Annotated in this window: 124 protein-coding genes, 2 tRNA genes and 2 pseudogenes (2 of these 128 cut by a window edge); 82 read left to right on the top strand and 46 right to left on the bottom strand. The window is 66.5% G+C overall.

Annotated elements, in window-relative coordinates; genetic code table 11:
* On the bottom strand, positions 1-436 hold the 5' portion of the coding sequence (locus M5E06_RS21375) for an AMP-binding protein (protein ID WP_252139906.1). 1,301 nt of this gene lie to the left of the window's left edge; only the first 436 of its 1,737 coding nucleotides appear in the window; the start codon lies at positions 434-436; its stop codon lies beyond the left edge, outside the window.
* A gap of 200 nt (positions 437-636) precedes the next feature.
* Between M5E06_RS21375 and M5E06_RS21370 the strand changes: the two genes are divergently transcribed.
* From M5E06_RS21370 to M5E06_RS21340, 7 genes are all read left to right on the top strand, one after another.
* On the top strand, positions 637-1,533 hold the full coding sequence (locus M5E06_RS21370) for an ABC transporter ATP-binding protein (RefSeq protein ID WP_199230925.1): 897 nt from the start codon (positions 637-639) through the stop codon (positions 1,531-1,533).
* Entirely contained in the window at positions 1,533-3,476 is a 1,944-nt protein-coding gene (locus M5E06_RS21365; RefSeq protein WP_252139905.1) for a long-chain fatty acid--CoA ligase, read from the top strand. Before M5E06_RS21370 ends, M5E06_RS21365 begins: the two co-directional genes overlap by 1 nt.
* A gap of 213 nt (positions 3,477-3,689) precedes the next feature.
* Positions 3,690-4,577, top strand: a complete 888-nt coding sequence (locus M5E06_RS21360; protein ID WP_109152785.1) for a branched-chain amino acid ABC transporter permease — start codon at positions 3,690-3,692, stop codon at positions 4,575-4,577.
* A gap of 7 nt (positions 4,578-4,584) precedes the next feature.
* Positions 4,585-5,658, top strand: a complete 1,074-nt coding sequence (locus tag M5E06_RS21355; RefSeq protein ID WP_252139904.1) for a branched-chain amino acid ABC transporter permease — start codon at positions 4,585-4,587, stop codon at positions 5,656-5,658.
* Positions 5,659-5,711: 53 nt separating this feature from the next.
* The gene (locus M5E06_RS21350) at positions 5,712-6,992 is read left to right on the top strand and encodes an ABC transporter substrate-binding protein (RefSeq protein ID WP_252139903.1); all 1,281 of its coding nucleotides are present in this window, start codon (positions 5,712-5,714) and stop codon (positions 6,990-6,992) included.
* 126 nt (positions 6,993-7,118) lie between these two features.
* The gene (locus M5E06_RS21345; protein WP_502802002.1) at positions 7,119-7,931 is read left to right on the top strand and encodes an ABC transporter ATP-binding protein; all 813 of its coding nucleotides are present in this window, start codon (positions 7,119-7,121) and stop codon (positions 7,929-7,931) included.
* 184 nt (positions 7,932-8,115) lie between these two features.
* Positions 8,116-9,345, top strand: a complete 1,230-nt coding sequence (locus M5E06_RS21340; protein ID WP_252139902.1) for a phenylacetate--CoA ligase family protein — start codon at positions 8,116-8,118, stop codon at positions 9,343-9,345.
* A gap of 177 nt (positions 9,346-9,522) precedes the next feature.
* Here the strand turns inward: M5E06_RS21340 and M5E06_RS21335 are convergent, their stop codons facing one another.
* From M5E06_RS21335 to M5E06_RS21320, 4 genes are all read right to left on the bottom strand, one after another.
* Positions 9,523-10,146 (bottom strand): glutathione S-transferase family protein, encoded by a 624-nt coding sequence (locus M5E06_RS21335; RefSeq protein ID WP_252139901.1) that lies wholly within the window; start codon positions 10,144-10,146, stop codon positions 9,523-9,525.
* Positions 10,147-10,263: 117 nt separating this feature from the next.
* A complete protein-coding gene (locus M5E06_RS21330; protein ID WP_252139900.1) occupies positions 10,264-11,553 on the bottom strand; it encodes an NAD(P)/FAD-dependent oxidoreductase in 1,290 nt (429 codons plus the stop codon).
* Positions 11,554-11,649: 96 nt separating this feature from the next.
* On the bottom strand, positions 11,650-11,853 hold the full coding sequence (locus M5E06_RS21325) for a YgaP family membrane protein (RefSeq protein WP_109152792.1): 204 nt from the start codon (positions 11,851-11,853) through the stop codon (positions 11,650-11,652).
* Positions 11,850-12,197, bottom strand: coding sequence for an ArsR/SmtB family transcription factor (locus tag M5E06_RS21320; RefSeq protein WP_109152793.1), 348 nt, complete (start codon positions 12,195-12,197; stop codon positions 11,850-11,852). Before M5E06_RS21320 ends, M5E06_RS21325 begins: the two co-directional genes overlap by 4 nt.
* A gap of 86 nt (positions 12,198-12,283) precedes the next feature.
* Between M5E06_RS21320 and M5E06_RS21315 the strand changes: the two genes are divergently transcribed.
* Positions 12,284-13,366 (top strand): efflux RND transporter periplasmic adaptor subunit, encoded by a 1,083-nt coding sequence (locus tag M5E06_RS21315; RefSeq protein WP_252139899.1) that lies wholly within the window; start codon positions 12,284-12,286, stop codon positions 13,364-13,366.
* On the top strand, positions 13,366-16,641 hold the full coding sequence (locus tag M5E06_RS21310; RefSeq protein WP_252139898.1) for an efflux RND transporter permease subunit: 3,276 nt from the start codon (positions 13,366-13,368) through the stop codon (positions 16,639-16,641). The genes M5E06_RS21315 and M5E06_RS21310 overlap by 1 nt, the downstream gene beginning before the upstream one ends.
* 87 nt (positions 16,642-16,728) lie before the next feature.
* Here the strand turns inward: M5E06_RS21310 and M5E06_RS21305 are convergent, their stop codons facing one another.
* Both M5E06_RS21305 and M5E06_RS21300 read right to left on the bottom strand, forming a co-directional pair.
* A complete protein-coding gene (locus tag M5E06_RS21305) occupies positions 16,729-17,115 on the bottom strand; it encodes an ArsR/SmtB family transcription factor (RefSeq protein ID WP_286208878.1) in 387 nt (128 codons plus the stop codon).
* A gap of 98 nt (positions 17,116-17,213) precedes the next feature.
* Positions 17,214-17,450 carry a hypothetical protein gene (locus tag M5E06_RS21300; protein ID WP_252139897.1) on the bottom strand — a complete coding sequence of 79 codons (237 nt, stop codon included), beginning with the start codon at positions 17,448-17,450 and terminating at the stop codon, positions 17,214-17,216.
* Between the two features lie 163 nt (positions 17,451-17,613).
* On the opposite strand from M5E06_RS21300, the gene bla reads away from it, so the two are divergent.
* Entirely contained in the window at positions 17,614-18,531 is a 918-nt protein-coding gene (gene bla / locus M5E06_RS21295) for a class A beta-lactamase (RefSeq protein WP_252139896.1), read from the top strand.
* 20 nt (positions 18,532-18,551) lie between these two features.
* Here the strand turns inward: bla and M5E06_RS21290 are convergent, their stop codons facing one another.
* On the bottom strand, positions 18,552-18,740 hold the full coding sequence (locus tag M5E06_RS21290) for a hypothetical protein (protein ID WP_252139895.1): 189 nt from the start codon (positions 18,738-18,740) through the stop codon (positions 18,552-18,554).
* A gap of 38 nt (positions 18,741-18,778) precedes the next feature.
* Positions 18,779-19,747 (bottom strand): LysR family transcriptional regulator, encoded by a 969-nt coding sequence (locus M5E06_RS21285; protein ID WP_252139894.1) that lies wholly within the window; start codon positions 19,745-19,747, stop codon positions 18,779-18,781.
* A gap of 120 nt (positions 19,748-19,867) precedes the next feature.
* Between M5E06_RS21285 and M5E06_RS21280 the strand changes: the two genes are divergently transcribed.
* The 3 genes from M5E06_RS21280 to M5E06_RS21270 are packed head-to-tail and all read left to right on the top strand — an operon-like array spanning position 19,868 to position 21,178.
* Entirely contained in the window at positions 19,868-20,608 is a 741-nt protein-coding gene (locus M5E06_RS21280; protein ID WP_252139893.1) for an SDR family oxidoreductase, read from the top strand.
* Positions 20,605-20,892: an oxidoreductase gene (locus M5E06_RS21275; RefSeq protein ID WP_502802000.1), complete on the top strand. Its 288-nt coding sequence runs from the start codon at positions 20,605-20,607 to the stop codon at positions 20,890-20,892. The genes M5E06_RS21280 and M5E06_RS21275 overlap by 4 nt, the downstream gene beginning before the upstream one ends.
* Positions 20,801-21,178, top strand: a complete 378-nt coding sequence (locus M5E06_RS21270; RefSeq protein WP_252139892.1) for an oxidoreductase — start codon at positions 20,801-20,803, stop codon at positions 21,176-21,178. The genes M5E06_RS21275 and M5E06_RS21270 overlap by 92 nt, the downstream gene beginning before the upstream one ends.
* 5 nt (positions 21,179-21,183) lie before the next feature.
* Here the strand turns inward: M5E06_RS21270 and M5E06_RS21265 are convergent, their stop codons facing one another.
* From M5E06_RS21265 to M5E06_RS21255, 3 genes are all read right to left on the bottom strand, one after another.
* The gene (locus tag M5E06_RS21265) at positions 21,184-21,675 is read right to left on the bottom strand and encodes a hypothetical protein (RefSeq protein WP_109152802.1); all 492 of its coding nucleotides are present in this window, start codon (positions 21,673-21,675) and stop codon (positions 21,184-21,186) included.
* 21 nt (positions 21,676-21,696) lie between these two features.
* Positions 21,697-23,742 carry a protein kinase family protein gene (locus M5E06_RS21260; RefSeq protein ID WP_252139891.1) on the bottom strand — a complete coding sequence of 682 codons (2,046 nt, stop codon included), beginning with the start codon at positions 23,740-23,742 and terminating at the stop codon, positions 21,697-21,699.
* A 181-nt stretch (positions 23,743-23,923) separates the two neighbouring features.
* Positions 23,924-25,759 (bottom strand): PHA/PHB synthase family protein, encoded by a 1,836-nt coding sequence (locus M5E06_RS21255; protein WP_109152803.1) that lies wholly within the window; start codon positions 25,757-25,759, stop codon positions 23,924-23,926.
* Between the two features lie 320 nt (positions 25,760-26,079).
* Between M5E06_RS21255 and M5E06_RS21250 the strand changes: the two genes are divergently transcribed.
* Entirely contained in the window at positions 26,080-26,499 is a 420-nt protein-coding gene (locus M5E06_RS21250) for a hypothetical protein (protein WP_252139890.1), read from the top strand.
* Between the two features lie 205 nt (positions 26,500-26,704).
* On the opposite strand, the gene M5E06_RS21245 is transcribed toward M5E06_RS21250, so the two are convergent.
* Both M5E06_RS21245 and M5E06_RS21240 read right to left on the bottom strand, forming a co-directional pair.
* A complete protein-coding gene (locus tag M5E06_RS21245) occupies positions 26,705-28,120 on the bottom strand; it encodes an HlyD family type I secretion periplasmic adaptor subunit (RefSeq protein WP_252139889.1) in 1,416 nt (471 codons plus the stop codon).
* Positions 28,121-28,190: 70 nt separating this feature from the next.
* The gene (locus M5E06_RS21240) at positions 28,191-29,819 is read right to left on the bottom strand and encodes a type I secretion system permease/ATPase (protein WP_252139888.1); all 1,629 of its coding nucleotides are present in this window, start codon (positions 29,817-29,819) and stop codon (positions 28,191-28,193) included.
* 341 nt (positions 29,820-30,160) lie between these two features.
* On the opposite strand from M5E06_RS21240, the gene M5E06_RS21235 reads away from it, so the two are divergent.
* Both M5E06_RS21235 and M5E06_RS21230 read left to right on the top strand, forming a co-directional pair.
* Complete coding sequence (locus M5E06_RS21235) at positions 30,161-30,784, top strand: peroxiredoxin (protein WP_502801999.1); 624 nt, start codon at positions 30,161-30,163, stop codon at positions 30,782-30,784.
* 399 nt (positions 30,785-31,183) lie between these two features.
* Positions 31,184-32,248, top strand: coding sequence for an extracellular catalytic domain type 2 short-chain-length polyhydroxyalkanoate depolymerase (locus M5E06_RS21230; RefSeq protein ID WP_252139887.1), 1,065 nt, complete (start codon positions 31,184-31,186; stop codon positions 32,246-32,248).
* Between the two features lie 67 nt (positions 32,249-32,315).
* Here M5E06_RS21230 and eno read toward each other — a convergent pair whose 3' ends face one another.
* Both eno and M5E06_RS21220 read right to left on the bottom strand, forming a co-directional pair.
* The gene (gene eno, locus M5E06_RS21225) at positions 32,316-33,593 is read right to left on the bottom strand and encodes a phosphopyruvate hydratase (protein ID WP_109152808.1); all 1,278 of its coding nucleotides are present in this window, start codon (positions 33,591-33,593) and stop codon (positions 32,316-32,318) included.
* A 147-nt stretch (positions 33,594-33,740) separates the two neighbouring features.
* Positions 33,741-34,523 carry an alpha/beta fold hydrolase gene (locus M5E06_RS21220; protein ID WP_252139886.1) on the bottom strand — a complete coding sequence of 261 codons (783 nt, stop codon included), beginning with the start codon at positions 34,521-34,523 and terminating at the stop codon, positions 33,741-33,743.
* Between the two features lie 135 nt (positions 34,524-34,658).
* On the opposite strand from M5E06_RS21220, the gene murJ reads away from it, so the two are divergent.
* The gene (gene murJ / locus M5E06_RS21215) at positions 34,659-36,209 is read left to right on the top strand and encodes a murein biosynthesis integral membrane protein MurJ (RefSeq protein WP_252139885.1); all 1,551 of its coding nucleotides are present in this window, start codon (positions 34,659-34,661) and stop codon (positions 36,207-36,209) included.
* 1 nt (position 36,210) lies between these two features.
* On the opposite strand, the gene M5E06_RS21210 is transcribed toward murJ, so the two are convergent.
* A complete protein-coding gene (locus tag M5E06_RS21210) occupies positions 36,211-37,053 on the bottom strand; it encodes a sulfurtransferase (RefSeq protein WP_252139884.1) in 843 nt (280 codons plus the stop codon).
* Between the two features lie 238 nt (positions 37,054-37,291).
* Between M5E06_RS21210 and fliN the strand changes: the two genes are divergently transcribed.
* Positions 37,292-37,594, top strand: a complete 303-nt coding sequence (gene fliN / locus M5E06_RS21205) for a flagellar motor switch protein FliN (protein ID WP_085084056.1) — start codon at positions 37,292-37,294, stop codon at positions 37,592-37,594.
* A 161-nt stretch (positions 37,595-37,755) separates the two neighbouring features.
* Positions 37,756-39,015 carry a diaminopropionate ammonia-lyase gene (locus M5E06_RS21200; RefSeq protein ID WP_252139883.1) on the top strand — a complete coding sequence of 420 codons (1,260 nt, stop codon included), beginning with the start codon at positions 37,756-37,758 and terminating at the stop codon, positions 39,013-39,015.
* Here M5E06_RS21200 and M5E06_RS21195 read toward each other — a convergent pair.
* Positions 38,996-39,712, bottom strand: a complete 717-nt coding sequence (locus tag M5E06_RS21195) for a Clp protease/crotonase-like domain-containing protein (RefSeq protein ID WP_252139882.1) — start codon at positions 39,710-39,712, stop codon at positions 38,996-38,998. The two genes, M5E06_RS21200 and M5E06_RS21195, sit on opposite strands and share 20 nt — an antisense overlap.
* Before the next feature lie 254 nt (positions 39,713-39,966).
* Here M5E06_RS21195 and gatB point away from each other — a divergent pair, with 254 nt between their 5' ends.
* Both gatB and M5E06_RS21185 read left to right on the top strand, forming a co-directional pair.
* Positions 39,967-41,418, top strand: a complete 1,452-nt coding sequence (gene gatB, locus M5E06_RS21190) for an Asp-tRNA(Asn)/Glu-tRNA(Gln) amidotransferase subunit GatB (RefSeq protein WP_109152814.1) — start codon at positions 39,967-39,969, stop codon at positions 41,416-41,418.
* 165 nt (positions 41,419-41,583) lie between these two features.
* Positions 41,584-43,365, top strand: a complete 1,782-nt coding sequence (locus tag M5E06_RS21185) for a PAS domain-containing sensor histidine kinase (RefSeq protein WP_252139881.1) — start codon at positions 41,584-41,586, stop codon at positions 43,363-43,365.
* Between the two features lie 36 nt (positions 43,366-43,401).
* Here M5E06_RS21185 and M5E06_RS21180 read toward each other — a convergent pair whose 3' ends face one another.
* On the bottom strand, positions 43,402-43,638 hold the full coding sequence (locus M5E06_RS21180; RefSeq protein WP_014188024.1) for a hypothetical protein: 237 nt from the start codon (positions 43,636-43,638) through the stop codon (positions 43,402-43,404).
* A 281-nt stretch (positions 43,639-43,919) separates the two neighbouring features.
* On the opposite strand from M5E06_RS21180, the gene M5E06_RS21175 reads away from it, so the two are divergent.
* Positions 43,920-44,012, top strand: a tRNA-Ser gene (locus M5E06_RS21175).
* 30 nt (positions 44,013-44,042) lie between these two features.
* Here the strand turns inward: M5E06_RS21175 and M5E06_RS21170 are convergent.
* The 3 genes and pseudogenes from M5E06_RS21170 to M5E06_RS21165 form a co-directional block, all read right to left on the bottom strand.
* Positions 44,043-45,116, bottom strand: coding sequence for a tyrosine-type recombinase/integrase (locus M5E06_RS21170; RefSeq protein ID WP_252139880.1), 1,074 nt, complete (start codon positions 45,114-45,116; stop codon positions 44,043-44,045).
* 26 nt (positions 45,117-45,142) lie between these two features.
* Positions 45,143-45,298, bottom strand: a pseudogene (locus M5E06_RS35895) (helix-turn-helix domain-containing protein); the annotation flags it as partial.
* Positions 45,299-45,301: 3 nt separating this feature from the next.
* On the bottom strand, positions 45,302-46,510 hold the full coding sequence (locus M5E06_RS21165; protein WP_252139879.1) for a phosphoadenosine phosphosulfate reductase domain-containing protein: 1,209 nt from the start codon (positions 46,508-46,510) through the stop codon (positions 45,302-45,304).
* A gap of 65 nt (positions 46,511-46,575) precedes the next feature.
* On the opposite strand from M5E06_RS21165, the gene M5E06_RS21160 reads away from it, so the two are divergent.
* On the top strand, positions 46,576-47,373 hold the full coding sequence (locus tag M5E06_RS21160) for a hypothetical protein (protein ID WP_252139878.1): 798 nt from the start codon (positions 46,576-46,578) through the stop codon (positions 47,371-47,373).
* Between the two features lie 197 nt (positions 47,374-47,570).
* On the opposite strand, the gene M5E06_RS21155 is transcribed toward M5E06_RS21160, so the two are convergent.
* From M5E06_RS21155 to M5E06_RS21095, 13 genes are all read right to left on the bottom strand, one after another.
* On the bottom strand, positions 47,571-48,812 hold the full coding sequence (locus M5E06_RS21155) for a recombinase RecT (protein ID WP_252139877.1): 1,242 nt from the start codon (positions 48,810-48,812) through the stop codon (positions 47,571-47,573).
* Positions 48,813-48,817: 5 nt separating this feature from the next.
* Positions 48,818-49,810: a hypothetical protein gene (locus tag M5E06_RS21150; protein WP_252139876.1), complete on the bottom strand. Its 993-nt coding sequence runs from the start codon at positions 49,808-49,810 to the stop codon at positions 48,818-48,820.
* A complete protein-coding gene (locus M5E06_RS21145; RefSeq protein WP_252139875.1) occupies positions 49,807-50,397 on the bottom strand; it encodes a 3'-5' exonuclease in 591 nt (196 codons plus the stop codon). The genes M5E06_RS21150 and M5E06_RS21145 overlap by 4 nt, the downstream gene beginning before the upstream one ends.
* Positions 50,394-50,633: a hypothetical protein gene (locus tag M5E06_RS21140; RefSeq protein WP_252139874.1), complete on the bottom strand. Its 240-nt coding sequence runs from the start codon at positions 50,631-50,633 to the stop codon at positions 50,394-50,396. The genes M5E06_RS21145 and M5E06_RS21140 overlap by 4 nt, the downstream gene beginning before the upstream one ends.
* A gap of 1 nt (position 50,634) precedes the next feature.
* Positions 50,635-51,003, bottom strand: coding sequence for a hypothetical protein (locus tag M5E06_RS21135; RefSeq protein WP_252139873.1), 369 nt, complete (start codon positions 51,001-51,003; stop codon positions 50,635-50,637).
* A 339-nt stretch (positions 51,004-51,342) separates the two neighbouring features.
* Positions 51,343-51,660 (bottom strand): hypothetical protein, encoded by a 318-nt coding sequence (locus tag M5E06_RS21130; protein WP_252139872.1) that lies wholly within the window; start codon positions 51,658-51,660, stop codon positions 51,343-51,345.
* Positions 51,660-52,124 carry a hypothetical protein gene (locus M5E06_RS21125; protein ID WP_252139871.1) on the bottom strand — a complete coding sequence of 155 codons (465 nt, stop codon included), beginning with the start codon at positions 52,122-52,124 and terminating at the stop codon, positions 51,660-51,662. Before M5E06_RS21125 ends, M5E06_RS21130 begins: the two co-directional genes overlap by 1 nt.
* Before the next feature lie 95 nt (positions 52,125-52,219).
* The gene (locus M5E06_RS21120) at positions 52,220-52,432 is read right to left on the bottom strand and encodes a hypothetical protein (RefSeq protein WP_252139870.1); all 213 of its coding nucleotides are present in this window, start codon (positions 52,430-52,432) and stop codon (positions 52,220-52,222) included.
* Positions 52,433-52,435: 3 nt separating this feature from the next.
* A complete protein-coding gene (locus M5E06_RS21115) occupies positions 52,436-52,891 on the bottom strand; it encodes a hypothetical protein (RefSeq protein WP_252139869.1) in 456 nt (151 codons plus the stop codon).
* Between the two features lie 3 nt (positions 52,892-52,894).
* Positions 52,895-53,116 (bottom strand): hypothetical protein, encoded by a 222-nt coding sequence (locus M5E06_RS21110; protein WP_252139868.1) that lies wholly within the window; start codon positions 53,114-53,116, stop codon positions 52,895-52,897.
* Between the two features lie 293 nt (positions 53,117-53,409).
* The gene (locus M5E06_RS21105) at positions 53,410-53,634 is read right to left on the bottom strand and encodes an Acb2/Tad1 domain-containing protein (RefSeq protein WP_252139867.1); all 225 of its coding nucleotides are present in this window, start codon (positions 53,632-53,634) and stop codon (positions 53,410-53,412) included.
* Positions 53,635-53,773: 139 nt separating this feature from the next.
* Positions 53,774-53,968 (bottom strand): hypothetical protein, encoded by a 195-nt coding sequence (locus M5E06_RS21100; protein ID WP_252139866.1) that lies wholly within the window; start codon positions 53,966-53,968, stop codon positions 53,774-53,776.
* A gap of 101 nt (positions 53,969-54,069) precedes the next feature.
* Positions 54,070-54,318, bottom strand: coding sequence for a hypothetical protein (locus M5E06_RS21095; RefSeq protein WP_252139865.1), 249 nt, complete (start codon positions 54,316-54,318; stop codon positions 54,070-54,072).
* Between the two features lie 161 nt (positions 54,319-54,479).
* Here M5E06_RS21095 and M5E06_RS21090 point away from each other — a divergent pair, with 161 nt between their 5' ends.
* From M5E06_RS21090 to M5E06_RS21070, 5 genes are all read left to right on the top strand, one after another.
* The gene (locus M5E06_RS21090; RefSeq protein WP_252139864.1) at positions 54,480-54,773 is read left to right on the top strand and encodes a hypothetical protein; all 294 of its coding nucleotides are present in this window, start codon (positions 54,480-54,482) and stop codon (positions 54,771-54,773) included.
* A gap of 28 nt (positions 54,774-54,801) precedes the next feature.
* The gene (locus M5E06_RS21085; RefSeq protein ID WP_252139863.1) at positions 54,802-55,113 is read left to right on the top strand and encodes a hypothetical protein; all 312 of its coding nucleotides are present in this window, start codon (positions 54,802-54,804) and stop codon (positions 55,111-55,113) included.
* Positions 55,110-55,340 (top strand): hypothetical protein, encoded by a 231-nt coding sequence (locus M5E06_RS21080; RefSeq protein ID WP_252139862.1) that lies wholly within the window; start codon positions 55,110-55,112, stop codon positions 55,338-55,340. The genes M5E06_RS21085 and M5E06_RS21080 overlap by 4 nt, the downstream gene beginning before the upstream one ends.
* A gap of 31 nt (positions 55,341-55,371) precedes the next feature.
* A complete protein-coding gene (locus tag M5E06_RS21075) occupies positions 55,372-55,608 on the top strand; it encodes a hypothetical protein (protein WP_252139861.1) in 237 nt (78 codons plus the stop codon).
* A 103-nt stretch (positions 55,609-55,711) separates the two neighbouring features.
* Complete coding sequence (locus tag M5E06_RS21070; protein WP_252139860.1) at positions 55,712-56,020, top strand: hypothetical protein; 309 nt, start codon at positions 55,712-55,714, stop codon at positions 56,018-56,020.
* Between the two features lie 1,115 nt (positions 56,021-57,135).
* On the opposite strand, the gene M5E06_RS21065 is transcribed toward M5E06_RS21070, so the two are convergent.
* Together M5E06_RS21065 and M5E06_RS21060 are read right to left on the bottom strand one after the other, a co-directional pair.
* Positions 57,136-57,384: a hypothetical protein gene (locus tag M5E06_RS21065; RefSeq protein ID WP_252139859.1), complete on the bottom strand. Its 249-nt coding sequence runs from the start codon at positions 57,382-57,384 to the stop codon at positions 57,136-57,138.
* Between the two features lie 391 nt (positions 57,385-57,775).
* On the bottom strand, positions 57,776-58,141 hold the full coding sequence (locus M5E06_RS21060; RefSeq protein ID WP_252139858.1) for a hypothetical protein: 366 nt from the start codon (positions 58,139-58,141) through the stop codon (positions 57,776-57,778).
* A gap of 96 nt (positions 58,142-58,237) precedes the next feature.
* Between M5E06_RS21060 and M5E06_RS21055 the strand changes: the two genes are divergently transcribed.
* The 3 genes from M5E06_RS21055 (at position 58,238) to M5E06_RS21045 (ending at position 59,376) form a co-directional block, all read left to right on the top strand.
* On the top strand, positions 58,238-58,486 hold the full coding sequence (locus M5E06_RS21055; RefSeq protein ID WP_252139857.1) for a hypothetical protein: 249 nt from the start codon (positions 58,238-58,240) through the stop codon (positions 58,484-58,486).
* The gene (locus tag M5E06_RS21050; protein ID WP_252139856.1) at positions 58,486-58,707 is read left to right on the top strand and encodes a hypothetical protein; all 222 of its coding nucleotides are present in this window, start codon (positions 58,486-58,488) and stop codon (positions 58,705-58,707) included. The genes M5E06_RS21055 and M5E06_RS21050 overlap by 1 nt, the downstream gene beginning before the upstream one ends.
* A gap of 72 nt (positions 58,708-58,779) precedes the next feature.
* Positions 58,780-59,376 (top strand): helix-turn-helix transcriptional regulator, encoded by a 597-nt coding sequence (locus M5E06_RS21045; RefSeq protein WP_252139855.1) that lies wholly within the window; start codon positions 58,780-58,782, stop codon positions 59,374-59,376.
* Positions 59,377-59,391: 15 nt separating this feature from the next.
* Here M5E06_RS21045 and M5E06_RS21040 read toward each other — a convergent pair whose 3' ends face one another.
* Complete coding sequence (locus M5E06_RS21040; RefSeq protein WP_252139854.1) at positions 59,392-59,532, bottom strand: hypothetical protein; 141 nt, start codon at positions 59,530-59,532, stop codon at positions 59,392-59,394.
* A gap of 81 nt (positions 59,533-59,613) precedes the next feature.
* On the opposite strand from M5E06_RS21040, the gene M5E06_RS21035 reads away from it, so the two are divergent.
* The 37 genes and pseudogenes from M5E06_RS21035 to M5E06_RS20855 all read left to right on the top strand — a co-directional run bounded on the left by M5E06_RS21035 (position 59,614) and on the right by M5E06_RS20855 (position 91,842).
* Complete coding sequence (locus M5E06_RS21035) at positions 59,614-59,931, top strand: hypothetical protein (RefSeq protein WP_252139853.1); 318 nt, start codon at positions 59,614-59,616, stop codon at positions 59,929-59,931.
* Positions 59,932-59,943: 12 nt separating this feature from the next.
* Positions 59,944-61,173, top strand: coding sequence for a hypothetical protein (locus tag M5E06_RS21030; RefSeq protein ID WP_252139852.1), 1,230 nt, complete (start codon positions 59,944-59,946; stop codon positions 61,171-61,173).
* A 7-nt stretch (positions 61,174-61,180) separates the two neighbouring features.
* Complete coding sequence (locus M5E06_RS21025; protein ID WP_252139851.1) at positions 61,181-61,630, top strand: RusA family crossover junction endodeoxyribonuclease; 450 nt, start codon at positions 61,181-61,183, stop codon at positions 61,628-61,630.
* The gene (locus M5E06_RS21020) at positions 61,627-63,030 is read left to right on the top strand and encodes a DEAD/DEAH box helicase (protein ID WP_252139850.1); all 1,404 of its coding nucleotides are present in this window, start codon (positions 61,627-61,629) and stop codon (positions 63,028-63,030) included. The genes M5E06_RS21025 and M5E06_RS21020 overlap by 4 nt, the downstream gene beginning before the upstream one ends.
* A complete protein-coding gene (locus M5E06_RS21015) occupies positions 63,027-63,602 on the top strand; it encodes an MT-A70 family methyltransferase (RefSeq protein ID WP_252139849.1) in 576 nt (191 codons plus the stop codon). Before M5E06_RS21020 ends, M5E06_RS21015 begins: the two co-directional genes overlap by 4 nt.
* On the top strand, positions 63,599-63,820 hold the full coding sequence (locus M5E06_RS21010) for a hypothetical protein (protein WP_252139848.1): 222 nt from the start codon (positions 63,599-63,601) through the stop codon (positions 63,818-63,820). The genes M5E06_RS21015 and M5E06_RS21010 overlap by 4 nt, the downstream gene beginning before the upstream one ends.
* Positions 63,821-63,825: 5 nt before the next feature.
* A complete protein-coding gene (locus M5E06_RS21005; protein WP_252139847.1) occupies positions 63,826-65,040 on the top strand; it encodes a DnaA N-terminal domain-containing protein in 1,215 nt (404 codons plus the stop codon).
* Positions 65,041-65,192: 152 nt separating this feature from the next.
* Positions 65,193-65,402: pseudogene (locus tag M5E06_RS21000) on the top strand (LexA family protein); the annotation flags it as partial.
* Positions 65,403-65,419: 17 nt separating this feature from the next.
* Positions 65,420-65,668 (top strand): hypothetical protein, encoded by a 249-nt coding sequence (locus tag M5E06_RS20995; RefSeq protein ID WP_252139846.1) that lies wholly within the window; start codon positions 65,420-65,422, stop codon positions 65,666-65,668.
* Positions 65,661-66,251, top strand: a complete 591-nt coding sequence (gene nusG / locus M5E06_RS20990) for a transcription termination/antitermination protein NusG (RefSeq protein WP_252139845.1) — start codon at positions 65,661-65,663, stop codon at positions 66,249-66,251. Before M5E06_RS20995 ends, nusG begins: the two co-directional genes overlap by 8 nt.
* Before the next feature lie 166 nt (positions 66,252-66,417).
* A complete protein-coding gene (locus M5E06_RS20985) occupies positions 66,418-66,753 on the top strand; it encodes a phage holin family protein (protein WP_252139844.1) in 336 nt (111 codons plus the stop codon).
* Positions 66,753-66,944 carry a hypothetical protein gene (locus M5E06_RS20980; protein ID WP_252139843.1) on the top strand — a complete coding sequence of 64 codons (192 nt, stop codon included), beginning with the start codon at positions 66,753-66,755 and terminating at the stop codon, positions 66,942-66,944. Before M5E06_RS20985 ends, M5E06_RS20980 begins: the two co-directional genes overlap by 1 nt.
* 4 nt (positions 66,945-66,948) lie before the next feature.
* Positions 66,949-67,596: a DUF6441 family protein gene (locus M5E06_RS20975; RefSeq protein ID WP_252139842.1), complete on the top strand. Its 648-nt coding sequence runs from the start codon at positions 66,949-66,951 to the stop codon at positions 67,594-67,596.
* 319 nt (positions 67,597-67,915) lie between these two features.
* On the top strand, positions 67,916-68,557 hold the full coding sequence (locus M5E06_RS20970; protein ID WP_252139841.1) for a hypothetical protein: 642 nt from the start codon (positions 67,916-67,918) through the stop codon (positions 68,555-68,557).
* Positions 68,526-70,418, top strand: a complete 1,893-nt coding sequence (locus tag M5E06_RS20965; protein ID WP_353654354.1) for a terminase gpA endonuclease subunit — start codon at positions 68,526-68,528, stop codon at positions 70,416-70,418. The genes M5E06_RS20970 and M5E06_RS20965 overlap by 32 nt, the downstream gene beginning before the upstream one ends.
* A 9-nt stretch (positions 70,419-70,427) precedes the next feature.
* On the top strand, positions 70,428-70,649 hold the full coding sequence (gpW, locus tag M5E06_RS20960) for a gpW family head-tail joining protein (protein WP_252139840.1): 222 nt from the start codon (positions 70,428-70,430) through the stop codon (positions 70,647-70,649).
* Positions 70,649-72,202, top strand: a complete 1,554-nt coding sequence (locus M5E06_RS20955; RefSeq protein WP_252139839.1) for a phage portal protein — start codon at positions 70,649-70,651, stop codon at positions 72,200-72,202. Before gpW ends, M5E06_RS20955 begins: the two co-directional genes overlap by 1 nt.
* Positions 72,199-73,053 (top strand): S49 family peptidase, encoded by an 855-nt coding sequence (locus M5E06_RS20950; protein ID WP_252139838.1) that lies wholly within the window; start codon positions 72,199-72,201, stop codon positions 73,051-73,053. Before M5E06_RS20955 ends, M5E06_RS20950 begins: the two co-directional genes overlap by 4 nt.
* 3 nt (positions 73,054-73,056) lie before the next feature.
* Positions 73,057-73,560 (top strand): hypothetical protein, encoded by a 504-nt coding sequence (locus M5E06_RS20945; RefSeq protein WP_252139837.1) that lies wholly within the window; start codon positions 73,057-73,059, stop codon positions 73,558-73,560.
* Between the two features lie 37 nt (positions 73,561-73,597).
* Positions 73,598-73,960, top strand: a complete 363-nt coding sequence (locus M5E06_RS20940) for a head decoration protein (protein ID WP_252139836.1) — start codon at positions 73,598-73,600, stop codon at positions 73,958-73,960.
* A 59-nt stretch (positions 73,961-74,019) separates the two neighbouring features.
* Positions 74,020-75,042: a major capsid protein gene (locus M5E06_RS20935; RefSeq protein WP_252139835.1), complete on the top strand. Its 1,023-nt coding sequence runs from the start codon at positions 74,020-74,022 to the stop codon at positions 75,040-75,042.
* An 11-nt stretch (positions 75,043-75,053) separates the two neighbouring features.
* A complete protein-coding gene (locus M5E06_RS20930; RefSeq protein ID WP_252139834.1) occupies positions 75,054-75,221 on the top strand; it encodes a hypothetical protein in 168 nt (55 codons plus the stop codon).
* A gap of 47 nt (positions 75,222-75,268) precedes the next feature.
* On the top strand, positions 75,269-75,571 hold the full coding sequence (locus M5E06_RS20925) for a head-tail joining protein (RefSeq protein ID WP_252139833.1): 303 nt from the start codon (positions 75,269-75,271) through the stop codon (positions 75,569-75,571).
* Positions 75,571-76,032: a hypothetical protein gene (locus M5E06_RS20920; protein ID WP_252139832.1), complete on the top strand. Its 462-nt coding sequence runs from the start codon at positions 75,571-75,573 to the stop codon at positions 76,030-76,032. Before M5E06_RS20925 ends, M5E06_RS20920 begins: the two co-directional genes overlap by 1 nt.
* A 25-nt stretch (positions 76,033-76,057) precedes the next feature.
* Complete coding sequence (locus M5E06_RS20915; RefSeq protein ID WP_252139831.1) at positions 76,058-76,270, top strand: hypothetical protein; 213 nt, start codon at positions 76,058-76,060, stop codon at positions 76,268-76,270.
* Positions 76,271-76,282: 12 nt separating this feature from the next.
* Complete coding sequence (locus tag M5E06_RS20910; RefSeq protein ID WP_252139830.1) at positions 76,283-77,437, top strand: phage tail tube protein; 1,155 nt, start codon at positions 76,283-76,285, stop codon at positions 77,435-77,437.
* A gap of 130 nt (positions 77,438-77,567) precedes the next feature.
* On the top strand, positions 77,568-78,341 hold the full coding sequence (locus M5E06_RS20905; RefSeq protein ID WP_252139829.1) for a hypothetical protein: 774 nt from the start codon (positions 77,568-77,570) through the stop codon (positions 78,339-78,341).
* 17 nt (positions 78,342-78,358) lie between these two features.
* Positions 78,359-78,544: a hypothetical protein gene (locus tag M5E06_RS20900; RefSeq protein WP_149228828.1), complete on the top strand. Its 186-nt coding sequence runs from the start codon at positions 78,359-78,361 to the stop codon at positions 78,542-78,544.
* A 4-nt stretch (positions 78,545-78,548) separates the two neighbouring features.
* The gene (locus M5E06_RS20895; protein WP_252139828.1) at positions 78,549-83,042 is read left to right on the top strand and encodes a coiled-coil domain-containing protein; all 4,494 of its coding nucleotides are present in this window, start codon (positions 78,549-78,551) and stop codon (positions 83,040-83,042) included.
* Positions 83,039-84,628, top strand: a complete 1,590-nt coding sequence (locus M5E06_RS20890; protein WP_252139827.1) for a hypothetical protein — start codon at positions 83,039-83,041, stop codon at positions 84,626-84,628. The genes M5E06_RS20895 and M5E06_RS20890 overlap by 4 nt, the downstream gene beginning before the upstream one ends.
* Before the next feature lies 1 nt (position 84,629).
* Positions 84,630-85,529, top strand: coding sequence for a hypothetical protein (locus M5E06_RS20885; protein ID WP_252139826.1), 900 nt, complete (start codon positions 84,630-84,632; stop codon positions 85,527-85,529).
* Positions 85,526-87,055, top strand: a complete 1,530-nt coding sequence (locus tag M5E06_RS20880; protein ID WP_252139825.1) for a hypothetical protein — start codon at positions 85,526-85,528, stop codon at positions 87,053-87,055. Before M5E06_RS20885 ends, M5E06_RS20880 begins: the two co-directional genes overlap by 4 nt.
* Entirely contained in the window at positions 87,052-88,980 is a 1,929-nt protein-coding gene (locus M5E06_RS20875) for a DUF7483 domain-containing protein (RefSeq protein ID WP_252139824.1), read from the top strand. Before M5E06_RS20880 ends, M5E06_RS20875 begins: the two co-directional genes overlap by 4 nt.
* A gap of 12 nt (positions 88,981-88,992) precedes the next feature.
* Positions 88,993-89,646, top strand: a complete 654-nt coding sequence (locus tag M5E06_RS20870; protein WP_252139823.1) for a DUF4376 domain-containing protein — start codon at positions 88,993-88,995, stop codon at positions 89,644-89,646.
* A 73-nt stretch (positions 89,647-89,719) separates the two neighbouring features.
* Positions 89,720-90,262 carry a hypothetical protein gene (locus M5E06_RS20865; RefSeq protein WP_252139822.1) on the top strand — a complete coding sequence of 181 codons (543 nt, stop codon included), beginning with the start codon at positions 89,720-89,722 and terminating at the stop codon, positions 90,260-90,262.
* A gap of 134 nt (positions 90,263-90,396) precedes the next feature.
* The gene (locus tag M5E06_RS20860) at positions 90,397-91,077 is read left to right on the top strand and encodes a glycoside hydrolase family protein (RefSeq protein WP_353654352.1); all 681 of its coding nucleotides are present in this window, start codon (positions 90,397-90,399) and stop codon (positions 91,075-91,077) included.
* Positions 91,078-91,293: 216 nt separating this feature from the next.
* Positions 91,294-91,842, top strand: a complete 549-nt coding sequence (locus M5E06_RS20855) for a hypothetical protein (RefSeq protein ID WP_252139821.1) — start codon at positions 91,294-91,296, stop codon at positions 91,840-91,842.
* Between the two features lie 37 nt (positions 91,843-91,879).
* Here M5E06_RS20855 and M5E06_RS20850 read toward each other — a convergent pair whose 3' ends face one another.
* Positions 91,880-92,059 carry a hypothetical protein gene (locus M5E06_RS20850; RefSeq protein WP_252139820.1) on the bottom strand — a complete coding sequence of 60 codons (180 nt, stop codon included), beginning with the start codon at positions 92,057-92,059 and terminating at the stop codon, positions 91,880-91,882.
* A 276-nt stretch (positions 92,060-92,335) separates the two neighbouring features.
* Positions 92,336-92,716 (bottom strand): hypothetical protein, encoded by a 381-nt coding sequence (locus M5E06_RS20845; RefSeq protein WP_252139819.1) that lies wholly within the window; start codon positions 92,714-92,716, stop codon positions 92,336-92,338.
* 379 nt (positions 92,717-93,095) lie between these two features.
* On the opposite strand from M5E06_RS20845, the gene M5E06_RS20840 reads away from it, so the two are divergent.
* The 3 genes from M5E06_RS20840 (at position 93,096) to M5E06_RS20830 (ending at position 97,103) form a co-directional block, all read left to right on the top strand.
* Positions 93,096-94,922, top strand: coding sequence for a site-specific integrase (locus tag M5E06_RS20840; RefSeq protein WP_252139818.1), 1,827 nt, complete (start codon positions 93,096-93,098; stop codon positions 94,920-94,922).
* A gap of 177 nt (positions 94,923-95,099) precedes the next feature.
* Positions 95,100-96,209, top strand: a complete 1,110-nt coding sequence (locus M5E06_RS20835) for a RodZ family helix-turn-helix domain-containing protein (protein ID WP_252139817.1) — start codon at positions 95,100-95,102, stop codon at positions 96,207-96,209.
* A gap of 513 nt (positions 96,210-96,722) precedes the next feature.
* Complete coding sequence (locus M5E06_RS20830) at positions 96,723-97,103, top strand: hypothetical protein (protein WP_252139816.1); 381 nt, start codon at positions 96,723-96,725, stop codon at positions 97,101-97,103.
* A gap of 622 nt (positions 97,104-97,725) precedes the next feature.
* Here the strand turns inward: M5E06_RS20830 and M5E06_RS20825 are convergent.
* On the bottom strand, positions 97,726-98,151 hold the full coding sequence (locus M5E06_RS20825; RefSeq protein ID WP_252139815.1) for a hypothetical protein: 426 nt from the start codon (positions 98,149-98,151) through the stop codon (positions 97,726-97,728).
* Between the two features lie 75 nt (positions 98,152-98,226).
* Here M5E06_RS20825 and M5E06_RS20820 point away from each other — a divergent pair, with 75 nt between their 5' ends.
* Complete coding sequence (locus M5E06_RS20820) at positions 98,227-98,487, top strand: DUF6626 family protein (protein ID WP_252139814.1); 261 nt, start codon at positions 98,227-98,229, stop codon at positions 98,485-98,487.
* Complete coding sequence (locus M5E06_RS20815) at positions 98,477-98,989, top strand: hypothetical protein (protein WP_252139813.1); 513 nt, start codon at positions 98,477-98,479, stop codon at positions 98,987-98,989. Before M5E06_RS20820 ends, M5E06_RS20815 begins: the two co-directional genes overlap by 11 nt.
* Here M5E06_RS20815 and M5E06_RS20810 read toward each other — a convergent pair.
* The 3 genes from M5E06_RS20810 to M5E06_RS20800 are packed head-to-tail and all read right to left on the bottom strand — an operon-like array spanning position 98,979 to position 100,046.
* Entirely contained in the window at positions 98,979-99,134 is a 156-nt protein-coding gene (locus tag M5E06_RS20810; RefSeq protein WP_252139812.1) for a hypothetical protein, read from the bottom strand. The two genes, M5E06_RS20815 and M5E06_RS20810, sit on opposite strands and share 11 nt — an antisense overlap.
* Before the next feature lie 19 nt (positions 99,135-99,153).
* Complete coding sequence (locus M5E06_RS20805) at positions 99,154-99,420, bottom strand: hypothetical protein (RefSeq protein ID WP_252139811.1); 267 nt, start codon at positions 99,418-99,420, stop codon at positions 99,154-99,156.
* Entirely contained in the window at positions 99,417-100,046 is a 630-nt protein-coding gene (locus M5E06_RS20800; protein WP_252139810.1) for a recombinase family protein, read from the bottom strand. Before M5E06_RS20800 ends, M5E06_RS20805 begins: the two co-directional genes overlap by 4 nt.
* 304 nt (positions 100,047-100,350) lie before the next feature.
* Here M5E06_RS20800 and M5E06_RS20795 point away from each other — a divergent pair, with 304 nt between their 5' ends.
* From M5E06_RS20795 to M5E06_RS20775, 5 genes are all read left to right on the top strand, one after another.
* Positions 100,351-100,908 (top strand): DUF6232 family protein, encoded by a 558-nt coding sequence (locus M5E06_RS20795; protein ID WP_252139809.1) that lies wholly within the window; start codon positions 100,351-100,353, stop codon positions 100,906-100,908.
* A gap of 235 nt (positions 100,909-101,143) precedes the next feature.
* Positions 101,144-101,962, top strand: a complete 819-nt coding sequence (locus M5E06_RS20790; RefSeq protein WP_252139808.1) for a hypothetical protein — start codon at positions 101,144-101,146, stop codon at positions 101,960-101,962.
* Positions 101,959-102,816 carry a hypothetical protein gene (locus M5E06_RS20785; RefSeq protein WP_252139807.1) on the top strand — a complete coding sequence of 286 codons (858 nt, stop codon included), beginning with the start codon at positions 101,959-101,961 and terminating at the stop codon, positions 102,814-102,816. The genes M5E06_RS20790 and M5E06_RS20785 overlap by 4 nt, the downstream gene beginning before the upstream one ends.
* Positions 102,817-103,335: 519 nt before the next feature.
* Positions 103,336-104,031, top strand: coding sequence for an HAD-IA family hydrolase (locus M5E06_RS20780; RefSeq protein ID WP_252139806.1), 696 nt, complete (start codon positions 103,336-103,338; stop codon positions 104,029-104,031).
* A gap of 401 nt (positions 104,032-104,432) precedes the next feature.
* On the top strand, positions 104,433-104,696 hold the full coding sequence (locus M5E06_RS20775) for a hypothetical protein (RefSeq protein WP_252139805.1): 264 nt from the start codon (positions 104,433-104,435) through the stop codon (positions 104,694-104,696).
* Here M5E06_RS20775 and M5E06_RS20770 read toward each other — a convergent pair.
* On the bottom strand, positions 104,641-105,522 hold the full coding sequence (locus tag M5E06_RS20770) for a DUF3108 domain-containing protein (RefSeq protein ID WP_252139804.1): 882 nt from the start codon (positions 105,520-105,522) through the stop codon (positions 104,641-104,643). The two genes, M5E06_RS20775 and M5E06_RS20770, sit on opposite strands and share 56 nt — an antisense overlap.
* Positions 105,523-105,670: 148 nt before the next feature.
* Here M5E06_RS20770 and M5E06_RS20765 point away from each other — a divergent pair.
* The 4 genes from M5E06_RS20765 (at position 105,671) to M5E06_RS20750 (ending at position 107,780) form a co-directional block, all read left to right on the top strand.
* Positions 105,671-105,745 (top strand) — tRNA-Val (locus M5E06_RS20765).
* Positions 105,746-105,943: 198 nt separating this feature from the next.
* Positions 105,944-106,108 (top strand): sugar tyrosine-protein kinase, encoded by a 165-nt coding sequence (locus tag M5E06_RS20760; RefSeq protein ID WP_085084036.1) that lies wholly within the window; start codon positions 105,944-105,946, stop codon positions 106,106-106,108.
* Between the two features lie 184 nt (positions 106,109-106,292).
* A complete protein-coding gene (panC, locus tag M5E06_RS20755) occupies positions 106,293-107,174 on the top strand; it encodes a pantoate--beta-alanine ligase (protein WP_109156473.1) in 882 nt (293 codons plus the stop codon).
* Between the two features lie 195 nt (positions 107,175-107,369).
* Positions 107,370-107,780, top strand: coding sequence for a flagellar basal body-associated FliL family protein (locus M5E06_RS20750; RefSeq protein WP_109152820.1), 411 nt, complete (start codon positions 107,370-107,372; stop codon positions 107,778-107,780).
* A 70-nt stretch (positions 107,781-107,850) separates the two neighbouring features.
* Here the strand turns inward: M5E06_RS20750 and oxlT are convergent, their stop codons facing one another.
* Positions 107,851-107,980, bottom strand: partial view of an oxalate/formate MFS antiporter gene (gene oxlT, locus M5E06_RS20745; protein ID WP_252139803.1) — the 3' portion only. Its footprint extends 1,178 nt past the window's final position; only the last 130 of its 1,308 coding nucleotides appear in the window; its start codon lies beyond the right edge, outside the window — the gene reads right to left on this strand; the stop codon is at positions 107,851-107,853.

Below are 107,980 nucleotides of genomic sequence, written 5' to 3'. Positions count from 1 at the left end.
GCGTCGCCAGCGCGATGGACTCGCCGCGGTATTCCGCACGCAGGAAGGCCGAGGGCCGCACCATCAGGGCGGGTGGCGGGGGTGGCGCCGGCGGGGAGGGCGCGACTTCCGGCGGCTGGGGCGGGGCAGGGGTGGGGAGTGGGGGGCGGTGGCGCAGCGCCGCCAGATCGCCCAGCGCCACCAGATCGGGACCCAGGTGATAGCGCTTGCTGCGGGTGTCCTGCTCCACCAGCCCGTCGCGCGCCAGCGCCATCAGCAGCCGGTGGGCGGTCGCCTTCGACAGCCCGACCCCGGTCATCAGGTCGGCCAGCCGCGCGCCGCCGGTTTCGGCGTCGGCGACCGCGCGCAGCAGGGCGATGGCGCGTTCCAGGCTCTGGGTGCCGCCCGCCGCATTCGGAGCGGCCGGAGAGGCGGCGATGTCGGCGTGACTGTTCATGAGGTCCATCATATGGACCGTGCGGCGCCTTATCGCAACAAAAAACATGCGCTGGCGGAATGTCAGTGTTGAAAACAGAATGAGGCTCGGTATATAGTCGGGAAGTTGCTCATGAAACGGTCCACAATATGGACCTCGCCGGCCACCAAGAGCCGGATCGTGACCCCGAGAAGCGGTACCAACTAGCAACGGAGGAGGAAATGTCCGGCGCGCCCGTCGCACCACACCCCGGCCCTGGCCAAAATTCCCCTGGCCAAAATTCGCCGACCACCCAGGCGGAGACCATTTTCGAGGCTCGGGGCGTCAACCTGCGCTTCGGGGGCGTCCATGCGCTGACCGACGTCAGCTTCGGCATCCGCAGGGGCGAGCTGTTCTCGATCATCGGTCCCAACGGGGCCGGCAAGACCTCCATGGTCAACTGCATCTCCGGCCGCTACCGGCCGACCGACGGCAAGGTCTTCTTCAAGGGCCGCGACGTGACGGGCATGACCCCGAACCATCGCGCCTCGCTCGGCATCGGCCGCACCTTCCAGAATCTGGCGCTGTTCGGGCACATGACCGTGCTCGACAACATCATGGTCGGCCGCCACCACCTGCTGAAGAACAACTTCCTGACCGGGTCGCTCTATTGGCTGACCGGCGCCAGGAAGGAGGAGCTGTCCCACCGCCGCGAGGTGGAGGAGATCATCGACTTCCTCGAAATCCAGCATGTGCGCAAGGCCACCGCCGGCACGCTGTCCTACGGCCTGCGCAAGCGGGTGGAGCTGGCCCGCGCCATCGCGCTGAAGCCGGACCTGATCCTGCTGGACGAGCCGATGGCCGGCATGAACCTGGAAGAGAAGGAGGACATGGCCCGCTACATCGTCGACCTGAACGAGGAGTTCGGCATGACCGTGGTCATGATCGAACACGACATGGGCGTGGTCATGGACATCTCGCACCGGGTGATGGTGCTGGAATTCGGCAAGAAGATCGCCGAAGGCAAGCCGGAAGAGGTTCTGGCCGACCCCCGCGTCCGCCGCGCCTATCTGGGCGAGGATGACGAGGAGGAGGCGCCGGTTGCAGCCGTTCCTCCGGCCCGGAAGGAGGTCGCGTGATGTCCACTTCCACTCTGCCCGATCTGGTCGCCAACGACACCCTGCCGAAGCTGCTGGCCCTGCATGCCCGCGAGCATGGCGGCGACATCGCCATGCGCGAGAAGGATTTCGGCATCTGGCGCACCTTCACCTGGAGCCAGGTCCATGCCCGCGTCCGCGCCTTCGCGCTGGGCATGACCAAGCTGGGCGTCGTGCCGGGCGAGGTCGTCGGGCTTCTCGGTGACAACCGTCCCGACTGGGTGATGGGCGAGATCGCGACCCATGCGGTGCGCGGCTACAGCCTGGGCATCTACCGCGACGCGCTGGATGAAGAGGTCGCGTACCTCATCACCTATGCCGACGTGAAGGTGGTGTTCGCCGAGGACGAGGAGCAGGTCGACAAGCTGCTGAACCTCGCCGACCGCCTGCCGACGCTGCAGCACATCATCTATTCCGACCCGCGCGGCATGCGCAAATACCACGACCCGCGCCTGATGCCGGTCACCGATCTGGTCCGGATGGGCGAGGAGCTGCATGCGCAGCAGCCGGACCTGTACGACCGCATGGTGGCCGCGACGAAGGGTGAGGATGTCGCCGTCCTCTGCACCACCTCGGGCACCACGTCGAACCCGAAGATGGCGATGCTGCCGGCCGGCCGGCTGATCCGCCATGTCGCCAGCTACCTGTCCGCCGATCCGAAGGGGCCGGAGGACGAGTATGTCTCGGTCCTGCCGCTGTCCTGGATCATGGAACAGGTCTATGCGGTCGGCATGGGCATGGTGTCGCGGATGCGCGTGAACTTCGTCGAGGAAGCCGAGACGATGATGCACGACTTCCGCGAGATCGGGCCGACCTTCGTGCTGTTCGCCCCGCGTCTGTGGGAGCAGATCGCCGCTGACGTGCGCGCCCGCATGATGGACGCCTCGCCCTTCAAGCAGAAGATGTACGATCTCGGCATGAAGCTGGGTCTGGAGGCGCTGGCTAAGGGACAGCGGTCGGCGATGGCCGACGCGATCCTGTTCAAGGCTCTGCGCGACCGGCTGGGCTTCACCAACCTGAAATCGGCGGCGACCGGCGGTGCGGCCTTGGGGCCGGACACCTTCAAGTTCTTCCAGGCGCTGGGCGTGCCGCTTCGCCAGATCTACGGCCAGACCGAAACGATGGGCGCCTACACCGTCCACCGCGGCACCGACGTGGATTTCGACACGGTCGGCGTGCCGTTCGACGGCGGCATCGAGGTGAAGGTGATCGACGCCGACCACAACGGCGTCGGCGAGATCGTCACCCGCCACCCCAATATGTTCGCCGGCTATTACCGGAACGAGAATGCGACCGTCGCCGACATGCGCGACGGCTGGATGCACACCGGCGATGCCGGCTTCTTCGACAAGAAGGGCCATCTGGTCATCATCGACCGCATCAAGGACATCGCCACCACCGCCCAGGGCGACCGCTTCAGCCCGCAATACATCGAGAACAAGCTGAAGTTCAGCCCCTATGTGGCCGAGGCGGTGATCCTGGGCGACAAGCGCGAGTATCTGTCGGCGATCATCTGCATCCGCTTCCCCATCGTGTCGAAATGGGCGGAGAAGAACCGCATCGCCTTCACGACCTACTCCGACCTGTCGTCGAAGCAGGAGGTCTACGACCTGCTGCGGGCCGAGGTGGAGCGGGTGAACCAGACGCTGCCCGAGTATCAGCGCATCTCCAAGTTCCTGCTGCTCTACAAGGAGCTGGACGCCGACGATGGCGAGCTGACCCGCACCCGCAAGGTGCGCCGCGGCGTCATCGGCGAGAAGTACGGCACCATCATCGACAGCATCTATGCCGGCCAGCCGAAGATCGACGTCGATACGACGATCGCCTTCCAGGACGGCACCAAGCAGCGCATCCGCACGACGCTGACCGTCATCGACCTGGCTCCGACCGCCGCCAAGGCGCCGCGGCAGCCGGTTGCGGCGTGATCGGCCCATGCAGACAAGAATAGCCCCTCTCCCCCCCGGGGAGAGGATGGGTGAGGGGGATCCGTCTGCCGGACGCTCCTCGCCACGCGCCCCCCTCACCCCGACCCTCTCCCCGCCTTTCGGCGAAGCTGCGCTTCGCCTGTCGGCATCGCAAGCAGAGCTTGCGATGGGGGGGATTCGGGATAACGCGATCCTCACGGGCGAGGCCACGCCATGACCCTTCTGTTTCAGCTTCTCGTCAACGGCCTGATCGTCGGCGCGCTGTATGGCGTGGTCGCCATGTCCTTCGTGCTGATCTACAAGGCCAGCCGCATCGTCAACTTCGCGCAGGGCGAATTCCTGCTGATCGGCGCCTGGACCTGCTGGTGGCTGCTGACCAGTTGGCAGCTGCCCTTCTGGATCGGCTTCCCGATCACGCTGGTCTTCATGCTGGCCTTCGGCGTCATCCTGCAGATCGTCGTCCTGAGGCCGATGATCGGCGAGCCGATCATCTCCGTCATCATGGTGACGATCGGCCTGTCCATCGTCTTCCAGGCGGCGATGAAGTGGATGTTCGGCGTCTTCGCCAAGCCCTTCCCGCCGATCTTCGCCAGCCCCACCATGAACCTGTTCGGGCTTGAGGTGCAGACGGTCTACGTCATGTCGCTGGTCATCTCGATCCTGATCATGGCGGGCTTCGGCTGGTTCTTCAAATACTCGCGGACCGGTCTCGCCATGCGGGCCACCGCCTTCGACCAGCAGGTGGCGCAATCGCTGGGCATCTCGGTCCGCCACATGTTCGCGATGAGCTGGGCGATCTCCGCCATGGTGTCGGCGGTGGCCGGCGTCACGGTGGGCGTGGTCAACGGCGTGTCGTCGGCCCTGTCCTTCTTCGGCATCAAGGTGTTCCCGGCGGTGATCCTGGGCGGTCTCGACAGCGTCATCGGCGCGGTGGTCGGCGGCCTGATCGTCGGCGTGCTGGAGAACATGGCGCACTATCTGGACAGCCAGTGGCTGAACTGGGGCAACATGTACGAGATCGCGCCCTTCTACGTCCTGATCGCCATCCTGATGATCAAGCCCTACGGCCTGTTCGGCACCAAAGACATCGAGCGCGTGTGAGGCCCCCATGGCATCCGTCAGCATCATCCCGAGCGGCGATTACAAGACGTCCTACGGGTCCGACACCACCATCTTCCCGACCAAGACCAGCCGCAACTTCGCGATCCTGGGCGTGGTCCTCCTGCTGGCCTGCCCGGCCTTCATGGACCGCTACTGGCTGAGCCTGCTGATCCAGATCAGCTATCTCGGAATCGCGGCACTCGGCCTGAACATCCTGGTCGGCTTCACCGGCCAGATCTCCATCGGCCATTCCGCCTTCTTCGGCTTCGGCGCCTTCGCCTCGGCCTGGCTCAGCAACAGTGTCGGCGTCCCGGTGGCGCTGGCCATCCCGCTGGCGGGCGTCATCACCACGCTGGTTGGGCTGCTGTTCGGCATGCCGGCGGCGCGGTTGAAGGGCCTGTATCTCGCCATCGCCACGCTGGCGGCGCAGTACATCCTGCAGGACTTCTTCGCGCGGGCCGACTGGTTCACCGGCGGCACCGCCGGCACCATCGCCGAGCCGCTGACCATCTTCGGCTTCTCCTTCGACACCGACGAGCGGTACTTCTACGTCGCCCTGGTGGCGCTGGTGGTGATGTACATCCTCGCCACCAACCTGATGCGGACCCGCGACGGCCGCGCCCTGGTGGCGGTGCGCGACCATTATCTCTCCGCCGAGATCATGGGCATCAACCTGACGAAGTACCGGACGATGTCCTTCGGCATCTCCGCCTTCTATGCCGGTATCGGCGGCGCGCTGTACGCCCATTACCTGCAGTTCGTGTCGGTCGAGGGCTTCACCATCCTCTTCTCGATCCAGTTCCTGGGCATGATCATCATCGGCGGGCTGGGCTCGATCATGGGCACGCTGATGGGCACCGCCTTCATGGTCTTCCTGCCCGAGGCGATGCAGGCGCTGACCAAGCTGGTGAGCGGCACCGCCATCGATACCGCGCTGAACCTGAAGGACAACATTGCCTTCCTGCGCGAGATGTCGATCGGCCTCGTCATCATCCTGTTCCTGGTGTTCGAGCCCGACGGGCTGGCCCACCGTTGGAAGCAGATCAAGGCCTACTGGAAGCTCTATCCCTTCTCGCACTGATGCCTAAGCTTTTGCCGATCAACAAACAGAACAGAATGGGGAGTAAACGCACCATGTCGATCAAGACCGCGCTCTTCGCGACCTCTGCGCTTCTGCTGGCGACCTCCGCCACCGCTTATGCGGACATCCCGGTCGGCCATCTGGCGGACCAGTCCGGCGCCACCTCCGACGTCGGCGTGCCCTATGCGCAGGGCGTGTCGGACGCGCTGGCCTACATCAACGCCCATGGCGGCATCAACGGCACCAAGCTGGCGGTCGACACCGTCGACTACGGCTATCAGGCGCCGCGCGCCATCAGCCAGTACAAGAAATGGTCGTCGGGCAGCGACAAGATCGCGGCCCTGCAGGGCTGGGGCACCGCCGACACCGAGGCGCTGACCGGCTTCGTCGGCAAGGACGAGATCCCGGCCTATTCCGGCTCCTACTCCGGCCACCTGACCGACCCGACCGGCAAGGGTCCGCACGGCTCCAAGCCGGCGCCCTACAACTTCTTCTACGGCCCATCCTATTCCGACGCGCTGCGCGGCATGCTGATGTGGGCGGCCGAGGACTGGAAGAAGCAGGGCGGCCAGGGCAAGCCGAAATACGTCCACATGGGCGCCAACCACCCCTATCCCAACGCGCCGAAGGAAGCCGGCGAGCAACTGGCCAAGGAGCTGGGCTTCGAGGTGCTGCCGGCCGTCCAGTTCGCCCTGACCCCCGGCGACTACACCGCCCAGTGCCTGACCCTGAAGCAGTCGGGCGTCAACTACGCCTATCTCGGCAACACCGCCGGCTCCAACATCTCGGTGCTGAAGGCCTGCCAGACGGTCGGCGCCAAGGTGCAGTTCATGGGCAACGTCTGGGGCATGGACGAGAACGCCGCCAAGGCCGCCGGCTCGGCCGCCGACGGCGTGGTGTTCCCGATGCGCACGGCGGTGACCTGGAACGCCGAGGTGCCGGGCATGAAGACGCTGAAGGACATCTCCAAGATCTCCGATGCGTCGGGCAACGCCTATCGCCCGGTGCATTACATGGCCGGCGTCTGCACCGCCTTCTACATGAAGGAGGCGATGGACTGGGCGTCGAAGAACGGCGGCGTCACCGGCCCGAACATCCGCAAGGCGATGTACCAGAAGAAGGACTGGGTTCCGGCCGGGCTTGAGGGCGTCTGCGTCCCGTCGACCTGGACCGACACCGACCACCGCGGCATGACGGCGGTCAACATCTACCGCGCCAAGGTGTCGGGCGAGACCGGCGCCAGCGTGGACGATCTGGTCAAGGCCGGCACCATCAAGCTGGAGAAGCTGACCACCGTCGACGTTCCGCGCAAGGCGGAATGGCTGGGCTGGTAAGTCCTTGAGCAAGCGGCGCCTCCGCCCCGTTTCCGGCGGGGGCGCCCCCCTTCTTACGAACAGTTCAGGTGCCGCATGCTGACCACCGCCACGGCCGCTTCGACCAACGCTCCCGCCCAAGCCGGAATGCCGCCCGTCACGGCTGCGAAGCGGATGATGCTGTCCGTCAACAACATCGAGGTCGTCTACAACGACGTGATCCTCGTGCTCCGCGGCCTCAGCCTGGAGGTGCCGGAGGGTGAGATCGTGGCCCTGCTGGGCGCCAACGGCGCCGGCAAGTCGACGACGCTGAAGGCGATCTCCGGCCTGCTGAAGACCGAGGACGGCGAGGTCACCCGCGGCGACATCACCTTCAACGGCGAGCGCATCAACGGCATCGACCCCGACCAGATCGTCCGCAAGGGCATCTTCCAGGTGATGGAGGGCCGGCGCATCATCGCCGACATGACCTGTCTGGAAAACCTGCGCCTCGGCGCCTACACCCGCCGCGACGGCGGGGTGAAGGACGACCTGGACATGGTCTTCAGCTATTTCCCCCGGCTGAAGGAACGCACCGGCCTTGCCGGCTACCTGTCCGGCGGCGAGCAGCAGATGCTGGCCATCGGCCGCGCGATGATGGCCCGGCCGAAGCTGATCCTGATGGACGAGCCCAGCATGGGCCTGTCGCCCCTGATGGTGAAGGAGGTGTTCAGCATCGTCCAGCAGATCAACAAGGACCTTGGCGTCACCATCCTGCTGGTGGAGCAGAACGCCCGCATGGCGCTGCAGGCCGCAACCCGCGGCTACATCATGGAGAACGGCAAAGTCGTGCTGGACGGCACCGCCGACGAGCTGCGCAACAACGAGGACGTGAAGGAATTCTACCTCGGCGGCGGCAACGAAGAGCGCAAGAGCTTCAAGAATTTGAAGAGCTTCAAGCGGCGCAAGCGCTGGATTTGAGCGGGGAGGCGTCGGCTTCGATGCCCCCTCCCTAACCCTCCCCCGCTTTGCGGGAGAGGGGACTGCCGCCACTCCTTTGCGACACTCCTGCGAGCGTCCTGCCCCCTCTCCCGCGGAGCGGGGGAGGGATGGGGAGGGGGCAAAACTGGCGATGATCGGCCGACCCCTGAACGGACGAACGACCATGACCGATTACTACGACGACCTCGAAACCCGTTCCTCCGACCGGCGCGAGGCCGAGCAGTTCGCGGCGCTGCCCGTCCATCTGCACCACGCCAAGGACGCGGCACCCTATTTCGGCCGGCTGCTGGCCGACATCGACCCGGCGTCGATCCACGACCGCAACGCGCTGGCCACCCTGCCGGTGACGCGGAAGTCCGACCTGATCGCGCTGCAGCAGGCGGACCCACCCTTCGGCGGGCTGGCGGCGGTGGAGGTCGGGCGGCTGGCCCGCGTCTTCGCCTCCCCCGGCCCGATCCATGATCCGGAGCCGCACGGCACCGATCCCTGGCGCAGCGCCCGCGCGCTGTTCGCCGCCGGCTTCCGCGCCGGTGATCTCGCCCACAACTGCTTCGCCTACCATCTGACCCCCGCCGGCTCGATGTTCGAGACCGGGGCGCACGCCATCGGCTGCGCCGTCATCCCCGCCGGCACCGGCAACACCGAGATGCAGGCCCAGGTCGTCGCCAGCCTGAAGCCGCGCGGCTATATCGGCACGCCCGACTTCCTGAAGATCATCCTGGAGAAGGGCGACGCGCTGGGGCTGGACGTGTCGTCGATCCGCATCGCCAGCGTGTCGGGCGGCCCCTATCTGCCCGACGCCCACGCCTTCTACGAGGCGCGCGGGCTGGAGGTCTACCAGTGCTACGGCACCGCTGATCTCGGCATCGTCGCCTATGAGACCGAGGCGCGGTCGGGGCTGGTGGTGAACGAGGGCTGCATCGTCGAGATCGTCCGCCCCGGCACCGGCGACCCGGTTCCCGACGGCGAGGTCGGCGAGGTGGTGGTGACCATCTTCAACCCGGCCTATCCGCTGATCCGCTTCGGCACCGGCGACCTGTCGGCGGTGCTGCCGGGGACCAGCCCCTGCGGCCGGACCAACATGCGGCTGAAGGGCTGGATGGGCCGCGCCGACCAGACCACCAAGGTCAAGGGCATGTTCGTCCACCCGAGCCAGGTGGCGGAGGTGCTGCGCCGCCATCCCCAGATCGGGCGCGCCCGGCTGGTGGTAGGGCGGCAGGATGCCAGCGACACCATGACCCTCCGCTGCGAAGCGGAGGAGAGTGGGGAGGCACTGTCCGCCGCCATCCGCGAGACGCTGGCGTCGGTGACCAAGCTGAAGGGGGCGGTGGAGTTCGTGGCGCCGGGGAGTTTGGCGAACGACGGCAAGGTGATTGACGACATGCGGGGGTGAGTGGGTGCGGCGGGTGCCCCCTCCCCATCCCTCCCCCGCTTCGCGGGAGAGGGGGCAGGAGCTTTGCGGGATTGCGGCGGCAGTCCCCTCTCCCGCGATCGGACCGGCCTTCGGCCGGCCGAGGGCGGGGGAGGGTTAGGGAGGGGGCACCCGCCGCCGGCACCCCGTCAGCTTACCTCAGCACTCCGCATCCGCCGACGGCATCAGCTCGTACTGCGGCTTGTAGCCCGGCTGGGCGCGGATGCGGTCGGCCCAGGACTGGACGTTGGGATAGTCCTTCGCCTCGATCCCGGATTCATTCAGCAGATCGATCCAGGGGAAAGCGAAGATGTCGGCGATGGTCAGCCGGTCGCCCTCGATGAAGCTGCGGCCGGCCAGATGCTGGTCGAACAGCTTCAGGCCGCTGGCCGCCGAGGCGTCGATCCAGGGCAGGGCGTTGGCGTCGCCGTTGAATTTGCGCACCGCGCGGGCGCGCTGGACCGGCAGCAGCACGTCGGCCAGCCAGCTCAGCCATTCGGCAAGCCGCAGCTTCTCGGCCTCGTCACGGCCGCCGAACCGGCCGGTCTGTTCGGCCAGATAGGTCAGGATCACGCTGGATTCGGAAATTGAATGGTCGCCGTGAACCAGCGTCGGCACCCGGCCGAAGCGGTTGATCGCCTGATATTCGGGCGACTTCTGCTGGCCGTTGCGCAGGTCGACATGGCGGTACTGGAAGGGAATGCCGCCCAGCCGGAAGAACAGCGCGATGCGGGTCGCGGGCTGGGAATTCACGTTGCCATAGAGGATGAAGGGCGCGGTCACGGTGCTCTGTCTCCCTGATTTGTGGACACCGGATCGACCGGTGTCCGGCATTTCAGGGAGCATGGCCTCAACCGCCCCGGCCGCGCCAGCGGAAACCGCGCCCTCCTTCTCTCCGCCTCACACGTCGCTGGTCGCCGGCTCCTGCACCCGCTTCACGCCCAGCAGCTTCAACACATAGCGCTCGTACACCGGTTCGCTGATGCCCTTGCGGACCTTGCGCAGGAAATAGCGCTCGAACCCGACCTTGGCGAAATGGACCCAGCGTCCGTGCGACGACCAGTTGACATTGCGCGGCGGAATTTGCGGCATGGCGACGAAGGCGACGCCGCTGTCACCGAAATCTGCGAGGCACAGCGCGCTCCAGGTCCCTTCCTCCACCGGCTCCTTGCCGTCGAGCAGGGAGCGGATGTTGCGGGCGGCGGCGGTGACCATCGTTTCGATCATATAGCCGGTCTTCGGCACGCCGACCGGAACCGGCGTCTTTTCCACCGGCGGGATGGCGATGCAGACGCCGACGCCGAAGACGTTGCGATAGGTCGGATTGCGCTGGTGCTTGTCGGCCAGGACGAAGCCGCGCGGGTTGACCAGCCCCTCCGCACCGCGCAGGGCGGCAATGCCGCGGAAGGCCGGCAGCATCATGGTCAGGCGGCTTTCGACCACATGCGCCGTCTTCTCCCGGCCCGCCTCGTCCATCTCCGTGACATGCACGGCGTCGGGGGTGAAGCGGTCGGTGCGGGCGTTGACGATCCACTTGATGTGACGCTCGCGCAGCGCCGATTCCAGCAGCCCCTTGGTGTCGCCGACGCCGCCCAGCCCGAGATGGCCGACATAGGGTTCCGACGAAATGAAGGTGATGGGGACCTTGTGGCGGATCTTCCGGCGGCGCAGGTCGGCATCGGCGATCATCGCGAACTCATAGGCCGGGCCGAAGCAGGAGGCGCCCTGCACCGCGCCGATCACCAGCGGGCCGGGGTCGCGGCAGAAGGCCTCCCAGCGCTCGGCCGCCTCCACCGCATGGTCGACATGGCAGATGGAGATGGTGTTGGCCTGCGGACCGAAGCCTTCGATCTCGTCGAAGGCCAGTTCGGGGCCGGTGGCGATCACCAGCTGGTCGTAGTCGATGCTGGTGCCGTCATTCAGCTCCAGCCGGTTTTCCTCCGGCCGCACCTGACGGCAGCCGACCGGGGTGAAGGCGATGCCCTTGCGGGCGAAGGGTTCGGCAAGCGGGACGGTGATGTCCTCCCGCTTGCGCCAGCCCACGGCCACCCAGGGGTTGGACGGCACGAACTGGAAGCTGTTGCTGTTCGACACGACGGTGATCCGATCCTCCGGCCGTGCCAGTTCCTTCATTTCGTAGGCCATCGGGATGCCCCCGATGCCCGCCCCCAGGACGACGATATGCGCCATTGCTGTTTCCTCTCCTAAGGCAGGCCTTCTTCTCGGTCATCTCGACGGATCGACCGGCGGGCCTTGCGTTTGTGGAAGATGTGCGCCGCCGCTCCCTCAGGAGAAGGCGACGCCGGAGCGCGCACCCAGCCGCTTCAGGATCATCGCCAGCGGGCAGAAGCCGGTGAAGGAGGCCTGCAGCAGGTTGGCGCCGACGAAGGCGGTCAGCCAGAGCCACTGCGGGCTGTGCAGTTGCGACAGCGCCAAACTGACCAGGATCATGGTCCCGGCGAAGGCCATCACGATACGATCGATGCTCATGTCCGTGTCTCCGGTGGAGAAGAGGGGAGTGCCGACGAATGGTCCGGCGGCGGTCCGTCGCAGTAGAGGCCCTGCAGCACTTCGATCACCGCGGCGGCCTCGGTGCTGGCCAGCGCATAGACGATCGAATGCCCAACGCGCCGGGTGCGAACGAGGCCGTCGGCGCGCAACCGGGCCAGATGCTGCGACAGGGCCGATTGGCTGAGACCGATGGCGGCCACGAGCGCGCCGACGCACATCTCCCCGTGCGCCAGATGGCAGAGGATGGAAAGGCGCCGTTCGTTGGCGATCGCCTTCAGCAGGCGCGCCGCGGAGCGGATATGGCGGCCATCCGAATCATTCATTGACACTAAATTAGAGTATTCTAAATTAAAGGTCAACAGGCGTCCGCCGCACCTATCCGTCCGTTCCTCCCGTCCGAGGTGGCCCAATGTCCCGTCGATCCTCTCCAGCCCGTCTGGCCGCCCCCCTCGCCCTGGCTTTGCTGTGCGTCGCCGGCTTTCCGTCGCTGTCGCGCGCCCAGCCGGCCCCGCAGGCGGAGGTGCAGGTGCCTGCCAGCATCACCATCCAGCCCCGACCGGTGGAGGATCTGAAGGCCGTCTTCGCCACGGTGGAAAGCGTTCACGAGACGCTGGCCCGCACCCGCATCGGCGGCACCATCGCCGAGCTGAAGGTGAAGGAGGGGGACAAGGTCACCACCGGCCAGCTGCTGGCTACTGTCCGCGACCCGAAGCTGCCGTTGCAGATCGTCTCGCTGGACGCCCGCATCCAGGCTTTGCAGGCGCAGCAGCATCAGGCCGAACTGGAGCTGGACCGGGCGCAGCGCCTGCGCGCCAGCGGGACGGGCACGCAGCAGCGGCTGGACGACGCGCAGTCGGCGGTGGACGTCGCCCGCGCCCAGATCGCCGCCATGAAGGCGGAACGGGCGGTGGTCGAGCAGCAGTTGCGCGAGGGGGAGGTGCTGGCCCCGGCCAACGGCCGCATCCTGCAGGTCAAGGTGATCGACGGCGCGGTGGTGGTCCCCGGCGAGACGGTGGCGAGCATCGCCACGGAAACCTACGTGCTGCGCCTTCACCTGCCGGAGCGCCATGCCCGCTTCATGCATGAGGGCGACCCGGTGCTGGTCGGCAACCGCGGGCTGGCCCCGGCCGCTCCGCAAGCCACGGCGCCGGTTAGTGAAACCGCGCTGAAGCGCGGCACCGTGCGGCAGGTCTATCCGGAACTGTCGGGCGGGCAGGTGGTCGCCGACGCCACCGTCACCGGGCTGGGCGATTTCTTCGTCGGCGAACGGGTGCGGGTCTATGTGGCGACCGGCACGCGGCAAGCCATCGTGGTGCCGCCGGACTGGATCGTCCGCCGCTTCGGCACCGATTTCCTGCGGCTGGCCGACGGCAGCGAAACGCCGGTTCAGGTCGGCGGACCGATCCCTGCGCTGGATGGCCAGCCCGGCGGGATCGAGGTGCTGTCGGGATTGAAGCCGGGCGACGTGATCGTCCGGCCGGAGGGCGTGTGATGAAGCTCGGCATTTCCGGGGTGTTGACGCGGACCTTCATCCGCTCGCCCCTGACGCCTTTGCTGCTGCTGGCCTCGCTGGTGGTCGGCGCCGTCGCGCTGATGTCGCTGCCGCGCGAGGAGGAACCGCAGATCAGCGTGCCGATGGTCGACATCCTGGTCCGCGCCGACGGGCTGAAGGCCGACGACGCGGTCGAGCTGGTGACCAAGCCGCTGGAGGAGATCGTCAAGGGCATCGACGGGGTCGAGCACACCTATAGCCAGACCATGGACGACCGGGTGGTGGTGACCGCCCGCTTCCTGGTCGGCACCTCGTCCGACGACGCCATCCTGCGCGTGCACGAGAAGGTGCGCGCCAACATGAACCGCATCCCGCTCGGTATTCCGGAACCGCTGATCGTCGGGCGCGGCATCAACGACGTGGCGATCCTGACCCTGACGCTGGCGCCCAAGCCGGACGAGGCGGGGCGCTGGACCGACACCGCGCTGCACGGCGTCGCCGACGAGCTGCTGGCCCAGCTGGTCCAGGTCGAGGATGTCGGCAAGAGCTACATCGTCGGCGGCCGGCCCGACCAGATCCGGGTGGAGCCCGACCCGGAAAAGCTGGCGCTGTTCGGGGTGACGCTGAACCAGCTGGTCGACAAGGTGAAGAACGCCAACCGGTCCTTCATCGTCGGATCGGTGCGGGCGCAGGGCGGCAGCCTGCCGGTGGTGGCCGGCCAGACCCTGCAGGGGACGGCGGACATCGGCCTGCTTCTGGTGACCACGCGCGACGGCCGCCCGGTCTATGTCAAGGACGTCGCCGACATCGTGGTCGGCTCGCGGCCCGACGACAGCATGGCGTGGACGATGACGCCGGACGGCAAGGGCGGGCTGGTCCGCACCCCGGCCGTCACCCTCGCCATCGCCAAGCGGGCCGGCGCCAACGCCGTCACCATCGCCGAGCGTGTGCTGGAGCGCGTCCACGCCATCGAGAAGGAGTCGCTGCCGAAGGGCCTGACGCTGACCGTCACCCGCAATTACGGCGAGACCGCCAACGAGAAGGTGAACGAGCTGCTGTTCCATCTGGCGCTCGCCACCGTCACCATCGTCGCGCTGATCGTGCTGGCCATCGGCTGGCGCGAGGGCATCGTGACGCTGATCGTCATTCCGACGACCATCCTGCTGACCATGTTCGCGTCCTGGCTGATGGGCTACACCATCAACCGGGTCAGCCTGTTCGCCCTGATCTTCTCCATCGGCATCCTGGTGGACGACGCCATTGTCGTCGTCGAGAACATCGACCGCCATTGGGCGAAGAAGGACGGCCGGTCCAAGGTGCAGGCCGCCATCGAGGCGGTGGCCGAGGTCGGCAACCCGACCATCGTCGCCACCCTGACCGTCATCGCCGCGCTGCTGCCGATGATGTTCGTGTCCGGCCTGATGGGGCCGTACATGAGCCCGATCCCCGCCAACGCCTCCGCCGCGATGGTGTTCAGCTTCTTCGTCGCCATGGTGCTGACGCCCTGGCTGATGGTGAAGCTGCGGCCCGGCGACACGCCGGCTGCTGGGCATGGCGGCGGTCATGAAGGCGGGGGCGCGCTGGGGCGGATGTATCTGGCGGTGGCGCGACCGCTGATCCGCAGCAAGCGGCGGGCCTGGACCTTTCTGCTGGTGGTGGGGGTCGCGACCCTGGCCTCGACCACGCTGTTCTACACCAAGGACGTGGCGGTGAAGCTGCTGCCCTTCGACAACAAGTCGGAGCTGCAGGTCGTCGTCGACCTGCCGCGTGGCGCCTCGCCGGAGGAGACCGAGCGCGTGCTGCTGACCGCGGCGCGGGCGATCGCCGACCTGCCGGAGCTGGAGAGCGTCCAGGCCTACAGCGGCACCGCCTCTCCCTTCAACTTCAACGGTCTGGTCCGGCATTACTACCTGCGCGACCAGCCGGAGCAGGGCGATTTGCAGGTGAACCTCGCGCCGAAGGGCGAGCGCAGCCGCAGCAGCCACCAGATCGCGCTCGACGTCCGCGCCCGGCTGAAGTCTCTGGCGGTGCCCGACGGCACGACGGTCAAGGTGGTCGAGGTGCCGCCCGGCCCGCCGGTGCTCTCCACCCTGCTGGTCGAGGTCTATGGCCCCGATGCACCGACACGGCAGAAGGCGGCGCACATCGTCGAGGACGCCTTCCGCAGCGTGGACTTCATCGTCGACGTCGACAACACCGTGCGTGCGCCCGGCGAGCGGCTGCGCTTCGCGCTCGACCATGAAAGCCTGGAGTTCCATGGCGTCGAGGAACAGGCGGTCTACGACACGCTGCAGGCGCTGGTCGGCGGCGTGCCGGTCGGCTATTCCCACCGCGGCGCCGGGCGCAATCCGATCGAGATCGCGGTGCAGCTGCCGAAATCCGGGCTGTTCCTGTCCGAACGCATCCTCGCGACGCCGGTGCCGGGCGCGCGCGGCACGGTGGAGTTGGGCGACCTCGTCACCATGACGCGGGAGCCGGCCTCCTACCCGCTGTTCCGCCGCAACGGCCGCTATGCCGAAATGGTGATGGCCGACCTCGCCGGCCGGTTCGAGGCGCCGATCTACGGCATGCTGGCGGTGCAGGACCGCTTGAAGCAGGTCGATTGGCAGGCCGGGGGTCTGGGCGCGGAGCCGGAGATCCTGCTGCACGGCCAGCCCGAGGACCAGAGCAAGCCGGCTCTGCTGTGGGAGGGCGAATGGGAGATCACCTATGTCACCTTCCGCGACATGGGGGCGGCCTTCGGCGTGGCGATCCTCGGCATCTATCTGCTGGTGGTCGGCCAGTTCGGCAGCTTCAAGCTTCCGCTGGTGATCCTGGTGCCGGTGCCGCTGACGCTGATCGGCATCGTGCTCGGCCACTGGCTGTTCGGCGCGGCCTTCACCGCGACCTCGATGATCGGCTTCATCGCGCTGGCCGGCATCATCGTCCGCAACTCGATCCTGCTGGTGGACTTCATCCGCCATTTGCGGGAGCGCGGGATGAGCGTGCGCGAGGCGGTGCTGGAGGCGGGGGCGATCCGCTTCAAGCCGATCCTGCTGACGGCGGTCGCCGCGATGATCGGCGCCGCGTTCATCCTGACCGACCCGATCTTCCAGGGGCTGGCGATCTCGCTGCTTTTCGGGCTGCTCAGCTCGACACTGCTGACCGTGCTGGTGATCCCGGCGATCTACGTCGTTCTGCGCGGCGACGCGCCCACCCTGCCGCCGCAGCAGGGGGAGACGGCGGAGAGTCCGCAGGGGAAGACTGTGGCAGCGGGGGAACTGGTGGGGACGTGAGAGAATCCCCTCTCCCCCCCGGGGAGAGGGTTAGGGTGAGGGGGTCGCGCGGCGAGGATACTCGAGAATCCACCCTGTGCATCCCCCTCACCCCGACCCTCTCCCCGGGGGGGAGAGGGGGATTTCACCGGAATCGCCGGACGCGCAGAACAGGTGGTAGAGGTCGCCCAGGATCGGCCGCACCCGGTCGGAGCCGATGCGGTAATGGATCGCGGTGCCCTGCCGGCGGGTGGCGACCAGTCCCTCCTCGCGCAGCTTGGCGAGATGCTGGGACAGGTTGGATTGCGACAGGCCGAGGCGGCGCACCAGTTCGCCCACCTGCATCTCGCCCTCCAGAAGGCTGCACAGGATCATCAGCCGGTGCCGGCTGGCGATGGAGCGCAGGAAGCCCTCTGCCTCCGCGGCGCGCGCTTCGAAATCGGCAGCCTCGAAGTCCGGGGTGTTGAGTGCCGTGTCGCCCAGCGTTGAGGTCATCGCCTGGACCATCCTGCCGTCGGAAGTCTGCAAATTAGGGTAAACTAATATAACCCTTGACGGAGTGGGTTCAAGGGATTTGTCGGCCGCATGGCGGCTCAGCCGGTTCGCCGCAGCGACAGACCCGACGCGGCGATGCGGAAGCCGCCGTCCGGCATCGGCTCCACCGCCTCGCCGCCGTCCAGGCGATAGCTCTTGCTCTCCGGAACCCAGCCGGCCGGGCCGCGGAAGGTCACCATCTGGATGAAGCTGGTCGTCTCGACCACGGCATGGATGCTGCCGTCCTCGGCCGTCGCCTCGAAGCGGTCCGTTTCCATCTCCTGACGCAAAGGCATCGGCCTGCTCCCTTCCACATCCGCGGTGGCCCATAGCCTGCCATGGCGCCGCCGAAGCAAGTCATAAGTTTAATTTGTACCTTCTGCGAGGAAAGCTCGTTTGTTCGCGCACCCCCGGCTTTTTATCGTCCGGCCATCGCAACAGCGGAAAACGGGGTTGGAGATGATCGGAAGACGGGGCTTCCTGGCGGCGACGGGCGGGGTCCTGCTGCTGTCGGCGGCAGGGGCGGTGGCCGGGGTGCAGGCTGCGGAAAGCAAGAAGAACAAGGCTGGCAACGCGTCCGGCAGTGACGCGCTGGCCGCGAAGATGACGGAGCTGGAGGCCCGCAGCGGCGGCCGGCTCGGCGTCGCGGTTCTCGATACCGCAAACGGCAAGCTGCATGGCTGGCGCGGGGACGAGCGGTTCCCGATGTGCAGCACCTTCAAATTTCTATTGGCTGCCGCCGTGTTGAAAACGGTGGACCAGGGCAAGGACCGACTGGACCGGCGGATCCCGGTGACCAAGGCCGATCTGGTGCCCTATGCCCCCTTCTCGGAAACCCGGCTGGACGGCACGCCGCCGACGGTGGCCGAACTGTGCGAGGCTGCGATGACGCTCAGCGACAATGTCGCGGCCAACCTGCTGCTGCCGGGGATCGGCAATCCGGCCGGCCTGACCGCCTTCATGCGGGGCATCGGTGACAAGACCACCCGGCTGGACCGCAACGAACCGACATTGAACACCGCCATCCCCGGCGACCCGCGCGACACCACCACGCCGGCCGCCATGGCGCGCAGCATGGAACGCATCTTGGTCGGCGACGTGCTGCGGCCGGACTCCCGCCGGCAGCTGATCGACTGGATGGTTGCCAACAAGACCGGCGACAAGCGCCTGCGCGCCGGGCTGCCGGCCGGCTGGCGGGTGGGGGACAAGACGGGGACCGGCAGCTACGGCAGTGCTAACGACATCGCCATCGTCTGGCCGGAGGGCCGTGCGCCGCTGCTGGTCGCATGCTACCTGACCCACACCACGGAGGGCTTCAAGCAGCAGGACTCCATCCATGCCGAGGTGGCGCGGACGGTGGCCGGCCTGATCGGCTGAGGCCTTCCAAGCGAGTTGGGTCAGGCGGGAGATGCCGGCGTCGGTTGCTGCGGCTGAGCCCATCGTACGATGGACCGCACGGCGTTCAGGGCGTTCACATTGTCCTGAATGTGAAAATGCCGCCGCAACTCGGCGACCGCCGCCCACTCGCCGCTTTCGTGAAACGCCTTCTGGATTGCGGCGGCTTCATCCTGGCTGACGCTGAACATCCGACCCTCATGGCCGACCTTGCGACCTTCGCCGCCGATCATGCACCGGCGATGGTGTCGGTTGCAAGATCACCGACGGCCGATCCTTGCTGACGGGCCGGGAAAGGATGGGCGGCGGCATAGGCGGCGATCCGGCCGGCCAGATGGTCGGCCAGCGCGTCGACCCGCAAAGGGCGGCGGCGGCCGGAGGCGAACAGCAGCTGGAGCGGGGAGTCCTCGTCGCTCCAGTCCATCAGCAGCGGACGCAGCCGTCCGGCGGTGACGTCGGCGGCGACATCCAGCCAGGATTTGTGGGCGATGCCGCAGCCGGCCAGCGCCCAGTCGCGCAGCACCGCGCCGTCGTCGGTGGCGCGGTCGGCCTCCACGACGATGCTGCGTTCGCCCGCCGGCCCGGCGAAGCGCCAGCGGTTCAACGGCTCCCGGCCGCGCAGCAGGACAAGACAGCGATGGCCGCGCAGATCCTCCGGCACGGCGGGGGTGCCGTGCGCCTCCAGATAGGCGGGCGAGGCCACCGGCATCCGGCGCGACGGCGCCATCCGCCGCCGGACGAAGGCGGAATCCGGCAGGGCGCCATAGCGCAGCGCGCAGTCGAGGTCGTCGCGCAGCAGGTCGGCCAGATGATCGCCCAGCAGCAGGGTGATGCGGATGGCCGGATGCCGGTCGTGGAACTCATCGAGCCACGGGCGCAGGACCGTCCGACCGAAGTCGGAGGGCGCCGCCAGCCGCACCGGCCCGGCGAAGCGGCTGCGGTCGCCGGCCAGCCGTTCGGCCGCCGCGTCCAGCTGTTCCAGCGCCTGCCGGCAACTGGCGAGATAGGCGGCGCCGGCATCGGTCGGGCGGACGCTGCGCGTCGAGCGCTCGAACAGGCGGGCGCCCAGCGCCTGCTCGATCCGTTTCAGCGCGGCGCTCGCCGTCGCCGGCAGCAGGCCGAGTTGCCGCGCCGCCGCCGACAGGTTGCCTTGCTCCGCGACGGCAAGCAGCAGGCGGAGGTCGTCGAGCGCGATCATTGTCAAACTCCGTTTGGCAATATCTCAAAAACTCCCGGGATTATCTGCCAGGGCGCCGAAGGACACAATGAGGTCCAAGGCAAGAGGGACGGCGCCGCCGCCCGGCCTCCGGAGATATTCATGAACAGAAACGAAATCGCGGCGGGTGCCGCATCGCTGGCGGGCCGCAGCGTGGTGGTCATCGGCGGCGGGTCCGGCATCGGCCGGGCGGTGGCCGCGGCGGCGCGCGGGCAGGGGGCACGGGTGGTGATCGCCGGCCATGACGCGGTGAGGACCCGCATCGCCGCCGAGGCCTTGGGGGTCGAGGGGCTGACCGCCGATCTGGACGACCGCGCCAGCCTGGACGCCCTGTTCCGCAGCGTCGGCAGCCTCGACCATCTGGTGTTGACCGCCGGGCCGCAGATCGGCTCCCCGGCCTTCGCGCAGCTCGACCTCGCCGCCTCCCGGCGGGCTTTCGAGGTGAAGCTTTGGGGTGCGGCCGACGCGGTCCAGGCGGCGCTGCCGCATCTGGCGCCGGACGGGTCGGTGACGCTGACCTCCGGCTTGCTGTCGCGCAAGGCGAGCGTCGGGTCGCTGGCCAAGACGGTGATGAACGCCGCCGTCGAAGCGCTGGGCAAGTCGCTGGCGAAGGAACTGGCGCCGCTGCGGGTCAACGTGGTGTCGCCGGGCGTGACGGCGACGGAGAACTGGCGGGCGATTCCGCCGGCCGGGCGCGACGCCTTCTATGCGAAGGTCGGGGGCGGGCTGCCGGTCGGCCGTGTCGGCCGGGCGGAGGAGGTGGCTGCGGCCTTCCTGTTCGCGATGACCACGGGTTTCGTCACCGGATCGGTGATCGACGTCGATGGCGGAGGCCTGCTGTGAGCGGATCCCTGTTTTCCCCCTACCGGCTGGGCGGGCTGGAACTGCCCAACCGCATCGTGATGGCGCCGATGACCCGCGCCCGCGCCGGCGAGGACGAGGTGCCGTCGGATCTCGCCCCGGCCTATTATGCGCAGCGCGCCGGCGCCGGGCTGATCGTGACGGAGGCGACCGCCGCTGATCACGCTGAAGGGGATGAGCGACAGCGACCCCTACGGCCTGTTCACCCGGGTGATCGACCGGCTGGAGGCGCTGGGCGTCCCGCGGCTGCATTTCGCCGAGGATGACTGGGACAACGGCACGCCGCTGCCGATGGAGTGGCGCCAAGCCTGGCGGGAGTGGTTCCGCGGCACCATCATCGTCGCCGGCCGCTATACGGTGGAGCGGGCGGAGGCGTTGCTGGATGCCGGGCTGGTCGATCTGGTCGCCTTCGGCCGGCCCTTCGTCGCCAACCCGGACCTGCCGGAGCGCCTGCGCCGCGGCCTGCCGCTGGCGGAATTCCGTGCCAACAGCCTGTTCGGCGGCGGGCCGGCGGGCTACACCGATTACTCCGCAGCCGCTTTCACCGGTTGAGGCTCTCAGGCGCCTTCCATCTCGGCGTCGGGCTCCATGCCGCCGGACTCGTCGAAATAATCGCCGGCGACGTCCGGCCCCCATTCCTGGACCAGCGCCACCTTCTTCTGCTTCAGCACCTCCACCCGCTTTTCGGCGCGGGTGACCTCCATCCCGGCGACCAGCGGCGGGATGCCGTAATAGAGGCCCCAGCCGACGGCGGCCGCGCTGTACATCACCAGCCAGGCCAGTGGGTCGGCGAACACCTTCGCGGCGGCGCCGATGGTGTGCTGGTGCTTCCACAGATCGATGGCGAAGGGCATGCAGCCGCAGAAATTCAGCCCGCCGACGGTGATCGGCGCCGATTTGTCGGGGTCGCGGTCGACGACATAGGCGACGATGGTCGGGATCATGCCGATGCCGAACAGGATGGTCGTCGGCAGAACGATCAGCGCCGCCGGGATGATCAGCAGGATCAGCGTGAGGCCGCCGCCCTTTTTCTTCTTCTTGCGTGCCATGGCGATCCCCCCGTTTTCCGGTCAGAAGGCGAAGAACAGGATGATGCCGGCGACCAGCACGGTCGACAGCAGGCTGGACGCGATGGCGGCGACCTGCCGGCCCGACGTCTCAATGATGGAATTGCGGTCGGCGATGGTGTGGCGGATCTTGTCCATCTCCGCATCGGCCTCGCGGTAGGCGATCTGCGCCGCCTCGAACTCCAGCCGGTCGCGGCGCAGCGATTCGGGATCGTCGACCACCTTCAGCAGTTCGGTCAGCCGGCCGTTGTGCGCGGCGGCGTCCGCCATCTTGCGCACCTCCTGCTGCTGCGGCCGGTTGTGGAAGCGGCGGAAGGCGGGGTCGAGCAGAGCCACCACCCAGCTGGCCAGATGGGTCAGCCCATCGACCCCGGTGCGGGCCTGGATGTCGGACAGGATGGTCAGCATGGCGATGACGCGCCGCATCGGCTCCACCCCGCTGCCGAGTTGGGTGTAGAGCAGCTCGTCGCCGCGCTTGTGGCGGGCGCCCAGAAAGGCGGCGATCTGGCGGTCGATGGGATCCTTGTGCCGCTCGCCCCCCGCGGCGATCCAGTCGAGCGCCCGCAGCAGCTCCGCCGGGGTGGTCGGCAGTTGCTTGGCGACCAGGCTGCTCATGCAGGGCATGGTCGGGTTCATCTCGTACAGCACGCGCTCCACTCCCAGCCCGTGGCTGGAGCGGTCGAGGAAGCCGCGCAGCTGGTCGAAACTCTGCACCAGCGGCACGAATTCCGGCTTGAAGTCGGTCTGGACGTTGACCCAGAACATCGGCAGCTGGTTGGCCAGCACCTCCGCCACCGCCTGGGGGGATTCGCCGCGCATGAAGGCGTCGGCCAGCATGGTGGCGATGCCGTCCGGCATCATCGCCCGGCCGCGGTAGCGGATGGGGGCGGCGGGGTCGAGCGCGATGCAGACGCGGGCAACCAGCCGGTCGCCCTGGGTGCCGCCCTTGCCGCTGGAGGCGGTCTGGATGGCGTTGTTGACCGCCTCCGCCCGCACGTCGTCGCCCATCGACCGGCGCAGCCACTTGTCCAGCTCTCCGCTTTCGATGACGGAGGCGGCGGCGGGGGCATGGCGGGCGAAGGCACGGGCCAGCGTGCGGCAATGCCAGTATTCCGACCCCTGGAATTCCAGCGGCCGGGCGGCGCGGCGGGAGATCTGCGGCTGTTTCGGGCTGAGCCGGCGGCCGGCCACCCACAGATCAAGGTCGTTCAGGGTCCAGCGCTGCTTGGGATCGTCCACCAGCAGGCCGCGCACCACCTCGTTGATCGCCAGCGGCAGCCGGTGCTGCTGGACCAGCGCCGGGTAGGACCCGCGCTCCAGCTTCGCCTGCTGCACCGCCTCGTCGTCCAGGCCGGACAGCGGGTTGCGGCCGAGCGCCAGGATCAGCAGGGTGACGCCCAGCGAATAGAGGTCGTCGGCCATGGTGCCGGTGCCGCGCCCGGCCGGGTTGGCCATGCCGCGCTCGATCGTCTCCAGCAGGACCGGCTGGCCATAGCCGGGCTGCGCCGACACGCAATCGCCCAGCATCAGCCCGCCGCCCGCCAAATCGCGGTAGAACAGGTTGGTCGGGCGGATCGCGCCATGGACGACGCCGCGGCTCGACAGCTCCTTCAGCGCCGAGACCAGCGGGTGGATGATCTGCCGGGTCAGCTGGTCTTCCGGCATCGGGTCCAGCGTGTCGGTCAGCGACCCCATCAGCCGCTTGCCGCCCGGCCGTTCGAACACCAGGCAATAGCGCCGCCCGCGGTCCTGCGGCCAGTCCACCAGTCCCCAGTCGAGCAGGCGCATGTGGGTGGCGTTGTCGAGGCTGCCGACGGTGGAGCAGATGTCCATCCGCGGCAGGATCGAGGCATGGCAGATGACGGCGAAGGGCTCGATCCGCTTTTCGCGCAGAGCCTTGGCGGTGAAGGCGTTGCCGCCGACGGCGTTCAGCAGCGGGATCGGCGCGCCGGGCTGGATCTCGTAGCGTTCGGCGAGCTTGACCGGTTCGGCGTTCGCCATCGCCCCCGTGGCGGCTCCCATCGTGGCGGTTTGGGCGTCGGATGGCATGGACGGCGGATCCCCGGGGCGTGCGAATGTGCGCAAGCCTTAGGTGGCGTGAAAAGGGCAAACAAACCCTTAACGTGCGCGTGCGTAACACTATCGGATTGGACCGGAAAGGAAAACCCCCGCCGGGAAGGGCGGGGGTTTGCCGTGCAGATAAGCGCCAGATAAGCGGCCGAACTCTGCCTTACCCGTTCTTGACCTTCACGTAGGACCCCGGCGCGTCTTCCAGGGCGGGCAGGGCGCCGTCGCCGGGCTGGCGGGCGGGAACCTTGCCGTTGGCGTACTGGCCGATCCACTTGTTCCATTCCGGCCACCAGGAGCCGGGGGTCTGGGTCGCCTTCTCCAGCCACTCGTCGGAGGTCTTGGCCAGCTTGTCGCTGGTCCAATAGCAGTACTTGTTGGCCGCCGGCGGGTTGACGACGCCGGCGATGTGGCCCGAGGCGCCGAGCACGAACTTGACCGGGCCGCTGAACAGCTGGGCGCCGCTGTAGGTGCTCTTCCACGGCGCGATGTGGTCCTCGCGGGCCGACAGGAACAGCGTCGGGACCTTGACCTTGCCCAGGTCGATCGGCACGCCCTTCAGCGTCACCGCCCCCGGCTGCGCCAGCATGTTCTTCTGGTACATGTTGCGCAGATAGAAGCTGTGCATCGCCGCCGGCATGCGGGTGCTGTCGCCGTTCCAGTACAGCAGGTCGAACGGGAACGGGTCCTTGCCCAGCAGGTAGTTGTTGACGACGAACGACCAGATCAGGTCGTTGGCGCGCAGCATGTTGAAGGTGGTCGCCATCTTGGAGCCGTCGAGATAGCCCTGCTCGGCCATCTGCCCCTCGATGAAGGTCAGCTGCTCCTCGTCGATGAAGACCGACAGCTCACCGGCCTCGGTGAAGTCCAGCATGGTGGTGAAGAAGGTGGCCGACTTGATGCGGTCGTCCTTCTTGGCCGCCATGTAGGCCAGCGTCGAGGCCAGCAGCGTGCCGCCCAGGCAATAGCCGATGGCGTTGACGTCCTTCTCGCCGGTCGCCTTCTCGATGGCGTCCAACGCCGCCAGCGGGCCTTCGACCATGTAGTCCTCGAAGCCCTTGGCCGCCAGCGTCTCGTCCGGGTTGACCCAGGACAGGACGAAGACGGTGTGGCCCTGGTCGACCGCCCACTTGATGAAGCTGTTCTTCTCGCGCAGGTCGAGGATGTAGAACTTGTTGATCCAGGGCGGCACGATCATCAGCGGACGCTTGTTCACGTCCGGCGTGGTCGGCGTGTACTGGATCAGCTGCATCAGGCTGGTCTGGAAGACGACCTTGCCCGGCGTGACCGCGATGTTCTTGCCCAGCTGGAAGGCGTCGTAGTCGGTCATGGAGATGCGCAGCTCGCCCTTGCCGCGCTCCAGATCCTTCAGCAGATGCTCCAGCCCCTTGACCAGATTCTCGCCGCCGCTCTCGATCGTCGCGCGCAGCACCTCCGGGTTCGTCATGACGAAGTTGGAGGGCGCCATCGCGTCGACGAACTGGCGGGTGTAGAAATCGACCTTCTTGGCGGTGTGGTCGTCCAGCCCGTCGACCTGGTTGACGGTCGACTGCATCCACCGGGCGCTCAGCAGGTAGGACTGCTTGATGAAGTCGAACAGCGTGTTCTCGTCCCAGGCGGCGTCCTTGAAGCGGCGGTCGTCCTTGGCCGGGGCGATGACCGGCTGCGTCTCCTGCCCGAAGAAGCGCTGGGTGGTGCGCTGCCACAGGGTCAGGTAGTCCTGCCACAGCGACATCTGCGCCTGCATCAGCTTGGCCGGGTCGGCCATCATGCGGGTGGTCATCTCGAGGAAGGCATGGCCGACGCCCATCGGATCCGGGCTCTTCGGGCCGGCGCCGTCGGAGGCCTGGCGCGCGAGGAATTCGGAGACCAGCCGCTGGCTCTGTTCGGCGATGCGGGTCATCGCCCGCGACATCTCGACCGGATCGGGCAGCTTGACGTCGGGCACCTGGGGGGAAGCCGGGTTGGAAGCCTGGGGGGGGGCCTTGGTCTCGGCCATGAGCACGGTCCTTCTTCTTTGGGCGGGTGTCGCGTCGTCTCGGTCACATCGTGTCGACCACCATGGTCCTCATGGCCCGGCTTGCGCCAGATTGGGCTTTGGGCCTTGCGGACGGGCGGCTATACAGGCTTGCGGGCTATGGTCTTCGGTGGCGGTCTCCGGGGGGTGTTCTGCACCATGTCGCTGTGGGTGGCGTGCGGCGGTCCGACCTTCTGGTGCGGTGCGGGAGAAATCCGGGACCTCTCATACACCGCTGATGTGAACATTTCATTTCGCGGATCGTCGCACAAGTGTGGCGTGGCGGCCAGACACGGGGAAGGATGATGGTGACGGGCAGTCAGGAAGGCGTTCGGGGCATCGTGGCGGCCGGACGGGCGGTCGGCGCGCTAATCGTAGCGATGCCAATGGTTTTCGGGCTGTCGGCCTGCAGCGACCGGGCGCTGGACACCGGCCTTCTGGGGGCCGTCACCGGCGCGCCCTCGCCGGTCAGCGACAATTCGTCGCCCATCCGCAACATGACCGGGGAGCGCACCGACTACCCCAATCTGGGGACGGTCCCGCCGCGCCCGACCGATCTGACCACCGAGGCGCAGCGCCAGCAGGCGATGGACCGCCTCGCCGAGGACCGTGCGGCATCCCGCCGCACGCGGGAGCAGACGGAAGCGATCCAGATGCCGGAGCCGCTGCCCACTCCGATGGCGGTTCCGCCGAAGCCCAACCTGCAGCCGGGCAAGAGCTGAGGGTTTTGGGTAAAGAAAAGGCCCCCGGCCGGATGGCCGGGGGCCTTTTCTGTTTGGGAGGTGTCGGCTTCGATGGCCCCCTCCCTAACCCTCCCCCGCTAAGGCGGGAGAGGGGACTGCCGCCGCTTCGCATAAGGCACCCTCTCCCACCGGAGGTGGGGGAGGGTCGGGGAGGGGGCACAGCACCTCGCACCCCCATCCACCATCACTCCTGGATGAACGCCTTCACGTAGGATTGGCGCAGCGGCTGGATCAGATAGTCCAGCGGGGTGCGGGCGGAGAGCACGATGCGGGCTTCCACCGGCATGCCGGCCTTGATCTTCAGGTTGCGGACCTCGTGGTTGTCGGCGTCCTTCAGGCGGATGCGGGCCAGATAGTATTCCTGGCGCGTCGCGTTGTCGGTCAGGCGGTCGGCCGAGACGTAGGACACGGTGCCGTCGATGGTGCCGACGACGCGGCTGTCATAGGCGGTCAGCTGGACCTTCACCGGCAGGTCGACGGCCATCGACTTGATGTCCTTCGGCTGGATGCGGACCTCGGCCAGCAGGGCCTTGTCGTCGGGGACGATGTCCAGCACCGGCTCGTTCGCGGTGATGGTGCCGCCGACGGCCGGGTGGCCGTACATCACGACGTTGCCGGCGTCCGGCGCCTTGACGGTGCGGTTGTCCAGGCGGTTCTTGGCGTCGCGGATCTGCTCGGCCAGCTTCTGGGCATCGCCGCGCGCCTTGTCCAGCTCGACCAGCACCTTTTCGCGGAAGTCGCTGCGGCGGCGGACCAGATCGCCCTGGGCGTCGACCGCCTGCTGGCGCGACTGCGACATGCGGGCTTCCAGCTCATGGTCCTGGGCGTGGAGCTGCGCGTTCTCCTTCTGCGCCGCCACCAGCTTGGTGCGGGTGGAGTTGCCGCGGTCCAGCAGGCCCTGGGTGATCTGGATGTCCTCGTCCGACAGCTTGATCTCGCGGTTCAGGAAGGCGCGCTGCTGCTCCAGGCTCCTCACCTCGTCGCCCAGCGTGGCGATGCGGTCCTGGGTCAGCTTCGCCTCGGTCTCCAGCTGGTTGCGGCGGACCTGGAACAGCTTTTCCTGGTTCAGCATGGCGTTGTCGACCGCCGGCTCCTTGCCGCGGCGGGCGGCCAGCTCGGCCGGCCATTCGATGGCGGGCTTCTCGAACAGCTCGGCCGACAGGCGCGCTTCCGACGCGAGTGTGTCGACCAGCGCGGCGTTCAGCATGTCCAGCCGGGTCTGCGCCTCGGTGTTGTCCAGCCGCATCAGGACCTGACCGGCTTCGACGCGGTCGCCCTCCTGGACCAGGATGGCGCTGATGACGCCGCCTTCGGTGTTCTTCACCACCTTGCGCCCGGTTTCCGGCGCCAGCGAGCCCGAGGCGCTGATCGCGCTGTGCAGCGGGGCCACCGCCGCCCAGCCGGTCATGCCGCCGAAGCCGACCGCCAGGACCAGGAAGCCGCCCAGCAGCAGGCCGCGCACGCTGGTTTCCGGCATCGTCGCCCGCAGCGCATGGATCGAGGTGATGGTGGCCGTCTTGCGCGACGGCTTGCCGGCGGGGGTTTCAGAACCGTTGTCACCGGACAGCGGGGCGGGGAACGTCGTGGTCATCGTGGTCATGGGGCTTCCTTGGCTCTGTCGGGTCGGGCGTCTTCAGCCGGATGGTCGGACTTGAGGGCGGTGCCGGCGGTCAGCCGGCGGCCCCCGCCGTGGCGGCGGACGGACCCTGAGGGCCGAGATTGCGAAGGCGGGCTAGGTTGACGGCGCCGGGCTGGGCCTGCTGCTGGTCCGGACGCGGCAGCTCCATCGCCATGCCGTTCTTCAGGACATAGGTGTGGTCGGACATGTCGACGAAGATCGGGGCGTGGGTCATGACGATGGTGGTCGCCCCGCGCTCCTTGCAGGCCGCGACGAAGGCGCGGACCGCCTTGATGCCCAGCTCGTCCAGGCCGGCGGTCGGCTCGTCCAGCACCAGCAGCGGCGGCTGGCCGAAGGCGGCGCGGGCAAGGCCGATCAGGCGGGCGCTGGCGCCGGTGATCGGGGACAGCGGATCGTTGACCTCGGTCTCGTAGCCCATGGGCAGGCTTTCGATCCACTCGTGGAGGCCGACGGCCTTGGCGGCCTCTTCCACCTGTTCACGGGTGGCGGTGGTGAAGCGGGCGATGTTGTCGGCGATGCTGCCCGGCAGGAGATCGACCTGCTGCGGCAGGTAGCCGATGCCCTGGTCGGGGCTGTCGGGGGTCAGGGTGGCGACGGACAGGCCGCCCAGCCGCACCGTACCGGCGGACGGCAGGGCGACACCGGCCAGCAGGCGGGCCAGAACCGACTTGCCCGAGCGGTTGGGGCCGGCGATGCAGACGGTCTCGCCCGGCTCGACCGACAGGGTGACGCTGCGCAGGATCGGCTTCTGGTCGCGGGGGGAGACGAACAGCAGGTTCTCGACGGTCAGGCGCTCGCTCTCGACGGGCACGGAGGGACGCTCCGGCTCACGCGACAGGCGCTTCAGCAGCGGCAGCAGGCGGCGGACGGCCTGGGCGGAGCGGACCAGCCCGCCCCAGGCGCCGGCGGTCTGCTCGATCGGGGCGAGGCCGCGGCCGACCAGCATCGAGGTGGCGATCATGCCGCCGAAGGACAGGTGCTGCTCGATCACCAGCCAGGCGCCGATGCCCGTCACGGCGATCTGCAGGACCATGCGGACCCACTTGGTGGCGGCGCCGATGGCAGCGCTGCGCTCATAGCCCTGGCCCTGCATGGCGCTGGCGGTCAGGAAGTCGCGGTTGACGGCGTCCAGCGAGGCGTTGCCCATGCGCAGGCCGCGCACGGTGTCGGAGCGGGAGGCCAGCGCCTCGAACAGCTTCTGGGCGCGGCTGGCCGGCAGCTTGCTCTCGTCGTTGATGTCCTTGACGGCCATGTAGCCGATCCAGCCCATCACCGCCATGATCGCCATCGACACCACCAGCACCAGCGCCAGCATCGGATGGATGACGTAGATGCCGATGACGTAGAGCGGAGCCCAGGGCAGATCCATCAGCGCCGGCAGCGAGGGACGCGAGAAGGCGCCCTTCAGCTCCATCAGGTCGGCGAGCGGACCATTGTCCGGACGGCCACGGCCGGCGGCGTCCAGCGCATCGGCGGTCAGCCGGCGGCGCCACCGCACCTCCAGCGCATTGCCGGCACGGGCGAGCAGGCGAGAGCGCACCATCTCCAGCAGGCCGCTCAGCGTCAGCGCAAGCACGACGATGAGCGTCAGCATGATCAGGGTATCGTAGTTGCCGGACGGAATGGCGCGGCTGAACACCTGAAGCGAATAAAGCGGCATGGCCAGCATCAGGGCGTTGATGGTGGCGCTGAAGATAAATGTACTAACGAGTATCCTGGTGAAATAACCGCGATTGAAAGCGGCTTCCGGCTTATTGTTGCCGGGCTGTCGAAAAGAGTTGGACTTGGTAGTAACAGGCATAAACAGCCCTCCAATTGTCACCGGTCAGCGCAGTGCCCACTGGATGCAGGCGAGGCCAGAGAACGCCATCTTGGTAAATGGGACCTTAACATTCGGGGACGTCACAGGATTGCCACCGGATGCCACCACTTTTGCGCAGACTTGCCCCGGTATTGTTTGTTCATTCGGGGTGATTTGCCTCGCTTGGCCGGCAGGGACGCATGACCTATGGCCGGTTGGAGGGGCCGGGCATTGCCGGTATCGTGGCCTGCAGCGGCGATTCCGCCGGTCCACCCCAACCACAGCCGGAGAAGATGATGGAAGGGCGCAAGGTCCCCTCGGTGGTGTTCAAGACCCGCGTGCGCGACGAGAGCGTCGGCGGACCCAACCCGTTCCGTTGGCAGGATGTGCGGAGCGACGAGCTGTTCCAGGGCAAGCGGGTGGTTCTGTTCTCGCTGCCCGGCGCCTTCACGCCGACCTGCTCCAACGAGCAGTGCCCGGCCTTCGAGCGGCTCTATGACGATTTCAAGGATTTGGGCATCGACGAGGTCTATTGCCTCAGCGTCAACGACGCCTTCGTCATGTACCAGTGGGGCAAGAGCCTGAACCTGAAGAAGGTGAAGCTGATCCCCGATGGGTCGGGCCATTTCACCCGCCGCATGGGCATGCTGATCGACAAGGACCATGTCGGCTTCGGCTTCCGGTCCTGGCGCTATGCCATGGTCGTGAAGGACGGCGTCGTCGAGAAGTGGTTCGAGGAACCGGGCATCAACGACGAGGGCGAGAACGGCGACCCCTACGGCGAATCCTCGCCGGAGACCGTGCTGGCTTACTTGCGGAGCTGAGACGCCCGATTCGGCGCCGACCGGGTGCCGCAGGGCGATACGTGATGCAGAGTGCATGGTGAAAGGCCGGCGGGGCGAAGGCTCCGCCGGCCTTTTCCATGACCGCCCCGCGCCTTTGGCTTCGGCGGTGGCAGGGCGCGACATTACGTATGAATGCGTGTGACACGATGGTAGATAATCTTTTTATTAGACAATCATTATTGCATTGCTACCTTTGGCGCAGGCTTCGGCCACGGCTTCAGCCCCCAGGGCGGCCGGCAACAATCTGATCGTGCGCCGCCCGGCTTGTCGGGATCGGATCCGCACGGCGGGGACGGATGACGCGACGAAGGGGCGGGGCGCAGATCGCCGCTGTCCATGCGACGTTGACACCCTTAGCAGGGCAAAGGTGACCCTCCCATGAGCATTTCCAAGCAAGTCATTGTGAAAACCGCGCTGGCGGCGCTCGTCGTCCTGGCACCGCTTCCCGCGGCGGCTCAAGTCAAGCTGTCGGATCTGAAGCTGAAGATCGACCCGGCGCAGACCACGGTGTCGGGCATTTCCTCCGGCGCCTATATGGCCGGGCAGTTCCAGGTCGCCTATTCGGGGCTGGTCAAGGCGGCGGGCCTCGTCGCCGGCGGTCCCTATGACTGTGCCGAGGTGTCGGAGGGCGGTATCGCCCCGGCGGTGGTGGCGCTGAAGCGCTGCATGGACGTGGCGATGGGCGCGCCCGACGTCGCCGCCCTGGTCGCCAACGCCAAGGCGCGCGAGAAGTCCAAAGACATCGACCCGCTGTCTAACATGGCGCAGTCGAAGATCTACCTGTTCAACGGCGACAACGACCTGACGGTGAAGCGCCCGGTCGCCGACGCCACTGCGCAGTTCTACAAGGCGCTGGGCGTGCCGGAGGCCAACGTCTCCTATGTGAAGCTGCCGAAGGCCGCGCACGCCTATATCACCGACGGTTATGGCGCCGCCTGCGACTTCATCCCGAAAGAGGATGAAAAGAGCGAATACATCAACAACTGCCAGTACGATCAGGCCGGTGCCATCGTCCGCTTCTTCTACGCCGACGCCAAAATCCCGAACGCCCCCACCGCGGCCCGCCAGCCGCAGCTGTTCAACCAGGCGCCCTTTGTCGGCGACACCAGCCGCAGCGGCATGGCCAAGACCGGCTACATCTATGTTCCGGAAGCCTGCGAGGGCGGCAAGCAGACCTGCCGCATCCATGTCGCCTTTCACGGTTGCAAGATGGCGTCGAACCTGATCGGCGACCATTTCGCCGTGAACGCCGGCTACAACCGCTGGGCCGACGTCAACAACATCGTCGTGCTGTACCCGCAGATCGACGGCGACGCCAAGCTGTCCTCCAACCCCAAGGCCTGCTGGGACTGGTTCGGCTACACCGGCTACGACTTCGCCCGCAAGAGCGGCTTCCAGATGACCGCCGTCCGCAAGATGATCGGCGCGCTGGCTGGGGAGTGAGCACCCGCTCCGCATAAAAAAGCCCCTCTCCGGTATCCCGGAGAGGGGCTTTTTCAAATCAGCGCGATCAGGCCTTCAGGATGCCGCGGCCGGCGAAGCGGGCGGCGACGCCGAGCTGCTCCTCGATGCGGATCAGCTGGTTGTACTTGGCCAGACGGTCCGAACGGCTCAGCGAGCCGGTCTTGATCTGGCCGCAGTTGGTGGCGACCGCCAGATCGGCGATGGTGCTGTCCTCGGTCTCGCCCGAGCGGTGCGACAGCACGGCGGTGTAGCCGGCCTTGTGCGCCATATCGACAGCTTCCAGCGTCTCCGACAGCGTGCCGATCTGGTTGACCTTCACCAGGATCGAGTTGGCGACGCCTTGGCGGATGCCCTGGGCCAAGCGCTTCGGGTTGGTGACGAACAGGTCGTCGCCGACCAGCTGCACCTTGTTGCCGATGGCGTCGGTCAGCGCCTTCCAGCCTTCCCAATCATCTTCGGCCATGCCGTCCTCGATCGAGATGATCGGGAAGCGGCCGACCAGATCGGACCAGTAGGAGACCATCTGCTCCGGCGACAGCGACTTGCCTTCGCCGGCCAGCTCGTACTTGCCGTTCTTGAAGAACTCGGTCGAGGCGGCGTCGAGCGCCAGCATGACGTCGTCGCCCGGCTTGTAGCCGGCGGCCTCGATCGCCTTCATGACGAAGCCGAGCGCCTCGTCGGTGGAGCCGATGTTGGGGGCGAAGCCGCCCTCGTCGCCGACGTTGGTGTTGTGGCCGGCGTCCTTCAGCTTCTTCTTCAGCGACTGGAAGATCTCGGAACCCATGCGGATGGCGTCGGCGCCGGTCTCGGCGCCCACCGGCATGATCATGAATTCCTGGATGTCGATCGGGTTGTCGGCATGGGCGCCGCCGTTGATGATGTTCATCATCGGCACCGGCAGCAGCGAGGCGAAGGCGCCGCCGACATAACGGTAGAGCGGCAGGCCGGCATCCTCGGCGGCGGCGCGGGCGACCGCCAGCGACACGCCCAGGATGGCGTTGGCGCCGAGGCGGCTCTTGTTCTCGGTGCCGTCCAGATCGATCATGGCGAGGTCGATGGCGCGCTGGTCGTCGGCGTCCAGGCCGGCGAGCGCGTCGTAGATCTCGCCGTTGACCGATTCGACCGCCTTCAGCACGCCCTTGCCGCCGAAGCGGGACTTGTCGCCGTCGCGCAGTTCGACCGCCTCATGGGCGCCGGTGGAGGCGCCCGACGGCACCGCGGCGCGGCCGAAGGCGCCGCTGTCCAGCGCAACGTCGACTTCCACGGTCGGGTTGCCGCGGCTATCCAGGATTTCGCGGGCGTGAATCTCGGTGATGACGCTCATGGTCGGTCGATCCTTCGAGGAATGGCAGCCGCGTTGTCTCGCAGGCCGCGTTTTAAGGCGCGCAGGCTTGATAGCCCCGACGTCCGGGCGATGCAATATCTGCTTCGGCTTACAACCACGCGAAAATGCGGGGTTTTGCCGCAGAAATCAGAGGAAACCCTCCACCAGCGCCGCAAATTCGGCCGGGCGTTCGGCATGCAGCCAATGCCCGACCCCCTCGATCATGCGGATTTCCGCCTTGGGGAAGTGGCGGCGGATGGCGTCGTGATGCTCCGGCCGGATGTAGTCCGACGCGCCGCCGCCGATGAACAGGGTGGGGCCGTCATAGCGGGCGCCGGCGAAATCGGGGAAGCCGATCAGCCCCTCCATGTTCGCCCCGATGGAGTCGAGGTTGATCCGCCAGGAGAAGACGCCGTTCTCCAGCACCAGATTCTGCATCAGGAAGGAGCGCAGCGGCGCCTCCGGCACGGCGTCGGCCAGCTGGGCCTCCACCTCCGGCCGGCGGGTGACGCCCTCCAGCTTGGCGGCCTTCATCGCGGCGACATAGGGGGCATGGGTGTGGGTGTAGGCGACGGGGGCGATGTCGGCGACCACCAGCCGCTCCACCCGGTCGGGATGGGCCAGCGCCAGCGCCATGGCGGTCTTGCCGCCCATCGAATGACCGACGATGGTGGCGCGGGCGAAGCCGCGGTCGTCGAGGAAGCGCAGCACGTCGTCCGCCATGTCCGGATAGCTCATGCTCTCCGCCCAGGGCGCGCCGCCGTGATTGCGCAGGTCCAGCGCATAGACCCGGTGCTGCTCGCCGAAGCGGCGGGCCAGCGTCTGCCAGTTGCGCGCCGAGCCGAACAGGCCGTGCAGGACCAGCATCGGCGTTCCGCCATTGGCTTCGCCGGCTTCCAGATAGGTCAGGGGGAGGGCTTGCTGCGGCATGTCGGGGACCTTTGACCGATTGGGTGACTGGAGATGCGTTCTGGACGGATGCGGGCGGCGATCCTATGACGAACGCGGACGCATCGCTAGGATGCCGCCCGGCCAATTCTGCAACACAAGAGCGACCCTGCCATCGTGTTCCGTCATATCCTGTCCGTCGGCGGCCTGACCCTGGCCAGCCGGGTGCTCGGTTTCCTGCGCGACGTGCTGACCGCGGCGCTGTTGGGGGCGGGGCCGGTGGCCGACGCCTTCTTCGTCGCCTTCCGGCTGCCGAACCACTTCCGCGCCCTGTTCGCGGAGGGCGCCTTCAACTCCGCCTTCGTTCCGCTGTTCTCGGGCAAGCTGGTGCAGGATGGCGCAGCATCCGCCCGCCGCTTCGCCGACGAGGTGATGACGCTGCTGGTCATTGTGCAGATGGTGCTGCTGCTGGCGGTGCTGGCCTTCATGCCGCAATTCATGACGGTCTTCGCCCCCGGCTTCGCCGACGACCCGGAGAAGTTCCGGCTGGCTGTGCTGTTCACCAGCATCACCTTCCCCTATCTGCTGCTGATCTCGCTGGTGTCGCTCTATGGCGGCGTGCTGAACAGCATGAGCCGCTTCGGGGCCGCCGCGGCAGCACCGATCCTGATGAACCTGTGCCTGATCGCGGCGCTGGTGGTCGGCACGCCGCTGATGCCGACGGCCGGCCACGCGCTGTCCTGGGGCGTTCTGGCATCGGGCGTCGCGCAGTATCTCTATCTGGCCTGGGACGCCCGGCGGGCCGACATGACGCTGCGGCCGGTGATGCCGCGCCTGTCGGCCGACGTGAAGCGCTTCCTGAAAGTGCTGGGGCCGGCCGCGCTGGGATCGGGGCTGACGCAGATCAGCCTGTTCGCCGATACGCTGATCGCATCGGCCCTGCCGACCGGCGCTGTGTCCTACCTCTATTACGCCGACCGGCTGAACCAGCTGCCGCTTGGGGTGATCGGCATTGCGGTCGGGACCGTTCTGCTTCCGGAAATGTCCAAGCGGATCAAGAGCGGCGACGAGGCCGGTGCGGTCGACAGCCAGAACCGTGCCATCGAGCTGTCGCTGGTGCTGACCCTGCCGGCGGCCGTCGCCTTCCTGGTGGCGGGCACGCCGATCCTGTCGGTGCTGTTCCAGCGCGGCGCCTTTGGCCCGTCGGACGCCGCCGCTTCGGCGCTTACCCTGCAGGCCTATGCGCTGGGGCTGCCGGCCTTCGTGGTGATCCGCAGCTTGGTCAACGGCTTCTACGCCCGCCACGACACGGCGACGCCGGTGCGGGTGGCGCTGGTGGCGGTCGGCATCAATGTGGCGTTGAAGCTGGCGCTGATGGGGCCGCTGGCCCAGGTTGGGCTGGCGGTCGCCACCTCCGTCGGCGCCTGGGTGAATGCCGGGCTGCTGGCGCTGCTGCTGCACCGGCGCGGCCTGTTCCGGGCCGATGCGCGGCTGACCCGCAACCTGCCGCGCATGGCGATTGCAGCAGCCGCCATGGCCGGCGCCCTGTGGCCGGCGACGGAGCGGCTGGCTCCCTGGCTGGGCGCCATGGGCTTGGCGGAGCGGCTGGGCGGGCTGCTGGTGCTGGCGGTGGTTGGGCTGGCGGTTTATGCCGTCGCAGCCGTCCTGTTGGGGCTGGTGCGGCGCAGCGACCTCAGCCGTCTGCGCCGCCGCCGGGCGAAGGCGTAGCTCAGCCTTCCGTCTGCAACGGCCGCTCGGGGTCGGCGCTCCATTCCGACATGGAGCCGTCATAGAGCCGCACGCCGGGCACGCCGGCAATCTCGCTCAGCGCGAACCAGGACACCGAGGCGAGGTGGCCGGTGTTGCAGAAGGTGATGGGCTGGTCGCGCAAGGGCAGTCCGGCTTGGTCGGCCATCGCCTTCACCGCCTCGGGCGAGGCGAAGCGGTGCTCCGCCGGGGAGAAAAGGGCGGCGATGTCGAGATTGACCGCGCCGGGGATGGTGCCGGGGGCGCGGGCCTGCGGGCTCTTGGCCTTGCCGGCGAACTGCTCGGGCGAGCGGGCGTCGTGCAGCGGCGTGCCGCCGGCCTGCACCTCCGCCTCGACCTGCTCCAGGGTGGCGCGCAGGTCGGTGCGGGGATGGACGGTGAAGCTGGTCGGCTTGCGAACCGCCGGCTTCGGCGTCACCGGGCCGCCGGCCGCGGTCCAGGCGGCGAAACCGCCATCCAACACCGACACGGCGTCGTGGCCCAGCATCTTGAAGGTCCAATAGACGCGGGTGGCGTTGCCCATGTCGGACGCATTGGCGCCGGCCGCCACCAGAACGACATGGTCGCCGTTGCCTATCCCCAGACCGCCGATCAACCCCGCCAGCACATCCGGTTCCGGCAGCATCCCAGCCCCGCCGCCGACCACGGTCCGCCAGCCAGCCGTTGCGTAGTCGGAATGAACCGATCCCGAAACGAAGCCGCCGACGGGCGGGGTCCGCACGTCGAGGACGACGATGCCGGGGCTGTCGAGCCGGCTTTTCAGCCAGGAAGCGTCCACAAGCGGGGAAATGCTGCTGTCGGTCATCAGGATGAACCCGGTTCCGGTTGGTCGATGCCCTGCCTTGCCTGGATTGTTGCGCATCGGCAACGAAAAGGCCGGCAGGTGGGCGGGCCGACAGTGTGGGCGAAGCGCCGGTATGGGAAAAGCCCAATCTTGTCGCAATCCCCATCGGTCGGTGGCGTTGCCGGCTAACCCGTCTGGGGTGTAGGATGTCCCGTTCGTGTAAGAAGGCGCCCATTCCGGCGCGGGAGCTTGGACAGACATGGCCAACATCGACGACCTGCTCGGCGCGGCCGATCCCAACGACGGCGACGCCTCGTCCTTCGCCATTGGCGACGCGCCGGTGGAGATCAAGGTCGTCATCGGCACCGCCATGCTCCGCGTCCGCGACCTGCTGAAGCTGGGCCGTGGCGCCGTCGTGGAACTTGACCGCCATCTGAAGGACCCGACCGACGTCTATGTCGAAGGCGTGCTGGTCGCCCGCGGCGAGGTGGCGATCATCGACGACAAGATCGGCGTCACCCTGACCGACTTCATCAAGTCCAGCCGCGAATGGAAGCGCTGAGCGCGTCGTCCCGCCATTGAGCCCGCCTTCCGGAATGCTTCATTCGGTAGCAGCCGCGCTCCCGCTGGCGTCTTGACGGCGGGCGGTGGCTTTTGGTCTCGTTGTGCGTGGTCGTGGGATGTTCCGTCGCCGACGGCACCGCCGGCCCGGAGAGCGAAGCCATGCCCCACCATGCGGTCTCCCCATCCTCCTGCCTGCCGCGCCATTTTTCCAATCCGCATGCCGACCATGACCGGGTCTATGGCCCGTCGGAACGCGCGATCCTCAGCCGGGCCGCCTTCGAGGAGGCGATGGCGGAGATTGGCGCCTGGCCCGGCTATGCACCCACCCCGCTTCGCTCCCTGCCGGGGCTGGCGCGGGAGGCGGGGATCGACCGTCTCTGGTACAAGGACGAAAGCGCACGCTTCGCGCTCGGCAGCTTCAAGGCACTGGGCGGGGCGTACGCCGTGCTGCGGCTGCTGGCGCGGGAGGTGACGGCGCGGGTGCCCGGCGTGCCGGTGACCGCGCTGGACCTCGTCGTCGGCCGCTATGCCAAGGTGACACGGACGCTGACGGTCACCACCGCCACCGACGGCAACCATGGAAGGTCGGTCGCCTGGGGGGCGCAGGTGTTCGGCTGCAAGTGCGTGGTGTACGTGCCCGCCGCCTGTACGCCCGGCCGCCGCGACGCCATCGAGGCGTACGGGGCGCGGGTGGTGGTGGTCGACGGGCCATATGACGACGCGGTGCGCCGGGCCGCCGCCGACGCGGCGGAGCAGGGCTGGTTCGTCGTCTCCGACACCTCCTACACCGGCTATATGGATGTGCCGCGCGATGTGATGCAGGGCTACACCATGATGGTGGAGGAGGCGATCTCCCAGCTTCCCGCCAGCGAGCGGCCGACCCATGTCTTCGTACAGGGCGGCGTCGGCGGGCTGCCCGCCGCGGTCTGCGGCCATCTGTGGGAAAGCTGGGGCCGCCAGCGCCCGCGCTTCGTGGTGGTGGAACCGCACAGCGCCGACTGCCTGTACCAGAGCGCAGTGGCCGGTCGTCCGGTCCGGTCGGAGGGCGATCTGGACACGGTGATGGCCGGGCTTGCCTGCGGCGAGGTCTCGCTGCTGGCCTGGGCGATCCTGGAACGCGGCGCCGACGATTTCCTGACCATTCCCGACGAAGGGGCCATTGCCGCCATGCGCAAGCTGGCGGAAGGCAAGCATGGCGGCCGGCCGGTGGTGGCCGGGGAATCCGGCGTCGCCGGGCTGGCCGGGCTGCTCTGCGCCGCGGCCCATGAGGAGACCCGGCTGGCGCTGGGCCTTGTCCCCGACGCCCGCGTGCTGGTGTTCGGGACCGAGGGGGCGACCGACCCGGAGGTTTACGAGCGGATCGTCGGCCGTACGCCGGAGGCGGTCGCCGAGGGGCTGGTCAGCGCAGCAGGTCGGTGACGATGTTGGCGCCGTCGGCGCTCAGCCGGTCGGCGGTCTCGCGGTAATCGCGGGCGCCGGAGAAACCGCCCTCCGCCGTCACCCGCTGGATCCAGGCCGGCGAGGCACCGAGGGATACCAGACGGTCCACCATCATCTGGATGGAGCGGATCGTCATCCGGCCATTCTCCGCCATGCGCGGCGCATGCACCATGAATTCCGCCCGCGGGGCGGCATAGCGCGGATAACCGGCCAGATAGAGGCCGACGCACATGCTTTCGCAGGAATCGCCGTCGCGCACCCGCGTGGCGACCGGCCGTCCGCCCTGGCGCTCGGCCAGCACGGCGTCGATCATCCGGTAGCCGGCGGCGGTGAAGCCGCCCGGGCTAGACAGTTCGATCACCAGCGGCCGGCGGGCGGGCAGGGCGCGCAGGGCATCGACGAAGCTGCGCTCCGCCCCCGGAGTGATGATGCCGTCCAGCCGCAGGATGGTGATGTCGCCCTGGTCGTCGCGGGACATGGCGGCATCGGGATAGTCGGACGAGGAGGGCGCGGCAGGTGCCGGGTTGACGGTGACCGGGCCGGCCGGGCTGCCGACGGGGCTGAGCGACAGGCCGTCCGGCTGGGTGGCGGCATGGCCGAGGGCGGCGCCCGCCATCAGCAGGGCGCCCAGACCGACACCGAACCCGACCTTCCGCACCAGCTTTCGCACCGACATCAGACTCTCCTGCGCTCGTCCGGTTCAGCGTGGCGGGCAAAGCTTGCCTGAGGGTTAACGGCGCGTCTGTGGCCGGCCGCACAATGGTAGTAGGGCGGTGGTAAGGCGGGGGCAGGAAAGCGGCGGCGCGATAAAGCGTGCGCGCGGGCGCAAAGGGCGTTAGAAGAAACAGGATTCCAAGGGTATGGCCGGGGCGCCCTTTTCCAGGGCGGCGCCCGTCCGGTCCCGTGCCGTGAACGTCGAAGAGCGGAACGATGTCGTACATCCAGGGTGAAACGGGCGATTGGGAAGTGGTGATCGGGCTTGAGGTCCATGCCCAGGTGATTTCGAACGCGAAGCTGTTTTCCGGCTCCGCCACCGAATTCGGGGCCGCGCCGAACAGCCAGGTCAGCTTCGTCGACGCCGCGTTCCCCGGCATGCTGCCCGTCATCAACGAATATTGCGTCGAGCAGGCGGTGCGCACCGGTCTGGGCCTGAAGGCGCAGATCAACCTGAACTCGGTCTTCGACCGCAAGAACTACTTCTACGCCGATCTGCCGCAGGGTTATCAGATCAGCCAGTTCCTGCAGCCGATCGTCGGCAAGGGCGAGATCGTGCTGGACCTGCCGGACGGCACCAGCCGCACCGTCGGCGTGACCCGCCTGCACCTGGAGCAGGACGCCGGCAAGTCGCTGCACGACCAGCACCCGTCCAAGACCTACATCGACCTGAACCGGTCGGGCGTGGCGCTGATGGAGATCGTGTCGGAACCTGACATGCGGTCCTCGGAAGAGGCGGGCGCCTATGTGCGCAAGCTGCGCTCCATCCTGCGCTATCTCGGCACCTGCGACGGCAACATGGAGGAAGGCTCCATGCGCTGCGACGTCAACGTGTCGGTGCGCAAGCCGGGCGATCCCTTCGGCACCCGCTGCGAGATCAAGAACGTCAACTCGATCCGCTTCGTCATGCAGGCGATCGAGTATGAGGCGCGCCGCCAGATCGAGATCATCGAGGAAGGCGGCAAGATCGACCAGGAGACCCGGCTGTGGGACACGACCAAGTTCGTGACCCGCTCCATGCGGTCGAAGGAAGAGGCGCACGACTACCGCTATTTCCCCGACCCCGACCTGCTGCCGCTGGAACTCGACGCGGCGTGGGTGGAGGACATCAAGAAGACGCTGCCCGAACTGCCGGACGACAAGAAGGCCCGCTTCATCGAAGACTATAAGCTGTCGGTCTATGACGCCGGCGTGCTGGTTTCGGAGAAGTCGAAGGCCGACTATTTCGAGGCGGTGGCCAAGGGTCGCGATCCGAAGCTGGCCTCCAACTGGGTTACCGGCGAGCTGTTCGGCTATCTGAACAAGGCCGGCAAGGAGATCGAGGAGAGCCCGGTGTCGGCCGAGAATCTCGGCGGCCTGATCGACCTGATCGCCGACAACACCATCTCCGGCCGCATCGCCAAGGAAGTGTTCGAAACGATGTTCGAGACCGGCGAGAAGGCCGCCGACATCGTCGAGAAGAAGGGTCTGCGCCAGGTCACCGACACCAGCGCCATCGAAGGCTCGATCGACGCCGTGCTGGCTGCCAACCCCGACAAGGTGGCGGAGTTCCGCAGCGGCAAGGACAAGCTGTTCGGATTCTTCGTCGGTCAGGTGATGAAGGCGACCCAGGGCAAGGCCAACCCGGCCATGGTCAACGAAATCCTGACCAAGAAGCTGAAAGGCTAAACGGCCACAGCCTGTTGGCGGGGCGAAATCCCCGCCCTGTCCGAAAGAGAGCCTCTCCGCCCGGCGGAGGGGCTTTTTTCTTGGGTACTGTCCGTCTGTACGGCAAAGCCGCAGTTGAATTTTCCCGGTTTCCATCGCCACAGTGCTGGAAACGGTGGAGGAACCATGGCGGCGGAGCCGGTGATGGTGGCGCTGGCGGCTGGTGCGGTCGGCGGTCTGCTCGGGGTGCTGCTGGGCCGGTATGCCGGGCGCCGGACGGACGGCCGTTCGCCGGTCATGTCGGGACCCGGCACCGGACCCGGCAGGGTCGCGGCGGCGCCCCTCCACGAACCGGAGATCGGCGAGCGGCTGGAAATGGCGCTGGAGGCGACCGGGGCCGCGGTGTGGGACGCCGATCTGGTGGCCGGCACCTGCTGGTGGTCGGACACCTTTCCGCGGATACTGGGCTATCGCAGCAGGCCGGCCATGCCGCCCGATTTCTGGGAACGGCGGCTGCATGTGGAAGACCGCGACCGGGTGCTGGCCCACATCGCCTCGCATCTGGCGGGGGAGACCTCGGCCTACGCCTATTCCTACCGCCTGCGCCACGAGGCCGGCGGCTGGGTGTGGATCGCCGCCAAGGGCCGCGCCTTTCGCGACAAGACCGGCCGGGCGGTGCGCTATGCCGGCATCATGACCGACATCACCGAGGCCCGCCGGCAGGAAGAGCGGCTGCGCGCAAGCGAGGAGCGGCTGCTGAAGATCATGGAGGCGGCGCCGATCGCGGTGAACGTCACCACCCGCGACGGCCGCTGGCTGTTCTGCAACGCCCAGTCGGTGCGGCTGATGGGGCGCGACCGGGCGGAACTGATGCGCTCGCCGGTGGCGGACCTCTATGCCGACCCTGCCGACCGCGAGGCGCTGATCGCCCGATTCGACCGTGAGGGCGCTTTCCGCAATGCCGAACTCCGCTTCCGCCGGCCGGATGGCAGCATCGTCTGGGTGCTGTCATCGTGGAACAGCATCGAACTGGATGGCGAATCGGCGCTGCTGACCTGGCTCTACGACATCACCGACCGCAAGGCCGCCGAGTCGGCGATGATCCAGGCCAGGGAGGAGGCCGAACAGGCCCTGGCCGACCTGCGCGAGGCACAGGAAAGCCTGATCCAGGCGGAGACCATGGCGTCGTTGGGCCAACTGGTGGCAGGGGTGGCGCACGAGATCAACACGCCGATCGGCATCGGCCTGACCGCGGCCAGCCACATCGGCGAACAGGCGCAGGCCCTGCGCGACCGCTTCGCCGGCAACACGTTGCGGCGCTCGGATTTCCTGGAGTTCCTGGATGGCTTGAGCGAAAGCAGCCGTCTGCTGATGGCCAACATGGACCGCGCGGCGTCGCTGGTGCAGAGCTTCAAGCAGGTGGCGGTCGACCAATCCTCCGGCGACCGGCGGGTGTTCGAACTGGGCAGCTATATCCGCGAACTGCTGTTCTCGCTTCGGCCCCGCCTGAAGCGCACCAACCTGAAGGTGGCGGTGGAGTGCGACGACGAGCTGACGATGGACAGCTTTCCCGGCGCGCTGGGGCAGGTGCTGACCAATCTGGTCATCAACGCCGTCGTCCACGCCTATGGCGACGGCGAGCGCCTGTCGGAGACGCCGTCCGGCACGATCAGGATCACCGCCCAGCCGGACGGGTCCGACAAGGTGCGGATCGATTTCATCGACGATGGCGTCGGCATCGCGCCGGAACATCTGTCGAAGGTCTTCGACCCCTTCTTCACCACCAAGCGCGGGCAGGGCGGGTCGGGTCTCGGGCTGCACATCGTGTTCAACACCGTCACCGGCCCGCTGGGCGGCACCGTGTCGGTGCAGTCCTGGCCGGGGCAGGGCACCCGCTTCACCATCCTGCTGCCGCGCGAGGCGCCGGCCATGCAGCCGGCCCTGGCGGAGGAGCCGGCATTGGGGTGATGCGGTGGCGCGCCCGGTCAGACGGTGGTCGGCAATTCAGGCGACGTGCAGTTCGTGGAACTGCAGATGCTTGGGCCGCCGGCCGCGGCGCTTGGGCGCTGCGAAATTGGCGAGCGCACCGTTTTCTCCGCGCAGTTCGGCGTTCAGTTCCTGCACGCAGCGCTGCAGCAGTTCCTTTTCGCGCTGGTCCTCGCGGTCGGTGATCTCCAGGCAGCTCAGCTTGATCTCGACAAGGTCGATCAGCGTTTCGGCGCAACGGCGTGACAGGGTCATGGCATCCTCCACGGCGACGGGGTGCGGCGTCACTGTCCGGCGGGGCGGGCCTTCGCGAAACCCCCGCGCGACCGAGTTGTGCGTCACCCAGGCTTTTTATTGCTCATAGTGGCATCATATCCGCCTTCCGTTAAAAAGTACCTAAAATTTTATACAGATTTGTCCTTCTCTATCGATTTTCGGGAAAAGCGGATTTGTGCCTCCGTAAGCGTTGACAAGGCTACGGCCGGCCGCTAGAACCCTCCCCACGCCAGCGATGCCCCACGGGCACCGCACTGGCTGGAGGGGTGGCCGAGTGGCTGAAGGCAACGGTTTGCTAAACCGTCATAGGGTTTAAAGCCCTATCGTGGGTTCGAATCCCATCCCCTCCGCCACCGCGTGGCTTACGCAAGAAAATCAATACCTTAGCTGATAGCCTTCGCGGTCGTCGGGAGCTGCAACTCCTGGCGAACCGTTATATCTGTGCCGGTTTTTGTGCCGTCCCTGTTTGGCACATACCCCAGATAAATCTCCGTCGTCTTCACGCTGCTGTGCCCCAGATGCTTGGACAGCGCGTAGATGTCCCAGCCGTTCTGAAGCGCCCGCACCGCAAAGCCGTGCCGCAGATCGTGGCACCGGAAGGGCCGGAACGATGTGCCGGCTTTCTGTGCCGACTCCTGTGCCGACTTCACCATCTGGGCAAACCGGGCGCTGACGTTCAGATACCGGCTGCCCTCGTCGTGCCAGAACACAAACTCCGACCCCAGGAAGCGGGGCAGGGTGTCCAGCATCTGCACCAGCGGCTGGTCCAGCCGAATCGTGCGCGGCCGGCTGGTCTTCGTCTTGGTGAAGGTGATGGTACCAGCCTTCAGGTTGACCTGAGGCCACGTCAGCCCGGCGGCCTCCTCCTGGCGGCAACCGGTGCCGTCGAGGAAGCGGACCATGTGCGCGAACCGGCCAGGGCAGCGGGCAATGACCGCCTCCACGTCCATCCGTTCCGGCGGGTTGATCGGGTCCCGACGCTCCCGCGTCATGCGGCGGTTGAAGTCGCGGGCGGGGTTCGATTCGCACGCCCCCCACTCCAGCGCCGCGCCGACGACCGCCGACACTGCGGTCAGATCGCGGTTGATCGTGGCGTTGGAGGCGCCGGCCTTCCGCCGGGCGCTCACCAAGTCGCCGATCGTCTTCCGGGTGATCTGGTCGATGTAGAGCCCTTCCAGGCGTGGACCGCACTGGTTCAGGCTGACGGTGTAGCGCTTCAGCGTTCCGGGCTTCACCGCGTGCGGCCCGACCTCCGTCAGGTACCGCACTACGGCGGCCTTCCAGCTCAGCCGCGACTCGCCGAAGTGGACGGCTGCGGTGAGTTCCGTCTTGAACTGCGCGAAGCGCCGCTCGGCTTCCTTCCGATCAGCCGTTCGTAAACTTCGTCGATGCTCGGTCCCGCCGGCTTGAATGCGGCACCACCAGACGGTGCCGCGCTTGTAGAGATTGGACGGCATGTTGCTTTTTCCTCCTGGTCTTTGATCCAGCGCCGGAGTTGTTCGGGATCGAATGTCCAGCGCCCGCCGAGCATGGCGGCGCCAGGGACCTTTCCGCCAGAGGCCAGATACTGGACGGTGCGAATCGATAGGCCGGTGATCTCAGCGGCGCGGGCTGACTGGATCCGCTCAGGGTCGGGCATGGATCACCTCACCAGCAGGGGCTGTACCAGCCCGTCGCGATAGACCAGATCGAGCGGCACGTCGCCGGTCGGTTCGTCGCCGCCCCAGCCCTGAGGCCAAGTCTCGGCGGCGATCAGTTCCCGGATGCGCGTCTCCTCCTCCATGTTCAGCAGATCGATTGTCGGGCGGCCAAGCCGGCCGGCGGCCTTGTTGCATCGGCCCTGGATGTCGAGCACCCGCTCCAGCGCCATCCGGCGGCCGTCCAGGGTGATCGGGCCCATGCGCTGCTTGTTCTTGCCGGCGGCGATGTTGCCGGCCTCGTCCAGCCCGGTCTTCCGGAGCCGCCACTGCGGCTTGCGCAGCTCGCGATAGACGAGCGGTTTCAGGTCGGCCAGCGGCCGGAGATAGGCCCAGCGGGGGGAACGCAGCACCGTCTCGAGCGCCAGGTCGCGGCTGGCCAGCGGGCAGCCGATGCATCCGGTCCGGGCGTTGACCTCTTCGGCCTCGTCACCGCCATAGGCGTCCGCCACATCGGCCGTCGCCCAGCCCAGCGCCGGGGCTTCGAACATCAGCCAGTCCCAGACCTGACAGACCCGCCAGTGAAGGATCGGCGCGAGGGTGGCGATGCGACCGCGGATGCCGGCGGCGTCGGGAAGCACCTCCTGGTACCAGCCCTGGCCGCACTCGGCGCCATCCTTGCCGCAGCTGACGGCGATACGGGCGTCGCGTGCCGCGGACTCGCCGATCCTGACGCCGGTCAGCATCAGGATGGTGCCGGGCACCTTCTCCAGCAGATCGGCCAGCACCGCCTGCATCGGCTCGACCTTGATCTGGCGCGTGCACCAGCGGAAGGAGTTGGAGGGCGGCGGCACGCCTCGGCCCAGCATGTAGACCATCATGCGGAGGTCCATCGGCGCCACGGCGATCCGGACGTCGACGCCGCGCGCCCGCAACTGCTCCATGATCCGGGTCGCGGCGAACGCCAGCGGGATCAACTCCATCCTGGTGTCGGCGTAGCAGACCGTCAGCGACTTCGGCGCCGGCACTCGGCCGGTCTCGATCAGATGCATGATGAGGGTTAGCGTGGCGGTGGAGTCCTTGCCGCCGCTGTAGGCAATGGCCCAATGCTCGTGCTGGGGACCGTAGGCCTGGAGGCTTTGGACCGTCAGGTCGATGGCCTCGGGCAGGGTGCTCCGCATATCCTCGAAGAGGGTGGGCTGGGCGCGGCTCATACTCCACCCCCGGCTTGCGCCAGTTCTGCTTGCATAGAGGCGCGGTCAAGCTGCAGATTCAGGGCATGAAGAAAATCACTCCTTCCCTTTCCGGCATTGAACTGGCCCTTCTCATATTGGGCGCGGTGTTCTTGCTGTTTGCATGGCCATTCCTTAGCGAGGCTTTGCCCCCGCTGAAGTGGGAGCTGCCGTCCAGCGCAGATGCGCGCGAGATCGCCTCGGCTTTGTCGACACCGCCGGCACATCTGCAGGATCCATTTTGGCAGAGGCTGTACCATTGGCAGGGACTGATAGGAAGTATTGCGACCTTCCTCGGTGGAGCGTTCGTTCTCGGTGCAGCTTGGTGGACGATCTCTGACCAACGGTCGAGAGAGCTGCACGCACAGCGTGTTCGTGCAGAGGCTTTCGCCTGGGCATTTTTCTGTGATGCTGGCCTGTGTGCAGCTGACCTCACTCTCCAAAACAAACTTCTGAGTCATGCTCAAGCGATCGGAAATAAAAATGCATCTCAAGCCTTTCAAATGATAGATTTTTTGAACCCACCAACCTTCTCTGCGAGTTGGGAAGATTTCCATATGTTGCCGCATAATATAGCGGCAAAAGCATATGTTGTGGCGCAACATCAGAAGGGCGCTAAAAATGGGCTGATGCTTGGAAAACAAGCTATTCAAAGTGGAATTGCAACGCTTCATGAGGTGGCGGGAGATTTGGCTGAGGCAACTGAGAAAGTGATGACTGAACTGACATTGATTAGAACGACGCTTGCGCTCCATTATGGTTGGGATGAGGTTAGCGCCCCGGGCGGAAAACCAGTTGAGGAGAGATCGCATGGAGGCCCCGCAGACTTCCATGCTCCAATTTGACCGGGCCCATAACGTTGGTCGCTCCGTTGCTTTCAATGGATGGAACACCGTGCTTGCGCAAGCGATCTCCAGCACGTTCTTCGCGGCGACGTTACCGGTGGCCTCCAGGGCCTCGCGGGCGCTGAGGCCCGCCTCCTTTCGGCCGATGGTAGCGCGCCGCTCCTGGCGGCGCTGGTAGCTGCGGCTGCGGCGGGCCATCACTTCGCCCCCTTCAGCTCGGCGGCCAGCGTCTTCGAGAACGACTGCCAGCGTTCGAACATCTGCTCCGGCAGGGCCTGCAGCCGCTTGCCAACCTCGATCTTGTAGGCGTTCAGGTCCGGGATCGTCTTGCAGTCGCGGGCACCCTCCTGCAGCTGCTCCAACTCCAGTTCCCAGTCGTCCGCCGGGGCGGTTTCCGCCGGCTTCTCCAGATAGGTCTGCCGCAGGCGCAGCATCGTCTCGTCGCCGCCGTCGAGCATGTCGGCCGCCCATTCAAGCGCGGTCTCGTTGACCTTCCACAGCGCGACAGGATCGGAGGTGATCTTCAGTGCCTCCTCAAACCGCTTCATCCAGTCCTGGCTGCTGGTGGTCTCGAAGATCACCTCGCCCTCGGTATCGACCAGCGGGTGATTCGGTTCGGGCTGATCCTGCTCGTCCTGCTGGTCGGCGCGGGAGCCCGCATCGTGTTCGAGCATGGGGGAGGCGGCGAAGCCGTCGAGTTGGCCGGCGGCGGTCCGCGGCGCCGGGCCGGCGATCTGCGGCGCACCCGATCCGCTGCTCACGGCGTAGAGCGCATCGTCCCGGCGCAGCACCTGCTCCACCTCGGTGGACATCGGCAGGTACTTGGACAGCCGGCGCACCACGGTCTTGCGCGCCATCTCCTCGTACCAGTCTTTCCAAGGGCCACCATTCTTTGCCCGGCTGGACTGCCGCACCTTCTCGACGTCCGCGCGCATCATGACCTCGCGCTGGATCGTACCGTCCTTCAGCTTTGCGGTGGCATAGACGGCAACCATCGGGCCGCGGTCGTCGGCCATGGTCGGTTCATGCTCGATGCGCTCGTCATCACCCAGGACATACTTGAAGCGGTCCTTGGCATAGACGGCGTGGGCGCCAATCGACGCCAACTCACCCGAGTTCCGCATCTTCTTGATGATGCCGTAGACCATCGGCATCCACTGCGCCTGGTTGCCATACATCACGATGGCGCCCTCGCGGCCGTCGGGCAGCAGGCCGTCCTGGGCGGCCATCACGAAGGCCCCCATCAGCGAGCGCTTGTCCGCGCTCAGCAGGCCGGGGTTCTTGTTGATCGCGGTGAGGGCAACGCGCTTGAAGCGGTCCAGGGGGATGTGCTGAGGAAGGGCGGCGGCAAACTCGCTGCCCATCTTGTCGAGATCGCGACGGACCAGCACCATGGGGTTCTGCTGCTCGTTGGTCTCGGTGACGGCGTTCTTGCTCATGATGCTCAGACCTCACGAATGTTGAGGGCCGCGCGATAGGGCTTGCCCGCCCGCTGCGCATAGACCCAGGAGATGTTGAAGCCGCTGGCATTGGCCCGGATGGTCTCCGGGGCGTCGCCCAGCCGGCGGGTGATCTGCGCCTTGATGGCGCTGCGCTTGGCCTCGCCTTCCTTCACGGAGGCGTCGGTCTTCAGGTACTCGGCGCAGAGGATCGGCAGTTCGTTGTCGGTGGTGAGGTCCAGCGGCGCAGACCGAACCTCGGCGCCCAGCAGAGACAGTTCGGCGACCGTGTCGAAGTCAGCGACGTCCAGCGGCGGGGTCTCGGCTTCGACGGCCTGCCAGAAGGCGGCGACCGCCTGCTCGATGCGGGCGATGGTCGGGTCATGCCGGGCGATCTGGCCGCGATAGAGCTTGTTCCCGCCGACGCAGGCGATGATCCAGCCATGCTCGGCCCGGACCTTCTCGCAGGCGATCTGGGTTTGCAGCTGCAGGGTGATGTCGAGCGGCGGCGCGGTGATCACGTCGCCCTCGACCTTCCAGAGATCGCGGAAGATCAAGAAGTCCACGTTCTTGATCTCGACCGGCGGCAGGCCGGGGCCGTGCTCCTCGAAATCCCGGCTCGCACCCATGCCGGCGATGCGGGGATGGCGGAGATAGCGGCGGACCTTGCGCAGGGGCCACGGGTCCCACTTGTGGCGCGCCCATTCGGCAATGGCGGGCTCCAGGAACTGGCCGGCCTGCACCCGCTCGACCTCGTCCAGATTCTCCGGCGGCAGCACGCCTCGCTTCTGCCAGTACAGCCGGTAGCCGGTGGTGTGGCGGCTCACACATCCCAGGCACTCGGCGCCGGCGGGCGGGACCTCAAACATGTGCAGGAAGGCCTGCTGGCCGTCAGCCAGGCGCCACAGGTAGAACAGGGCCGCGACCTCGGACCCGCCGACATGTTCAGCGCGGAGTTCGTGCCAGTGCTCGCGGGAGGTGGGGAGGATGGCGTTCATGCCGCCACCCCCAGGCTCTGGAGGTGCCAGTACAGTCGGGCGCAGGCGCGGACATCGACCAGCGCGTCGTGCGCTCCGTCCAGTCCCTCGCCGAAGAAATGTGCGATGCACTCCTTCAGCTGCGGCGGCTTCGGCTTGTTGAAGCCAGCGGCAAGCATCTTCGGCGTCGGCGGCAGGTTCACGATGCGGAGGCTGGCCGCCATGGTGCAGAAGCGCGGCAGGTTCTGGCGTGCCGGCTCGGCGCCGGCTCGGTAGAACGCCGTCTTCATCAGCTGGGTGTCGAACTCGATGTTATGGGCAACCAGCGTCTTCGCCTGGGCCAGCAGGTCGTTGAAGCGGCCGATGGTGTCGACGAGCGGAATCCCCTCGTCCATCGCGCGCTCGGTGGTGATGCCGTGGACGCGGGCGGCGGCTTCGGGAATCGTCCAGCCGTCGGGCTGAACGATGACGTTCATGCTGTCGATCTCGGTGTCGGCGTCCTTCATCAGGAGCGCTGCCAGCTGGACGACATGCGGCTGCTGCGGGCTGGTCAGTGGAGCCCACTTGACCGGTAACCCGGTGGTCTCGGTGTCGAAGGCGAGGATCATGGTGCAGGCGTCTCCTGGGTCCAGCGCGTCTCATGCGCGCCGACGATGGCTTCAAGTTCGGCCTGTTCGGCCGGGGTGAGGCGCGCCAGCACGCCGACCATCGGGTCTGCGAGGCGGTTGTGCTGGACGGCGGAATCGGAGGAGAGGCCGGTGATCAGCAGCACGCGGCCATGCAGCAGGATCAGGGAGCCGAGGGCGGTCTCGTCCGACGGGGTGATGGCGTAGGGGCTGGCCATGTCAGGCGGCCTCCGCCTTGATGCGGTCCTGTTCGGGGCGCAGGCGGGAGCCATGGCGCAGAAGCGCCGCGCGAATCACCGGGCCGCCGTTCTGCTTGGCAATGCCCAAGGGATCGGTGAAATCCCAGTCGATCAGGTCTTTGATGTCGGCGACCGCGCGGATGAGGTTACCTTCGTTGAGCGCTTCGCCGACGCCTTGTCCGGTCGGCAGGTGGGTAAGGCGCCACCAGCCGTCGGCGCGGAGATGGATGCCGAACCAGAGGCGAACGGACCCGATGACCTTGGCTTCGCCTTCGACGGTGAAGATCCGGAAGGTGGCGGTCGACCAGTCGTCCCGGCCGGTGACGGTGGCGTTGAGGGCGTTGGCCATGGTCATGCTCCCAGCATGTCGACGAGGTCGAGTTGCGGTGCCTTGGCCCGGCGGGTGCGGGCGGCGTTCTCCCGTGCAGCGGCGCGTCGTAGGTCAGGTGACACCGCTGGCACATGGCCGCGTGGTTGCTGCCGTCGTCGGGGTTGTTGGTCGGGTCGTGGTCGAGGTGGGCAACCGTCAGCACCACCTTGCTGCGGGTGACCGGGTGCGGCTGGCCGTTGATGGCGATCTGGCAGAACTCGCACCGGTCCTGAGCCCGGTCCTTCCGGATGCGCAGGCTGATGGCTTTCCAGTCCTTCGGGTAGAGGGCTCGCTTCTCAGGGCTGATTGGCATCACGATCACTCCGCAGCGGCCGGCACGCGCCGGCGGATTTCGAAACTGCCGAGCTCCGACACGGCGGCCTGCCAGTTGGCGAAGGCCTGCGTCAGCGTCCGGAGCTGGTAGGCCAGGAGGCTCCCGTCGCGGAGCCGCAGCAGGGCGGCGTCGAGCGCCTGGCGGTAAAGGGCGGCCGTCACGTCACGCCGGGTTCGGAGGTCCAGCAGCCGCAGTGCGTCGGCGCCATGCTCCAGGGCGTAGACCGCGCGGCGGAACTGCCGGTCGGGCAGGCCGCGGGCGTGCAGGTCGTCCAGCTGGGCGGTGGTGACGTGGCGGCGCATCAGCGCACCCGTTGGCGGCGGTTGTCCCATTGGGCGCCGTCGCCTTTGGGGCCAAGGTTGGTGGGCTCGTAATAGGCGCGGTCGGCGGCTTCGAAGGCCGCCCAGGGCTTCGGATCGGAGGGGATGGCCATGGCCTTCACCATCGACTTCCGCCACTTCTCGCGGAGACCAAACACCTTCAGGTTCAGCCCGATTTGAGCGATACGGTATTGCGGCGTCAGGTCCGGTTTGGGCGCAGCGGCGACGTTGATGGGGAGGGGCGGCTGGACGGGGAGGGCGACCGACGGGGCGCCGGCCTTCTTTGCCCGCTCCTCACGGATGCGGTCGATGTCATCCATCAGCCGCGCAAGCTCTCGGTCGTCCAGTTCCTCCGCCAGTGCGGACGCTTCCTGGTAGTTCTCGGTACCCTCGACGCAGTAGCCGCACGGCGGCGCGCCAAGGTGGCAGGTGCATTCTTCTGCCATCGGTCAGCCTCCAACCACCTTCGCCCAAGCCCACAGGTCCAGGGCTTCCAGGGCGACGGCGAGCAGCAGGATCAGGATGAAGATGCGGTGGTCGGTCATGCCGGCACCACGCGGCGCAGCTCGCAGCGCCCCTTGACGCCCATCACGAAGACGGCGGGTCCGTCGATCGTCAGCGACGCCTTGCTGGCGGTGACGCTCTCGAAGCGACGGCCCAGGAAGGTGCGGACGATGACGGGGCTGCCGACAGGGGTGTCGGCGTTGAAGCGCTCGACGGAGCGCTCCAGGTTGGTGCGGGAGAGGAGGCGCATCGGTTAGGCCTCCGGCCGGCCGAAGGCGCCGCAGTAGCCGCGGCGGTCGCGGACCAGCCAGCGGAAAGTGGCGATCACCTCGGCTGGGCCTTCGTCAGCAAAGGAGATGCCGACGAACTCCATGCCGGGCTCCGGGGCTTCCGGCTTCCAAGAGTCGCTGAAAGCCTTCCGCTCGGCGTCAAGCGCATCCAGAACGGCGTCGGCCTGCTCGTCCGGGAGCTTGCTGGCTTCCTCGTAGCGCGTCACGAAGCGGTCGTCGGAGACATACCGGCGGGCATAGATCGGCTCGGCGTCCACGAAGCGCCACGCCATGCAGTCGGAGGCGATGCACCGGCAATTCTCCTCGCCCTTCGCGTCGAGCCAGCGGTTATTTCCGCCGGACTCGTCGGAGCAGCTGCCATCGGTCACGCGTGCATGCGGGCACCACTTCGTGCGGGCCTGCTCTTCGGTCATCAGCATCGGTCAGTCCTCCACGCCGACGGACTCTTCGATGGCTTCGATCTCGTCCATGCAGGTTTCGAGGTGCTGGGCCACGTCGCGGGCGGCCTCTTCGATCGCTTCGAATTCCTTCTTGCTGAGCATCACCCACTTGCCGTCATCGATTTCCGGAGTGACGCGCAGGGCGTCCTCCAGCAGGCTGATGTCGCGGACGGCGGTGTTCTTGTTGCTGTATTCGTGCGCCATTGGATTGCTCCGCTCATGCGGTGGAATGGGGTGAGAGGCGCCGGCTTCCATCCTCCGCGCCGGCGCCGGCCACATGCTCGCCACTGGTTCCGCCTTGGGCGGGGTCCCGGCTCGCTGACACGCCGCGGCGCCTCTCTACGGCCTCAAGCCCCACCCATCGCTGGGTAAGGGGCTTGAAGGTTGCGGGCGTCCGGCCAAGGGCGCCCGCTAGTTCCCACTCCTATTGCCGAGACTTCCTTTCTTTGGTTGGTTGAGGGGTGCCGGAGATCACGCCCCACCGGCGGGCGATGGCTTCAGAAAGTCGTGGGCTGGGCGATGCCGCGGATCAGGCTCATGAAGCCCTTCTGCAGGTCGGTCTTGCCGATGGAGACCCAGCGGCCGTCGATGCCGGGCGTGCTGGCAATCTTGTCCACCAGGGCACCGACCTCTTCGGCCTTGGCCTTGGCCTCGTTCATCAGCGCGATCTCGTCGGCTGACAGGTCCCGGTATCCCTTGATGTGCTTGTGCTGGTTGTCCACGGATCGTCTCCAGGGGTTCGGGGGGAGAGGCCCGTTTGACCGGGTGACGGTCACGCTGGGGGTTTGCATTACCGGACCTCTCACGGGCTCAAGCCGGCTGGGGTCACCCATGCCGGCCGGTGTCGGGGGTGGCGGAACATCACCCCGCCGTCAGGTCCAGGCGCTTGCCGTGCCAGCGGTCGGCGATCTGCCGCCAGAAGCTGGCCTCGCGCTCATCACCCTCAGTCGTCGCCTGCTCAGCTGAGCGCTCGGCAAAGCCCAGCGCGTTGTCCACGCCGCGCAGGCCGTTGGCGGTCAGGGTGTCGGTGACGATCAGGCGGGAAGGCGCGGGCATGAGAGGATCCGGAAAGGTGCCGCCGAGCCCTGGGGGAGCGCCCGGCGGCGAGGTGGGAGGAAACGCCCAGACGGGCAGGGGAACGCGCAGGGGCGCGAAACTCAGGCGGCGGGCTCGCCAGCATGAATGGTCAGCCACGCCTTGAAGGCGGTGCCGAAATCGGGCTTGCCGAAGATCTGCAGATCCAGACTGGCGGCGGCATAGCCGGCGACGTAAGCCGCGGCCAGATCGCGCTTCCGCGGCTTGGTCAGGCACAGGCCTTCCAGGCGGTCGCTGTAGCCCTTGAAGAACACGTCTCCGAGGGAGGCAAGGCGCTGGACTTCAGGGGCTCTGGTGGTGGCGGTAGGCATCGGCGGGCTCCGGCGGGGTGGTGTGGAGCTATTATGGTCGGTATATCGACCAATCGTCAAGAGAAATGTGGTCGGTATAGCGACCTACTCAGGCGACGATTATCCGGCCATAATCAGGTTGCGCTGAACAGATGACGTTCGCGCTATGGTGAGGTGGGGATATGGTGAAGGCTGGTGCGTTTCTGCTCGTTGTGCTGGGTTATCTTGCGGGCTGCGGGCCGCGCTTCGACCCCCAGGCCGAGCTTACCTATTGCCGAACCCTGCCAGACGTGGAGGCCGTTCCATGCTTCAAAGGGCTGACCGCTCGCTTGAATGCCGCTTCTGGCGCTATCAACACTATCGGCGGCACGATGCCCCGGACCTACAGCGGCAGCGTCGAGGCGCCGGACGGCTCGACCACCCGATATCGGACGCTGTGCTCGGATAGGAACTGCGACACCAAGATTGCGCAGTGATACTGGCGTCGGGCGAGAGGATTGAGGAATGGCTGTATTTCTGAGGGTTGTCGCCTTTTTCGTGATGCTGGGCGGGCTGATCCTGGCGGGCGGAACTCTGCTCGCCGACAGAGACTGCGGGCAGTTCATTTCTCACGCACCGAGCTATAGGGCGTGCATTGAGGCTGCCGGCCCGCAGGCGGGGACTTGGGGCGCCGCGCTTACCATGGCGTTGGGCGCGGCTATCGTCGCTCTGGCGTTCCTCGCGTTCGCTAGCATGCTTGATGGGACTGAGCAGAACCGTCAGATGCTCCAGGCGATCCAGACCCGCTTGGGCGAGCCGAAGTCTGTGGCAGAATGAACGGGCACGACAATCTCCCCGCCCGCGTGGCCGCCCTGGAGCTGCTGGTCGAGCAGATGATCCTTGAGCGCGTTCAGCAGACAGACAGCCCGTGTGATGCGGTCCGCGCAGCGCTGGGCGGCATAACCAGGCTGGCGACGCAGCGCGAGGACGTGCCCATGGAAGCCATTGGCGCAGCGGCCGAAATCCTAGCAGCGGTGATCCTGAGGCTCGGGACCAAGGAGTAGCGCGGGTGATGAACAGGTTGGGGGAGGGGTGATGGATCCAATTTCATACGGCATGGCGCTAAAAGCGCAGCAAGAGGCGCAGAGATTAAGGGATTCTCTCCTTAACGTTATTCAAGCTGTTTCAGCGGTCGCTCAAGCGGTCGAGGGACTTCAAACAGATGACGCCTCTGGCGCCAAGGAAAAGATTGCTACGGCTCACAGCTCGTTGATAGCGGCTTTAGATGACCTGCTAAGCGGGGAGGGCGGTCGCAATGGCGAGCAACGTTGATTGGCGCCATGTCGCCACCATGACTGAGTCTGCTCGGGCGCGCGGGAGGCTTCCAACGGTTCCTCCCATTGACGGCGGCGGTGGCGGTCCCCATGATCCTGGCATGGAACAGCGCGTCGCGAAGCTCGAAACGGACGTCGGGGAGATCAAGGCAACTTTGGGCGCTCTAGCGCCCAAGATCCATGAGATGCACGCATTTATTCAGGCCAAGCTGCCCGACCTCGCGACCAAAGGTGATCTGTCGGCAGGCGAAGTTCGGTTGAGCGATAAGGTTTCCGCAGTGGCCGTCGAGATTGCGAAGCGCCCCACCCGTGCCGATACATGGGCTGCCATTGGCGTGATAGCTGCCATCGCGTCTTTGCCGTACTGGCCGACTTGGCTGGAGGGCGTCAAAGCCATCTTCTCTCGCTGATCCGCTACCAAGTACGACAGCCCGCCCGCTACCCGGCCGGCGGGCTTTCTTCTGCCCGCCACCAGCGAAGGCCTGACGGTTACACATGCCAGCCACTCCCGAGGCCGGCCCGTTGCACGGGCATTTATGGTTGCGCCGCCGAACCATCAGCGCCCTAATCATAGGGCTCTCAGAGAGCATCCTTGTTGACTAGGCCCGCCTCGCCTCCCCGAGGCGGGCTTCTTTGTGTCTATTTTCTCCTACCTCACTCGATTGGACCATCACGGTGGTACAACTCCCGCTTCTATCGATTTGGCTTCTTCCCGGTGGTGCAGAGGTCTGACAATTGGCATCATCATCTAATCCTGTCCGTCCGGAAAATCGTTGATGCCCGTCCATCGACGCTGCGGATGCAATGTTTGCTAGACGGTCGTGACGGGAGCGATTTTCAGGCTGAGCCTGTGGGTTGGCTCCGCGATGAAGTCGCAAAACGCATTGTGCATTGCAAAGTGCCCTGACCCGCCTTGCTCCCCCGAGGCGGGTTTCTTTTTGCCTGGAACCGGCTGGCGGGCTTTTTCATGAGAACCGCCTGCCATCAAGCTCGTGCTGCCTATCTCTTCCATTGTGAGCTTTGGCAGCCGGGGGGCGTACGCCTATGGACCCACAGCAATTTCGGCAGGCGCGGGAGCTTCTGCTCTGGAGTCGAGAGGAGCTAGCGTTCACAGCCGGTGTTCACGTCGAGGACATCCGCCGTTTGGAAACAGGACGATGGGACGTTGGCTTAAGGGCTCGGGGCCAGATCTGCCTCGCCCTCACAGCTGCCGGCATCGAAGTCGGCTGCGACGGCGAGGTGTCGCTGGCGGGCAGGGATGCGGCCGAATGATCTGCTGAGTGGGATTGACCCGCTCCACCACCTAGTCGACGGCCTGAGTTATGCGGAACAAGTGCGCCGTCGCAGCGTTCATAGGTCCAGCACCTTGAACTCGACCAACCTAGCCCGCCTCACTCTTGTGAGGCGGGCAGTCTTGCCGTTGGAACCGTTTAGCGCCTATCCTGCTCTCTGGGGAGGAATGCTCCTTTTCTGCCCATGCACTGCCCGCCCGGTCCGCCGCGGCGGGCATTCTTTTGCCCGGTCCTCAGTTCGGCAGCTCCGGCACCATCCCGAGCCGCTGCAGATAGACCGGCTCGCTGTAATCCCCCGCCTCCTCGTCCACCTCGGTGCGCACCACGTCGACCCCGACGATCTTGCCATTGGCCGCGAACATCCGCTCTGCGCGCACGATGGCGGCCTCTGCCGTCTTCGCCAGGATCGCTGGTTCTGGCTTCAGCCCGCCCTTGGGGCCGCGTGCATAGGGCTGGACGATGATGTGAGTGACCGCCGACATGGGACATCCTTCCCGCTGATGTGTTTTAAGAATGTTCTCTTCCGCGCTCGGAGGAAGTCAATCCTAAGCTTGGCCAGGAAGTCCGAATTGCAGGTATGTGTTTCTCGCATAGCGCAAGATTGTGGAGTGGGATTCGCCGGAAAGCCGCGTCAGTGTTGGGATTGAGGCGTCGGGCGAGTGGAAAGTGGTGGCGATATACCAAAACGGTATTCGCAGAAAGCCGGTGACGAACCGGGAAGACGGCGCTACCGTGTTCGCAAATGTTCTCGTTGCGGGGCGAGCGAGATGCGGGTGGAGACGGTAATGCAACAGGAAGACGGAGGGGTAGATCAGAAGGCTGTTAATGCCTTGGCCTGGTACCTTGCCCAGAAGGGGGAAAAGGGTGCGACAATTATTCAGAGGTGGCTGCGCGCTCGTCGTTCCCGCCTTCAGCGCGGTCAATCCGAAGCTTGAGAAGCGTAGTGAGGCTGGTGATTTCCCCAGGCTGCATCTGCCGCAAGATAGCGCGAGCTTGTGCCTTGGTCTCCCAATCCGGATCACCATACTCAAGCATCTCGGCTACTGTCATTTCCGCAGCCGTAGCGAGTTTCTGCAGGGTGTCCATGGTGGGATTTTTGCCGGCGAAGGCATCAAGCGCTGTCGTCTTCGGCAGCCCTGAGAGGACTCGCCAGTTATTCTTGCTTTTGAGCAGTGCCTTTCGCGCGTCGAGGACGCGGTTAAACGCTGCAATGATGTCGGTTTGAGGCTGGTCGCTCATACCGACATTATGCGGTTTTTCGACAGCTGCGCGACGTCGGGTTACCGACCGTAAAGGGCTTGACCATGGTCGGTATACCGACCTATCATTAGCCCCATGCTCTACATCGACCGCTCCCAACATCGCATCATCGCCTTTGCTGCCGCCAATGGGTGGGGCGCCGCCCAGTATGCGCGAGCGGCGGGTATCGCAAAAACCACAGCCTATGAGGTGCTGAAGGGCGGCAACGCCACAAAGGACACTCTCCGGGCCATGGAAAGCATTATTCCGGCCCGGTTCAAGGAATCGTCGGAGCCGCGCGCCGGTCGCAACGTTGCCCCCCGCCCCGAAGGGAGGGCCGCCTGATGCCGATGCACCAGTGCGCCCTCTGTCACCTGACTGATGAAACCCGCGCTGTGACCGGCCCGCGCGCTCCGCTGCCCTGCGCCTGCAACAAGGCGCTGATGAAGCCGGTCTCTGTGTCCGCCCCGGCCACGCGCCGCGGCGCCAATGCCTTCGCCGCCCTGGCGGAGACCCAGGACCACTACACGGTCCAAGTCCCCCTCCCGGTCCCCGCGAAAACCTGACCCCAGACAGCACGAAAGCCGGCCGCAAGCACCACCCCGCGCCGGCTTTCGAACTAAGGAGAACCGCAAGTGTTGAGCCACGATTCCTGCCCACAGAACTACACCGCTGACGCTGCGAGCGTCCATGGTGCGAACGGCCAGCCCGTCGCCTCTACCATTCGGCAGAACAGCGACACACCCACCACTTTCGAGCGGATCATCGGCGAGGTCGAGCGTTTCGCCCTGATCGACGCGCTGACCCGCGCCGAAGGCCAATGCGGCATAAATCTGGCGATGGAAGGCCGCGGCGCCACTGCGGTGGTCATCGCCTCGTTCCGCCTGCCGCTCGGCGCTGTGAACCTTGTCGATGCGGCGACGCTGGCCGCCCTGGTCGATGCGGTCGAGATCACTGAACGCCCGGTCGGCCCGCGAGGTCGTAACGTGGTTGAGCATGCCGCGATGTCGATCCCGGCTGCGCAGCGCACTGCGACCCTCAACAAGCTGACGCCACGCGAGTTGTCGGTGTTCCGCGCTATGGCAGGCGGTGGCACCAACAAGCAGATCGCCAGCGAACTGAACCTCTCCATCGACACGGTGAAGATCTACCTGCGGGCGATCTTCCGCAAGATCGGCGCCAGCAACCGCTCGCAGGCTTGCGTGCTCGCCTCTCAGCTGGTGATGGGGGGCTGATCGATGCGCCATCTCTCACAGCTCCACGGCGAACAGCTCGCCCACGCGGGCGGCCATGACCACCAGTTCCTCACGGACCGGCGCGTTCAGCCCAGCCAGCCGCAGCAGCATGTGGACGACGCCGTAAGCGGTGTCGCCGTCGGCGTCCAGTTGCACGGGGAGGTCTGAGCCATGTTGGGGCGTGATCTTCATAGCGAACAAAATGGCGATGATACGCGTGTTGGTGGAGCCAAAAAGGTGTGGCGCCGCCTGACAATCGCCGGACGGAAAATAGCCGGTGCACGCCGCGACGCCGCGCAGAAGCTGGCCCGCGAACTGCGGGACTACTTCAAGGCCAAGCACGGACGGAAAACGTCCGCCTGCATCGCGGACGACTATGCCGTCACCGATCGGCAGGCCCGCCGCTGGCTCGCCAAGGGTCCGACCTTCGACGGCTTCGCCCTGATGCTGGAGCGCGAGCGCGACCGCCTCCTGCACTGGCTGGCCGTCGCCTATTCCGAGCGCCGCCGCCGCTTCCGCTGGCGCCGCAACTCCTCCGTTTCCCCCACCCCGTAAGGAGCGCCCAACGTGGCCAAGGACAATCCCACCAACCTGTCGGAAAACGACATTACCGACTCTCTGCGAAGCGCCTCCTACAAGCTGGTCGAGGCCGCTGAAGGGCTGGAGGCTGCCCGCGCGCCGGTCCGCGATGCCAAGGCTGTCGTGAAGGCCACCGGCATCGATTACGACATCTTCAAGCTCTGCCACGGCATCCGGCATCTGGAGGATGACGGCGCCCGGCAGAACCGGATCCGCAAGCTCCAGGTCGCCATTGCCGCGCTGCTGGGCGATCGCGTCCAGCTGGACCTGTTCGGCTTCGTGGTTGCCCAGGTCCGTCCCGCTGTGAAGGAGGCCCTGCAGAAGGCCAGCAGCGAACTGCGCGAGACGGAGCCGGCCGAACGCGATGAAACCACTTCCTCCGAGCCGCAGGATCAGGAGATTCCCTTCGACGTCGAGCCACCGTCGGTGCCGGAGCCGGAAGTGCAGGAGGAGGATATCCCCGCCCTGATGGCGGCGGAGGAGATGCCGGAGAATGCCGGCTTCATCGCCAACAACGGCCTGTCCGCCGGTCGCCTCGGTCACGGCCCGGAGATGAACCCGCACCCGGAAAACAGCGTCGAGTTTCGGCTGTGGGAGCAGGGCCGGGCGCGCGGTGCTGAGATGGGGCCGGAAGGCGAGCAGCAGGACGGCCAGGGCCGCGCCGATCAGCCGGCCGGCGCCGAGGTCACCGAACTGCCGACCGCCAAGACGAAGACCTCGCCCGCCGACAAGCTGGCCGCCTACTTCGCCGGCTTCGACGGCGCGGCCAAGGACCTGTTCACGGAAGACTGCCCGCATGGTCGCGGCGCTCTCAAGACGCAGTGGCTGCTCGGCTTGGAGGATGCCAAGGCCGGCAAGGCTCCGCGCTTCGTGCGCCCGGCTGCTGCGCAGGCCGAGCAGCAGGATGCCGGCGCGCTCGAGGAAGTGTCGTTCGACGACGATCAGCAGACCGACGACGAGCCGGCCGGCCGCGTCGATGTCCGCGAGGTCGACGGCAAGTGGAAGCTGTTCGACATGGAGGCCAACGCCCCGCTGATGGACGTTTCCGGCCCGAAGACCGGTGAGACCTGGGCGAACCAGATCAACACCTTCTTCGCCGACCGACTGGAGACCGTCACGCGCGACGAGCTGATCGACGCCGCCAAGACCCTCGCCCGTGGTCGGCTGCTCGCCACCCCGACGGTCGTGCCGTCTTACGACGTCCGCACGGCGGTCTGAGGCACCCATGGCCGGCCCGCAACCCACATGGCAGCGCGGCGACCTCCTGGCCCGGTTCACCATCCCCGGTGAACCGGCGGCCAAGGGGAACAGCCGTGAGATCGTAAAGTTCGGCGACAAGGTGGCGCTGCGGAAAGGCAACAAGGCCTTGGACTTCGAGGCAGTCGCCGCTCTGCACGTCACCAAGCTGCCGGAGCCCTATGAAGGCGACGTGGCCGTGCATGTCCGCGTCTTCTACGCCAGCCGTCGTCCCGACCTCGACGCCAGCCTCGTCTATGACGCCCTCCAGACCCGCCGCGTGAAGGTCGGTGCCGGCTTCATCCTGGAGCCCCGCCTGATCACCAACGACCGGCAGGTGCGGCTCAAGATCGAGGAGGGCTTTGTCGACAAGGCCCGGCCGCGCGTCGAGGTCGCCGTCTACAAGGCCACGCAGAAGCTGGTCGGGGGTGCGGCATGAAGCACGCCCCCCTCCAGCTCCGCCCCTACCAGCGCAAGAACGCCGACGAGATCCTGGCCTGCCTGGAGCGCGGCGTCCGCGGCGTGCTCTACGTCCTGCCCACCGCCGGCGGTAAGACCGTCGTCGTGGTCGGCGGCGTCATCCGCACCGTGGTGGACGTCGGCTGGCCGACCGTCTTCCTCGTCCACCGCCGCGAGCTGCTGCAGCAGTCGGTGCGCCAGCTGACCGCCGTTGGCATTGATGCCGCCATCGTCGATCCGGACCATGATCCCGATCCGACCGCCCTGGTCCATGTCTGCTCGATCGACACCCTGAAGGCGCGCAAGGGGCGGCTCGCCGCTTGGCTGCGCACCATCCGCCTGGTCGTGGTCGACGAGGCGCACCACACCGTCGCTCCCGGCTGGCAGGCCCTGTTGGAGGCGATGCCGAATGCCCAGCGCCTGGGCGTCACCGCCACCCCCTTCCGTGGCGACGGTAAGCCCCTCGGCGACCTGTTCGAGGTGGTGGTGCGCGGTCCGTCGGTGATGGAGTTGACCGCCGCCGGCTTCCTCTGCCCCGCCGAGGTGTGGGCGCCGTTCTCCCCCGACCTGTCGGGCGTGAAGGTCAGCCGCGGCGACTTCTCCGCCGGTGACCTCGACCGGGTCATGAACAACGACAAGGTCACGAAGCTGGCGCTGAACAGCTACGCCGCCCGAATGCCGGGCGAACCGGCGATTGCCTTCTGCTCCTCCATCGACCACGCCCGGCGCGTCGCGGAACTGTTCAGCGCCGCCGGCTGGCTGTCGGTGTCGGTCGACGGCGATATGGATCCGGACGAGCGCGACGCCGCCATCAGCGGGCTTGCCGCCGGCCGCATCCAGGTGCTGACCAGCTGCATGATCATCTCGGAGGGGACCGATATCCCGGTCGTCGCTGGCGCCATCTTCCTGCGCCCCACCAAGTCGGCCCAACTCTACATGCAGCAAGCCGGCCGGGTGCTGCGCATTAACCCCGGCAAGCGCCGGGCCTGCATCATCGACCTCGCCGACAACGTCAAGCTCCACGGCATGCCGGAAGCTGACCGGACGTGGTCGCTCCAGCATGGCCTGATCCCCTTCACCCACCGGACGGTGCGCTGCCCGGTCTGCCATCGCCGCTTCGCCCCGGCCGCTGCCTGCCCAGGCTGCCGCCGGACCTTCCGTGGCCAGGATGCGGCGCCGGTGGTCCGCCGGCTGGAGCAGTTGGCCGACAGCATGGTGCGCAGCTTGCCCATCGAGGACCTGGAGCGCATCGCGGTCAACGAGAAGGACCTGCTGCGCATCGCCCGGCTGCGGAACTACCGCGACGGCTGGCTCTACTACGCCAAGCAGCGCCTCTCTCAGCGGCTGGCAAAGCAATTCGAAATGCGGAGGTACGCATGACCACCGCCTCTTGGCCCTTCGGTGCCCTGACCCCGCTGCGTTATGGCGTGATCTTGGCCGATCCCGCGTGGATGTTCGCTCTGCGCAGCCCGAAGGGCGAGGCAAAGTCCCCGCAGGCCCAATACCGCTGCATGCCGCTCACGGACATTCAGGCCCTGCCGGTGTCCCAGCTGGCCGCCCCTGACTGCGCCTGCATCATGTGGGCGACGGCGCCGATGCTGCCGCAGGCTATCGCTACGCTGGACGCCTGGGGCTTTGCCTACAAGTCCGCCGGCACTTGGGCGAAGCAGTCGCCGACCGGTGCCAGCTGGGCCTTTGGACCCGGCTACATCTACCGTTCCGCCGCTGAATTCTGGCTGCTCGGCACCATCGGCCGACCGGCCCAACGCTCCCGCTCCATCCGCAACCTGATCGTCGCCCCGCGTCGTGAGCACAGCCGCAAGCCCGACCAGATGCACACCGACATCGAGGCTCTGTACGACGGCCCCTATGTCGAGCTGTTCGCACGGTCGCAGCGGCCGGGCTGGGACTGCTGGGGCAACGAGACCACGAAATTCGAGGCCGCAGCATGACCATCGACACCGCCCCCGGCCTGCTGGCCGCCGCCTCTGTGGCCCGTTCCCGCGCCAAGCTGATCCGCAAGACCACCCGCACCGGCAGCGCCGCAGCGATCGCCTATGACGATCTCGCCACGGAGCTGGAGCGCATGGCCGAACGCGCCCAGACCCGCGCCTCCCAACCCGACCTCCTCACCAGCCCGGCAGCCGCGCCGGCCCAAGCGGCGGAGTAGAACCCATGGCCCGCATCCGCTCCACCTTTCCAGGGCAATGGACCGACGAGGACTTCGTCGAGTGCCAGCCGCTTGCCCGCCTGCTGGCTATCAGCCTGCGCAACGAAGCCGATGATCAGGGCGTCTTCGAGTGGAAGCCCATCGGCCTGAAGATGCGCCTGCTGCCTGCTGACAATGTCGACATCAACACCCTGCTGGCCGACCTGGAGGCGCATCAGCAGGTGAAGCGCTTCACGGTGGACGGCAAGGCCTACGGCGCCATCCGGAACTTCGTGAAGTACCAGAAGCCGAAGAAGCCGACGAAGGTCCACCCCCTGCCGTCCAGCCTGCGGGACTGGGTCCGCATGGACCTCTGGAGCACCACCAAGAAGAAGACCGGTGCCGAACTGGACGCCGATCAGCACGACGATGCGGCGGAACAGGACGAGGCTGACGACACGGCGGGTTCCGAACTGCCCACCGCTTCAAACGCACCGAGTTCCGAACTCGCCCGCGTTGAAGCATCCCCCGGTTCCGAACCGAAGCGCGTTCAACGCACCGCAGTTCCGAAAAGTTCGGAAATGGCCGCGCAGAGGGAGGAGGGAGGAGGGAAGAGGGAAGAGGAAGAAGGTACCAGAGTCGTAGAATCATCGGCTGGCGGCAGGCCGTACGCGTGCGCGCACGAAGCCGGCCGGCCGGCCGATGGTTTGGACGATGGGATTTCCGCCGTCCGCCAGGGCGTCGCTGATGGCTTCGAGCGCTGGTTCGACTTGCCGGGCCGTCCGATCAGCCCGGCCGACGGCGAACTGTTCGCTGAGTGGATCGCCGCCGGTGCCGAGCGGGGCCTGTCGCCCGCCGACACCGCCGCCGCCGTGGTCGAGGAGGTCCAGCGCCAGTTCCGCCAACTCGACGCCAAGCACGCCGGTCCGCCCCGCAGCCTGAGCGCCGTGCTGGACCGGGATGTCCGCACCGCCATCGCCAACGCCCGGCCGGGCAGCAAGCGCAAGCCCTTGCCGGAGGTGCCGGAGCCCTATGCCGGCCACTTCGACGCGGTGACCTACGCGAACTGGATCGCCCCCTGCCAGATCAGCGTCGCCGACGGCACTGCCACCCTCCTGGCCCCAAGCGCCTACCACCGCGACTGGGTCGCCCAGCAGCTGGCCGATCGACTGAAGGCTGTGCTGGTGGTCGAAGACCTCGTGATCACCGTCGCCAAGGGGCAGGGGAGGAACGCAGCATGACCACCGGAACCCTGACCATGCCCGAAGACACCGCCGCCATGGCCCGGACGATCCGCCAGCTCCAGGCGCGGAATATCGTGCTCGAGGCGGAGGTCAAGCGGCTGAAGGCTGCCCTTGCCGCCAAGGAACCGAAGCGCCCGACCCGCGCCGGCCTGACCCCGAAGCAGCGCGTCCTGCTGGATTTCATCGTCCGGTACCAGCGCGAACGCCGCGGCGTGTCGCCCAGCTTCGACGAGATGGCTCGGGCTCTCGGCCTCGCCAGCAAGTCCGGCATTCACCGGCTGATCGAGGGGCTTGTCGCCCGCGGCGCACTCGTCCGGATGCCGAACCAAGCCCGCACCCTGCAGGTCGTCACCACCCCCAGCATCGGGAGCGCCGAATGACCTTCCCCTCCTGCCTGACCATCGGCGGCAAGCCTGAGGCCGAGAAGCTCCAGCCCCGCGGCAACGGCTGGGAGTTCGACGGCGCCGCCTCCTGCCGGGCCTATGGGCCGGACATGAACCCGCCGACACAGTTCCCGCCTGTGTGCCTTGCCTGCGTCCGCCGCGTCCGGGCCGCGCTGATCCTGGCGAAGGAGATCGAGCCGCATCCGCGGCGTGGAGACGCGAGGGAGGTGGCGAATGGCTGACCAGTTCTCGGACTGCGAGTGGATGGCCGTGGTGGTCAAGCCCGGCCGGAACGAGGAGGTCCATCGCCGGTACCTGGAGCAGGGCTATCGGTCTTTCCTGCCGATGTGCCTGCGGGAACGTGAGTACGGCCGTGGTCGCATCGAGACGGTTACCCGCCCGCTGTTCGACCGGTACCAGTTCGTCGGCTACCACACCGAGCAGCCGTTCAGCCCGATCCTGAACACCATCGGCGTGAACTTCCTCGTCAGAGGCGCCGACCTGATGCCGCTGCGCGTCTCGCCCCTGATCCTGCGTCGGATCAAGGCCCGCTGCGATGCCGACGGCGGCATGGTCGACCTCCGGCCGCGGGAGCCGGAGCCTGAATCCGAAACCGAAAAGCGCCCCGTGGTGACCTGGGAGCCGGAGCAAGCACTGCGGGTGATCGACGGGCCGTTCCGTGACTTCGCCGCCGTGTTCCTGCAGTCGGACAAACGGGGCGAGATGGCACTGGTCATGGTCGAGCTGTTCGGACGCACCAGCCGCGTCGAGATGCCGGTGGCGAACCTTCGGCCGATCACTTCGGATCGCAGGAGTGTGGCGTGATGGTAGTAGCTTTAATCATTTCGAAAGGATTAGCGGACATACCATGCCCGCATACGGTCCCCCGGCATCCGCTGGATATGGGACTGCGGCAGCTATAGAAGCGCCCACCTCAACCGCCCGCCCTGGCATCCGCCTCGGCGGGTTTTTCTATGCCTGGAGCTAAGCCGTGGCCGAACCCTCACCCGATCTTGCTGCCGCCGGTGTGGGCCTCATCGGCCCCGCCTTATCCGCCCTCGTGGGGGTGCTGATGCGCCATTCGCAATTGGTCCAGCGTGGAGAGCGGCGCTTCCTGTCGCCCTTCCTGCTGCTGGAAGTCCCGACCGTCGCCGGCATGGGCATCGTGGGTGGCGGCGTCGGAAGTTACCTGGAGCTTGCCCCGTCCGTGACGTGGGCAGTCGCCGCCGTGCTGGGCTGGCTGGGGCCACAGGCTCTGGCGCTGTTGGTGCGTGCGGTCGCCCAGCGAGCCGGTGTGAAGATCGACCCGGACAAGGCGGCCCCGTGATGCAGACCCAGCAGAGCAAGCCCCTGTCCCAGGCCATCGCCGAGGCTGCCGACCTGATCGACTGCGTCGCCCAGCGCGAGGCCTACCGACGTGCCACCGAGATGATCGGGCCGGGCCTGGAGCGCATCACCGGCCGCATGCCCGTCGGCGCGATGGACGGCTGGACCCTCGATGCGTCGATGAGGGCCTGACCCCATGCGCGCCAGCGTCATCATCACCGGCAGTCTGGAGAAGGTCTTCGACGAGTGGAGCGACCAGAACGCCCGCCGCCTGACCGACATCACCGAGCATGCCGCCTCCACCATGCGGGACGAGATGCGGAGCGCGATGTCAGGCGCCGGTCTCGGCAACCTCGGCCGGGCGCTGGGCTATGCCGCCTATCCCGGCGGCGGCACCTACAGCTTCCACCCCGCTGCCGAGGTGTTCGTTCGCGGCCGGGCTCCGTCGGCAGCCAAGTGGGAAGGGATCATCGACGCCTTCAACGAGGGCGCGACGATCCGCTCGAAGCGAGGCTGGCTCGCCATCCCAACTAAGAACTGCCCGAAAGGCTCGCGCGGGCGCTTCCTCACGCCCGACCAAGTGGCCGAGCGGTTCGGCCCGCTCCGCTCGGTTGCCAAGGGGCGCGTGGTGCTGCTCTTCGCCGACGTGATCGCCGGCAAGTCGGGAGGGGTGCGCCGCGCCACCGCTGGACGCCGCGCCCAGGGCCGGGAAGCCAAGCTGGTCCTGATGTTCGTCCTGGTGCGCGAGACCACCATTCGCAAGCGCCTCGACCTCGACGCCATCGTGACCCGGTGGCAGACCCGTTACCCCGCGATGATCGCCGAGGCGGTGCGGGAGCGCTGATAGCGGCGCTGATGCGTTGCGTCCTCAGCCTCTGCCGAGCGGCAGCCCGAAGCCCGAGGCGCACCACGGGGCGTTGGAGGGGCAGGGCAAGGCCAGCCACGGGGTGGGGTTGACCGGCCAGGGTCGAACGGGTCCTTCCCGGGGGTCTCCCATCACGGGTGGGACAAGTGCGGGTATCGGAGATATTCCGCCGGAAATTCCAACGCAACAGCCGTTGCATTGGCCGCCGTGATGTGAAGATCGCTGCGCAACTCTTTGTCGCAACTGCGAAAGATGCTCGTGCCGGTTGGTTTTCCCGGCCGGCTGGGGTCAACGCAACATGGCCGGACGCAACACCTTCATCAGCAAGGCCGAGTACGCGGCCCGCATCGGGGTGCACCGCTCCCAGATCAGCCGCTACGTCAAGGCCGGCATGCCCACCCACAACGGGCTGGTGGAGCCGGACGAGGCCAACCGGTGGCGCCAGGCCAACCTCGACCCGACCAAGCCGAAGTCGAAGGTGCAAGCCCCAAGCGAACCGGAGCCTTCGGCGTCGGCGAAGCGTCAAACGGCACCGCCGAAGCGGACCCTGACGGCAGAGCAGCCGCCCGAGGCTTCAACCGACCTCATCGCCGCCCGCGCCCGAGACGCCCATTACTCGGCCGAGCTGCGGCGGCGCAAGCTGCTGGAGTTCGACCGCGAGCACATCAGCCGCGCCGAGGTGGAAGCGGCCTGGGATGCCGCCAACGGGATGTACCGGCAGGGGCTGGAGGGCATCGCCGGGCGCACCGCCTCCATCATCGCCGGCCTGACCGGCGGAGAGGCCGCGCGCATCGAGGAAATCATTCGTGACGAACACCGAGCCGTCCTCTCTGCCGTCGCCGACCTCTTCGACAAGGCCGCCGTCCTCGCCGAAGCTGGCGGCGCTCTTCCGCAGGGCGGCGAAGACGGTGCGCCCACCGAAGAAGCGTCACACGGATGAATGGGCGGCGGAGAACGTCGTCCTTCCGCCGAAGTCGGCAGAGCCTGGGCCGTATCGGCCGCAGCGCGTGCCCTACATGGTGCCGATCCAGCGCGCCTTCGACGATCCCCGCTGGCGCATGATCGTGTTCGTCATGGGCTCGCAGATGACCAAGAGCACCGGTGTGCTCAACGTCATCGGCAAGCGGATGGACGACGCCCCGGTGCCGATCATCTACTTCGGCCCGAGCCGGAACTTCGTGGAGAACACGATCGAGCCCCGCCTGACCGAGATGCTGAAAAGCTCGACGTCGCTATCGGCAAAAACCCAATGGGGGAAGAAGAACCGTAAGACGCTCAAGATCGTCTCCGGCGCCGAGATCCGGCTGGGCTGGGCGGGATCGGCGGCCGAGCTGGCCGGTCAGCCGGCGGGCCTCGTCATCGTCGACGAGCGCGACCGCATGGACGGCGACATTAAGGGCGAAGGCGATCCGGTGGAACTGGCCCGCGCCCGTGGTGAGACCTACCCAGGCTTCTGCATCGGCGTCACCTCCACCCCGCTGATCGGCAATGTCGAGGCGGAGCGGCACCCGGACAGCGGGCTGTGGCACTGGAAGGTCGCCGATCCAGAGGACATCGACAGCGCCACCTGGAAGCTGTGGCAGGAGGGGACCCGGCACGAGTGGGCATGGCCCTGTCCGCATTGCGGCGAATACTTCATCCCGCGCTTCTCGGTCCTGCGCTTCGACAGCACCTCGCCGGCCACAGCGTCGCGGACGGCGCATCTGGAGTGCCCGGACTGCGGCATGAAGATTTTCGACCACGCCAAGGCGGAGATGAATGCCCGTGCCGTGTTTGTCGCTCCCGCTCAGCGGGTGGCGCCGGACGGCTCAGTTAGCGGGCCGGAGCTGACCGGCGACACCATCAGCTTCTGGGTCAGCGGTCTCGCTTCCCCGTTCGTCTCCTTCGGCAGCCGGGCCGCCGACTATGTGCGTGCGGTGCGCTCGGGTGACATGGAGCGCCTGCAGACGGTGGTGAACACCCGCCTCGGCGAGCTCTTCCGCAACGCCGCCGGCGGGCAGGCCCGCGCCTGGGAGCAAATCGCAGCCCTGGCTCAGGCCTATGAAACCGGCGAGGTGCCCTATGGCGTCCAGCGCATCGCGCTGACGGTCGACGTGCAGAAATACGGCCTCTATGTCGTCGCCCGCGGCTGGGGCGCCCGGTACGAAAGCTGGCTCCTGCGGGCGGCGTTCCTGCCGGGAGAAACGGAGCGCCCGGAGGTCTGGAACGACTTGGCGGAGCTGATCGACGGCGGCATTGACGGCGAGCCGTTCAACATCGTGCTGATCGATTCCGGCTACCGGCCGGGCGACAAGTGGCGGCGCCCGACCAACGCTATCTACGACTTCTGCCGGCGCTACCCTGCCAGCAAGGTCCGGGCGATCAAGGGTCACGACCACCTGCCGACTCCGATTAAGACGGCACAAGCGGCGGTCGACGCCAAGGGCAAGGCGGCTAAGTGGGCCGGCATCATGCTCCACCACCTCGACAGCGACTTCTTCAAGTCGTGGGTGATGGCGCGCATCGACTGGCCGGCGGGCGAGCCCGGCGGCTGGCATGTGCCTTCCGACGTCACCGAGGCCTACTGCCGGCAAGTCGTCGCTGAAACCCGGGTGGTGAAGCCCAGCGGTGCGGCGGTCTGGGTCCGGCAGAACAAAGATAACCACTACCTCGACGGCGAAATGATGCAGGCCGCGGCGGCGGAGCTGATGCAGGTCCATTCGCTCCGCCCGCTGCCGCCTCTGTCCGACGGCAAGACAACATCGACCGGCTACAGCCTGCCGATGCCCAAGGCGACCTACGCCGACGATCCACACCTGTGAGGACACCCCATGGCCGACCTCGCCACGCTCCGGACTCGGCTCGCCGAGGCCGAGGATGCCCTGCATCGCCTGCACATGGGGGAGATGGAGGTGCGCGTCGCCACCGGCAGCAAGGCCGTCGAGTACGGCCCGGCCGATGCCGGGAAGCTGGAGCGCTACATCGCCTCGCTGCGCAGCGAGATCGACCGCCTCTCCGGCGCCCGTCGCGGCCCGATCCTGATGAGCTTCTGATGACCGGCTTCATGATCACCGACCGCTACGGCAACGAGGTGCCGCCGCCCCGCCGGGCTGCGGCCGACACCTCCTATGCCGGCGCCTCCATGACGGCGCGCGAGCTGGCGTCCTGGCAGGTGCTGCCGACGTCCGCCGACGCCGAACTGCTGCCCGAGCTCGGCACCCTGGTGGCGCGTTCGCGTGACCTGGCGCGCAACAACGGCATCGCCGCCGGCGGCATCCAGTCCATCCTCGACAACGTCGTCGGCACTGGTCTCCGCCTGTCGGCCACACCCGATTACCGGGCGCTCGGCCGGGACAAGGCTTGGGCCGACGCGTGGAGCGAGGTGGTGGAGGCGAAGTGGCGCGCCTGGGCGGAGACCACCAACTGCGACGCCGCCCGCACGCTCAATTTCGCCGGCCTGACCATGCAGGTGTTCCGCGGCGGTCTGCTGAACGGCGAGGGGCTGGCGCTGCCGCTCTGGCTGCCAAGCCGGGACCGGACCTATGCGACCTGCTTGCAGGTGGTGGAGGCCGACCGTCTCTCCAATCCTCTGGGCCAGCAGGACACCGCCACCCTGCGCGGCGGCATCGAGCTCGATCGCTACGGGGCGCCGCTGGCCTACCATGTTCGCAACAGCCACCCGGGCGACCTGCTGAGCTGGACGCCGGACCTCTACCAGTGGACGCGGGTTCCGGCCTTCACCTATTGGGGCCGGCGCCAGGCCATCCACATCCACGACCGCGAGCGAACGGGACAGAACCGCGGCAAGCCGCTGCTGAGCGCGGTGCTGCCGCAGTTCAAGATGCTGGACACCTACAGCGGTGCCGAGTTGAAGGCGGCGATCGTCAACGCGATGATCGCCGCCTTTGTGAAGAGCAGCATGCCGGCCGAGGCCATCGCCGGGCTGTTCGGTTCACCGGACAAATACCTCGATGCCCGTGCCGGACACTCTGTCCGCCTTCAAGGCGGCGCCGTCCTGCCGCTGTTCCCCGGCGACGAGGTGCAGCCCTTCGCGCCGGCCCGACCGGCGACCGCGTTCGATGCCTTCACCAAGTCGGTCCTGCGCCACATCGCCGCTGGCCTGAACATCCCCTACGAGCTGCTGCTGAAGGATTTCAGCCAGACCAACTACTCCAGCGCCCGGGCGGCGCTGCTGGAAGCGTGGCGGTTCTTCAACGGTCGCCGGCAGTGGCTGGCCACCTACTGGGCCTCTCCGGTCTACGAGCTCTGGCTGGAGGAGGCGGTGAACCTCGGCGAGGTCGAGGCGCCGGACTTCTACCAGAACCGCTACGCCTACAGCCGCTGCCGCTGGATCGGCGCCGGCAAGGGCTGGGTCGATCCGGTGAAGGAGGCCCAGGCGGCTGAGCTGCGCATGAAGATCGGCGTCTCCACCCTTGAGGACGAGTGCGCTGAGCAGGGCAAGGATTGGCGCGAAGTGGCCGAGCAGCGCGCCAGCGAGGCGAAGTTCCTGCGTCAGCATGGCCTGCCGCTTCCCTGGGAACAGGCTGGCCCCGCCGTTCCCGCCAATGCTTCAGCCAATGACCAGCAGACGGGGGAAGAGCCATGATCCTGCTGCCCGAACCCGGGCCCGCACTGCTGGCGCCGTCGTGGGTGCAGCGCTGCGCCTCGGTGGTCGGGCATGACGCCCCACCGCCGAAGGGCGCCATCTTCATCGACGACGTCGGCAGCGCCGGCCGGCCCTATGACGTGGTGGACGGCGTGGCGCTGATCGGCGTCAACGGCATGATCGTGCCGTCCTTCTGGTACATCGGCTCCAGCTATGTGACCGGCTGCAACTGCCTGCGCCTGCAGCTCGCCATGGCCTTCGACGATCCGCAGGTCCGTGCCATCGCCCTGGTGGTGAACAGTGGCGGCGGGCTGGTCTCCGGTGTCGCTGACCTGGCCGACTGGATCGTCGAGGCCAAGGCGGCGGCCGGTAAGCCGGTGGTGTCGATCCTCGCTGAGTTCGCCTACTCGGCCGCCTATTGGCTGGCGAGCGCCGCCGACAGCATCAGCGTGCCGCGCACCGGCGGCGTCGGCTCCATCGGCGTGATCATGGTGCATTGGGACCTCAGCGCCGCCCTGGCCGAAGCCGGCATCAAGGCGACGGTGATCAAGGCCGGCGCCAGCAAGGCGGACGGCAACGCCTATGAGCCGCTGCCCAATGACGTGCAGGAGCGCTGGACCGCCGAGTGCGAGGACCTGCGCCGCCTCTTCGCCGGCTCCGTCGCCGCCAACCGCGCCGCTGCCGGCGCAACCCTCGACCTCGACGCCGTGCTGGCATCGGAGGCCCGCACCTGGGAAGGCCCGGCCGGAACGGCCGAGGCGGTCGCCCAGGGCTTCGCCGACATCGTCCTGGCGCCGGACAAGGCGCTCCAGGCGCTGATCGATCACCTCAACGCCCAAAGGAGCGTGTGACCCATGAAGTTCAATTTCGCCCATCTCGGCTTTGGCCGGCCGGCTGCGGCAGTGCCGACGGCTCCGGCAGCGACGCAGCCGCCGCAGACCGCCGGCACGCAGCCCCCGGCCCAGGCTCCGGCCCCGGCGGCGCAGGGTGCCGCTCCCGCTCCTGCCGCAGCTGCTCCCGAAGCTCCGGCTGCCGCCCCGGCCGCCTCGACCGATCCGGTGGCCCAGGCCCGGCAGGACGAGCGCACCCGCTGCGCCTCGATCTTCGCCGCCCCCGAGGCGGAAGGCCGCGTTCAGCTCGCCGCCCAGCTGGCCTTCACCACCGATCTGAGCGCCGAGCAGGCCGTCGGCATCCTGAAGGCCTCGCCGGCTGCGACCGCCCCGGCCGCCGCTCCGGCCAATCCCTTCGCCATCGTCATGGGCACTGTCCCCAACCCGCAGGTCGGCGCCGATGCCGAAGTGGGCACCGGTGACGACGCCCAGGCGCTCGTCGCCCAAATCCTGAAGGCCGGCGCGTAATGCCCGGCCTTCTCCCGCACAGCAGGAGACCGACCCCATGCCCATCTACCAGCCCGGTGTGACCACCGACTCCTACAGCCCCGACCAGCTGGTTGCCGGCGACTTCCCCCGCGCCACCCGCAGCGTGACGCTGATCACCGGGCAGAACCTGCCCCGCGGCGCAGTGCTCGGCAAGATCACCGCGTCGGGCAAGTACACGCTGAGCCTGTCGGCCTCGAGCGACGGCAGCCAGGTGCCCTCCGCCATCCTGGTGGACTCCTGCGATGCCAGCGGCGCCGACCAGTCCATCGGCATCTTCGAGACCGGTGAGTTCCTGGGCAGCGCGCTGACCCTGGGCACCGGGCACACGCTGGCGTCCGTCCGCGACGCCCTGCGCGACGTCAGCATCTTCATCCGCTGACCGCTTCCATCCGCTGATCCTCCTGGCGCCCCGCCGCCACGCTCATAGGAACGAGCCCCATGAACATCTACGATACCGCCGTCCTCAACGGCGTGGTGCAGAGCCTGAAGCGTCCCAAGTCCTTCCTGCTCAACACCGTGTTCGGCACCGTGCAGACCGAGACGTCCGAGCAGATCGCTGTCGACATCGAGATCGGCAACCGCAAGGTCGCCCCCTTCGTCTCGCCGCTGGTGGCCGGCAAGGTCCAGTCGCAGGACGGCTTCAACACCCGCCTCTACAAGCCGGCCTACATCAAGCCCAAGGCGGTGGTCGATCCCAACCGCTCCTTCAAGCGCCAGGCTGGCGAGCAGATCGGCGGCACCCTGAACCCGATGCAGCGTCAGATGGCGACGGTGCGCTCCATCCTTGAGGACCATGTCAGCCAGATCACCCGCCGCCTGGAGATCATGGCCGCCGAGGCCCTGCGCCTCGGTCAGGTGACGGTGACCGGCGAGGGCTTTCCCACCCAGGTGGTCAGCTTCGGTCGCGCCCCGGCGCTGTCCATCGCCCTGACCGGCACCGACCGCTGGAGTGATGCCAGCAGCACGCCGATCGACGATCTGGAAGAGTGGGCCGAGCTGGTTCACAAGACCGAGGGCGCGGTCATCACCACCATCGTGATGGACCCCGACGCCTGGAAGGCGTTCCGCAAGAACGCCCAGGTCGAAAAGCTGCTGGAGATCCGACGCGCCGCCGGCACGCCGGTGGAACTCGGCCCCTCCACCTATGTGGCGGGCGCCCAGTGGAAGGGATCGATCGGCTCTTTCGACATCTGGGTCTACAGCGAATATTACGACGATCCCGACACCGGCGCCGTGACGCCGCTGCTGCCGAGCGGCACCGTCCTGGGCTTCGGTCCCAACGTGGAAGGCGTGCAGGCCTTCGGCGCCATCCGCGACGAAGCCGCCGGCCTGCAGGCGATGGAGATTTTCTCCAAGAGCTGGGTGCAGGAAGACCCGAGCGCCCGCTTCGTCATGAGCCAGTCGGCGCCGCTGGTCTACCCGCGTCGCCCGAATGGCTCCTTCGCCGCCACCGTGCTGTAAGGGGACCCGCGATGAAGATCCGCACGATCAACAGCGTCAAGTTCCAGGGCACGCTTCACCCGCCCGGCACCGAGCTCGACGTGCCCAGCGACGTGGCCAAGCCGCTGCTGGAGTCCAAGAGCGCCGAGAAGGTGCTGGTGGAGCCGAAGGCGTCGGCAGCTGCGCTCCCCAAGGACTGACGCTCCAGGGCGGCCTTTCGGCCGCCCTGGTTCTGGAGAGCCCGACCATGGCCGATCCGTTCCAGCGCATGCACGACAGCACCTTCCGCCGGCTGGGCGTGGATGCGGTCTACACCCCGCCCAGCGGTGACCCGGTCAGCTGCCGGGCCATCTTCGTCCAGCCGGACGTCGACTGGCGCGGTAACGAAGCGGGCGTCACCACCCCGTCGCGCATCGCCGAGGTGCGGGTGTCAGAGGTGGCGGAGATGAAGGAGAAGGGCCGGCTGGCCATCGGCGGGCAGAGCTTCACAGTCCAGAAGGCCAGCCGGCCGGACGCCGACCGGCTGCTCTGGCGCTTGGATCTGCGCTGATGCCCCTCTCAATCCGCGAGCAAACACTCACCGCCTTCGAAGCGATGCTCCGCACGGTGGTGGCGGAGAATGTGCCCGGCACCCTCATCCTGCATCGCGCTCGCCGGCAACCGGTGCCCGATGAGGAGTTGCCGGCCCTGATGATGCACGCCGCTCCGGTCTCGTCAGCCCAGGAATCGGCGGCGGTGGTGCGCAACATCGAGCGCATCACCGTCACGGCTCTGGTGAGCGCCGACACCGACGAGGATCTCGATCGGGCGCTTGTCGATCTCTGGGCGGCGCTCCAGCGCGCCGTCGAGGCTGATCCCACCCTCGGCGGCATCGCCGTGGACATCAACCTGACCGACGCCGACCAGGGAGCGGCCGACGGTGAGGGAATCGGTGGCCGCGGCGACGTCTTCGCTGCCTATGCCGTCGAGTATTGGACCAAGCCCGGCGACCCCTACGCCCTGGCGCCCTGACCTTTCTTTCATTCGGAGAGCATCCATGAACATCCCGGCCCATCGGGCGGCGGCGGTGGCGCCGACTCCCGCCCACAGCTTCGAGCTTCGCGATGGCGATCAGCTCATCAACCTCACCGAGGAAGAGCGCGCGGCGGCCGAAGCCGCCGCCGCCGCCGCCACTGCCGCGGTTCCGGTCCCCGCCACCAAGGGCCGCCGGCCCGCCAGTGAGGCGCCGACCGCGCCCATGGCCGAGTAAGGAGACCCCGCCATGGCCTTGCGCACCCGTAACGCCGCCCTGCTGGCGAAGATCGAGACCACCGAAGGTGTCGATGCCTCTCCGGTGGCTGGCACCGATGCCGTGCTGGTCGAGAACCCTCAGATCAGCTTCAACCCCAACACCGTGCAGACCAATGAGGTGACCGGCAGCCTCGATGGCCGAGGCCCGATCACCGGCGGCATGACGGTGCAGATCACCTGCGACGTCCTGCTGAAGGGGTCGGGCGTGCCCGGCACCCCGCCGGAATGGGGCAAGCTGATGAAGGCGGCTGGCTGGGCGGAGGTGATCACCGCCGCCGCCGTCCCGGCTGCCGCCGAAGCCGCCGCCTCCGGCACCACCACCAGCCTGACACTGGCGGCTGGGGCGAGCGGCACGGCGCAGGCCTATCGTGGCATGCCGCTGCTGCTGACCGGCAACCCTGCGGGCGGGGCCACCTCCTTCGTGGCGGACTACACCGCTGGCAAGGTGGCAACCCTGACCGATCTGTTCGGCACGGCACTTAGCGCCGCGACCAACTATCAGGTACCGGTCAACGTGCTCTATAAGCCGGCGTCGACCAACATCCCGTCGCTGACCCTGTACCTCTACATGGACGGCTTGCTCTACAAGGTGGTGGGCGCCCGTGCCAATGCGACGCTGAAGCTTCAGAGCGGCAACATCGGCCTGATCAGCTTCACCATGACCGGCATGTTCGCCGGCAAGGTCGACGCCAGCCTACCGGCTGGACTGGTCTACGACGCCACCCGCCCGCCGGTCTGGAAGGGCGGCAAGGCGCTGGTCAATCGCGTCGTTTCTGCCATGTCGTCGCTGTCGATCGAGTTCGGCAACCAGATGACGAACCCGGACAACCCGAACGCGGCCGAAGGCTTCGACCCCTCTATCATCACCAGCCGCAACATGACGGGCAGCTGTGATCCACTAGAAACGCTGGTGGCGACGCGGGACAGCATGGCGGCGCTGCGGGCCGGAACCCAGCAGGTCATCCATGCCTTCTATGGGATCAGCGTCGGCAATCGCATCGGCCTGACCATCCCGGCGGCCTTCTACACCAACCTGCAGCCGGGCGACCAAAACGGGCTGCTGACCAACACCCACCAGTTCTCCTGCACCGGGCAGGACGCAGGCGCCTTCATCTGCCTCTACTGACCACTGAGACCCCGGCCGGCACCGGGAAAACCTGTCGGCTTCGGCCGACGGGGCGCTTTCGTGCGCCCGCGCGGGCGGAGATGTCGGCTCCGCCCGCACCCCCACCCCTCACCGACAGAGGAACACCCCCATGCTCCCCATTTCCGCCAAGGACGTGGTCCGCTTCACCCCGCGCGTCGAACTGCTGTCTTGGCTGCGTGACCGCCTGGCTGAGGCCGCCACCGACGAACAACGCGAGGCGCTGGACCGTCAGATCGACAAGGTGCAGGGCGAAATTGATGCCGCGCCGCAGCCGGTCTATCTGCTGGCCGTTGCCAGTCATCTGCAGCGCGCGGCCTTCCGCCGCGACCTGACGGCCACTGGCGCCACTTATGCCGGCGACGCGACCCTTTACGCCGCCCTGCGCGAGGATCTGGAGGCTGTCGCCCCGGTGAACCTGCCGGAGCTGCTGACCATCGTTGACGAGGTGGAGGCTGCCGGCAAGCCGGCCGATGCCTCCCCCGAGGTCCGCGACCGTTGGCCCGGTATCACCCGCGTCGCCCGTGCGCTGGGCGGGCGCTTTGCCGCACTGGAGGGTGACCAGGAGTTCTATCTGTCGGTCGCGCCCATCGTGGCCTGCCGGCATTTCCTGCTCGGCTGGGAGAACGTTGACGCGCCCTTCACGCGCCGCGGCAACCTCACCACCGACGAGACGCTGGCCGCTCTGGAAGAGGGCGAGATGCAGGCGATCGGCTTCAAGGCGATGAACCTGATGCGCCCGACCAAGGCACTGGAAAAAAACTCCGCATCGCCGTCGCGGTCAGCCTCCAGCCCGAGGCATTCCCAGACGGCGCAGAAGCACCTGACGGCTCCGCGTGGCTCCTCTACGGAGAGCGCCACGAGCGAAACCCCCGCCTCGGCCTGACCGACGGGGATCTTGAAATGGTGCGCTACTGGCGCGCCTACCGCCCCCACCCTGGGCGGATCGGCGGCATGGCCGCCGGCATCATCCCCGCCGCCGGCCACCTGCCGGAAGCCGGCGGCTACGGCGATCAGGCCGCCATCATGCTCGACGCCTTCGAGATCATGAGCGCGGCCGAAGCGGAACTCCTTCAGCAGGAACGGTGACACCATGGCCGGACGGAACGTGACCGCTCGCTTCAGCGTGGAGGCTGATGTCGAGCAGGCGAAGCGCGACCTGGAGGGCATAACCCAGCAGGTCGACCAGCTTGGCAAGACGAAGGTCGACAATGTCCGGCAGGAACTGGAGCAGCTGACCGCCAGCACAGGCAAGCTGGCGGCCGGCTACACCGCGCTGACGCAGGAGCAACGGCAAGCCTACCAACAGCGCGAGCAGGACGCACAGTCCGTCGAGCGCCTGCGTCGCAGCTACAAGACGCTGGAAGGCGCCTTGGAGGCCGTGGACGTGCAGGTTCAGCACGGCCACCGCTCGGCTGAGGACGCTGTCCGCATCCAGGGTCTGCTGGCGCAGGCCTATGGCAGGACGAACGCCGCCATAGCCCAGAGCGCGCAGGCGTTTCAGGGGGGCGTCAACGCCACCAGGGCAGCCATCGTGGCGCAGGAGAGCGCCGCCGCCAGCACCCGGCGACTGAACGGTGTCATGCAGCAGGCGGGGTGGCAGGTCAGCGACTTCGCCAACCAAATGGCAAACGGCGGCAATGTCGCAACTGCGGCCGGCATGCAGTTGGGGCAGCTCATGGGCTCGCTCGGTCCGCTCGGGGCGGCGTTGGGCGCGGTGGTGAACGTCGGCGGTGTGCTAATCGGTGCGCTGCAGAAGGCCGGTGGGGCTGCGGTCGACACGACCACCTCATTCAACGACTACGCCAAGGCAATGGAGTTCGCCAAGAAGGCGTCGGAGGAACTGAAGACCGCCACGATCGCATCCAAAGCGGCTCTGGAGGCGGAAGGGCGCTCAGCGCTGGATGCCGCCGAGAAGCGGCTGATCAAGGCGCAGGCAGATTTGAAGGCGCTGGAAGCGTCCCTAATGCAACCGGGCCCTATGGTCGGCGATGCTTCCGGGCAAAGTGGAATAGCTGCCGCTTATCTGCTCCAGGCGAGCCGGGTCAAGGATCTCAACCTTCAGCTTGAGACCTTGCGCGGCAGCATGGGCTCCTACAACGACGGCGCCCGCGCAGTCACCTTCAGCGCCGGGCAGGCTGGCGGAGCCACCAAGAGCCTTGGAGAGGATGTGGAGAAGCTGCGCGAGAGCCTGCGCGGCCAGATTAAGGATCTTGGCGTAGAGGTCTCCACCTTCGACCAGTCGAACGCAGCCAAACTGCGGTCAAAGCTCCAGACGGAGGCGATGACCACCGCCCGCGTGGCTGATTACAAGGCGGTTGATGCCGGCACCAGGGCGCTGATTGATCAGGCGGTCGCGAAGCAAGAGCAGATCGACAAGCTGGAGGAGCAAAAGAAGGCGCAGGAAGATGCGACGAGGGCCGCTGAGCAGGCCGAAGCCGAGGCCGAGCGCCTTGCTGAGCAGCATAAGAAGGCCATCGAGCATGCCGACAAATATGTCGACCGCCTGAAGGGCGAGACCACCGCGCTTGCACAGTCGGAGCGGCAGCGCTTCATTGCCAACAAGGCAATGGAGTTCGAACTTCAGAACCGTGGGAAGCTGTCCGGCGCCGAGATGGACAGCTATTTGGCCAAGGTTCGGCAGGAGGCAGGCGCGCTTTACGATAGCACCGAAGCCCGCAAGGCCAAGGCCAAAGCGGACGAGGAGGCTACCCGCGCACTGGAGAAGTACCAGCAGGATGTGACCCGCGTCGCGACTGACATCGGCAAGGACATCTCGGAGAACCTGTGGGACCAGATCACCGGCGAAGCCAAAGCCGGTGACGCTCTGGATTTCTTCAAGAACTGGGCGAAGCGCCTTGCCGTGGAGATGCTGAACCAGAACATCGTCCTGCCGATCACCATGCAGTTGGTGGGATCCATGCCGTCCCTGTTTGGCATCCAGTCTCCCGGCTCTGCGGCCAACCAGAACGGCGGCATGGGCGGCGCGGGCAACCTGCTGTCGATGGGCAGCAAGTTCATGCCGTCGTCGTGGACCAGCGGGATCACGGGAGCGATCGACAGCTTCGGCTACAGCGCGCTCGGGATTGGGTCACAGTCCTCCCTGCTGGCGGGGCAGGCGGTGCTCGCTCCTTCTGCGGAGGTGCTGGCGTCACAGACGGCCATGCTTCAGGCGGTGAACCCTGGCCTGATGGTCGACGGTGTGGCGGTCACCGCGGCTCCAACCGTTACCGCTGGATCGTCAGCGGGTGCGGCTGGCGGCGTTGCCGCTGGCACTGGCTTGTCCGCCTACCTCGGGGCTGCCGGTGCGGGTGCGGCCGGCGGCGGTCTGGTCGGCGGCTATCTCGGTACGGCGACCAACTCGAAGGCGGTTGGTGGCATCTCTGGCGCGGTCGCCGGGGCGGGGACTGCTGCGCTCGCGTCCTACATGGGGCTTGGCGCCCTTGGCGGCCCGGTGGGGCTTGCCATCGGAGCCGTTGCCGGCGCCATCATGGGCATGATCGGCACGCAGAAGGCGACCGTCGGCAAGACGGCGTCCGCTGACGTGACGATTGCCAGCAATGGCAAGTCGGCGACCTACGGCAACATCCAAACCGACAACGATGGCGATCCTGCCGCCGGTCAGGCGTTGGGCAAGGCCCTGTCCGGCATCTACTCCATCGCGGCCATGGGCGGCGGGTCGCTGACCAAGGACTTCGGCATCGGCAGCACGGCCAAGAACGGCCTCTATGTGGCGGGCAGCGTTCCGTACAAGGAGTTCGGCGACGACATCGCCGGGCTGCTGCGCTACACGCTGCTGGAGCAGGGCGGGTTGAAGGACGGCGGGGCCAACACGCTGAAGGCTTTGCAAAACACTCAAGCGAAGGATTGGGAAGAGGCCGCCAAGGACATCGGCCTAGGAGCCTCCATCGACGCCGGCAACACGGCGCTGAAGGAGATGGTCAAGACGCTGGGCGGGGTGACGGACGCGGCCAAGAAGGCCACGACCGAGAGCTTCGCTCCGATGTTCGAGGAACTGAGCCGGGCACAAAAGCTGGGCATCGGCGACGCCTATGTTGGCCTCGCCAGTGAACAGCTGAAAGCCTACCTCGACCAACTCCGCAACCCGCCGGACTTCACCCAAGTCCAGACGGACATGGCCGCGCTGAAAGGCCAGTTCCAAGCGGCTCGTGAAGCGTACGCCCAACTCAACCCCGCGATGGTCACCTATGTGGACCAGATTGAGGCTGAGACGCGGGCGCGGATGGCCGCCAATCTGAACAAGTCCCTCGACCAGCAGATCAACGAGGCTTCTGGCCGGGGGTACGTCAACCAGATCAGCGGCTTCATGGACGCGCTGACCGCCAACGGCAAATCGCTGGCGGCGGTTGGCGAGCCGGTGACGCGGGCGCAGACCTTGTTCAACGCCCAGCTTGCCGGCCTGCTGAAGACGCTGGACGACACCCAGCGGGCCGACGTGGTTGCGACCTTCGGCGGCAGCATCTCCAATCTGTCGGAGGTGATGCAGCAGGCGGCGAACGACAACACCGCGGCGGCGCAGGCGGCATCGGACATCCGCTCGTCCTGGGCATCTATGGTGTCGTCGGCTCTGTCGGCGGCGCAGTCGGTGGCTTCTCAGTGGTCTGGCGCGGTCGACAAGATCAAGTCGGCCCGGCTGTCGCTGTCGCTGGGCGAGTATTCGGCACTGAACCCTGGGCAGCAGCTTGCCGTTGCTCAGAAGCAGTGGACCGACACGCTGGCGAAGGCGCAGGCCGGCGACGTGGCGGCGGTGGAAGCGCTGCAGGCCGCCGGTGACGCCTTCCTGAAGGCGGATCGGGTGGTGAACGCCACGGCCAACCCCAGCGCCTACAACGCCGTGCAGGCGGGCCTGTCATCGGTGGAGACGGTGGCACAGCGTCAGCTGTCGTCGGCGCAGCAGCAGGTAAGCTATCTGACCAGCATCGACAGCACGTTGAAGAGCCTGGACGCCAACACCGCCAGCCAAGCGAAAATGCTGGAGATCATCTCCAGCCCGCGAAACTGGGGCGCTGCGTCCTCCACGACGGCCAACATGCAGCTTGCCCTCAAGACGGGGTATAGCGGCGACTTCGGCGGGGGCGGCTGGCAAAACTGGATCGTCAACCAGTCCGATGAGACCAAGGCGATTGCCCGTCAGGTGCTCACGGCGGCCGGGCAGGGGTGGCGCATCAACGGCTTTGCCACCGGCACTCCCGCCGCTCCTCCGGGATGGGCGTGGGTCGGTGAGCAAGGGCCGGAGCTGATGCGGATGAAAGGCGGAGAGCCGATCATCCCGAACGCGGCGGCCCTGGACATGGCGCGGTCGTGGACGGTGGCGAACGACCGGTGGGGCGGCAATGTCGTCCCGATCCGGGCACCGCAGAGTGGCGGCGGCTCGGACGGGACGGCAGCGGCCTTCGACCGGCTGTCGGCCAAGATCGACCGCCTGATTGCGGCGGTGGAGCGAGCCGACGCCAACGCCGGCGGGCAGCGGGGCGCCATCGGTGCCGATCTGGTGGCCGTCATGCGTGAGGTTCGGGACGAGATGGCCGACGCGCCGCGCCGCACCGCCAACGCGATGGGGAAATGACTATGATGATGCGGCTCTATGAGCTGGACGCCTTCCATCAGGCGTCCGGGCACCTTCACCGTTGGTATCTGTGTGCCGGGTCGCGGGGCTATCAGTCCCGCGGCACCGACAAGCCGGCCCGCGTGACCTGGCTGCCGTTGGTCGGGCAATGGGAGAGCGTCGCGGTGGAAGCGGCTGGTGCGGGTGGTGGGTCGGCCCTCCGCACCGCCGATCTGCGGCTGATGAACGTCCGGCAAGCCGACACCCTGCCGCGCTGGGCCAACGTCTTCGACGTCACCGCCGGAACTTGGCTGCGGGCAGAATTGGGTGTGCGTCCGCTGAACGCCCTGCTGACCGACTATGTCATCCGCACCATCGTGGTGAAGGAGGTGGACGAGGCGGCGGCCTACAGCACCGCCGTCACCGTCTGGCGCGCCAAGGCCGGCATGCTCCAGCCAGACAAGACCGAGCTGCGGCTGCCGTTGTGGGACCGGCTGGCGGACTTCGACACGCCGGTCCTGCCGCCGGAAGCGGCTTATGCCGGCACCGGTGGGCTGGAAGGTCCAGCCACCTTGGCTGGGGTGACCAAGGAGCGGTGTTTCGGCTGGTGCCCCATCGTGGCGCCCACCTATCTGGGCGTGGTGGGTGGAAAGCACACCTATTCGGTCAATGGCGGCAAGCCCATCGAAGGCATCGTGCGAGGCTGGGACAAAGCGGCGCCCTACCAGCTGGTGACCGGCACGCCGTCCTCCTCTGCCAGCCCGGCGCAGTTCTCGGTCGATGTCGCCACCGGCATCATCACCATCGGCGGCGGCAAGCCGGAAGACTTCCGCGTCGAGGTGAAGGGCACCAAGACGGGCGGTGTGTGGCATCGGTATATCGGCCAGATCATTGCCCATCTCGCCACCACCCACGGCGGCATCATCGGTGCGGCCAGTGTCGTCGGCATGGACGCCACGCCGCGCACGGCTGGGCTGTTCCTGCCAGCCGGCGACACCACCACCCACCGGGCAGCCTATGACAAGCTGGTTGGCTCTGTGGCGCGCGGGCGCTGGTACATCGACCTGACCGATAGCCTGATCGTCACCCGTCTGCCGCGCGCCACCGCTGCCACGCCGCTGCGCTCCTACCGCAAGGCAGCCGGCGAGGCGGACGGGCTGCGGCCCATCGCCGGCAACAGCGACGTGCCGGCCAAGCAGGTGATCGTTCGGCATTCCGAGAACACCAGCCCAGCGGTCCAAACCGCCACCGCGGCGACGGCCGACGACACGGCGCTGTGGACAAAACAATGGCGGGAGGCGCAGTCGGCTGTGAATGCCACGGTGGCAGCCGCTTGGGGCGTGGCGGCCAAGCCCGCCTATGTCGAAACCGCCCTGACCGTCACCGCCGATGCCGCCGCGGAAGCGCCGCTGTGGCTGGCGGAGAAGGCCGATCCGCCACGCCAGTATGAGTTGCGGGTGCGTGACGGTGCCCCCGGGTTTTGGATCGGCGACGCGGTGACCGTCACCGACGACATCGCCGGCTTTGAGGCTGGGGCAACGGCGGTGATCTACGGCCGGACCAACCGCGAGCGCGGCGGCGGGGCCATCCTCTATCTGGAGCGCTGACATGGCGGACCCTCTCGGCTATGCGGCCGACCGCAACGAAGTCGCCAATCCGGCGGCAATGAACCCCTGCACCATCACCAGCAACGTGGCGTGGCTGCCGGCTGCCCCTCTCGACGCGATGAAGACCACGCCGCTGATCGACGCGGCGGTGTCCACCGTGATTGGGACGGAGGCCAACCCTGTCCAGCTGCTGTTTGCTTGGCCCAATGCCATCGACCTGACCTATGTCGGGCTAATCGACACCAACCTTGTGCAGGCCGCCCGCGGTCGGGTGGAAACCTGGATCGGCACCGACCCCTCTGTGCCTCCGGATCGCAGTGTGGAAGCGGCTGTCGTGCCGCCGCTGACCGACCCCGCCACCATGCGCTTCGGCGCGGCGAACATGTTCCGTGGCGATCTCGATCCGCGCGACTTCCGGCTGCTGCCGGCAAATCTGCACATCCCGGTGCCGCTGGCGCGGGTGCGGCGGTTGCGGCTGAGCCTGTGGGGTGCAGCCTTCCAACCAGACGGCACTCCCGACACCGGCTATCGCATCGGTCTGGCTTGGGCCGGAGACGGCATCGCCTTTGACCGCCATGTCGGCAGTTCCGGCGAGGATTACCGCAGCTATGACCAGCGCACCGAGACCGATGGCGGCGGTGTGTGGGTGGAGCCGGGGATCGGCCGGCGGGCGGCGCTGATCGACCGGCAGGTCACCGACAGAACCTTGCGCGATGAGCTTTTCAAGATGGCGGTGCGGATGGGCAAGTCGAAGCCCTGCATCTGGCTGCCGAACATCAATGACCCGGCTGCCTGCTGGCAATACGGCGGCCTGTTCCGCCGCGTGGACGATCACAGCCAGAAGTACATGGCTCCCTTCTACACCAGCGGCAGTATCGAATTGGAGGAATGGCGGGAATGACGGCTCTTGATGACGCGCTGTCGCGGCTTGTTCAGTACAATGCGAACGGTGATTACAACGCAGCGTCCAACCGTTACAGCTTCCTTGGCATTGGCGGTATGGAAGCCAATTATGTCCAGTCTCTGCGCGATGTGGCATCCGCCGCCGTCAGTGCAGGGACATTGGTCGGGCAGATCGCGGCTGCCCAGTCGACCATTGCCATGGTCTGGGATGCGGGCACAGCCGACGCCGATCCGGGGGCTGGCGAGGTGAGGGCGTCCACGGCCGCGCTGACCGCTGGCACCTATACCCTCTATATCGACACCGTGGATGCAGACGGCGTCGACGCAACCAATGTGATCGCCGGCTGGGTGGCCAGCACGTCCACGGTCAAGGGCCGGTTGCGACTGGTCAAGGTCGGGGACAGCGCTGCCTATGTTGACGTCAATGTGACCGCTGTCACTGTCGCAACCGGATATCGCAAAGTAGCGGTGTCCTATGTGTCCGGTCCTGGGGGCTTCGCCGCTGGGGATCGCGTCGCCATCGGCTTTTCCCGCACTGGCGACAAGGGCGACACCGGCAACACAGGGGCCACCGGCCCGACCCCGGTCATCGTGTCGGCCTCCACCACCAGCTTGGCGATCGGCACCGGCGCGAAGACGCTGGTCACCGCTGCCGCGCTTGGGCTTGGTGTCGGGGCCAACATCCTTGTGGCGTCGACCGCCAACGCCGCGAACTACATGTTCGGCAACATCACGGCAATCAGCGGCACCAGCGTCACCTTTAACAGCACTGTGATTGGTGGCTCTGGCACGTTGGCAAGCTGGAATGTCAGCCAGAGTGGTGTGCAAGGGCCGCAGGGCATTCAAGGCAACACGGGGGCGGCTGGCGGCATCACCGGCGGCAACGCGACCGGCGCGATCAACGAAACCGCCGTCACCCTGGCGTCTGCGGCGACGACTGACCTCGGGGCGGCCGCTGGAAATGCCGTGCGTATCACTGGCACCACGAATATTACTGCTCTTGGAACTGCTCAGGCGGGTTCTAGGCGCCATGTGACGTTCTCTGGAGTGCTTACGCTTACGCACAATGCTACGAGCCTAATCTTACCCGGCGCAGTCAATATCCTTACAGCCAATGGTGACACTGCTGAGTTTGAAAGCCTAGGGGCAGGTAACTGGCGCTGCATGGAGTACAATTACGTAACCGGTCTGTCGGTCGGCCTAGGGACGACTGCGTTTGCCTCCGGTGCTCTAACGCTCAACATGGGCGGTCGCAGCTATGCGGAGTTCGTCTATACGGCGACTGCCAATATCACCAGTGTCAGCATCATCAATTCACCGAACAACGGCACCAGCGTTGCGTTGCTGCGCCTAACGAACGGCGGAGCGTTCACCTATGCCCACCCGGCGAACACCGTGGCCGAAGGCGGAGTCACTGCAGGAATTGGTGCGCTCACAGCAAGCGGAACGGATGAACTCCTGTACCGCACGAACAGCGACAACAGCCGCATCGTTGTCAGCGTTAAGAAGGATGTAAAGGCATGATCCCGGCTCTGCTTGAAGAAGAATTTGCTGTCGGTGCAGATCAGAGGCCGTACGTCGATGACGTGTTCTCGGCATACCCTTACGTCGGCACTGGCTCTGCTCTGCCGATTGTCAACGGCATTGATCTTGCCGGCAAGGGCGGGATGGTATGGATCAAAGGGCGAAGTCAAGAGTATTCCCATACTCTGCATGATACTCTACGCGGCCGTGCTGGTTATCTAAGAACTAACGGTACAGACCCCCAAGTCGTCCCCCTGTTGTCGAGTTTCAATAGCAACGGGTTTACGATAGATCCGCCAGATTATCAAAACTACTCTGCCAATCAGAACGGTGTGACGTTCACGTCTTGGACATTTCGCCAAGCTCCGAAGTTCTTCACGCAGAAGCTGGTAACGCATACCGTAGGCGTAAACCAGACAGTCGACCTATCCGAACTTGGCACAGTTGGGTTTGTGCTGCTCAAGAACATCGATACTAATGAAGAATGGACCGCGCTACATCGCTCCCTGAGCGCCGGGAAAAAGCTTGTTATTAACAGCGTTGTAGCTGCACAAGCCACATCTGCGGCTATTTCTGCAACAAGCGTTACTGTGCCGGGCGCATTCTCATCGGGTAGATATATTATTTATGCCTGGGCGCACGATCCGTCTCCAGAGGGTTTGATCCAGTGCGGTAGTTATGTCGGAAACGGCGTTAATGGTCGGGGTGGGCCTACGGTAACGCTTGGCTGGGAACCCCAGTTTCTTATGGTTAAGTGCGCCAGCGCCACAGACACCTATACTAACTGGATGATGCTGGACAGTATGCGCGGAATGGGCACGTACGGTACAAACACGAACTATTTGTATGCCAACCAGAGTTTCAACGAGAATTATTACTCCAATGAGAGTTTTGTAGAAATCACCGCAACTAACTTTGCGCTCAACTACACCAGTTCAAGCGCTAATGCGTCGCTAAACGCTAGTGGGCAGACCTACATCTATATGGCGATCCGTCGCCCGAACAAGCCTGCGTCCCTTCTCGGGGCTTCTAAGGTGTTCACCCCGTTCAATGGAACCGGGCAACTTACTAAGCGTACCACGCCCCACACGGTTGATATGGCAATGTTTAAGCAACGGACACTCGCGAATGACTGGTCTGTGTTTTCTCGCATAACCGGTGGCCGTTACTTTTCTACGACTACCATTGCGGCCGAGACAGCCAACGCTAATGGGATGCAGCTCGATTATGCGGATGGTTTTCGCTTCCCAACTGAAGCTTATTTCGTCAACGGAGGCGCAGCCGACATTGCTTTTGCGTTAAAGCGCGCCCCTGTCTTCTTCGATCAGGTTTGCTACGACGGAAACTCTGTTGCTGGACGACAAGTTCTTCACAGTCTTGGCTCTCCACCAATAATGATGTGGATAAAGAACCGTAGTTCTGCAAGCTGGTGGACGCCCGTATACCACAGAGACATTGGAGCAGCCAAAGCCCTCTGGATTAATCAGGCGAGTGCAGCTACTGATGCGAACTACACTGGAACTGATCAGAATAATCTCTGGAGCATCGCTGCGCCGACTGCCGCGACCTTCTCAGTTGGCGGGTCAGGCGCTGTGAATGCTACCGGGAACTCGTATATGGCAGCACTCTTCGGTGAGGCCCCGGGCATTTCCAAAGCTGGAGCATTCACGCTAGGTGCAAGCACGCTCAATATCGACCTCGGCTTCACCCCGCGCTTCTTTATGTGCAAGCGCACGGACGCCGCCGGTGATTGGTACATGTGGGACAGTGCTCGTGGCATCGTCGCGGCAAATGACCCGGTCTTGTTGCTGAACAGCACTGCTGCCGAGGTGACGACAACCGATCACGTTGACCCAATCCTCAACGGCATTGCTGTAAATCCGACGCTTTCGGCTGGCACTTACATCTACTACGCCATCGCCTAACGGAGAAATACCATGCTCACCTACCGCATCCGCGATACCGCCCAAGTCATCACCCTCGGACAATTGGCCAATCTTCACCCGCTGCTGGCGTTCCCCGCCTCTGGCCCCGACGCCGACATGCTCGATCATCTAGGCTTGGACGTTGTGCATTATGCCCCGCCCCCTGAATGCCAGACGTGGGAGACTGTCGTCCCTGCCGATCCGGTGCTGACCGACAAGGGCTGGTACCAGACGGGATGGGCCGTGGTCGGCCCCAAAGGCGATGCTCTTGAAGATGCCGTGGCCGCTGATCTTGTCCGCCGCCGTGCGGCCAAAGTGGACGCCATCAACGCTGAACGGGACCGGCGCTTGGCCCTTGGCGTGACGTACAGCGGCAAGGTCTTCGCGACCGACGCTCTGACCCGCACCGATCTGGGCGGCATGGCCACTACAGCGTCCCTGGTGCTGGCGGGTGCTTTGGACTGGCCTGACAGCTATGCGCAGGGGTGGATTGCGGCCGACAACACGCGCCTGCCGCTGCCGACGCCGCAGGATGGTGTCGCCCTGGCAGCGACGGTGGCTGGGGCGTACAGCGCGACGGTGCAGTATGCCCGCGACCTGAAAGACGCTGCCCTGGTGTCAGACAATCCGGAAGGCATCGACATCATGGCCGGCTGGCCCAGCTGACACTGCGACAACACTCCAACCCCTGAGTCCGAACCGGCGCCCGCGAGGCGCCTTTTTCATGTCCGGAGGTTCGATGTCTCCCTTCCTTTGGGCGGCGCTGTCCGCCCTGCTGCTGGCCTGCGCCTTTCGCGAGCGCGGTCAGGGGCACCTCTGGCTTGGCACCACTGGAGCGCGCGTGCTCTTTTGGGCGCTGCCGGTCGGTATCGTTGTTCATGTCGTCCCAAGCGCGCCGAACTGGGAAGGCGCATGGACGGCGATACTGGCCGGTGCCATGGCCTATCTCGGCCTACTCCTGCCGCACGGCGCCGGGCAGAACCTCACCGAAGCGCCCGCCGACTATCCGGCAAGCTGGACCGCCTGCCTTCCCCTGTCCGAAAAGCTTGGCTATCTGGCAGCTGTCGGCATCGCCCGCATGGCTCTGATCGCCCTGCCGCTGATCCCATCCCATCCCCTGGCGCTCTGGCTGCCGCTGGCCGGCCTCGTCATGCCGCCGGCCTATCTGCTGGGAGGCAAGCTCCCCGCGCTGCCCTGGCGTCTCACCCGACCGACCGAATGGGGCGAGTTCCTGACTGGTGCCGGCGTCGGCCTCGCGCTCGCTGTCGTGCTGCTGATTTGAGGGGACAAGGGGCCGGAAAAGGGTGGGGCGGCGTCCACCCACTGAAGCCGCCCCAGGTCGAACCGGTTTCCTTTGACCGTCATGATCCTTGGAAAACTGAACCTTGGCCATTCGTGCATAGGGAGCAATCAAGCATGCCTACGAAGTCCGTTTGTTCTACGGCCGTCGAACTCGTGAAGCACTTCGAAGGTCTGTTTTTGACCGCCTATCTATGCCCAGCCGGTGTGCCGACGGTGGGGTATGGCCACACCGGTCCCGACGTCCACCTCGGCATGACCATCACCGAGGCGCAGGCCGAGCAGCTGCTGGCCGACGACCTGGCCGAGGCTGCCGCCATCGTCGACAAGTATGTCCGCGTCCCGCTGCCGGAGAACCCGCGCGGGGCGCTGTCCTCCTTCGTCTTCAACCTGGGTGCCGGGGCGTTCGCCTCGTCCACGCTGCTGAAATGCCTGAACCTTGGTGACACCGCCGGGGCAGGGGAGCAGTTCGGCCGGTGGACCAAGGCGAAGGTGAACGGGGTGTCGGTGGACCTGCCGGGCCTCGTTGCTCGTCGTGCGGCCGAGGAGGCGCTGTTCATCTCCGGCACCTGGGAGCTGACCAGCAGCCCGTCGCCGCAGCCGCAGGCGGTCATTGCCCCAGTCGGCACCGATGCTGACCGCATCAAGCGCATCCAGCGCATCGTCGGCGTGGTGCCTGATGGAGTCTATGGACCGCTCACCAAGGCGGCGGTGGTGAGGTGGCAGGCGCGGCACTTCCTGAAGGCCGACGGCATCGTCGGGCCGGTGACGGCCAAGGCAATGGGGCTGAAGGTCTAAGCAATTGCGCATCTATAATTTTCAGACACCGAATACATCAGGGAGTAATTATCTTTGAGAACGCCTCGAGAATACTGAGGGCACAGTTACAGAACGACCCTGATAACTGAGGCATACCGCAGTATTTTTTGTGAACCTTACGAGAACGCTGAACCGATACATTTACGCCCGCGTCATCCCGGCCGCGGGCTTTTTCATGCCCGAAAGGAGGGCGCCATGCTCGGACTACTCCCCATCCTTCTCCCCTTGCTGGGCGATGCGGTGGCTAGCCTCTTCGGCGGCAGCGACAAGCCGGCCGGGCAGGTTGCCGCCACCGTTGCCAACGCCGCGGTGTCGGTCGCCTCGCAGATCATCGGGATCCCGGTGACGGACGAGGCGTCCGCCCGGCAGGCCGCTGATGCGCTCCAGGCTGATCCGGAGAAGCTGGCCGCATTCCGGCAGGCGGTCGGCGAGCAGGTCTTGCGCGCCCTGAGCCTCGACAATGACGATCGCGCTTCGGCGCGGTCGCAGACGGTCGACCTCGCGAAGGTCGGCAGCCGCATCGCCTGGGGCGCCCCGGTGGTGTCCGTCGTGGTGCTGATCGGCTTTTTCGCCGTCATGGTCCTGCTGTTCGTCATTCCGCAGGCGGGCATGCCGGAGCGGACCTTTAACCTGCTGAACATGCTCTTCGGCGCCCTCGTGCTGGGGTTCGGTCAGGTCACCAGCTACTGGCTTGGCTCAAGCGCCGGCAGCGCGGCGAAGGACAAGCTGCTGCGCGGGAAGTGAAGACAGAAGGGCCGCCCCGAAGGACGGCCCAGCGCAGTTATCGCCAGCCTCTGCTGCTCTGCATGTGCGCCCATCCCACGCGCAGTGGGGTGGTGCACTCCTCGTCGTCATCAACGGCGACCGCCGCGAGGATGCGGGCTACGATCTCCCGATCTTCCTGGCGGATCATGATGTCATGGCCGACGGTGGTGGCTGGGGTGGAGTTCTGTTCTTTCATGGTGTGGCTCCCTTGGTTCGGAGAATGAGGCGATCTCAGTCTCTATAAGGAACCGAGTTACCGGCGGGCCGCCGTCAGAACATCCCAGTCCCAGGCCCGGCCTTCTCCACCCCACCTTCGCCCCGCATGCCGGCCCACCACCGCTTGTCGTGCTCCCGATGCCGGCCGCACCACCAGCGGACCTCTGTGGTGGAGGAGCCGAATCCAAAGCTCCCGAACAGCCCGCAGACTTGGCAGAGGTGGTGCGTCAGGTCCGGGCCTGGGGCGTCGTTGTGGTCAGGCATCGTCGCGAACCTCTGCGCTCTTTGGCGTGCTGTGGCCGGACGCCCCCGGCCCGAAGGTGATCTGGTAGCCGCTGCGCCGAAGCTGGGCGATCCAATCGCGGGCGATGATCTCGCGCATGGTCGCGTCGGCCCGGCGGTTGGTAAGGCTGCCGCTGTGCTTGGCGAGGATGACCTGCGCATTGATCAGCAGATGCTCGTCCGGTACCGGCTCCCCCTCGCGCGACCCTATGCCGGGCCGCAGCACCTCGGCGGCGCGCTGGGCAAGGTAGCGCCAGCCCTCTCGAAGCGACGGTGTGATCTTCGGCCAGGTGGCGCCGGCCTCGGACATGTGGATGGCGGTTTTCTCGATCAGCGGGTCGGGTTCATCGCGCATCTTGTTCTCCATGCGTTCATGTAAGACAGAATGCCTGGGGAAGGAATGCTGTCAAGGCGCTGTGAACAACATGAGAACGCTTCGCCCGGAGAACTGTGCCGACTCTCGTGCCTTCGCGAACCGCTTCCGTTCTCGCGCATTGCGCGCGCTGCGCCGGCTGGAAGCCTTGGAAACCCAGCGTTTCCGCGCTATTTGAAAGGACGCGGCGGCGTCCGGTTTGGGTTTGCTAAACCGTCATAGGGTTTAAAGCCCTATCGTGGGTTCGAATCCCATCCCCTCCGCCACCTTCCCACATCGTGTGGGGTAGGTGCCTGATCGCGTTGAAATTCCAAGAATATTGCCAGCCGAAAGCGCCCTGCTGTATCAAAGGGGTGTATCAATGGCTGGCAGGAAGATGCCTTACCTCTTTCGTCGTGGAAACACGTATTCGTTCCGGCGGGGGATACCCGCGCGTATCCAGCACATCATCGGCAAGGGCACCCACTTCGTGGTGGCTCTGAAAACTTCTGATCTGGCCGAGGCCAAGCGCGAATCCTTGCGCATCGCCGCCGAAGTTCAGGCCGAGTTCGACCGGGCATTTGCGCAATTGCCGGGTTCGACCACCAAGGCCGCTACTGTGGACAAGACGCTTGATATCCCAGGCGCCCTCACGGTGGTGCGAGACGCCATCAACCTGCGCGAACACCGCGATTTCGTGGCCGCTGATAGGAATCCTGATGGTGTCGCGCGCGTTGTTGATCTACGTCGCGCGTTGCTGGCGGAACCGGCGGACCCTGCCGAAGGTGATCTTGCTGCGCGCCTCTTCACCGGTCACCTGCTGGCTGGTGGTTACACCGGCGCGCCCGACAGCCCTGCCTTCAAGGTGGGGCTTGCTAAATTTCGAAAGTCTCTTGTGGAATCTCTCGGCCACGCGGCGGCGTGGGCGAACGCCGATTTCGATTATCTGCCCGAAGACGTGATCCGCCCGAAACCGGATGCCGCTCGGCCGAGCATGACCGTCACGAAGTTGGCGGCGGCGTATGCTGACGAGCGTGGAATCGGTGGGCGGCAACGGGACGAACTATTCACCCTGATCCGGTGGTTCACGGAGGTCATCGGCGGTGATCTGGACGCGGGCGATGTGACCGGCGCGCATATCTACGCCTTCAAGACCTTGTTGGCGCAGAAGCCAAGCCGGTTGCAGAAACGAGCGGACTCCAGTTTGACTCTTCCGCAGCTTATTGCCGCCTATGAGGGCAATAAAATTGCGCGTTTGACCCAAAAAACGGTGGCGAAGCACATCGGAAACCTTCACGCGGTCTTTGGCTGGGGGCGCCGGAACTGGGTCGTGAAGGAAAACGTCGTCGTTGGAATGGTCCCGCCAAAATCGAAGAAAAAAGTTGCCGCGTTGCCAGACCGGCTTCCGTTCACCAAGGACGACGTGGAGTTGATCTTCCAAGCCCCGCTCTTCACTGGTGTGAAGTCGGCGACCGACCGACACCAGCACGTGCCGGGTGATCATCTTGTTGAGGACCATCGGTTCTGGTTGCCGATCCTGGCCCTCTTCACCGGGTGCCGACTGGAGGAAATGGGGCAGGCTGACGCTGCCGATGTGAAGCAGGACGAGGGTATCTGGTATTTCAACGTCACCACCTTGCTCGACGACGAGGACTATGCCGATGACGGCAAATTGAAGGGGCTGAAAACCGGAACGTCAACGCGCGTTGTTCCGCTTCACCCTCAATTGATCGAGTTGGGATTCCTCGAATATGTTGCTTCGGCCAAAGGTGGGAAACTATTTCCGCTATTGAAACCCGACCGCTACGGTTGTCGGACGGCCAGCTACTCGAAACGATTCGGGCGGTGGTTGAATCGATTGGGCATTACGTCGGACCTCAAGGTGTTTCACTCCTTCCGTCATCTATTCAAGGATGCATGCCGAATCGCAAAAATCCCACATGAGGTCCATCAACGATTGACCGGCCATGCCATGGCGTCCGTTGGTGACAAATACGGACTCGGCGTGCCGCTACAAGACGCAGCCGAGTATGTCGCGCAGATCAAATTCCCCACGTTCGTGCCCCCGCCAAAACGGGGGGCTGTGGCGGGGCCTGTGGACTGCCGGACGAAGCCGGTGAAAGCGGAGGGACGGCGTGTCCCGCGCGGCGCAAAGCCGATGCCCCGCCCGCGCGGGCGTTCAAGTGGGGGTGTGGCCGCATCAGGTTGACCGCCCCGAGTCACCACCGACCGGGGTGGCGAGCACACGAACATGTCGGATGGCGAGCGGAGAACCGCAACCCGACATGCCCGCGTGCATTTCCACCCGGAGCGCGGCGAAATGACGAGTTTCTGACCCGGTAGAATTCCGGCAGGATGATGGCGCTTCCACCGAGGGCAAGTCGCCATGACTACCGTCAACGCCGCCACCGCCAGCCACCCGCTGTTCTTCTCCCGGCGTTCCCTGGCCTCGCCCGCGACGGCGACACCGCAGGCGCCGACCGACGGCGCGACTGCAACCGTCACCGGCTCGGGCAGCCCGACCAACACCACCTCGGCCAAGACGATCACCGATCCGGCGCCCAACGCCTCGTCGTCGACGGCGACGGGCGGCACGACGACCGCGCACATCCCGGTCTTCTACTCGCGCACGGCGCTCAATGGCGGCATCGTCCAGCAGCTTGCCACCACGTCGTCCAGCACCGCCACCCAACCGTCGTCCAGTGCGGCGACGGCCAGCGGCGTGTCGGCGGCCAGCGCCACCAGCGCCTACCAGAAGGCCGCGACGGCGAGCAGCGTCACCCCGACCCAGACCACGCAGGCCGTCCAGGCGACGGGCGGCGGCGCCGCGACCGCGCCCACCGCGTCGGCCATCCAAACGCCGACCGACACGAGCAACGCGGCCTCCACGGCGTCCGCCGACTCCGCACAGCAGGCCAAGGCCATCACCGACGCGCTTCCCGTCACCAAGACCACCGATGGCGGCTACAAGGCCGTGCAGGTGAGCGACAGCGACGCCGCGACCCTGAGGGCGGGCGCCGTGACCTCCCCGTTCGCGGGCGATGTCTCGACCCATACGGCGACCGGCTCGGTCTACGGTCTGAACCAGAGCACCGAGCCGCCGGTGTCCACCCAGACCTTCAACTTCGCCTTCGCCAACAACGGCCGGGACGCTAACAATTTCGCGCTCGACCTGACCGGCACCGGCCTGAACGCCGACACGCTCGAAAGCAGCCTCAAGAGCGGGGCGTTGCAAATCAGCTTCTCCAAGTGGAACGGCGTCGGACAGGTCGGCGACAACGCCGCCAGCCTGTCGCTGTCCGGCAACCGCTACAGCCCGACCTCCTTCATGGACGGCGAAGCCAGCGGCACGTCCCTGAACGCGCGCACCAACATGAACGGCTCCACGATCAACGGCACCTTCGGCGGCTTCTCGGCCAAGGATGGCGTGACCATGACCATCAGCAGTTTCAACCCGGCTATCAACGTGCTGGGCGCCGCGCTGACGACCTACTGACTTCGTGACCGATTTTACCGGTAAAATAGCCCTGTAATTTGGTGGGGTATTCTGCCGGTAAAATGCGCTTCACGCCCGCCATGGCCGAGGGCTTTCCTGCTTGGCTCGCACCACTATTCCTCCTGGCGGGAGGTCCGACTCACACTTGCCGCCACTAACTATTAGATGGACGAAATAATCATTCCGCGCCGGGCGCGGCGCATGACGGCCGCTGAGATGGCGGTGGCGACCGGGAGGCAGATCGACGTGATTGCGACACTTCGGTCGGCAGCAGGGCGGGACGACGTAGCTGAGCGGCTGGAACGCTGTATGGTGGCCCGGTTGGGCCGTCGCGGCGATCCGGCGGCGGCCCGCACATGGCCTTGGCGCTGTGGGTCGGCGGGCTGCTCGTGGTGCGGCAGGACACATCAGCACCGGGCATGGCGCGCGTGCTCGCGGTGGGGCCGTGGGCTGGTGCAGCGCAGCTTGGTCGTGGTGCCGTTACCCCACCCACCGGGCAGGCTGAGGAACGCGGTGGCGGCCTTGCGTCGGGCATTGCGTGATGTCCGCGACCGCGAAGCGGGCAAGTCCCGCAGGTGGCTGGACGTGGGCTTCGGCGGGGTGGTGGTCGGTGACTCGGCTTGGCTGGTGGTGCTACATGACGACCGGCTCGACCGACAGGAAGTCACGCGGGTGGTGCGGCGCCGCTGGCCCGGCGCACAGGTATTGCCCGACATGTCCGCGCCCCTGACGTTCGATTTCAACACAGATGACCTCGTGGAATTGGCGCTGGCCCGGCGGGGCGGGGAAGAAATATTCAAGCTCGTGGTCGGGCTACGCCAAATCGCGGAGGAACGGCACCAACGAGACGCGGGTGGGTCGGTGATGAATCTGCCCATGCCTTTCATCTGGTAAATTCTGTCCGGGTAACCACGTGTCGCTTGGCGCGACACGTGCCGTCCGCGCCTGCGGTTTCTGGCGGTCTTCGCTCGCGTTCCGCTCGCTTCATCCGCAGAAACCTTGCCGCGTTCGCCCGTGGCGAACAATCATCTCGAAGAATTATTGGCCGGGACATCGGGAGAAGATGCCTATTCTCCCCCCCCTTGCCGCGACACGTATGCGCGGCCGGAGGGGAGAGGAGTTACATCGGTGTCGAAGTTCCGTCAGCCCGGAAATGTTGGTAGGTGGATACCCGTGACCTACCCCGTGGCCCATCTCTCTGCAATTTGCAGTATCGGTTATCGCGGCACATGTATTTGTGCCGCGAAGCGCCCCGGATCGCAGCGACGGAAGGACCGCGCCGGGGCCGGTGGAGAACTCGCAACGTTCTTGCCACCGTCTTTCTTCAAGCCGTTCCGACCATTGTTCGTGGTCGCCGGGAGCCGTTACTGTTGTCTAGGGGCCGTAGCATTCCTTGACAAGTCCGCCCGCTCGTGTCGCCTTCACTCATGCGAGCCGGTCGTGCCGTTTAGCTCCGGTCGCGTTTTGCGGCTGGGGTCGGCCGCGATAACCCCTGGCGAGTATGTAAGCCGGTCAGTTACCGGCCCGAGTTCGTGTCTTCGTCGCCGAGCGCATCGGCCAACCAGTTGTTGAGTTCGACCCTGGCCTGTTGGCCTTTGTCCCGGCGGTCACACCCGTGGTCGCTGACCCACGTGATCCGGCTGCGCCGCGCATCGAGTCCGCTGTCGCGGTCGAGCCGCGCGTCGAACAGCATCTTCCATCCGTCGTTGCCGCTGATGAACTCGTATTTCACCAATCGGCGCTGAGCAATCGCGCGCGTCGCCGTGACGTGCGCGCCGAGGAAGACCCAGTTTTGCCGATCCTGGCCCGGCTCCAACATGAACTCGCGTCGCACCAACTCGGAAGTCATCACCCCGTTCGAAACGAAGAGCGGGTCGAAAATCTTGACGCCATCCCGCCCGCATCGCGCAAAACCCAGGTCTTCAAGAATCCACAAATCCACTTGCTCTTCTCCGCCATAGTAAATAGGAGGCCACCTTCGTGGCAACATGTTTATTTAGTAAGGAAGGTAATTTCCATGGAACTACACCAAACTTACGAAGTTCTCGCCGACGCGGGCGCGCTTCGGTCCTTGGCCGAACTTGACCAATGGTTGGGACAACGGCCCGGTTACTCGAAACGGTGCAAGCCGCGCCGCGCGTCGTTGGCCGCGCTCTTGCGGCTGGCCGCCCGATTGGACGAGTTGGGGTCAGCGGCGCGCGTCGTTCCCGCGCTGGCGCGGGTGCGCATGGCGCTGGCTGCGGAAATCACGAACCGGGTGGCGACCGATGCGCGTTGACGATCTGGACGTGGTGGACTTCACTTGGTTGGCGGAAGACGCCGACGCGGCGAAAGCCGGGAACGCCCGCCGGGCGGCTGCGCTGGAGCGGCGCAACAAAACGATGGCGGCGGCGTCCAAGACCGCACAGACGGTGGCTGCCAGCGACGCACCAGCACCGGTGAAGTCCGCCAAGTTCGCCGTGCAGAATGCTCGCCGCCGCGAGGCCGACGCGGTTTACCGCGCGGCCATCGCCGAGGGTGATGACTCGTGGAAGGTCGTCATCCGCGAGGCCGCCGAGCGGGTCGGCATGACCGTCGTGATCCCGCCCCGGCCCGGCGAGGTGCTGCACTTCGGAGCGAAGGGTGAATTGGTTGGTCGGTCCAAACGAGTTGGCAATAAAATTATCCATTACACATCAGACGGAAGGGTGGTTGGAACCACCACCTTGTCAGGTCGGAAGCTATTCACACGGACGGCGGCCGATGGAACCATCACCGGCAAACACGTGATCAAAAACTGATGAACGTGCTTGCCGCATTGCCTACCGCCGGTGCCGCACCTGCCGTGATTTCACGCCAACTGCCGCCACCGCGCCGATGAACGGACTCTTCGACACCATGGCTACCGCCGCCGCCGGGCGCGACCAGCCCGGCGGCGGTTGTCATGGCGGCAGTCAGGTCGATGCTACCACCGACCAGACGGGCGGCAAGCTCCGGGTCGGTGGGGGCACTCGTCCAACAACCCGGCTCTGACGTAGCAGTCGAGGTGGTGCCGGGCGTCCCAGTTCAGTTCGCGGCGATCCGCGCCGAGCGCAAGGCATTCGACCAGCATGGCGAGCAGCACGGTATGTTGTTCGTGCCAGTTGTTCGCATCATCGTCGAGCGATTCGGCCATCGAATTGGTGATGATCACGGCCAAATCGACTGGCAACGGTTCGTGGAAAACCCTCATTTACCCGTCTCCGCAATGACCTTCTGCTTGGCAGCGATCTTCGCGATGGTCGCGCGGCTCGCGCCGGTGGTGGTCTGGATTTCCGAATACGTCACCCCCTTGGCGAGCATCGCCGCGATCCCGGCGTTGCGCTTCTCGTTGGCCGGGCGCCCCCGATACCGCCCTTCCGCCTTGGCCTTCGCCTGTCCCTGCGCTTGGCGGCGGCGCCGGTCCTCGTAGTCCTTCCGTGCCACGGCGGCGAGCATATCGAGGAGCATGCTGTTCACCGCCCCGGCGATGCGGGCGGTGAAATCATCAGTTTGGGATGCAAACATCCACGAGGTCGGAAGGTCCAGCGCCACCACCCGAATCTGCCGCTGGTCGAGTTCCGCCCGAAGACGGGACCAATCGTCGGCGGTCAGACGAGAGAGGCGATCTACCTGTTCGACCAGAATCAAGTCGCCGGGCTGGCTGTCGGCGAGCAGGCGAAACAATTCCGGCCGAGCCAGCTTCGCGCCAGACTCGTTCTCGACGTAGGTCGCAGCGATGGTCAGGCCGCGCTCGGCCGCGAATGCGGCGATCTGGTCGCGGGCGCGGGTAGCGTCCTGCTCGGTGGTGCTGGCGCGGAGGTAAGCCCTGACAAACATGGTGGTGTGCCATCCGGTTCACTTTGGATGGTTCATATAACCATGGTTCATTTTGGTTATTCAAATGGTATTTGTTGAACCGGCCTTCGGCTGGTTTACGAAGGGCATACCCATTTTGAACCAGCAAAAAAGCCATCAAGGTAGGTGTGCCAATCCGTCAGACCCGGAGCTTGACCGGAGCTTGAACCCGTTGGTTCTGCTCGGCGTCCGTGGACAAAAGGGAGAGGAATCAATTAAGTTGTCGCAAGCACGCCTTTGAGGCGAATTTCTTTGTCGCATACACCGTTATGTCGAGGGTGTTTTGATGAACAAGACTGATGTTATCTATTCCTCCGGCGGCACTCGCGTGACAACGACGCTCGTTGAAATCGCGGGCACCACCTATGCGGTGCAGTCCATTGGTTCGGTGCGAATTGCAGAAATCCCGAAGTCCGGCGGTGGCGGGGCTGCACTTCTAGCGTTCATCGGAGGCGGATTGCTGGTCCTTGGGCTATTTGCCGCGCTGGGGGGAGGCGGAGGCATGAGCCTTGGCATGATGTTGGTGGGGGCGTTACTGTGCATTCCTGCTGTCCAGCATTCAAAACGCCCTCCCGAATACGCCCTTACCCTTGCAACTGCGTCGGGTGACCGACAGGCCCTTACCTCGACAGATCGCTCCGCGCTCTCTGGAATACGCAGCGCCATCGAGAAGGCGATGGCGTCGGCGAGGGAGGTCCGTCCCGCCGCCGATGTTCATCCTCCAGCACCACCGCCTACCGACGACACCAAGATTTGCCCGCGCTGCGCTGAAACGATCAAAGCGGCGGCCGTGGTGTGCCGCTACTGTAACCATGAGTTTTCCCCATCACTTGCCAATTCCTGACGCCGATCACGCCACGGTGCGGTGAAACCAAGGAAGGTGCCGTGCGCTGCGGCAACCGCACGACACCAGACCTTGCCACCCCCAGCATGGCCCCGCGCAATGGATCAAAGGTTTGGGTCAAGAGCGCGCTCGGGTCTGCTGCAAGCTATCGGAAAAAAGGGTTTGCTTGTGGTAGCGCCCGAGGCGGGCGCCGCCGAGTTCGACGTGATGAAGGTGTTCTCGGTGGAGCGAGGCGATGGACCAGAAGGATACCGAGGACGCCGCTGAGGATGCGCCGGGCGGCCTCTATGGCGTTCGTCCGGCTGGACGGGAGGGGTGGTTCCTACGCGACTATCGCGGCGACCTTGCGGCGCTGACCACCGCACTCGCCGACGAGGGTATGGTGGCCGAGGTGGTGGAGATTGCGCCGTTCCTGCGGCGTGGCCCCATGTCCTTGCCGGACTTCATCCTCGACGAGACGGCGTTGCATTTCGGATGGAGCTTCGACCCGGCTATCGACGGCTGGCGGGCACCGGGCGAGGCGGTGGCGTCCTTCCCCGGCACGCCCCTGCCGGTGGACCGCATCGACGTGCGCTACGAGGTTCCCGCCGCCTTCTGGATGCCGATCACCATCGCGGCGGGCGGGCAGAGTGTCACCTTCGAGGTCAGCAACACCTGGGATCCGATCCCGGACATCACGCCCTGGCTGGAACGGGTGCTCGACGGCGAGCATCCCCGCTTGACCATCGACCGCGAGGGCGAATACACCGAACTGCATGTCCTGCCCGCCGACCAGGGTGTCCGCCTCGTGGTGTCGCTGCTGGATGAGGAATGGCTCACCCCGATTGATGTCAGCATTCCCCGGTTGGCCCTGATCGCCGGTTTCTACCGTCCGCTCGTTGCGATGTGGGAAAGCGATGCGTTGCTGAACGAGGGGTGGCGGCGCTGGCATTTCGATCTGGCGGTCGGCTCCAGCGGTCTGACGGCCGCCGATTACATCCCTTACTCCGTCCGCTCGGCCCGTATCGACGCGACGCTTGCCGATCACCCCGACTGCCTTGGGAAGACGCTGTGACCAAACCGCACAACAGGGGCAAGCTCGACTTGTCCGAGCGGGAGGTAACTGTCCGGCTTCTTGCGGCGCGCATCGTTGGCCGGGACGGCTGGCATCTGGAAGAAAGCACCGAGGACGCGGACGGGTTCCGGGCGGTGTTGGCGCAGCGCGGCTTGTCGGTTGCCGAACTGGTCGAGCTTTATGACTATGTGGTTCGCACCAAGCCGGGCGAATCGTTTGTGCCAAACCAATGTTTCCACAACTCGGCCTACCGCGAGGGCTGGGGGCGTGACGCGGCGGCGGATTGCTGGCATTCCCCCTATGAACTCGACTGGCGCTTTCCCGGTCCGACCGTCGCCGTGGACCGGTTGGACGTGACCTATGCGCTCCCCGAGGTCGGCTGGATCGACACGGCGATCCGCGCCGGGGAGCGGGTCATCGAGTTTTCTATCAGCGAGGTCTATGACCCTGTTCCCGCCCTTCTCGATTGGCTGGAGCGGCTGGCCGAGGGCAGCTTCGGCAGTCTCTTCATGGATGTCGAGGGGTGGTATGTGGATTTCCACGTCTTCGTGCAGGACGGCCGTGTCCGCTTTGTGGTGGAGGAGGGGGATTACGGCCGGTCGGTGACGCTGGACATCCGCATCGACCGCATCGCCCTGCTGGCGGGCCTCTATTGCCCCTTGGTGGCGTTGTGGGAGAGCGATGCGTTCGCCTGCGCCCACATGCATTGGGACTTCGCCTCGGCCGAACGCGACGCCTGGGATGCCGAGTGGAAATATCTCACGGACGAAACCGACCCGGTGCGTCTCACCCCCACGCCGATCCGCTCCCCCCGCATCGACACCGTGTTGCGGGCGGCGGGATGGGACTGGTGAGCGAATCGGCGTCGGATTGGGCCAGCCTATTACGGCATCTTGGCATTTCGGCCCCCCAAGGAGTATTGTATTAAACGTCTGTATCAAAGGCGCGCTTGGGTCTGACGCAAGCCCTTGGAAACAAACGGTTTTGGCATGTGGCGGCGTGTCCCATCCCCTCCGCCATATTGCTTGGCAGGCGCCAAGCCATTGAAATTCCCAAATAGTTGAAGCGTTTGAAATGCCCGATCGGGCACGGTCCGTTGGTGTGCCGATGGAAGTTTCTTGTTTGGCGCTCCGGTCAAGCCAGCGCGTAACTCTCCCCACCCTTTGAGAGCCCGTAATTCAGTTCCGGCTGAAGATCCACGCCGCCGCCCGCTGGCTGCTGCGCCGGACGTCGGGAATAGGCGCTTCGTCAGGAGTGTCGGCAATCGCCGGCTGTCGTCGGCCCTGGGTTGTCCCCATGCGGGTGGTTGGCTGCCGCCGGACCGTGGTATCGACGGGGCATCGTCAAACCGATGGCTGATCGCGGGGCTTTCCATGCCGTTTCCTTTCCAGGCGCTCGTCTTCGATCTCGACGGAACGCTGATCGACAGCGCGCCCGACATGACGCGCGTGCTGAACCGCACCCTGGCCGAGTTCGGCCGCCCGGCCCTGACCGAGGTGCAAGTGCGGACGATGGTCGGCGACGGGTCGGCGATGCTGGTGCGCCAGGCTTTCGCCGCGACGGGCGCGCCGCTGGAGGACGAGGCGGTGCAGCCGGTGCTGCGCCATTATCTCGACACCTATTACGACGATGCGGAGCCGCCGGTGCTCTATGCCGACGTCATTGAAACGCTGGAGGCGCTGGCCGGGCGGGGTGTGCGGCTGGGGCTGTGCACCAACAAGCCGGAGCGGATCACCCGGAAACTGCTGGGTGTGCTGGGGCTGGAGGGGCTGTTCGGCGCCGTGGCCGGCGGGGACACGCTGGCGGTGAAGAAGCCGGACGGGCGCCATCTGACCTGGGTGCTGGAGCGGCTGGACGTGTTGATGCCTGCGGGGACGGCGCCTGCGCGGGCGGCGATGGTCGGCGACAACGCCAACGACGTGAAGGCGGCGCGGTCGGCCGGCGTGCCGGTGGTCGCCATGAGCTACGGTTATCCCCGCATGCCGGTGGAGGAACTGGGCGCCGACCTGATCCTGGACCGCTTCGCCGATCTGCCGGACGGGCTGCTCCGGCTGGCCACCGCCGATTGAAAGGCGCCGATCGAGCGCCACCGATTGAACGACGCCGATTGAGCAGGGGCTGGTACCGGACGCGGTACGGACGGTCGCATACACTGATACTATCCTTTTGGACAGCAGCGGTATCCCTCAGGACCCGCGTGCCGGCTCGGTAAAGCCCCTAAGCTGTTAGGGTCGATCCGGCTTCGCCGGGCGACAGGACGTCGATCCGGGGGAGGACGCGCCATGATGCAGGATGATGCCCTGATGGTCGGTCCGCTGACCTTCATCGCCACCATCCTGCTGCTGACGCTGGCCACAACCGGCAGGCACAACAAGCAATCAAGAACCTGCCGGTTGCGGGTCGGGCGGCGGCGCAACATGCCGCCGCCCGGCCAGCGTCACGGCGGTGGCCGATGGGAAGGAACTCCACCATGGTTTCTCGCATGGCTCGGATCGTTCATATGGGCAAACTGGGCGGCTATGCGGCGCTGCTGGACGGCATGCTGCTGGAACTCGACAGCCGCTTCCTCTGGCCGTCGGCCTCGGCGCTGACGGAGGCTCTGCGGCGGGCCGGAGTGACGCCGTCCGACATGATCCTGGACACCCGGTCGCCCGCCGGCGTCCGGCCAGCCGCCGCGGTCAGCGCGCCGGCTGCGGCATCGCACCGGCCCGGCGGTCTGCCGCTTGCGGCGTGACGCCGGTCAGGTGGACCACCACGCTGCCGAAATCGCTGTCCGTCTCCAGCCGCACCGGAAGGGGCGGATAGCCGGCGGCGACCGGGGCCAGCCACAGATCGACCGGGGGGCGGTCCGCCGGATCGCTGCGCTGCCAGAAACGGCCGGCCGGTGATGACCGGGCATAGCCGGCCACCGGCTTGTAGGCCACCCGACATTGCTGGGCCACGCCGGCGAAGACCGAGTAGCGCGACGGGTCGACGATGCGCCGACCCACCTCGCTGAATAGCATGTCATAGCGGCGGCGGCCGTCGAACACCGGCAGCGACCGGTCGCAGCCTTCGCGCGCGCCCACCGCGAACAGCAGGTCCAGCACGGCGCTCAGCGGGTCCAGAGTGCCGCGCTGCAGCGCCGGCGGAACCGGTTCGCGATCGTCCTTCTCCGGCGGCGGCGAGACGCTGACGGCGACATCGCCCTGGGGCCCGTAGGTCAGGGTGACGTTGCGCGGTTCGCCACGAAGCTGGCTGGTCTGGCGGTGGCTGGCCGGCCGCAGGTCGTCGCCGCGGACATAGCCGTCGGTCAGCGAATCCGTGCGCCAGCTGAACAGGCGGCCGATGGTACCGCCGGTCACCGCCGATACCTCGACCCGGTAGCGGTCGCCGGTCACGTCCAGCATCGCTTCGACGTCCAGCGCGGTGATGCCGCCGACGAAGACACGGTAGGTCGCCTTAACCGGCTGCGCCGACGCCATGGCGGTGGCGAGGGGAAGCAGGGGAAGGGACAGGCCGGCCGCCATCAGGGCTGCCCGGACAGGATTGGGAAGGCGGCGGGGGCTGGGCTGGGGCACGGTCCGGGGCTCCTGCGGTCGGCTGATCTTTTTTAAGATGGGGATGAATCTGGTGCTTGACACCCGGTGGGGAAGGCCGTAGAAACCCGCCCACCGCAGCGGCGGGGCCGACGAAAAACGGCCGCGACGCAAAAGAGTTTCAAGGTTTGGGCGCGTAGCTCAGCGGGAGAGCATTCGCTTCACACGCGAAGGGTCACAGGTTCAATCCCTGTCGCGCCCACCATCTCGAAAAGGCTTCGGACGACAGTCCGGAGCCTTTTTGCTTTCCGGCACCGGCAATCGTGGGCCGCGCGAAACATGCATTATGCATTGCTTATATGATTGGCGAATCCGCGGTCGATTGACGCAGATCAGCCCTCTGCGCGCTGCAATGCGGTATTAGGGGGGCCATCCCTGTCACCCGCTTCGGAAAGCCAATCAGATGGACGACACCCGTATCGCTTTGCTCTCCCTCGGCCTGCTGGTCGCTGTGCTCGCCGTCATCATCGGTTCGGTTGTCTTCGTCCCGTCCTTCACCGCCCTGCTGGCCACGCTGCTGGCCTGGGCGAACCTGGCGTATCTGGTCGGCATCACGATTAAGCGCTGATCCAATTCCGCGGCGGGGCGCAACCTTCCCCGCCGCGGATGCCGAACCTTCAGGGTCCGGCAACAGTCTGTCCTGCGGAAAGCTTTTCTGGACAGGAACGGTCCGTCGGGTTATCCAGCGCGCGGTTTCGCTGCGCTCCCGATATCGCTGTGCCCCCGATCTTGCTGTGCCAAGGACCGACGCCATGACGCCGACCACTGCCCAGACCTCCAGTCCGTTGCCGATCCTGAGGACGGTGGAGGACCTGAGAGCACAGGTCGCGGCCTGGCGGCGGGAAGGGCTGACCGTCGCGCTGGTGCCGACCATGGGGGCGCTGCATGACGGGCATCTGGGCTTGGTGCGGCGCGGTCGCGAGCTTGCCGACCGGGTGGTCGCCAGCGTCTTCGTCAACCCGACCCAGTTCGCCCCGCACGAGGATTTCGACCGCTACCCGCGCGACGAGAGCGGCGACTCCGCAAAGCTGGCCTCGGCCGGCTGCCATGCGCTCTATGCGCCGACCGTGCGCGCCATGTATCCGGAGGGCTTCGCCACCGCCATTTCGGTCGGCGGCCCGGCGGAGGGGCTGTGCGGCGCCTTCCGGCCGCAGATGTTCGGCGGTGTCGCGCTGGTGGTGACCAAGCTGTTCCTGCAGGCGCTGCCCGACGTCGCGGTGTTCGGCGAGAAGGATTACCAGCAGCTGATGGTGATCCGCCGTTTCACCCGTGACCTCGACATTCCCGTGCGGGTCGAAGGGCTGCCGACGGTGCGCGAGGCCGATGGGCTCGCCATGTCGTCGCGCAACGCGTATCTCAGCGCCGACGAGCGCGCCCGCGCGCCGGAGCTGTACCGGGCGCTGACCGCGGCGGCCGAGGCGCTGGCGCGGGGGGCGGAGCCCGACGGCGCCCTGACCGGCATCCGCGGCCGCATCGCCGAGGCGGGGTTCGGCGCCATCGACTATGTCGAACTGCGCGATGCCGAAACGCTGGAGCCGGTGACCGCCGTCACCCGTCCGGCCCGCCTGCTGGCCGCCGCCTGGATGGGCAAGGCCCGCCTGATCGACAATGTGCCGGTGATTCCTGCCGGTTGACATGCCGGGGAATGAGGACGGTCGGCCCACTGGCATCCAACGGGGCGTCCAATGGCATTTGACCGGAATTTGTTGCGCGCCTAACATGATTTTCCTCGGGCATGGTCCCGATGGGAATCGGACCCCCGCGATGGGGGCGGAAAGGCGATCTTGCGGCTCGTTCGTCGCAACCGGCAGGGGGAAACGGTTTCTCTGATGCCGCTTGTTCTGACCGGCCTCCTGCTGACGCTGGCGGCGCTGGGCGCTGGCGGCGCCATGATCGCCGGCCGCAACCGGGCTCCGGCTCCGCAGGCGCAGACGGGTCCCGACAAGAAATACGCCTCCCTGCCGATGATGACCTTCAGCCTCGGCGGCGGCGATGCCCGGATGGTGGACGTGAAGGTCCTGCTGGAGATCGATCCGTCGGTGGACGGCAAGGTCGCCGACCCCTATGTCCCCCGCATCACCGACCGCCTGTCCGACCGGATGCGCCAGATCGATCCCCAGCAGTTGACCGGCGCCGACGGGGCGAAGCTGATGAAGAGCACCATCGCCGGCGTGCTCGACCGCGAACTGCGCGGCGTGCGGGTGAAGGAAATCCTGCTGGACCGCATGGTGGTCCGGTAGGGCCGAAAAGGCCGCCGGCCCCGACGGACGGCATCCGGGGGCCGGCATTGCTGCGAGTGGTGGAACGAGGTCAGTCGGCCAGCCGGGTGGTCAGTCGCGGGGCGGCGCTGCTGGCCGCGGCGACATAGCGGGCGCGCAGCGGCTTCAGGACGAACAGGGCGAGGAAGGCGGCCAGCGCATTGACGATGGCGACGCTGTAG

It is taken from the genome of Azospirillum sp. A1-3, from assembly GCF_023806445.1.
Taxonomy (GTDB): Bacteria; Pseudomonadota; Alphaproteobacteria; order Azospirillales; family Azospirillaceae; genus Azospirillum.
This window is presented reverse-complemented; position numbering and strand designations above follow the sequence as displayed.

Bases quoted from the DNA above. Each gene is read 5' to 3' on its own strand.
- M5E06_RS21370 (WP_199230925.1), top strand. From the start codon at position 637: ATGTCCGGCGCGCCCGTCGCACCACACCCCGGCCCTGGCCAAAATTCC.
- M5E06_RS21365 (WP_252139905.1), top strand. From the start codon at position 1,533: ATGTCCACTTCCACTCTGCCCGATCTGGTCGCCAACGACACCCTGCCG.
- M5E06_RS21360 (WP_109152785.1), top strand. From the start codon at position 3,690: ATGACCCTTCTGTTTCAGCTTCTCGTCAACGGCCTGATCGTCGGCGCG.
- M5E06_RS21355 (WP_252139904.1), top strand. From the start codon at position 4,585: ATGGCATCCGTCAGCATCATCCCGAGCGGCGATTACAAGACGTCCTAC.
- M5E06_RS21350 (WP_252139903.1), top strand. From the start codon at position 5,712: ATGTCGATCAAGACCGCGCTCTTCGCGACCTCTGCGCTTCTGCTGGCG.
- M5E06_RS21345 (WP_502802002.1), top strand. From the start codon at position 7,119: ATGCCGCCCGTCACGGCTGCGAAGCGGATGATGCTGTCCGTCAACAAC.
- M5E06_RS21340 (WP_252139902.1), top strand. From the start codon at position 8,116: ATGACCGATTACTACGACGACCTCGAAACCCGTTCCTCCGACCGGCGC.
- M5E06_RS21330 (WP_252139900.1), bottom strand. From the start codon at position 11,553: ATGGCGCATATCGTCGTCCTGGGGGCGGGCATCGGGGGCATCCCGATG.
- M5E06_RS21325 (WP_109152792.1), bottom strand. From the start codon at position 11,853: ATGAGCATCGATCGTATCGTGATGGCCTTCGCCGGGACCATGATCCTG.
- M5E06_RS21320 (WP_109152793.1), bottom strand. From the start codon at position 12,197: ATGAATGATTCGGATGGCCGCCATATCCGCTCCGCGGCGCGCCTGCTG.
- M5E06_RS21315 (WP_252139899.1), top strand. From the start codon at position 12,284: ATGTCCCGTCGATCCTCTCCAGCCCGTCTGGCCGCCCCCCTCGCCCTG.
- M5E06_RS21310 (WP_252139898.1), top strand. From the start codon at position 13,366: ATGAAGCTCGGCATTTCCGGGGTGTTGACGCGGACCTTCATCCGCTCG.
- M5E06_RS21305 (WP_286208878.1), bottom strand. From the start codon at position 17,115: ATGACCTCAACGCTGGGCGACACGGCACTCAACACCCCGGACTTCGAG.
- M5E06_RS21300 (WP_252139897.1), bottom strand. From the start codon at position 17,450: ATGCCTTTGCGTCAGGAGATGGAAACGGACCGCTTCGAGGCGACGGCC.
- bla (WP_252139896.1), top strand. From the start codon at position 17,614: ATGATCGGAAGACGGGGCTTCCTGGCGGCGACGGGCGGGGTCCTGCTG.
- M5E06_RS21290 (WP_252139895.1), bottom strand. From the start codon at position 18,740: ATGTTCAGCGTCAGCCAGGATGAAGCCGCCGCAATCCAGAAGGCGTTT.
- M5E06_RS21285 (WP_252139894.1), bottom strand. From the start codon at position 19,747: ATGATCGCGCTCGACGACCTCCGCCTGCTGCTTGCCGTCGCGGAGCAA.
- M5E06_RS21280 (WP_252139893.1), top strand. From the start codon at position 19,868: ATGAACAGAAACGAAATCGCGGCGGGTGCCGCATCGCTGGCGGGCCGC.
- M5E06_RS21270 (WP_252139892.1), top strand. From the start codon at position 20,801: ATGAGCGACAGCGACCCCTACGGCCTGTTCACCCGGGTGATCGACCGG.
- M5E06_RS21265 (WP_109152802.1), bottom strand. From the start codon at position 21,675: ATGGCACGCAAGAAGAAGAAAAAGGGCGGCGGCCTCACGCTGATCCTG.
- M5E06_RS21260 (WP_252139891.1), bottom strand. From the start codon at position 23,742: ATGCCATCCGACGCCCAAACCGCCACGATGGGAGCCGCCACGGGGGCG.
- M5E06_RS21255 (WP_109152803.1), bottom strand. From the start codon at position 25,759: ATGGCCGAGACCAAGGCCCCCCCCCAGGCTTCCAACCCGGCTTCCCCC.
- M5E06_RS21250 (WP_252139890.1), top strand. From the start codon at position 26,080: ATGATGGTGACGGGCAGTCAGGAAGGCGTTCGGGGCATCGTGGCGGCC.
- M5E06_RS21245 (WP_252139889.1), bottom strand. From the start codon at position 28,120: ATGACCACGATGACCACGACGTTCCCCGCCCCGCTGTCCGGTGACAAC.
- M5E06_RS21240 (WP_252139888.1), bottom strand. From the start codon at position 29,819: ATGCCGCTTTATTCGCTTCAGGTGTTCAGCCGCGCCATTCCGTCCGGC.
- M5E06_RS21235 (WP_502801999.1), top strand. From the start codon at position 30,161: ATGACCTATGGCCGGTTGGAGGGGCCGGGCATTGCCGGTATCGTGGCC.
- M5E06_RS21230 (WP_252139887.1), top strand. From the start codon at position 31,184: ATGAGCATTTCCAAGCAAGTCATTGTGAAAACCGCGCTGGCGGCGCTC.
- eno (WP_109152808.1), bottom strand. From the start codon at position 33,593: ATGAGCGTCATCACCGAGATTCACGCCCGCGAAATCCTGGATAGCCGC.
- M5E06_RS21220 (WP_252139886.1), bottom strand. From the start codon at position 34,523: ATGCCGCAGCAAGCCCTCCCCCTGACCTATCTGGAAGCCGGCGAAGCC.
- M5E06_RS21210 (WP_252139884.1), bottom strand. From the start codon at position 37,053: ATGACCGACAGCAGCATTTCCCCGCTTGTGGACGCTTCCTGGCTGAAA.
- fliN (WP_085084056.1), top strand. From the start codon at position 37,292: ATGGCCAACATCGACGACCTGCTCGGCGCGGCCGATCCCAACGACGGC.
- M5E06_RS21200 (WP_252139883.1), top strand. From the start codon at position 37,756: ATGCCCCACCATGCGGTCTCCCCATCCTCCTGCCTGCCGCGCCATTTT.
- M5E06_RS21195 (WP_252139882.1), bottom strand. From the start codon at position 39,712: ATGTCGGTGCGAAAGCTGGTGCGGAAGGTCGGGTTCGGTGTCGGTCTG.
- gatB (WP_109152814.1), top strand. From the start codon at position 39,967: ATGTCGTACATCCAGGGTGAAACGGGCGATTGGGAAGTGGTGATCGGG.
- M5E06_RS21185 (WP_252139881.1), top strand. From the start codon at position 41,584: ATGGCGGCGGAGCCGGTGATGGTGGCGCTGGCGGCTGGTGCGGTCGGC.
- M5E06_RS21180 (WP_014188024.1), bottom strand. From the start codon at position 43,638: ATGACCCTGTCACGCCGTTGCGCCGAAACGCTGATCGACCTTGTCGAG.
- M5E06_RS21170 (WP_252139880.1), bottom strand. From the start codon at position 45,116: ATGCCGTCCAATCTCTACAAGCGCGGCACCGTCTGGTGGTGCCGCATT.
- M5E06_RS21165 (WP_252139879.1), bottom strand. From the start codon at position 46,510: ATGAGCCGCGCCCAGCCCACCCTCTTCGAGGATATGCGGAGCACCCTG.
- M5E06_RS21160 (WP_252139878.1), top strand. From the start codon at position 46,576: ATGAAGAAAATCACTCCTTCCCTTTCCGGCATTGAACTGGCCCTTCTC.
- M5E06_RS21155 (WP_252139877.1), bottom strand. From the start codon at position 48,812: ATGAGCAAGAACGCCGTCACCGAGACCAACGAGCAGCAGAACCCCATG.
- M5E06_RS21150 (WP_252139876.1), bottom strand. From the start codon at position 49,810: ATGAACGCCATCCTCCCCACCTCCCGCGAGCACTGGCACGAACTCCGC.
- M5E06_RS21145 (WP_252139875.1), bottom strand. From the start codon at position 50,397: ATGATCCTCGCCTTCGACACCGAGACCACCGGGTTACCGGTCAAGTGG.
- M5E06_RS21140 (WP_252139874.1), bottom strand. From the start codon at position 50,633: ATGGCCAGCCCCTACGCCATCACCCCGTCGGACGAGACCGCCCTCGGC.
- M5E06_RS21135 (WP_252139873.1), bottom strand. From the start codon at position 51,003: ATGGCCAACGCCCTCAACGCCACCGTCACCGGCCGGGACGACTGGTCG.
- M5E06_RS21130 (WP_252139872.1), bottom strand. From the start codon at position 51,660: ATGCGCCGCCACGTCACCACCGCCCAGCTGGACGACCTGCACGCCCGC.
- M5E06_RS21125 (WP_252139871.1), bottom strand. From the start codon at position 52,124: ATGGCAGAAGAATGCACCTGCCACCTTGGCGCGCCGCCGTGCGGCTAC.
- M5E06_RS21120 (WP_252139870.1), bottom strand. From the start codon at position 52,432: ATGCGCCTCCTCTCCCGCACCAACCTGGAGCGCTCCGTCGAGCGCTTC.
- M5E06_RS21115 (WP_252139869.1), bottom strand. From the start codon at position 52,891: ATGCTGATGACCGAAGAGCAGGCCCGCACGAAGTGGTGCCCGCATGCA.
- M5E06_RS21110 (WP_252139868.1), bottom strand. From the start codon at position 53,116: ATGGCGCACGAATACAGCAACAAGAACACCGCCGTCCGCGACATCAGC.
- M5E06_RS21100 (WP_252139866.1), bottom strand. From the start codon at position 53,968: ATGCCCGCGCCTTCCCGCCTGATCGTCACCGACACCCTGACCGCCAAC.
- M5E06_RS21095 (WP_252139865.1), bottom strand. From the start codon at position 54,318: ATGCCTACCGCCACCACCAGAGCCCCTGAAGTCCAGCGCCTTGCCTCC.
- M5E06_RS21090 (WP_252139864.1), top strand. From the start codon at position 54,480: ATGGTGAAGGCTGGTGCGTTTCTGCTCGTTGTGCTGGGTTATCTTGCG.
- M5E06_RS21085 (WP_252139863.1), top strand. From the start codon at position 54,802: ATGGCTGTATTTCTGAGGGTTGTCGCCTTTTTCGTGATGCTGGGCGGG.
- M5E06_RS21080 (WP_252139862.1), top strand. From the start codon at position 55,110: ATGAACGGGCACGACAATCTCCCCGCCCGCGTGGCCGCCCTGGAGCTG.
- M5E06_RS21075 (WP_252139861.1), top strand. From the start codon at position 55,372: ATGGATCCAATTTCATACGGCATGGCGCTAAAAGCGCAGCAAGAGGCG.
- M5E06_RS21070 (WP_252139860.1), top strand. From the start codon at position 55,712: ATGGAACAGCGCGTCGCGAAGCTCGAAACGGACGTCGGGGAGATCAAG.
- M5E06_RS21065 (WP_252139859.1), bottom strand. From the start codon at position 57,384: ATGTCGGCGGTCACTCACATCATCGTCCAGCCCTATGCACGCGGCCCC.
- M5E06_RS21060 (WP_252139858.1), bottom strand. From the start codon at position 58,141: ATGAGCGACCAGCCTCAAACCGACATCATTGCAGCGTTTAACCGCGTC.
- M5E06_RS21055 (WP_252139857.1), top strand. From the start codon at position 58,238: ATGCTCTACATCGACCGCTCCCAACATCGCATCATCGCCTTTGCTGCC.
- M5E06_RS21050 (WP_252139856.1), top strand. From the start codon at position 58,486: ATGCCGATGCACCAGTGCGCCCTCTGTCACCTGACTGATGAAACCCGC.
- M5E06_RS21025 (WP_252139851.1), top strand. From the start codon at position 61,181: ATGGCCGGCCCGCAACCCACATGGCAGCGCGGCGACCTCCTGGCCCGG.
- M5E06_RS21020 (WP_252139850.1), top strand. From the start codon at position 61,627: ATGAAGCACGCCCCCCTCCAGCTCCGCCCCTACCAGCGCAAGAACGCC.
- M5E06_RS21015 (WP_252139849.1), top strand. From the start codon at position 63,027: ATGACCACCGCCTCTTGGCCCTTCGGTGCCCTGACCCCGCTGCGTTAT.
- M5E06_RS21010 (WP_252139848.1), top strand. From the start codon at position 63,599: ATGACCATCGACACCGCCCCCGGCCTGCTGGCCGCCGCCTCTGTGGCC.
- M5E06_RS21005 (WP_252139847.1), top strand. From the start codon at position 63,826: ATGGCCCGCATCCGCTCCACCTTTCCAGGGCAATGGACCGACGAGGAC.
- M5E06_RS20995 (WP_252139846.1), top strand. From the start codon at position 65,420: ATGACCTTCCCCTCCTGCCTGACCATCGGCGGCAAGCCTGAGGCCGAG.
- nusG (WP_252139845.1), top strand. From the start codon at position 65,661: ATGGCTGACCAGTTCTCGGACTGCGAGTGGATGGCCGTGGTGGTCAAG.
- M5E06_RS20980 (WP_252139843.1), top strand. From the start codon at position 66,753: ATGCAGACCCAGCAGAGCAAGCCCCTGTCCCAGGCCATCGCCGAGGCT.
- M5E06_RS20975 (WP_252139842.1), top strand. From the start codon at position 66,949: ATGCGCGCCAGCGTCATCATCACCGGCAGTCTGGAGAAGGTCTTCGAC.
- M5E06_RS20970 (WP_252139841.1), top strand. From the start codon at position 67,916: ATGGCCGGACGCAACACCTTCATCAGCAAGGCCGAGTACGCGGCCCGC.
- gpW (WP_252139840.1), top strand. From the start codon at position 70,428: ATGGCCGACCTCGCCACGCTCCGGACTCGGCTCGCCGAGGCCGAGGAT.
- M5E06_RS20955 (WP_252139839.1), top strand. From the start codon at position 70,649: ATGACCGGCTTCATGATCACCGACCGCTACGGCAACGAGGTGCCGCCG.
- M5E06_RS20950 (WP_252139838.1), top strand. From the start codon at position 72,199: ATGATCCTGCTGCCCGAACCCGGGCCCGCACTGCTGGCGCCGTCGTGG.
- M5E06_RS20945 (WP_252139837.1), top strand. From the start codon at position 73,057: ATGAAGTTCAATTTCGCCCATCTCGGCTTTGGCCGGCCGGCTGCGGCA.
- M5E06_RS20940 (WP_252139836.1), top strand. From the start codon at position 73,598: ATGCCCATCTACCAGCCCGGTGTGACCACCGACTCCTACAGCCCCGAC.
- M5E06_RS20935 (WP_252139835.1), top strand. From the start codon at position 74,020: ATGAACATCTACGATACCGCCGTCCTCAACGGCGTGGTGCAGAGCCTG.
- M5E06_RS20930 (WP_252139834.1), top strand. From the start codon at position 75,054: ATGAAGATCCGCACGATCAACAGCGTCAAGTTCCAGGGCACGCTTCAC.
- M5E06_RS20925 (WP_252139833.1), top strand. From the start codon at position 75,269: ATGGCCGATCCGTTCCAGCGCATGCACGACAGCACCTTCCGCCGGCTG.
- M5E06_RS20920 (WP_252139832.1), top strand. From the start codon at position 75,571: ATGCCCCTCTCAATCCGCGAGCAAACACTCACCGCCTTCGAAGCGATG.
- M5E06_RS20915 (WP_252139831.1), top strand. From the start codon at position 76,058: ATGAACATCCCGGCCCATCGGGCGGCGGCGGTGGCGCCGACTCCCGCC.
- M5E06_RS20910 (WP_252139830.1), top strand. From the start codon at position 76,283: ATGGCCTTGCGCACCCGTAACGCCGCCCTGCTGGCGAAGATCGAGACC.
- M5E06_RS20905 (WP_252139829.1), top strand. From the start codon at position 77,568: ATGCTCCCCATTTCCGCCAAGGACGTGGTCCGCTTCACCCCGCGCGTC.
- M5E06_RS20900 (WP_149228828.1), top strand. From the start codon at position 78,359: ATGGTGCGCTACTGGCGCGCCTACCGCCCCCACCCTGGGCGGATCGGC.
- M5E06_RS20895 (WP_252139828.1), top strand. From the start codon at position 78,549: ATGGCCGGACGGAACGTGACCGCTCGCTTCAGCGTGGAGGCTGATGTC.
- M5E06_RS20890 (WP_252139827.1), top strand. From the start codon at position 83,039: ATGACTATGATGATGCGGCTCTATGAGCTGGACGCCTTCCATCAGGCG.
- M5E06_RS20885 (WP_252139826.1), top strand. From the start codon at position 84,630: ATGGCGGACCCTCTCGGCTATGCGGCCGACCGCAACGAAGTCGCCAAT.
- M5E06_RS20880 (WP_252139825.1), top strand. From the start codon at position 85,526: ATGACGGCTCTTGATGACGCGCTGTCGCGGCTTGTTCAGTACAATGCG.
- M5E06_RS20875 (WP_252139824.1), top strand. From the start codon at position 87,052: ATGATCCCGGCTCTGCTTGAAGAAGAATTTGCTGTCGGTGCAGATCAG.
- M5E06_RS20870 (WP_252139823.1), top strand. From the start codon at position 88,993: ATGCTCACCTACCGCATCCGCGATACCGCCCAAGTCATCACCCTCGGA.
- M5E06_RS20865 (WP_252139822.1), top strand. From the start codon at position 89,720: ATGTCTCCCTTCCTTTGGGCGGCGCTGTCCGCCCTGCTGCTGGCCTGC.
- M5E06_RS20860 (WP_353654352.1), top strand. From the start codon at position 90,397: ATGCCTACGAAGTCCGTTTGTTCTACGGCCGTCGAACTCGTGAAGCAC.
- M5E06_RS20855 (WP_252139821.1), top strand. From the start codon at position 91,294: ATGCTCGGACTACTCCCCATCCTTCTCCCCTTGCTGGGCGATGCGGTG.
- M5E06_RS20850 (WP_252139820.1), bottom strand. From the start codon at position 92,059: ATGAAAGAACAGAACTCCACCCCAGCCACCACCGTCGGCCATGACATC.
- M5E06_RS20845 (WP_252139819.1), bottom strand. From the start codon at position 92,716: ATGCGCGATGAACCCGACCCGCTGATCGAGAAAACCGCCATCCACATG.
- M5E06_RS20840 (WP_252139818.1), top strand. From the start codon at position 93,096: ATGGCTGGCAGGAAGATGCCTTACCTCTTTCGTCGTGGAAACACGTAT.
- M5E06_RS20835 (WP_252139817.1), top strand. From the start codon at position 95,100: ATGACTACCGTCAACGCCGCCACCGCCAGCCACCCGCTGTTCTTCTCC.
- M5E06_RS20820 (WP_252139814.1), top strand. From the start codon at position 98,227: ATGGAACTACACCAAACTTACGAAGTTCTCGCCGACGCGGGCGCGCTT.
- M5E06_RS20815 (WP_252139813.1), top strand. From the start codon at position 98,477: ATGCGCGTTGACGATCTGGACGTGGTGGACTTCACTTGGTTGGCGGAA.
- M5E06_RS20810 (WP_252139812.1), bottom strand. From the start codon at position 99,134: ATGACAACCGCCGCCGGGCTGGTCGCGCCCGGCGGCGGCGGTAGCCAT.
- M5E06_RS20805 (WP_252139811.1), bottom strand. From the start codon at position 99,420: ATGAGGGTTTTCCACGAACCGTTGCCAGTCGATTTGGCCGTGATCATC.
- M5E06_RS20800 (WP_252139810.1), bottom strand. From the start codon at position 100,046: ATGTTTGTCAGGGCTTACCTCCGCGCCAGCACCACCGAGCAGGACGCT.
- M5E06_RS20795 (WP_252139809.1), top strand. From the start codon at position 100,351: ATGAACAAGACTGATGTTATCTATTCCTCCGGCGGCACTCGCGTGACA.
- M5E06_RS20790 (WP_252139808.1), top strand. From the start codon at position 101,144: ATGGACCAGAAGGATACCGAGGACGCCGCTGAGGATGCGCCGGGCGGC.
- M5E06_RS20780 (WP_252139806.1), top strand. From the start codon at position 103,336: ATGCCGTTTCCTTTCCAGGCGCTCGTCTTCGATCTCGACGGAACGCTG.
- M5E06_RS20775 (WP_252139805.1), top strand. From the start codon at position 104,433: ATGGTTTCTCGCATGGCTCGGATCGTTCATATGGGCAAACTGGGCGGC.
- M5E06_RS20760 (WP_085084036.1), top strand. From the start codon at position 105,944: ATGGACGACACCCGTATCGCTTTGCTCTCCCTCGGCCTGCTGGTCGCT.
- panC (WP_109156473.1), top strand. From the start codon at position 106,293: ATGACGCCGACCACTGCCCAGACCTCCAGTCCGTTGCCGATCCTGAGG.
- M5E06_RS20750 (WP_109152820.1), top strand. From the start codon at position 107,370: ATGCCGCTTGTTCTGACCGGCCTCCTGCTGACGCTGGCGGCGCTGGGC.